Origin of the sequence: Pararhizobium sp. O133, from assembly GCF_051669845.1 — a bacterium.
Classification (GTDB): domain Bacteria; phylum Pseudomonadota; class Alphaproteobacteria; order Rhizobiales; family Rhizobiaceae; genus Pararhizobium.
Window position 1 is genome coordinate 1,944,405 of sequence record NZ_CP196426.1, and the last position, 112,783, is coordinate 2,057,187.

At 61.0% G+C, this 112,783-nt stretch carries 110 protein-coding genes and 4 pseudogenes (2 of these 114 only partly in view); 56 read left to right on the forward strand and 58 right to left on the reverse strand.

Features of this window, described 5'->3' with window-relative positions:
* The 4 genes in view from ACST81_RS09350 to ACST81_RS09365 are tightly spaced (at most 19 nt apart) and all read right to left on the reverse strand, a layout consistent with a single transcriptional unit that may run on beyond the window.
* Positions 1-108, reverse strand: the beginning of a protein-coding gene (locus ACST81_RS09350) for a hypothetical protein (protein ID WP_438752670.1). 1,962 nt of this gene lie to the left of the window's left edge; only the first 108 of its 2,070 coding nucleotides appear in the window; its start codon is at positions 106-108; the stop codon falls past the left edge of the window.
* A gap of 10 nt (positions 109-118) precedes the next feature.
* On the reverse strand, positions 119-2,926 hold the full coding sequence (locus ACST81_RS09355; RefSeq protein WP_438752671.1) for a DUF4159 domain-containing protein: 2,808 nt from the start codon (positions 2,924-2,926) through the stop codon (positions 119-121).
* Positions 2,923-3,843 carry a DUF58 domain-containing protein gene (locus tag ACST81_RS09360; RefSeq protein ID WP_438752672.1) on the reverse strand — a complete coding sequence of 307 codons (921 nt, stop codon included), beginning with the start codon at positions 3,841-3,843 and terminating at the stop codon, positions 2,923-2,925. The genes ACST81_RS09355 and ACST81_RS09360 overlap by 4 nt, the downstream gene beginning before the upstream one ends.
* Before the next feature lie 19 nt (positions 3,844-3,862).
* Entirely contained in the window at positions 3,863-4,876 is a 1,014-nt protein-coding gene (locus ACST81_RS09365; protein WP_438752673.1) for an AAA family ATPase, read from the reverse strand.
* A 167-nt stretch (positions 4,877-5,043) separates the two neighbouring features.
* On the opposite strand from ACST81_RS09365, the gene ACST81_RS09370 reads away from it, so the two are divergent.
* Genes ACST81_RS09370 through ACST81_RS09380 form a run of 3 tightly spaced genes read left to right on the forward strand, consistent with a single transcriptional unit; the run spans position 5,044 to position 7,543 of the window.
* Positions 5,044-5,667 carry a DUF1285 domain-containing protein gene (locus tag ACST81_RS09370; protein ID WP_438752674.1) on the forward strand — a complete coding sequence of 208 codons (624 nt, stop codon included), beginning with the start codon at positions 5,044-5,046 and terminating at the stop codon, positions 5,665-5,667.
* Entirely contained in the window at positions 5,664-6,296 is a 633-nt protein-coding gene (locus ACST81_RS09375; RefSeq protein WP_438752676.1) for a CoA pyrophosphatase, read from the forward strand. Before ACST81_RS09370 ends, ACST81_RS09375 begins: the two co-directional genes overlap by 4 nt.
* Complete coding sequence (locus ACST81_RS09380; RefSeq protein ID WP_438752678.1) at positions 6,293-7,543, forward strand: CCA tRNA nucleotidyltransferase; 1,251 nt, start codon at positions 6,293-6,295, stop codon at positions 7,541-7,543. Before ACST81_RS09375 ends, ACST81_RS09380 begins: the two co-directional genes overlap by 4 nt.
* 16 nt (positions 7,544-7,559) lie before the next feature.
* On the opposite strand, the gene ACST81_RS09385 is transcribed toward ACST81_RS09380, so the two are convergent.
* A complete protein-coding gene (locus tag ACST81_RS09385) occupies positions 7,560-7,745 on the reverse strand; it encodes a DUF1059 domain-containing protein (RefSeq protein ID WP_325465134.1) in 186 nt (61 codons plus the stop codon).
* 255 nt (positions 7,746-8,000) lie between these two features.
* Here ACST81_RS09385 and ACST81_RS09390 point away from each other — a divergent pair, with 255 nt between their 5' ends.
* The 3 genes from ACST81_RS09390 to ACST81_RS09400 all read left to right on the forward strand — a co-directional run bounded on the left by ACST81_RS09390 (position 8,001) and on the right by ACST81_RS09400 (position 10,245).
* Complete coding sequence (locus ACST81_RS09390; protein ID WP_438752680.1) at positions 8,001-8,411, forward strand: DUF4168 domain-containing protein; 411 nt, start codon at positions 8,001-8,003, stop codon at positions 8,409-8,411.
* A gap of 161 nt (positions 8,412-8,572) precedes the next feature.
* The gene (locus ACST81_RS09395; RefSeq protein WP_438752682.1) at positions 8,573-9,118 is read left to right on the forward strand and encodes an adenine phosphoribosyltransferase; all 546 of its coding nucleotides are present in this window, start codon (positions 8,573-8,575) and stop codon (positions 9,116-9,118) included.
* Positions 9,119-9,135: 17 nt separating this feature from the next.
* Positions 9,136-10,245, forward strand: coding sequence for a hypothetical protein (locus ACST81_RS09400; RefSeq protein ID WP_438752684.1), 1,110 nt, complete (start codon positions 9,136-9,138; stop codon positions 10,243-10,245).
* 5 nt (positions 10,246-10,250) lie between these two features.
* Here ACST81_RS09400 and ACST81_RS09405 read toward each other — a convergent pair whose 3' ends face one another.
* From ACST81_RS09405 to ychF, 4 genes are all read right to left on the reverse strand, one after another.
* Positions 10,251-10,718 (reverse strand): MaoC family dehydratase, encoded by a 468-nt coding sequence (locus tag ACST81_RS09405; RefSeq protein WP_438752685.1) that lies wholly within the window; start codon positions 10,716-10,718, stop codon positions 10,251-10,253.
* Entirely contained in the window at positions 10,715-11,170 is a 456-nt protein-coding gene (locus tag ACST81_RS09410) for a MaoC family dehydratase (protein ID WP_438752687.1), read from the reverse strand. The genes ACST81_RS09405 and ACST81_RS09410 overlap by 4 nt, the downstream gene beginning before the upstream one ends.
* An 83-nt stretch (positions 11,171-11,253) precedes the next feature.
* Entirely contained in the window at positions 11,254-12,708 is a 1,455-nt protein-coding gene (locus ACST81_RS09415; protein WP_438752688.1) for a hypothetical protein, read from the reverse strand.
* A 167-nt stretch (positions 12,709-12,875) separates the two neighbouring features.
* Complete coding sequence (gene ychF / locus ACST81_RS09420) at positions 12,876-13,979, reverse strand: redox-regulated ATPase YchF (protein ID WP_438752690.1); 1,104 nt, start codon at positions 13,977-13,979, stop codon at positions 12,876-12,878.
* A gap of 135 nt (positions 13,980-14,114) precedes the next feature.
* Between ychF and ACST81_RS09425 the strand changes: the two genes are divergently transcribed.
* From ACST81_RS09425 to clpS, 3 genes are all read left to right on the forward strand, one after another.
* Positions 14,115-14,372: an AbrB/MazE/SpoVT family DNA-binding domain-containing protein gene (locus ACST81_RS09425; protein ID WP_438752692.1), complete on the forward strand. Its 258-nt coding sequence runs from the start codon at positions 14,115-14,117 to the stop codon at positions 14,370-14,372.
* Positions 14,369-14,770, forward strand: coding sequence for a type II toxin-antitoxin system VapC family toxin (locus tag ACST81_RS09430; RefSeq protein ID WP_438752694.1), 402 nt, complete (start codon positions 14,369-14,371; stop codon positions 14,768-14,770). Before ACST81_RS09425 ends, ACST81_RS09430 begins: the two co-directional genes overlap by 4 nt.
* Positions 14,771-14,855: 85 nt before the next feature.
* A complete protein-coding gene (gene clpS, locus ACST81_RS09435) occupies positions 14,856-15,182 on the forward strand; it encodes an ATP-dependent Clp protease adapter ClpS (RefSeq protein ID WP_438752696.1) in 327 nt (108 codons plus the stop codon).
* Here clpS and ACST81_RS09440 read toward each other — a convergent pair.
* The 5 genes from ACST81_RS09440 to ACST81_RS09460 all read right to left on the reverse strand — a co-directional run bounded on the left by ACST81_RS09440 (position 15,177) and on the right by ACST81_RS09460 (position 20,447).
* A complete protein-coding gene (locus ACST81_RS09440; RefSeq protein WP_438752698.1) occupies positions 15,177-15,638 on the reverse strand; it encodes a GNAT family N-acetyltransferase in 462 nt (153 codons plus the stop codon). The genes clpS and ACST81_RS09440 overlap by 6 nt on opposite strands.
* Positions 15,639-15,642: 4 nt before the next feature.
* The gene (gene pth / locus ACST81_RS09445) at positions 15,643-16,356 is read right to left on the reverse strand and encodes an aminoacyl-tRNA hydrolase (protein ID WP_438752700.1); all 714 of its coding nucleotides are present in this window, start codon (positions 16,354-16,356) and stop codon (positions 15,643-15,645) included.
* A 136-nt stretch (positions 16,357-16,492) separates the two neighbouring features.
* A complete protein-coding gene (locus ACST81_RS09450) occupies positions 16,493-17,209 on the reverse strand; it encodes a substrate-binding periplasmic protein (protein WP_438752702.1) in 717 nt (238 codons plus the stop codon).
* Positions 17,210-17,228: 19 nt separating this feature from the next.
* Positions 17,229-19,610, reverse strand: a complete 2,382-nt coding sequence (locus tag ACST81_RS09455) for an EAL domain-containing protein (protein ID WP_438752704.1) — start codon at positions 19,608-19,610, stop codon at positions 17,229-17,231.
* 234 nt (positions 19,611-19,844) lie between these two features.
* A complete protein-coding gene (locus ACST81_RS09460) occupies positions 19,845-20,447 on the reverse strand; it encodes a 50S ribosomal protein L25/general stress protein Ctc (protein ID WP_438752706.1) in 603 nt (200 codons plus the stop codon).
* Positions 20,448-20,769: 322 nt separating this feature from the next.
* On the opposite strand from ACST81_RS09460, the gene ACST81_RS09465 reads away from it, so the two are divergent.
* Positions 20,770-22,854, forward strand: a complete 2,085-nt coding sequence (locus ACST81_RS09465; protein ID WP_438752707.1) for a putative bifunctional diguanylate cyclase/phosphodiesterase — start codon at positions 20,770-20,772, stop codon at positions 22,852-22,854.
* A gap of 7 nt (positions 22,855-22,861) precedes the next feature.
* Here the strand turns inward: ACST81_RS09465 and ACST81_RS09470 are convergent, their stop codons facing one another.
* On the reverse strand, positions 22,862-24,049 hold the full coding sequence (locus ACST81_RS09470) for a benzoate/H(+) symporter BenE family transporter (RefSeq protein WP_438752708.1): 1,188 nt from the start codon (positions 24,047-24,049) through the stop codon (positions 22,862-22,864).
* 201 nt (positions 24,050-24,250) lie between these two features.
* Between ACST81_RS09470 and ACST81_RS09475 the strand changes: the two genes are divergently transcribed.
* The 4 genes from ACST81_RS09475 (at position 24,251) to ACST81_RS09490 (ending at position 28,116) form a co-directional block, all read left to right on the forward strand.
* Entirely contained in the window at positions 24,251-25,195 is a 945-nt protein-coding gene (locus tag ACST81_RS09475) for a helix-turn-helix domain-containing protein (protein WP_438752710.1), read from the forward strand.
* A 165-nt stretch (positions 25,196-25,360) separates the two neighbouring features.
* Positions 25,361-26,869, forward strand: a complete 1,509-nt coding sequence (adh, locus tag ACST81_RS09480) for an aldehyde dehydrogenase (RefSeq protein ID WP_438752712.1) — start codon at positions 25,361-25,363, stop codon at positions 26,867-26,869.
* Between the two features lie 159 nt (positions 26,870-27,028).
* Positions 27,029-27,415, forward strand: a complete 387-nt coding sequence (locus ACST81_RS09485; protein ID WP_438752714.1) for a DUF779 domain-containing protein — start codon at positions 27,029-27,031, stop codon at positions 27,413-27,415.
* A 110-nt stretch (positions 27,416-27,525) separates the two neighbouring features.
* Positions 27,526-28,116, forward strand: coding sequence for a GNAT family N-acetyltransferase (locus tag ACST81_RS09490; protein ID WP_438752716.1), 591 nt, complete (start codon positions 27,526-27,528; stop codon positions 28,114-28,116).
* 11 nt (positions 28,117-28,127) lie between these two features.
* Here ACST81_RS09490 and ACST81_RS09495 read toward each other — a convergent pair whose 3' ends face one another.
* The 6 genes from ACST81_RS09495 to lgt form a co-directional block, all read right to left on the reverse strand.
* Complete coding sequence (locus ACST81_RS09495) at positions 28,128-29,060, reverse strand: ribose-phosphate pyrophosphokinase (RefSeq protein ID WP_438752717.1); 933 nt, start codon at positions 29,058-29,060, stop codon at positions 28,128-28,130.
* A 220-nt stretch (positions 29,061-29,280) separates the two neighbouring features.
* Complete coding sequence (locus ACST81_RS09500) at positions 29,281-30,174, reverse strand: hypothetical protein (RefSeq protein ID WP_438752718.1); 894 nt, start codon at positions 30,172-30,174, stop codon at positions 29,281-29,283.
* Between the two features lie 85 nt (positions 30,175-30,259).
* Positions 30,260-31,411 carry a M24 family metallopeptidase gene (locus ACST81_RS09505; RefSeq protein WP_438752720.1) on the reverse strand — a complete coding sequence of 384 codons (1,152 nt, stop codon included), beginning with the start codon at positions 31,409-31,411 and terminating at the stop codon, positions 30,260-30,262.
* Position 31,412: 1 nt separating this feature from the next.
* Positions 31,413-32,207 carry a peptidoglycan editing factor PgeF gene (pgeF, locus tag ACST81_RS09510; RefSeq protein ID WP_438752722.1) on the reverse strand — a complete coding sequence of 265 codons (795 nt, stop codon included), beginning with the start codon at positions 32,205-32,207 and terminating at the stop codon, positions 31,413-31,415.
* A 159-nt stretch (positions 32,208-32,366) separates the two neighbouring features.
* Positions 32,367-33,461, reverse strand: a complete 1,095-nt coding sequence (locus ACST81_RS09515) for a class I SAM-dependent methyltransferase (RefSeq protein ID WP_438752723.1) — start codon at positions 33,459-33,461, stop codon at positions 32,367-32,369.
* Between the two features lie 10 nt (positions 33,462-33,471).
* Positions 33,472-34,317: a prolipoprotein diacylglyceryl transferase gene (gene lgt / locus ACST81_RS09520; RefSeq protein WP_438752725.1), complete on the reverse strand. Its 846-nt coding sequence runs from the start codon at positions 34,315-34,317 to the stop codon at positions 33,472-33,474.
* Positions 34,318-34,504: 187 nt separating this feature from the next.
* Here lgt and ACST81_RS09525 point away from each other — a divergent pair, with 187 nt between their 5' ends.
* The 6 genes from ACST81_RS09525 to ACST81_RS09550 all read left to right on the forward strand — a co-directional run bounded on the left by ACST81_RS09525 (position 34,505) and on the right by ACST81_RS09550 (position 37,559).
* Positions 34,505-34,765: an accessory factor UbiK family protein gene (locus ACST81_RS09525; protein ID WP_438752727.1), complete on the forward strand. Its 261-nt coding sequence runs from the start codon at positions 34,505-34,507 to the stop codon at positions 34,763-34,765.
* Positions 34,766-35,198: 433 nt separating this feature from the next.
* The gene (locus ACST81_RS09530; protein WP_438752729.1) at positions 35,199-35,699 is read left to right on the forward strand and encodes a YbjN domain-containing protein; all 501 of its coding nucleotides are present in this window, start codon (positions 35,199-35,201) and stop codon (positions 35,697-35,699) included.
* 2 nt (positions 35,700-35,701) lie between these two features.
* The gene (gene proC, locus ACST81_RS09535; RefSeq protein ID WP_438753464.1) at positions 35,702-36,520 is read left to right on the forward strand and encodes a pyrroline-5-carboxylate reductase; all 819 of its coding nucleotides are present in this window, start codon (positions 35,702-35,704) and stop codon (positions 36,518-36,520) included.
* Between the two features lie 14 nt (positions 36,521-36,534).
* Positions 36,535-36,876, forward strand: a complete 342-nt coding sequence (locus tag ACST81_RS09540) for a tRNA-binding protein (RefSeq protein ID WP_438752730.1) — start codon at positions 36,535-36,537, stop codon at positions 36,874-36,876.
* Between the two features lie 115 nt (positions 36,877-36,991).
* Entirely contained in the window at positions 36,992-37,285 is a 294-nt protein-coding gene (locus ACST81_RS09545; RefSeq protein WP_438752732.1) for a toxin, read from the forward strand.
* The gene (locus ACST81_RS09550; RefSeq protein ID WP_438752734.1) at positions 37,272-37,559 is read left to right on the forward strand and encodes a CopG family antitoxin; all 288 of its coding nucleotides are present in this window, start codon (positions 37,272-37,274) and stop codon (positions 37,557-37,559) included. Before ACST81_RS09545 ends, ACST81_RS09550 begins: the two co-directional genes overlap by 14 nt.
* Here ACST81_RS09550 and ACST81_RS09555 read toward each other — a convergent pair whose 3' ends face one another.
* From ACST81_RS09555 to ACST81_RS09565, 3 genes are read right to left on the reverse strand one after another with little or no spacing between them, the layout of a single operon-like run.
* Entirely contained in the window at positions 37,560-38,939 is a 1,380-nt protein-coding gene (locus tag ACST81_RS09555; protein ID WP_438752735.1) for an ATP-binding protein, read from the reverse strand.
* 23 nt (positions 38,940-38,962) lie between these two features.
* On the reverse strand, positions 38,963-39,664 hold the full coding sequence (locus tag ACST81_RS09560; RefSeq protein ID WP_325466568.1) for a response regulator transcription factor: 702 nt from the start codon (positions 39,662-39,664) through the stop codon (positions 38,963-38,965).
* 49 nt (positions 39,665-39,713) lie between these two features.
* Positions 39,714-40,199, reverse strand: coding sequence for a MarR family winged helix-turn-helix transcriptional regulator (locus ACST81_RS09565; protein WP_438752737.1), 486 nt, complete (start codon positions 40,197-40,199; stop codon positions 39,714-39,716).
* 272 nt (positions 40,200-40,471) lie between these two features.
* Between ACST81_RS09565 and ACST81_RS09570 the strand changes: the two genes are divergently transcribed.
* Positions 40,472-41,362 carry a branched-chain amino acid aminotransferase gene (locus tag ACST81_RS09570; RefSeq protein ID WP_438752738.1) on the forward strand — a complete coding sequence of 297 codons (891 nt, stop codon included), beginning with the start codon at positions 40,472-40,474 and terminating at the stop codon, positions 41,360-41,362.
* 87 nt (positions 41,363-41,449) lie between these two features.
* On the opposite strand, the gene ACST81_RS09575 is transcribed toward ACST81_RS09570, so the two are convergent.
* Entirely contained in the window at positions 41,450-41,713 is a 264-nt protein-coding gene (locus ACST81_RS09575; RefSeq protein ID WP_438752740.1) for a hypothetical protein, read from the reverse strand.
* Between the two features lie 274 nt (positions 41,714-41,987).
* Between ACST81_RS09575 and ACST81_RS09580 the strand changes: the two genes are divergently transcribed.
* Both ACST81_RS09580 and ACST81_RS09585 read left to right on the forward strand, forming a co-directional pair.
* Complete coding sequence (locus ACST81_RS09580) at positions 41,988-42,146, forward strand: hypothetical protein (protein ID WP_438752742.1); 159 nt, start codon at positions 41,988-41,990, stop codon at positions 42,144-42,146.
* Between the two features lie 129 nt (positions 42,147-42,275).
* On the forward strand, positions 42,276-42,917 hold the full coding sequence (locus ACST81_RS09585; RefSeq protein ID WP_438752745.1) for an MBL fold metallo-hydrolase: 642 nt from the start codon (positions 42,276-42,278) through the stop codon (positions 42,915-42,917).
* Between the two features lie 362 nt (positions 42,918-43,279).
* On the opposite strand, the gene ACST81_RS09590 is transcribed toward ACST81_RS09585, so the two are convergent.
* The 7 genes from ACST81_RS09590 to ACST81_RS09620 all read right to left on the reverse strand — a co-directional run bounded on the left by ACST81_RS09590 (position 43,280) and on the right by ACST81_RS09620 (position 50,214).
* Positions 43,280-43,714 carry a BA14K family protein gene (locus ACST81_RS09590; RefSeq protein ID WP_438753466.1) on the reverse strand — a complete coding sequence of 145 codons (435 nt, stop codon included), beginning with the start codon at positions 43,712-43,714 and terminating at the stop codon, positions 43,280-43,282.
* A gap of 142 nt (positions 43,715-43,856) precedes the next feature.
* The gene (locus ACST81_RS09595; protein WP_325466575.1) at positions 43,857-44,072 is read right to left on the reverse strand and encodes a cold-shock protein; all 216 of its coding nucleotides are present in this window, start codon (positions 44,070-44,072) and stop codon (positions 43,857-43,859) included.
* 533 nt (positions 44,073-44,605) lie between these two features.
* Entirely contained in the window at positions 44,606-45,499 is an 894-nt protein-coding gene (locus ACST81_RS09600) for a DMT family transporter (RefSeq protein WP_438752747.1), read from the reverse strand.
* A gap of 143 nt (positions 45,500-45,642) precedes the next feature.
* Complete coding sequence (locus ACST81_RS09605; protein WP_438752750.1) at positions 45,643-46,788, reverse strand: PQQ-dependent sugar dehydrogenase; 1,146 nt, start codon at positions 46,786-46,788, stop codon at positions 45,643-45,645.
* Between the two features lie 67 nt (positions 46,789-46,855).
* On the reverse strand, positions 46,856-47,542 hold the full coding sequence (locus ACST81_RS09610; protein ID WP_438752753.1) for a class GN sortase: 687 nt from the start codon (positions 47,540-47,542) through the stop codon (positions 46,856-46,858).
* Positions 47,532-49,886, reverse strand: coding sequence for a marine proteobacterial sortase target protein (locus ACST81_RS09615; RefSeq protein ID WP_438752755.1), 2,355 nt, complete (start codon positions 49,884-49,886; stop codon positions 47,532-47,534). The genes ACST81_RS09610 and ACST81_RS09615 overlap by 11 nt, the downstream gene beginning before the upstream one ends.
* Positions 49,887-50,091: 205 nt before the next feature.
* Positions 50,092-50,214 carry a hypothetical protein gene (locus tag ACST81_RS09620; protein ID WP_438752756.1) on the reverse strand — a complete coding sequence of 41 codons (123 nt, stop codon included), beginning with the start codon at positions 50,212-50,214 and terminating at the stop codon, positions 50,092-50,094.
* Between the two features lie 131 nt (positions 50,215-50,345).
* On the opposite strand from ACST81_RS09620, the gene ACST81_RS09625 reads away from it, so the two are divergent.
* The gene (locus ACST81_RS09625; RefSeq protein WP_438752758.1) at positions 50,346-51,548 is read left to right on the forward strand and encodes a pyridoxal phosphate-dependent aminotransferase; all 1,203 of its coding nucleotides are present in this window, start codon (positions 50,346-50,348) and stop codon (positions 51,546-51,548) included.
* Between the two features lie 283 nt (positions 51,549-51,831).
* Here the strand turns inward: ACST81_RS09625 and ACST81_RS09630 are convergent.
* The 3 pseudogenes from ACST81_RS09630 to ACST81_RS09640 all read right to left on the reverse strand — a co-directional run bounded on the left by ACST81_RS09630 (position 51,832) and on the right by ACST81_RS09640 (position 53,196).
* Positions 51,832-52,121: pseudogene (locus tag ACST81_RS09630) on the reverse strand (GIY-YIG nuclease family protein).
* Between the two features lie 250 nt (positions 52,122-52,371).
* Positions 52,372-52,661: pseudogene (locus ACST81_RS09635) on the reverse strand (GIY-YIG nuclease family protein).
* Positions 52,662-52,906: 245 nt separating this feature from the next.
* Positions 52,907-53,196, reverse strand: a pseudogene (locus ACST81_RS09640) (GIY-YIG nuclease family protein).
* Between the two features lie 412 nt (positions 53,197-53,608).
* Here ACST81_RS09640 and ACST81_RS09645 point away from each other — a divergent pair.
* Positions 53,609-54,808, forward strand: coding sequence for an MFS transporter (locus ACST81_RS09645; RefSeq protein ID WP_438752761.1), 1,200 nt, complete (start codon positions 53,609-53,611; stop codon positions 54,806-54,808).
* 112 nt (positions 54,809-54,920) lie between these two features.
* Here the strand turns inward: ACST81_RS09645 and ACST81_RS09650 are convergent, their stop codons facing one another.
* The 6 genes from ACST81_RS09650 to trxB all read right to left on the reverse strand — a co-directional run bounded on the left by ACST81_RS09650 (position 54,921) and on the right by trxB (position 60,714).
* Positions 54,921-55,850, reverse strand: coding sequence for a transglycosylase SLT domain-containing protein (locus ACST81_RS09650; RefSeq protein ID WP_438752763.1), 930 nt, complete (start codon positions 55,848-55,850; stop codon positions 54,921-54,923).
* 78 nt (positions 55,851-55,928) lie between these two features.
* Complete coding sequence (locus ACST81_RS09655; protein ID WP_438752766.1) at positions 55,929-56,438, reverse strand: GNAT family N-acetyltransferase; 510 nt, start codon at positions 56,436-56,438, stop codon at positions 55,929-55,931.
* 161 nt (positions 56,439-56,599) lie between these two features.
* Positions 56,600-57,724 carry an alkene reductase gene (locus tag ACST81_RS09660; RefSeq protein ID WP_438752768.1) on the reverse strand — a complete coding sequence of 375 codons (1,125 nt, stop codon included), beginning with the start codon at positions 57,722-57,724 and terminating at the stop codon, positions 56,600-56,602.
* 62 nt (positions 57,725-57,786) lie between these two features.
* Positions 57,787-58,080 (reverse strand): ArsR/SmtB family transcription factor, encoded by a 294-nt coding sequence (locus ACST81_RS09665; RefSeq protein ID WP_438752770.1) that lies wholly within the window; start codon positions 58,078-58,080, stop codon positions 57,787-57,789.
* Between the two features lie 641 nt (positions 58,081-58,721).
* Entirely contained in the window at positions 58,722-59,618 is an 897-nt protein-coding gene (locus tag ACST81_RS09670; protein WP_438752773.1) for a LysR family transcriptional regulator VtlR, read from the reverse strand.
* A 115-nt stretch (positions 59,619-59,733) separates the two neighbouring features.
* On the reverse strand, positions 59,734-60,714 hold the full coding sequence (gene trxB / locus ACST81_RS09675) for a thioredoxin-disulfide reductase (RefSeq protein ID WP_438752775.1): 981 nt from the start codon (positions 60,712-60,714) through the stop codon (positions 59,734-59,736).
* A 341-nt stretch (positions 60,715-61,055) separates the two neighbouring features.
* Between trxB and ACST81_RS09680 the strand changes: the two genes are divergently transcribed.
* The 6 genes from ACST81_RS09680 to ACST81_RS09705 are packed head-to-tail and all read left to right on the forward strand — an operon-like array spanning position 61,056 to position 65,762.
* Positions 61,056-62,057 carry a glycosyltransferase family 2 protein gene (locus tag ACST81_RS09680; RefSeq protein ID WP_438753468.1) on the forward strand — a complete coding sequence of 334 codons (1,002 nt, stop codon included), beginning with the start codon at positions 61,056-61,058 and terminating at the stop codon, positions 62,055-62,057.
* Positions 62,054-62,596, forward strand: coding sequence for an acyltransferase (locus ACST81_RS09685; RefSeq protein ID WP_438753470.1), 543 nt, complete (start codon positions 62,054-62,056; stop codon positions 62,594-62,596). Before ACST81_RS09680 ends, ACST81_RS09685 begins: the two co-directional genes overlap by 4 nt.
* A gap of 56 nt (positions 62,597-62,652) precedes the next feature.
* Positions 62,653-63,123 (forward strand): Lrp/AsnC family transcriptional regulator, encoded by a 471-nt coding sequence (locus ACST81_RS09690; protein WP_438752778.1) that lies wholly within the window; start codon positions 62,653-62,655, stop codon positions 63,121-63,123.
* Positions 63,124-63,181: 58 nt separating this feature from the next.
* A complete protein-coding gene (locus ACST81_RS09695; protein WP_438752780.1) occupies positions 63,182-63,883 on the forward strand; it encodes an FkbM family methyltransferase in 702 nt (233 codons plus the stop codon).
* Between the two features lie 12 nt (positions 63,884-63,895).
* On the forward strand, positions 63,896-64,732 hold the full coding sequence (locus ACST81_RS09700; protein WP_438752781.1) for a glycosyltransferase family 2 protein: 837 nt from the start codon (positions 63,896-63,898) through the stop codon (positions 64,730-64,732).
* A gap of 7 nt (positions 64,733-64,739) precedes the next feature.
* Positions 64,740-65,762, forward strand: coding sequence for a glycosyltransferase (locus tag ACST81_RS09705; RefSeq protein WP_438752783.1), 1,023 nt, complete (start codon positions 64,740-64,742; stop codon positions 65,760-65,762).
* A 341-nt stretch (positions 65,763-66,103) separates the two neighbouring features.
* On the opposite strand, the gene ACST81_RS09710 is transcribed toward ACST81_RS09705, so the two are convergent.
* Positions 66,104-67,153, reverse strand: a complete 1,050-nt coding sequence (locus ACST81_RS09710) for a glycosyltransferase family 4 protein (protein WP_438752784.1) — start codon at positions 67,151-67,153, stop codon at positions 66,104-66,106.
* 83 nt (positions 67,154-67,236) lie between these two features.
* Entirely contained in the window at positions 67,237-67,713 is a 477-nt protein-coding gene (gene greA / locus ACST81_RS09715; protein ID WP_438752787.1) for a transcription elongation factor GreA, read from the reverse strand.
* Between the two features lie 258 nt (positions 67,714-67,971).
* Here greA and ACST81_RS09720 point away from each other — a divergent pair, with 258 nt between their 5' ends.
* From ACST81_RS09720 to ACST81_RS09735, 4 genes are all read left to right on the forward strand, one after another.
* On the forward strand, positions 67,972-68,271 hold the full coding sequence (locus ACST81_RS09720; protein ID WP_438752790.1) for a hypothetical protein: 300 nt from the start codon (positions 67,972-67,974) through the stop codon (positions 68,269-68,271).
* Positions 68,272-68,285: 14 nt separating this feature from the next.
* Positions 68,286-68,630: a hypothetical protein gene (locus ACST81_RS09725; protein ID WP_438752791.1), complete on the forward strand. Its 345-nt coding sequence runs from the start codon at positions 68,286-68,288 to the stop codon at positions 68,628-68,630.
* 18 nt (positions 68,631-68,648) lie between these two features.
* Complete coding sequence (locus ACST81_RS09730) at positions 68,649-69,629, forward strand: SDR family oxidoreductase (protein WP_438752793.1); 981 nt, start codon at positions 68,649-68,651, stop codon at positions 69,627-69,629.
* An 89-nt stretch (positions 69,630-69,718) separates the two neighbouring features.
* Positions 69,719-71,158, forward strand: coding sequence for an MFS transporter (locus ACST81_RS09735; RefSeq protein ID WP_438752796.1), 1,440 nt, complete (start codon positions 69,719-69,721; stop codon positions 71,156-71,158).
* Positions 71,159-71,164: 6 nt separating this feature from the next.
* Here the strand turns inward: ACST81_RS09735 and ACST81_RS09740 are convergent, their stop codons facing one another.
* The 4 genes from ACST81_RS09740 to ACST81_RS09755 form a co-directional block, all read right to left on the reverse strand.
* Positions 71,165-72,709, reverse strand: coding sequence for an MFS transporter (locus ACST81_RS09740; RefSeq protein WP_438752797.1), 1,545 nt, complete (start codon positions 72,707-72,709; stop codon positions 71,165-71,167).
* Positions 72,710-73,079: 370 nt separating this feature from the next.
* Positions 73,080-76,568, reverse strand: coding sequence for a carbamoyl-phosphate synthase large subunit (carB, locus tag ACST81_RS09745; RefSeq protein ID WP_438752799.1), 3,489 nt, complete (start codon positions 76,566-76,568; stop codon positions 73,080-73,082).
* A gap of 174 nt (positions 76,569-76,742) precedes the next feature.
* Entirely contained in the window at positions 76,743-78,152 is a 1,410-nt protein-coding gene (locus ACST81_RS09750) for an adenylate/guanylate cyclase domain-containing protein (RefSeq protein ID WP_438752802.1), read from the reverse strand.
* Positions 78,153-78,228: 76 nt separating this feature from the next.
* Positions 78,229-79,257, reverse strand: coding sequence for a zinc-dependent alcohol dehydrogenase family protein (locus ACST81_RS09755; RefSeq protein ID WP_438752804.1), 1,029 nt, complete (start codon positions 79,255-79,257; stop codon positions 78,229-78,231).
* Positions 79,258-79,456: 199 nt separating this feature from the next.
* On the opposite strand from ACST81_RS09755, the gene ypfJ reads away from it, so the two are divergent.
* The 7 genes from ypfJ (at position 79,457) to ACST81_RS09790 (ending at position 86,176) form a co-directional block, all read left to right on the forward strand.
* Positions 79,457-80,392 (forward strand): KPN_02809 family neutral zinc metallopeptidase, encoded by a 936-nt coding sequence (gene ypfJ / locus ACST81_RS09760; protein WP_438752807.1) that lies wholly within the window; start codon positions 79,457-79,459, stop codon positions 80,390-80,392.
* A gap of 241 nt (positions 80,393-80,633) precedes the next feature.
* Entirely contained in the window at positions 80,634-80,969 is a 336-nt protein-coding gene (locus tag ACST81_RS09765) for a hypothetical protein (protein ID WP_438752809.1), read from the forward strand.
* Between the two features lie 56 nt (positions 80,970-81,025).
* Complete coding sequence (locus ACST81_RS09770; protein ID WP_438752811.1) at positions 81,026-81,373, forward strand: hypothetical protein; 348 nt, start codon at positions 81,026-81,028, stop codon at positions 81,371-81,373.
* A 220-nt stretch (positions 81,374-81,593) separates the two neighbouring features.
* Positions 81,594-82,493 (forward strand): LysR family transcriptional regulator, encoded by a 900-nt coding sequence (locus ACST81_RS09775; RefSeq protein WP_438752813.1) that lies wholly within the window; start codon positions 81,594-81,596, stop codon positions 82,491-82,493.
* A gap of 150 nt (positions 82,494-82,643) precedes the next feature.
* Positions 82,644-83,900 (forward strand): TCR/Tet family MFS transporter, encoded by a 1,257-nt coding sequence (locus tag ACST81_RS09780; protein WP_438752815.1) that lies wholly within the window; start codon positions 82,644-82,646, stop codon positions 83,898-83,900.
* Between the two features lie 269 nt (positions 83,901-84,169).
* Positions 84,170-85,576 carry an MATE family efflux transporter gene (locus ACST81_RS09785; protein ID WP_438752816.1) on the forward strand — a complete coding sequence of 469 codons (1,407 nt, stop codon included), beginning with the start codon at positions 84,170-84,172 and terminating at the stop codon, positions 85,574-85,576.
* A 108-nt stretch (positions 85,577-85,684) separates the two neighbouring features.
* Entirely contained in the window at positions 85,685-86,176 is a 492-nt protein-coding gene (locus tag ACST81_RS09790; protein WP_438752819.1) for a hypothetical protein, read from the forward strand.
* A 228-nt stretch (positions 86,177-86,404) separates the two neighbouring features.
* On the opposite strand, the gene carA is transcribed toward ACST81_RS09790, so the two are convergent.
* The gene (gene carA / locus ACST81_RS09795; protein WP_438752821.1) at positions 86,405-87,610 is read right to left on the reverse strand and encodes a glutamine-hydrolyzing carbamoyl-phosphate synthase small subunit; all 1,206 of its coding nucleotides are present in this window, start codon (positions 87,608-87,610) and stop codon (positions 86,405-86,407) included.
* Positions 87,611-87,880: 270 nt separating this feature from the next.
* Here carA and ACST81_RS09800 point away from each other — a divergent pair, with 270 nt between their 5' ends.
* A complete protein-coding gene (locus tag ACST81_RS09800) occupies positions 87,881-88,339 on the forward strand; it encodes a GatB/YqeY domain-containing protein (protein ID WP_438752823.1) in 459 nt (152 codons plus the stop codon).
* On the opposite strand, the gene ACST81_RS09805 is transcribed toward ACST81_RS09800, so the two are convergent.
* The 3 genes from ACST81_RS09805 to ACST81_RS09815 form a co-directional block, all read right to left on the reverse strand.
* Complete coding sequence (locus ACST81_RS09805; RefSeq protein WP_438752825.1) at positions 88,314-89,201, reverse strand: hypothetical protein; 888 nt, start codon at positions 89,199-89,201, stop codon at positions 88,314-88,316. The two genes, ACST81_RS09800 and ACST81_RS09805, sit on opposite strands and share 26 nt — an antisense overlap.
* A 123-nt stretch (positions 89,202-89,324) precedes the next feature.
* Positions 89,325-89,660 carry a BrnA antitoxin family protein gene (locus ACST81_RS09810; RefSeq protein ID WP_438752828.1) on the reverse strand — a complete coding sequence of 112 codons (336 nt, stop codon included), beginning with the start codon at positions 89,658-89,660 and terminating at the stop codon, positions 89,325-89,327.
* Positions 89,623-89,913 carry a BrnT family toxin gene (locus tag ACST81_RS09815; RefSeq protein ID WP_438752831.1) on the reverse strand — a complete coding sequence of 97 codons (291 nt, stop codon included), beginning with the start codon at positions 89,911-89,913 and terminating at the stop codon, positions 89,623-89,625. Before ACST81_RS09815 ends, ACST81_RS09810 begins: the two co-directional genes overlap by 38 nt.
* A 157-nt stretch (positions 89,914-90,070) precedes the next feature.
* On the opposite strand from ACST81_RS09815, the gene dnaG reads away from it, so the two are divergent.
* From dnaG to recQ, 3 genes are all read left to right on the forward strand, one after another.
* Positions 90,071-92,065, forward strand: a complete 1,995-nt coding sequence (gene dnaG, locus ACST81_RS09820; RefSeq protein WP_438752834.1) for a DNA primase — start codon at positions 90,071-90,073, stop codon at positions 92,063-92,065.
* A 212-nt stretch (positions 92,066-92,277) separates the two neighbouring features.
* Positions 92,278-93,255, forward strand: coding sequence for a hypothetical protein (locus ACST81_RS09825; protein ID WP_438752837.1), 978 nt, complete (start codon positions 92,278-92,280; stop codon positions 93,253-93,255).
* A gap of 183 nt (positions 93,256-93,438) precedes the next feature.
* On the forward strand, positions 93,439-95,295 hold the full coding sequence (gene recQ / locus ACST81_RS09830; RefSeq protein ID WP_438752839.1) for a DNA helicase RecQ: 1,857 nt from the start codon (positions 93,439-93,441) through the stop codon (positions 95,293-95,295).
* A gap of 294 nt (positions 95,296-95,589) precedes the next feature.
* Here the strand turns inward: recQ and ACST81_RS09835 are convergent, their stop codons facing one another.
* Positions 95,590-96,360 carry an SDR family oxidoreductase gene (locus ACST81_RS09835; protein WP_438752841.1) on the reverse strand — a complete coding sequence of 257 codons (771 nt, stop codon included), beginning with the start codon at positions 96,358-96,360 and terminating at the stop codon, positions 95,590-95,592.
* A 244-nt stretch (positions 96,361-96,604) separates the two neighbouring features.
* On the opposite strand from ACST81_RS09835, the gene ACST81_RS09840 reads away from it, so the two are divergent.
* From ACST81_RS09840 to rpoD, 4 genes are all read left to right on the forward strand, one after another.
* Positions 96,605-97,792 (forward strand): glycine C-acetyltransferase, encoded by a 1,188-nt coding sequence (locus tag ACST81_RS09840; RefSeq protein WP_438752844.1) that lies wholly within the window; start codon positions 96,605-96,607, stop codon positions 97,790-97,792.
* A 242-nt stretch (positions 97,793-98,034) separates the two neighbouring features.
* Entirely contained in the window at positions 98,035-99,069 is a 1,035-nt protein-coding gene (gene tdh, locus ACST81_RS09845; RefSeq protein WP_438752846.1) for an L-threonine 3-dehydrogenase, read from the forward strand.
* 62 nt (positions 99,070-99,131) lie between these two features.
* Positions 99,132-99,476: a GFA family protein gene (locus ACST81_RS09850; RefSeq protein WP_438752848.1), complete on the forward strand. Its 345-nt coding sequence runs from the start codon at positions 99,132-99,134 to the stop codon at positions 99,474-99,476.
* Positions 99,477-99,933: 457 nt separating this feature from the next.
* Positions 99,934-101,985, forward strand: a complete 2,052-nt coding sequence (rpoD, locus tag ACST81_RS09855) for an RNA polymerase sigma factor RpoD (RefSeq protein ID WP_438752849.1) — start codon at positions 99,934-99,936, stop codon at positions 101,983-101,985.
* 71 nt (positions 101,986-102,056) lie between these two features.
* Here the strand turns inward: rpoD and ACST81_RS09860 are convergent, their stop codons facing one another.
* Positions 102,057-102,602 carry a hypothetical protein gene (locus ACST81_RS09860; RefSeq protein ID WP_438752852.1) on the reverse strand — a complete coding sequence of 182 codons (546 nt, stop codon included), beginning with the start codon at positions 102,600-102,602 and terminating at the stop codon, positions 102,057-102,059.
* 24 nt (positions 102,603-102,626) lie between these two features.
* Positions 102,627-103,378 (reverse strand): annotated as a pseudogene (locus ACST81_RS09865) (IS5 family transposase).
* A gap of 404 nt (positions 103,379-103,782) precedes the next feature.
* Here ACST81_RS09865 and ACST81_RS09870 point away from each other — a divergent pair.
* Positions 103,783-105,018, forward strand: a complete 1,236-nt coding sequence (locus ACST81_RS09870) for a DUF930 domain-containing protein (RefSeq protein WP_438752853.1) — start codon at positions 103,783-103,785, stop codon at positions 105,016-105,018.
* 21 nt (positions 105,019-105,039) lie between these two features.
* Here ACST81_RS09870 and ACST81_RS09875 read toward each other — a convergent pair whose 3' ends face one another.
* Positions 105,040-105,498: an SRPBCC family protein gene (locus tag ACST81_RS09875; RefSeq protein WP_438752855.1), complete on the reverse strand. Its 459-nt coding sequence runs from the start codon at positions 105,496-105,498 to the stop codon at positions 105,040-105,042.
* 58 nt (positions 105,499-105,556) lie between these two features.
* Between ACST81_RS09875 and ACST81_RS09880 the strand changes: the two genes are divergently transcribed.
* On the forward strand, positions 105,557-105,880 hold the full coding sequence (locus ACST81_RS09880; protein ID WP_438752857.1) for an ArsR/SmtB family transcription factor: 324 nt from the start codon (positions 105,557-105,559) through the stop codon (positions 105,878-105,880).
* Here ACST81_RS09880 and ACST81_RS09885 read toward each other — a convergent pair whose 3' ends face one another.
* Positions 105,881-106,033, reverse strand: a complete 153-nt coding sequence (locus tag ACST81_RS09885) for a hypothetical protein (RefSeq protein WP_438752858.1) — start codon at positions 106,031-106,033, stop codon at positions 105,881-105,883.
* Between the two features lie 116 nt (positions 106,034-106,149).
* Between ACST81_RS09885 and ACST81_RS09890 the strand changes: the two genes are divergently transcribed.
* The 3 genes from ACST81_RS09890 to ACST81_RS09900 all read left to right on the forward strand — a co-directional run bounded on the left by ACST81_RS09890 (position 106,150) and on the right by ACST81_RS09900 (position 109,042).
* Positions 106,150-106,812, forward strand: a complete 663-nt coding sequence (locus ACST81_RS09890) for a PadR family transcriptional regulator (protein ID WP_438752860.1) — start codon at positions 106,150-106,152, stop codon at positions 106,810-106,812.
* 22 nt (positions 106,813-106,834) lie between these two features.
* Positions 106,835-107,647: a siderophore-interacting protein gene (locus tag ACST81_RS09895; protein WP_438752863.1), complete on the forward strand. Its 813-nt coding sequence runs from the start codon at positions 106,835-106,837 to the stop codon at positions 107,645-107,647.
* A 153-nt stretch (positions 107,648-107,800) separates the two neighbouring features.
* Positions 107,801-109,042, forward strand: a complete 1,242-nt coding sequence (locus tag ACST81_RS09900) for a diguanylate cyclase (RefSeq protein WP_438752865.1) — start codon at positions 107,801-107,803, stop codon at positions 109,040-109,042.
* A 22-nt stretch (positions 109,043-109,064) separates the two neighbouring features.
* On the opposite strand, the gene ACST81_RS09905 is transcribed toward ACST81_RS09900, so the two are convergent.
* Both ACST81_RS09905 and ACST81_RS09910 read right to left on the reverse strand, forming a co-directional pair.
* Entirely contained in the window at positions 109,065-110,291 is a 1,227-nt protein-coding gene (locus tag ACST81_RS09905) for an MFS transporter (RefSeq protein ID WP_438752867.1), read from the reverse strand.
* 525 nt (positions 110,292-110,816) lie between these two features.
* On the reverse strand, positions 110,817-111,296 hold the full coding sequence (locus tag ACST81_RS09910; protein WP_438752870.1) for an SRPBCC family protein: 480 nt from the start codon (positions 111,294-111,296) through the stop codon (positions 110,817-110,819).
* Positions 111,297-112,383: 1,087 nt separating this feature from the next.
* On the opposite strand from ACST81_RS09910, the gene ACST81_RS09915 reads away from it, so the two are divergent.
* A protein-coding gene (locus ACST81_RS09915) for a hypothetical protein (protein ID WP_438752872.1) crosses the window boundary here: on the forward strand, positions 112,384-112,783 show its 5' portion. It continues 50 nt past the right edge of the window; the window shows 400 of its 450 coding nt (coding positions 1-400); it begins with the start codon at positions 112,384-112,386; its stop codon lies off the right edge, out of view.

The window sequence follows — 112,783 nt, forward strand, 5'->3', positions numbered from 1 at the left end:
GGCGCCCCGGATACCGCGCCAGAAGCCGAGCGCCGACAACAGGATGGCGACAAGCGCCAGCACCGCGAGATAGGGCCAGGGAATGAGCGGCGAGAAATCGAGTGTCATGCCCAAATCCTCACTGGCCAAGCCGTTCGAGCAGTGCAGGAATGTGGACTTGATCCGCCTTGTAGTTGCCGGTCAGCATGTACATCATGATATTGACGCCGGCCCGGAAGGCATATTCGCGCTGCTGCTCGTCCGGCGGCACGGTCGGCAGCAGCGGCACCCCGTTGGAATCGATCGCCCAGGCGCCGGCAAGATCATTGCCGGTGATCATGATCGGCGATACGCCGTCGCCGGAGCGGGCGGGACGCCCGGTCGGCTGCGAACCATTGTCCGGTTGCGCCTCGATCCAGAGCGGGCTGCCGCTGTAGCGACCCGGAAAACTGGAAAGCAGGTAGAACGATTTCGTCAGCACATTGTCGGTCGGGACGGGCTCGAGCGGCGGAATGTCGAGGTCGGCCAGGATCGCCTGCAACCGTTCCGCGTTCGGGCTGGTACCGCCATTGTTGCCGAGCGAGGAAAACTGGTCACGGGTATCGAACAGCACGGTGCCGCCGGCGCGCATATAGGCGTCGATCCGGCTGATCGCCTGCGCGCTCGGCATCGGCGCATTGGCGGAAACCGGCCAGTAGATCAGCGAATAGAACGACAGTTCGTCAGCCGCGATATCGAGACCGACCGGCGGGCCGGGCTCGAGCGTCGTGCGATAAGTCAGGAATTCGGTGAGGCCGGCGAGACCGCGTTCGGACAGCCGATCGACATCCGTTTCACCGGTGACGACATAGGCCAGGTGCGTCTTGTCCAGTCGTTCGAAAATCTTGTCGTCGCCGGGCTTGCTGTCGTCGGCCAGCGCCCGATCCGGCGCCAGAATCATAGAGCCTGCCGCCAGTGCCAACAGGATCGCGGCCGCCGCCGGCATGCGCAGGCGGGCAAAGGCGCCGCCCATGAACAGGACCACGGCTGAATCGACTAGCAACAGCAGCAATGCCGCCGCAAACAGCGATGGCTTCAAAGACCAGGCCTCGGCGCCGATCAGCGGCTCCGTCGTATAGGCCATCGAGAGACCGGTCGTGTCGATCGGCTTCAGTGCGGCATCGCGGGGCAGGAGGTTCACCGCGGTAAATCCTTCCTCCGAACCATAGAGACCCGGCGGGTTTTCAGGCGAGGACACGGGCGTCGTTCCGGCCTTGATGTCCAGCGGCCGGGCTTTGCCGGTTTCGGCAACCAGCACGCCGTCGGCGTTTAGCAGACGGTAGGGCGGCAGGGTCCGGCCCTTGGCGCCGCCCTCGCTGGCCACGCCGCCGCTGCGCGACAGTTGCACGCTCCGGCGTAGCATCTCGACGAAATCGCCCGAGATCGGCAGGTTCGACCAGGTCGCCTCGGCGCTGACATGGAACAGGATGATGCGGCCGGCGCCCTGCGTCTTCGTCGTCACGAGCGGCGTGCCGTCGGCAAGGCTTGCCCAAGTGCGCGACGAGAGATCAGCGGTCGGTTCCGCCAGCACCTGCCGCTTGACGAGGATACCCTCAGGTCGCGGCATGCCGGCAAACGGACTGAGCGCCGGATAATCGGCGAGCGGCTGCGGCTCGGACCAGGAAAGAGCGCCGCCGAGCGCGCGTTCGCCCTGACGCAACGTCACCGGAACCAGCGGATCGTCGGCAGGCGCTGCCGCCAGTCTCGGGCCTGCGAAGCGCACGAGTGTACCGCCATTCTCGATCCATTTGATGATCGGGGCATAGGTTTCATCCGGCAGGCGGCCGATATCGGCCATGATCAGCATGGACGGTTTTTGCGCCAGCAGTTCCGGGATCGAGATCGCCAGATCCGCTTCGTTCGGCTGGATGAGGTCGGCATAGGGCGCGAGCGCTCGGTTGATATAATAGAGCGGCGAAAGCAGCGGCTGCGATTGGTCGCGCGCCTCGCCACTCAAAAGCGCTACGCGACGGCGGCGAAAACCGTCATCAAGCAGGAAGGTGCCACCGGCCGTCGCCGCATCATCGATGGCGATACGGGCAAAGTCGTTACGCAGTTCGAACGGCGCCGCCAGCGTGCCCTTGGCCAGGCTCTCGCCGGGCGCAAAAGCGATTGAGCCATTGGCAATCGACCGGCCGCGTGTGTCATAGGCGGTGATCGGCAGGGTGCGGGCGGCAGTCGTGTCGAGGCGGCTGGCGCTGACCACCATGGATTCGGCATCGTTGGCCGAGTTGGTGATGGCGATGGCGCGGTCCCTGCCGCCTTCGACTAGCCGGAGGTTTGCGGGAGAAAGTGCCGCGAGCTCGGCCATGACCTTTGTATCGCCGGCATCGATGCCGTCGGACAGGAAGGCGAGCGTGCCTGGAGCGGTGCCGTTCAGGGCGGTTCGCAAAGCGGTGACGGCCGCTTCCCGGTTCGGGCGCAGCGGCTGCGGCGATGCGGCGGCCATGCGGTTGCGCGCCGTCGTTGCCGAGCCCGGCACGGCATTATGATCGCTGTCGGCGGTAAAGACGACGGAAACTGGAAGATCCCTCGCTTCCGCGTCACCGATCAGCGCGTCCGCCGTTTCCACCCGGCGTTCCCAATCGGTCGCGGTCGCCCAACTGTTGTCGATCACCAGCGCCAGCGGTCCTTCCGCCGAGAGCGTATTCGAACGCGGATTAAACACCGGATCGGCGATCGCAAGAATAATGGCGGCGGCCATCAACATGCGCAGCAGCGTCAGCCACCAGGGGCTTTTCGACGGCGTTTCCTCGCGCTTCAGGACGCTGGCCAGAATACGCAGCGGCGGAAACACTTCCGTCACCGGCTTGGGCGGCGTCATCCGCAGAAGCCACCAGATGGCCGGCAGGGCGACGAGGGCGGCGAGCATCAACGGATTGGCGAAGACGAAGGGCAGGAAGCTCACAACTGGCCTCCATGCGTGGCGCGGCCGGGCATGCCGGACAGATACATATGCACGGCGACCAATGCTTCCGACGCCAGGTGGTCCGTGCGGTGCGGCGTGAACGTCCAGCCGAGATGGCGCAGGTTTTCGCCCAGGCTGTCGCGGCGCGCGACATAGGCGCGGCGATAGTCGTCGCGGACGATTTCGGCGCGGCCGGCGGTCAGCTTTTCGCCGGTTTCCGGGTCGGTGAACTCGGTGCGGCCGGCATAGGGAAAGCTTTCCTCGGCGGGATCGGCGATCTCGACCACATGACCGCGCAGTCCACGACGGGCCAGCGGGCCGAGTTGCGCCATGATCGTCTCGGCGGGATCGAGGAAGTCGCCGATCAGGACAAGGTCGCTCGCGCCACGGATCATGCCGGTCTGCGGCAGGCCGCCGGACAGCCGCGTGTGCATCAGCGCGGTCGCCAGCCGTTCGGCCGCGTTGCGGGCGGAGACCGGCTCCATCACGCCGGGGCAACCGATGCGCTCGCCGGAGCGGGCGAGGATTTCCGCAAGCGCCAGCATCAGCACCAGCGCCCGGCTTTCCTTCGAGACGCTGCCGAATTTCGACTTGTACATCATCGACGGCGAAAGGTCGGCCCAGAGCCAGATCGTATGCGCCGCTTCCCATTCCCTGTCGCGGACATAGGTATGGTCGTCGCGGGCGGAACGGCGCCAGTCGATGCGCGACAGGCTTTCGCCATCGCTATAGGGGCGGAACTGCCAGAAATTCTCGCCGATGCCACGCTTGCGGCGGCCGTGCCAGCCGGAAATCACCGTGTTGGCGATGCGCTTGGCCTCGACCATGCAATCAGGGATCAGCCGGGCGCGGCTCTGCGCCCGGGAAAGGATTTCTCCGGATGGCGTCGGCTCGACGATGTGCCCGATGGCAGCCATTCATTATCCTTTGGCTTGATTAAGCCTTAGCCTGTTTGACCAGCCCGGTGATGACGTCACGGACCGTCATGCCTTCCGCCCGGGCTGAAAATGTCAGCGCCATGCGATGCTGCAGGACGGGTTCGGCAAGGGCCATGATGTCATCGATGGATGGTGCCAGCCTGCCGTCATAGAGGGCGCGGGCGCGGGCGCAGAGCATCAGCGACTGGCCGGCGCGTGGGCCTGGACCCCAGGCAACGTGTCTGTCGGTGGCCTCATTGCCGTTGCCGGGGCGGGCTGAGCGCACCAGCGCGAGGATGGCGTCGACCACCTTTTCGCTGACCGGCATCTGCCGGATCAGATGCTGGATATCCTGAAGCTGGCGGGCGTCGATAACGCCGTGAACCTCGTTTTCGTGGGTGCCGGTGGTTTCGAGCAGAATCTGGCGTTCGGCGGCAAGTTCGGGATAGCCGACATCGACTTGCATCAGGAAGCGGTCGAGCTGTGCTTCGGGCAGGGGGTAGGTGCCTTCCTGCTCCAGCGGGTTTTGCGTGGCGAGCACGTGGAAAGGTTGCGGCAGGTCATTGCGCTGACCGGCGACGGTCACGTGATATTCCTGCATGGCCTGTAAAAGCGCGGACTGCGTGCGCGGGCTGGCGCGATTGATTTCGTCGGCCATCAAAAGCTGCGTGAAGATCGGGCCGGGCACGAAGCGGAAGGACCGGCGACCGTTCTCGTCCTGGTCCATCACTTCGGAACCGAGGATATCGGACGGCATCAGGTCGGGCGTGAACTGGATGCGGCTGGAATTGAGGCCAAGCACGGTGCCGAGCGTCGAGACCAGCTTGGTCTTCGCCAGACCGGGTACACCGACCAGAAGCGCATGGCCGCCGGACAGGACCGCGAGCAGGGTCTGTTCGACCACGCTTTCCTGGCCGAAGATCACCTTGCCGACTTCCTTGCGGATCACGGCGATCTCGCCAAGTGCCTTTTCCGCCGCGGCAATGATGGCCTTGTCGTCGATTGCGCCATCGGTCGTTTTCATCACACCCATCGTCTGTCTCCAAAGGCCGGCCGTGGTGCCGAATCGCGAAAAGCGCTCTTTTCGTCTGTCATTTTCAATCTATGCTCCGATCAAAGGCTGACAAGACGTGACGGGCGCACTATCTCGTGAGGTGGGGCTCGTGAAATCGCAACAATAGGGTCAATCGGGACGGAACAATGGCGGACGAGCAAATACATCAGACCGGCGATGCGGCGGGACTGGCAGCCTTGATCAGCCGGGCAGCGGGACAGACGAATGGCCAAGACAGGGGTTTGCCGCCCGTCGATAAATGGAATCCGCCCTTTTGCGGCGATATCGACATGGAAATCCGCGCCGACGGCACATGGTTTTACATGGGCACGCCGATCGGCCGGCAGCCGCTGGTGCGCCTGTTTTCCACGGTTCTGCGCAAGGACGAGGACGGCAAGACCTATCTCGTAACTCCTGTGGAAAAAGTCGGTATCCGCATCGTCGATGCGCCCTTCGTCGCGGTGGAAATGAACCTGACCGAAAATGACGGCGAGCCGGTGATCACTTTCCGAACCAATGTCGGCGATGTGGTGGAGGCGGGGCCTGAGCATGGATTGCGCTTCGTCATAGAAGGCGAGAACAGGGAATTGAAGCCCTATCTCCATGTGCGCGGCCGGCTGGAGGCGCTCGTCTCGCGCGCGGTGATGTACGATCTCGTCGAGCTTGGCGAAACGCGGACGATCAACAGCGTCGAGATGTTCGCCATCCGCTCCAGCGGCGTCCTGTTTCCGGTCATGCCGGCGAAAGAACTGGCAGCGCTTTCGGCATGACCGAGGCATTGTTTTCAGCCGAGGATTTCCGGCGCCGCGCACTTGAGCAATCCGGAAGTCCGGTGGATGACGCCTGGCGTGAGCATGGCGATTTCCTGCTCAATCCCGACACCATCCCCTATCTGGAGACGTTGAAGCTGAAGGACGCCGCCGTCCTCGTGCCCGTCATCGACGATGGTGACGAGGCGCGTGTGATCTTCACCCAGCGCACCAAGACGCTGCGCAAGCATTCCGGGCAGGTCGCCTTTCCCGGTGGCGCTGTCGATCCCGAAGACGATACTCCGGAGCGGGCGGCGCTGCGTGAAACCGAGGAAGAGATCGGCCTCGACCGGCGGTTCGTCGAAACGGTCGGACGGCTGCCGCATTACATGGCCATGTCCGGCTTCAGGATCACGCCGATCCTTGGCGTCGTCCAGCCGGGCTACGATCTTCAACTCAATCCGGCAGAGGTGGCGGCGGTGTTCGACGTACCGCTGTCCTTCCTTATGAACCCGGACAATCACGGCCGGGGCCAGGCGACCTGGAAAGGGGCCGAGCGACATTTTTACAGCATGCCCTATGGCGACCAGCATATTTGGGGCATTACGGCGGGAATTGTCCGCATGCTGTATGAAAGGCTTTACGCATGACCTCCGTTGCCTCCGAGGCCTGGTTTACCGCGCCGGCACTGACCCGCGTCTTTGATTTGCTCAATGCCGATGGCGGCGAGGTGCGGGTGGTTGGCGGCGCGGTGCGAAACAGCCTGATGGGGCTTGCCGTCGCCGATATCGACATGGCGACAACGCTACTGCCGGACGAGGTGGTGGCCCGCGCCAAGACAGCCGGCATCAAGTCGGTTCCGACCGGCATCGCCCATGGCACGGTGACCCTGGTGATCGACGGCGTGCCGTATGAGGTGACGACGTTGAGGCGCGATGTAGAGACCGATGGCCGCCGTGCCGAGGTCGCCTTCGCTACGGACTGGCGGGTGGATGCCGAGCGCCGCGATCTCACGATCAACGCACTCTATGCCGATGCCAAGGGCGAGGTCATCGATCTCGTCGGTGGGCTGCCTGATATCGAAAAGCGCAACATCCGCTTCATCGGCAATGCCGCCGAGCGGGTTGCCGAAGATTACCTGCGGATCCTGCGGTTCTTCCGGTTCTTTGCCCATTACGGTTCCGGTCGTCCGGACGCCGATGGGCTGAGGGCCTGTGCGCAGGCGCGCTCCAGGCTGTCGGGCTTGTCGGCCGAACGCGTCTGGTCGGAACTGAAGAAAATCCTTGCCGCCCGCGATCCCGGCCGCGCGCTTCTATGGATGCGCACGTCCGGCGTCCTTACCGCAATCCTGCCTGAAAGCGAGAAATGGGGAATCGATGCCATCCCCGCGTTGATCGCAGCAGAGCAGGCCTTCGGCTGGCTGCCCAACCCTTTGCTGCGGCTGGCGGCGATCATTCCGCCGGATGCCGAGCGGCTGGACGCAATGGCCAAGCGCTTGAGGCTATCGAAGACAGAAGCAGCAGTTTTTGCCGAGTGGACAAAGGCGCCGCGCTTGCCGGGCACCATTGCCGACACGGCGTTCGACCGGTTGCTTTATCGGCACGGAACACAGGGGGTGGACACGAGTCTCAGGCTTGCGCTCTCTTCGTCGCGGCAGAAATCCGAAAACGATCCGGCACAACTGCCCGAGACGGCACGACTGCAACGTCTGCTTACCCGAACGGAAAAATGGGAAAGGCCGGTCTTCCCGTTGACCGGCGCCGATGTCTTGCAGACGGGCATTTCGGCCGGGCCGCGCGTTGGGGAAATCCTGGGCGCGCTGGAGGACAAGTGGATCGAGGGAAATTTCAATGCCGACCGGGCAACGCTCGTTGCCCGGCTTCAGTCCATGGTATGAAATCAGGGGTGTGAGGTCAGGCAGCCTTCGTCTCGTCGACGATGCGCTCCTTGATGTGATCGACCATGTTTTCCCGGATTAGCGTTTCGCCATGGGTTTGGCGCAGATGATCGACGGCGCGGCGGACGACTTCCGCATCGCTGTCGGCGCGTGTGTGCCAGTCGCAACCCGGCACGAGGGACCCGCATTCAAACAGTCGCATGAGACTCCTCCTTGCAAGTGGACATCCGCCCGTCTGCCCTTTCGGCTGGCGGAATGGTCCGACTATAACCGAAATCGGGCACGAATGGTTCCCCAATATCGGTTGCTGTCCCGGTGCTTGTCTCGACATCGCCTTGAACCTTCCTTTTGAGGGTCACATTGTCGCCCGATCCGTTCGGGAGTTTGGCCGCAGGGTTCGCCCTATTCGAAAAGGCGGTGAAAACCGCCTTCAGATTGACTTAAGGAAGGAATGCATATGACCATTCGCCACATGCCCGTCGCGGCCTTGACCGCCGCGGCCCTCAGCCTGATCGTCATCAACTCGCCGGCCTTCGCGCAAGGAGCCACCGAGCCACAGGCCACTCAGCCGACGCAGGGCACAGCACCCGCCGCCATCAGCGACCAGAAGATCGAGGCCTTCGCGGTCGCCTATCTGCAGGTCGACAAGGTCAGGCAGGACTATGCCGCCAAGATCGGCGCCGAGAAGGATGCGACGAGCAAGCAGAAGCTTCAGAACGAAGCCAACCAGCAGATGATCAATGCTGTCGAAAAATCGCCGGGCATGTCCCTGGATGAATACAAGACCATCATCACCGCGGCGCAGACCAATCCGGACGTCGCCAAGAAGGTGCAGGACAAGCTGAAGGTTTCTGCACCCGCTCAGTAATCGCCATTTCACCGGGGCGGGATGCGGAGACAGCTTCGTTCCCGCTCGCGGCTTTCCTTTCCGGGCAGATCTGGAAGCCGGCAAGAAACCGCTATCGAAAAATCTTGCTTTGGTGTTATGCCTTCGTCTCCTCAAGACGTCGACAAAGGCATGCCCTCCCTATGAGCTCTTCTCTCAGCCAAGAATTGATCGCCTCCATCCGCAACATCGCGGATTATCCGAAGCCCGGCATCATGTTCCGCGACATCACCACGCTGCTCGGCAATCCGCGCGCCTTTCGCCGCGCCATTGACGAGCTGGTGCATCCCTTCGCTGGCATGAAGATCGACAAGGTCGCGGGCATCGAGGCGCGCGGTTTCATCATGGGCGGCGCCATGGCGCATCAGATGTCGGCCGGTTTCGTGCCGATCCGCAAGAAGGGCAAGCTGCCGCACGATACGGTCAGCATCGCCTACAGCCTGGAATACGGCGTCGACGAGATGGAAATGCACCGCGACGCGATCAAGCCGGGCGACAAGGTGATCCTGGTCGACGACCTCATCGCCACCGGCGGAACCGCCGAAGGCGCGACCAAGCTCCTGCAGCAGATGGGTGCCGATATCGTCGCCGCCTGTTTCATCATCGACCTTCCGGAACTCGGCGGCCGCAAAAAGATCGAGGCGCTCGGCGTCAAGGTGCTGACGCTGATCGAATTCGACGGTCACTGAACCAAGAGGGGCGCCGGATGGCATCGATAGGGGACGCGCTCCGCTCCGCCGCGAGCGAGGGGATCATCACGAGTGAGCAGGCCGAGAGGCTTGAACCCTATCTGGCGGGCAGGGGCGCCGTTATCGGCGGCGCCTCGTTTTCCGCCTCCGATCTTGACGATGACGCTCTCCAGGCCGAGGAGAGCGAGCAGCCTCGCTTCGTGCGCGGCTTTCACGACATCCTCATCACCATCGGCATTGTCGTTGCCCTGATCGGGCTGTGGGGGCTTGGCAGCCTGTTCGCCGCCCTGCCGGCCATCATCATTCTCGCCGAAATCTTCGTGCGCCGGCAACGGCTGGCGCTTCCGGCTGTCGTCCTGACGGTGGCGCTCGTTCAATGGACTGGCGTTTTGGCCATGATGATGATTGCCAAGTTGGCTCCGGACATCTTTAAAAACCTTGAACTCGCGCTTTTGGCTTTTCCAATATGGGCTGTGACGTTGGCGATTTTCTACTGGCGTTATCGGGTGCCGCTCGCGCTCGCTGCCGTGCTCGTCTGCCTGTTCCTGCTTGCCGTGGACATAGCTCTTCTGCTTATCACTAAGGCGACTGGGGCATTCTTCGTCTTTATCGAACATCCCGCTCTTTCGGCATTCGTGCTGCTGATTGGTGCGCTCGGACTGTTTGCGGCCGCAATGTCCTACGACATTGCAGATCCGGCGCGAAAAACCCGGCTTTCGGACGTTGCCTTCTGGCTGCATCTGGCGGCGGCACCGGCGCTGCTTTATGCCATGCTGTCGTTTGTCTTTTTACGCAATGTCTCCGGAAACTGGTGGGGCGACGCAACGTCACCGAGCGACGCCTTTGCCGTGCTGGCGATCGTCGTCGTGTTCATGGCAATCGGCCTGATCATCGACCGTCGCGCTTTCGTGACCTCGGGCTTGCTGTCGCTTGGGTTGGCGATCTGGACCATTCTCCAGCGCGGCGGCGTTTCTCTCGGCGATTATCAGTCTGTGACCGTTCTCGCCGTCGGCGTGGTCGTCCTGTTCATCGGGATATTCTGGCAGACCTTGCGGAGGGCCATCGTCTCGCTCTTGCCGGAAACCATTACGGCCCGCCTGCACCCGGTCTACCGTCCCAAGCACTGAACCCTTCAGGGAAACTCAATGACCTTGCTTTCGAACCGGATCACCGGCTGTCCGTTCTGGTTTTCGCCCTCGCACAGAATGGTGTTGATCCGCCATCCCGGCCGCGATTCCAGATCCTTGGCGGCAATAAAGGTGACGAAATAGGTGACGGTGTCGCCGGCAAAGACGGGCCGCAGCCAGCGCATGTCGCGAAAGCCGGGCGAGGGGCCGAGTTTCGGCGCGACGAGCCCAAGTCCCGCCAACCGCCGGATTTCGCCCATCCAGTAGGGTACGAAACATTTCATCCAGCCGGCGCAGGTGTGCCATCCGGAAGCGCAGAGGCCGCCGAACAGCGATTGCCGGGCAGCTTCCGCATCTAGGTGAAAAGGCTGCGGATCGAATTTCTCGGCGAAACCGATGATGTCCTCGGCGGTGAAATGAACTGTGCCGATCGTCTCGCGTGTGCCTTCGGGATGGAGTTCGGCCAATTTCATGCGCTGTCTCCCGTCGGCCGGCGGCGGATCATGTTGGCATAGTCGCAGATCGCCACCGTCTCGCCCCGCTGGTTGCTGACAACCGCGCGCAGCTTGACGATACCGATCTCGGGCCGCGAGCGTGACACGCGCGCCTCGACGACAGCGCAGGCGCCCGAAAGGATGTCGCCCGCCAAGACCGCCTTCTTCCATTCCATGCTGTCGACGCCGGGAGAGCCCTCGGACGCGGTCTCGAAAATATAGCTGTCGCAGAGCATGCGCATCATCATGGCACTGGTGTGCCAGCCGGATGCCGCGTGCCCGCCGAGAATGCTGGCTTTTCCGCCTTCATCCGACAGGTGCATCGGCTGGGGATCGAATTCCGCGGCGAAGGCGCTGACCTCCTCGGCCTTTACCGCGACCGGATTGAACTTGAACCGCCTGCCGGCGGGAAAATCCTCGAAATAAAGCATCTTTGCGCCCTCCGACCGGCATGTTCTACCATCCCAGCTGATCATGGGAAACCAGCCCGGTTGGGATGATCGCTCGCGAGCGATCAGGGCTGGAAAGGCAGGTCCTGCCCGTTGATCTTCACCTTCTTGGTCTCATCGACAACGATGTTCCACATCTGCTTGCCGTCGGGACTTTCCTTGGCGAGACCCTTGACCATCAGCAGCATGAAGGCGGCCTGACCGAATTGCGGTACAGTGGCCGCATTCTTCTGCAGGTATTCGACCGTCTTGTCGAAGTCCTTGGCGTAGATCGTGATATCCGTATTCTGCCGCTCCGGTTGATCGGGATAGACGGTGGTCGTGCCCGACAGGCTGAAATCATAGATCGAGGAGCGCGCCGAGACATCGTCATAACGGATCGTCATGGCACCGCCCGGCAGGAAGATGCGCCCGACTTCTGTCGATTGCTCATCCGTCAGCGGCTTGTCCGCGTTGAAATCGGCATGATCGATGAAATAGGTGATGCCGCTGGCAAGATTGATGTTTTCCAGCGAGATGCGGGTGTTCATCGTCTCGGGCAGGGCGGAAACGAAAGCTTCCGGGATCACGCCCGGCGGTACCGACGGCTTGTCGATGCTGATGCCGAAACCCACCTTCGCCTGGTCGCGCAAGCCATTGGTGTCGATCGTGTAGCGCAGGGTTTCCGCGCCGAATGTGCCCGTCGGCGTACCGACCTTCAGGTTGGCGACCTCAATCGATTCCAGCAGGTTTTCGAACATCGGCAGGTTGGCGCGCACCAAGGCCTTCAACTCGACCTGTTCGGTCGCCAACAGTTCCTTCTTGTCCTTCTCCACCTTGTCGAGCACGAAGAAGATGAGATCCTGGAGCGGCTTGTAGCCCAGCCCGTTGAATGCGACATCGACTGTCATGCTGTCGGCGGAAAGATCGACTTTTACTTTCGCAGGGTCGATGATGGTTTCGGTGAAGCCGTTCATCACCATGTTGGAGCGGATGTCCACGGTTTCCGGTGTGGCACGCTTGGCATCGAGTGTCGATGTCATCGCGCCGAAAGTGGCTTCCACCGATTGCAGCGGTGACTTCGACGTCATGGAGGCCTTGTCGGCACTCATTTTTGCCGATTTGAAATAGAGAAGGTCTGGATCGATCGTGCCATCAGCCTTCATGCCATCGATCTTGTAGCTGAAATCCGTTTTCTCTGTGCCGACCGTGAACTGGCCTTTGATGTCGAGATCAGCCGTCTGGTTGAACTGCCACAGGCCATCATCCATCGGCCGGATCAGCGCCAGCCATGGCTTGAGCCCGGAAATGGTGAAGACCTTCGGATCGACGTCCTTGACCAGCACCGTCGGATCAAAGGTCAGTTCATAATCCATCGTGCCCGGGCGCACCTTGATCAGGCCAGATTTCGCCAGCTTCTCGGGCAGGTATTTGGTGAAGTTCTGTTCGATCTCCTGCGCACCCTGATGGCTGATTTCCGCCGCCTGTGCGGATTGCGTGACAAGGGCGGTGGACAAAAGCAGGGCGGGAAGCAGGCGCATCTAAAAACTCCTTATTGAATATTGCGGCCAAACATATCGCCGATCGACATGAGGGCAAGCGGCACGTGCAAGAAAGCGGATACGAAAACGCCGCCCAATATGAACGGGCGGCGCCATTGTCCTATTCACGGTTTGAAGGCCTTCCGTACGGACGGCACGTCATTCCGTCAGGTGTTGAAGCGGAAGTGGATGACGTCGCCGTCGTTGACCACGTATTCCTTGCCTTCGTCGCGCCCCTTGCCGGCTTCCTTGGCGCCGGTCTCGCCCTTGTAGGCGATGTAGTCGTCATAGCCGATGGTGAAGGCGCGGATGAAGCCGCGCTCGAAATCGGTGTGGATGACGCCGGCGGCTTGCGGCGCCTTGGTGCCGCGCACGATCGTCCAGGCGCGCGTTTCCTTGGGGCCGACGGTGAAATAGGTGATGAGGTCGAGCAGGTGGTACCCGGCGCGGATCAGGCGATCGAGGCCGGCTTCCTCAAGGCCAAGGGCCGACAGGAATTCCGCCGATTCTTCTTCCGGCAACTGTGCGACTTCGGCTTCGATGGCGGCGGAGATGACGACGCATTCGGCGCCCTGTTCCTTGGCCATGGCGGCGACGGCTTCGGTGTGCTCGTTGCCGGTCGAGGCATCGGCTTCCGCGACGTTGCAGACGTATAGGACCGGATGCGAGGTGAGGAGGTTCAGGCCCTTCAAAATCTCGATCTCTTCCGGCGCCAGCGTCTTCAGGAGCAGGCGGGCAGGCTTGCCCTCGTTCAGCAGCTTGACCACGGCTTCCATGATCGGCAGTTGCGCCAGCGAATCCTTGTCCTTGCTGCTGGCGCGCTTGCGAGTCTGGTCGACGCGGCGCTCCAGGCTTTCGAGGTCGGCGAGCATCAGTTCCGTCTCGATCGTGTCGGCATCGCCGACCGGGTTGATGCGGCCCTCGACATGGGTGATGTCGTCATCCTCGAAGCAGCGCAGGACATGCACGACGGCATCGACTTCGCGGATATTGGCCAGGAACTTGTTGCCGAGACCTTCTCCCTTCGACGCGCCGCGCACCAGGCCGGCGATATCGACGAAGGAAATGCGGGTCGGGATCAGTTCCTTCGACTTGGCGATGTCGGCGAGCTTGCGCATGCGCGGATCGGGAACCGCGACTTCGCCGGTGTTCGGCTCGATGGTGCAGAACGGATAGTTGGCCGCCTGCGCCTGCGCCGTCTTGGTCAGCGCGTTGAAGAGGGTGGACTTGCCGACATTCGGCAGTCCGACGATACCGCATTTGAAACCCATGGCACCTTGTCCATATCTTGAAAGACTGTGCCCTGCCTATGGGGGAAGGGCTCTTCCGGGTCAAGGCCTCGTTATAATCGAGCCAATTGAAAGTAAGGCAAAATTGCCTTACCTTGGCACGGTGGAGATGGCGTTATGGTCAAATTGAAGATTACAGCCAAGGGTCAGGTGACCCTCAAAAGGGAAGTGCTCGATCATTTCGGTGTTAAGCCTGGAGATGACATTGAAATTGTCCTATTGCCGAAAGGTGAAGGAAATATCCATGCCGTCGGGCGTAAGTTGCCGATCGAAAGTCTGTTTGGCATGTTCGCTTATAAGGCCGAGAGAACTCATTCAATCGACGAGATAAACGATGCGATCGAAGCGGGATGGGCGGGCGAGGTCAAATATTGAAAGTCATCGTCGATACGAACGTTCTGATCAGAATGTTCACACGCGATCACCCTGTTGAAAGTCCCAGAGCTGAGGAGTTGTTGCGATCGTCTGAAGCTGTGATCTCAAACCAGACACTCTGTGAAATGATATGGGTTTTAAGAAGGGTTTACAAATTCACGGCAGCCGAACTCAAGCAAGCAGTCGAATATCTGTTGTATGTGGGACCAGTTGTTCTTGACCGCGGTGCAGTTGCACATGGTCTTTCTTTCATGAAAGCTGGCGGCGATTTTGCCGACGGCATCATCGCGTTCGAGGGACGCAGGCTTGGTGGCGAGGTTTTCGCGACATTCGACAAACGAGCGGCGGCAATCCTGAAAAAGACCGATCAGGCCGTCCTGTTGCTCGCTGCCGATTGATGGTCGTTGCATGTCTTGCCTTGGTACTGATCGCGACGCACAATGTGTGCATTCTCCACTCCCTGCGAAAAGGGTGGATATTCGGATGGCCGAAAACGGCACCAGTCTCAAACCGAAAACCATCACCAAGCCGAAGCTCGAAAGGCCGAAGCTCTACAAGATCATTCTCGTCAATGACGATTACACGCCGCGCGAATTCGTCATCATGGTGTTGAAGGCTGTGTTCCGGATGAGCGAGGAAACCGGCTACCGGATGATGATGACAGCCCACAAGCTCGGCGTCTGCGTCATCCTCGTCTGCGCCAAGGATATCGCCGAAAGCAAGGCCAAGGAGGCGACCGATCTGGGCAAGGAGGCGGGCTTTCCGCTGATGTTCACGACAGAGCGGAGGAGTAGGCGGCTTGCTTCATAATCCGGCGGGGCGACGGACCTGGAAGCCTGTCTTGTTCTGGACGAAGCCGCAACCCTCGTAGAAGGCAAGCGTCGCCTGATCCGTCTTGCCCGTGAGCAACATGACCTTGTAGCAACCGGCGCTCCAGGCGCGGTCGAATGCCTCCCTGATCAACGCGCCAGCATGACCACGCTTGCGGTATCGCAGATCCGTCACGACATTCTCGATCAGCGCATAGGACGCGCCGCCACGCGTCAGGTTGGGAATGACGGCAAGCGTCACGGTGGAGGTGATGGTTTGTCCGGACAAGCCGAGCAGCACGGTCATGCCGGGCTGCGCCGCAATTGCCGCGAAGCCTGCCGCAGCGGCATCCTCCGGCATAGCCGGATCATCCGGATTGAGCTGTCGGTATAGGGCAAGGAGAGCCGGAAGATCGTCACCCGTCGCCGGGCGGATGCTGAAGCCGTCGTCAGCCACCTGCCTATTCACCCTTGTTGCCGAACAGTTTTTTCAGCATGTCGGCCATCGGGCCGGTGGTCGGCAGGATTTTTGGCTGGGCGTTGTTGCGGGCCTGGCGTATATGGGATTTGCCGGCCGGTTTCGCAGGCGCCGGTTCCGGTTCGGGCTTGCCGCCGGTGGCGAGCGTCAGCTTGTTGAGGAGCTGCGAATCCTCGCCCTTCACCAGCATGTCGACATTGTCGGCGAGCGCGTCCAGCAGAGGCTCCAGCCAGATGCGGTCGTTCTTGGAAAAATCGCCGAGAACGTGGTTGTGCACCTGTTCCTTGGAGCCGGGATGGCCGATGCCGAGGCGCAGGCGGCGATATTCCCGGCCGCAATGGGCGTCGAGCGACTTGATGCCGTTGTGGCCGCCATGGCCGCCACCGGTCTTGATCCGCGCCTTGCCCTGGATGAGGTCCAACTCGTCGTAGATCGCGACGATATCCTTGGCCTCCAGCTTGTAGAAGCGCATGGCTTCGCCAACGGCTTCGCCCGACAGGTTCATATAGGTCTGCGGCTTGATCAGCAGCACGCGCTCGCCAGCGATCTCGCCTTCGGAGATCAATGCCTTGAACTTCTTCGACCAGGGCGAAAAAGCGTGGCGACGCTGGATCGCGTCGACAGCCATGAAACCGATATTGTGGCGGTTGCCGGCATATTGGCTGCCGGGATTACCGAGACCTGCGAAAATCTGCATGGGTATACTCTAACAGTCGATTTGACTTGGTCTTGCACCGCGTTGGTGGCCGGATGTCAACCATCTGTCGTATGAAAGGCCTATTTTCCGGCCTTGTCGTGCCGTTTGGCCGTCATGTCAGGCGAGCGCGACAGGCTTACCGGTCCGGCCGCAGCCCGTATTTGACGAACAGCTTGTCCTGCGTGCCATCGGCAATCAGCGCATACAGCGCGGCCTGCATCCTTGCCACGACATCATCGGACATTCCGAGATTACAGGCAAAGCCATAGAATTTACCCTCAAGCACGAGAGCGGACTCCACCGCCTTGCCCTGGTCGCGCATCATTTCGAAGGTCTTTTCCGAGGTCATCATCAGGTCGATGCGGTCGCTCAGCAATTTCTTCTCGGTTGTCTCCATGTCCACGGCAAGATCGATCTTTGGGAAATTGTTTTTTTTCAGAAAGTTGGCGGAAAAATCCTCACGCTGCGTGCCGATGGTAAAGCGCTTGGCGTCCTCGACCGATGTCGGATTGATGCCGGACCCGGCTTTACGCACCATCACCATGTGGTCGACCAGCAGTGGCTCCACCCACTTGAACCGCTTGTCGCGTTCGTCGTCGTGGCCGGTGGTGAAGAGGCAGGTCGAGGCCTGGTTTTCGGCGAGCGACAGCGCCCGTGCCCAGGGAAGGATTTCGAGGGAATACTCGGCGCCCATATTCTTCATCATCAGTTCGGCCTGCTCGACCGATATGCCCTTGATGACGCCGTTCTCGCTGAAATTATAGGGTGGATATTCCTCCGTCAGCAGTTTCAGCGGCTCGGCCTTTACGGTGCCGGAAAACAGGAGAACGAGTGCGAAAGCCAGATGTCTCATGCTCGTTCTCCCCTGTTCATCATGCGATGCTGGTCGCCTTCGCTTCGGACTCCATCTCCAGCATCAATAGCATATTTTCGATCGGCATGGGCCTGCTGAACAGGTAGCCCTGGCCGTAGTCGAGGCCGAGCTTGCGCAACAGTTCCCACTGTTCCTTGGTCTCGATGCCTTCGGCAACGACCGTGCAGCCCATCTGGTGCGAGATCGTCCGGATGCCCTTGATCAGCATACGGCTCTTGCGGCGGATGTCGGCTGTTCCGGTCGTCAGCGATCGGGTGAAGGACTGATCGACCTTGACGATATCGACCGGGAAGCGATTGAGGTAGCTCAGCGACGAATAGCCGGTGCCGAAATCGTCGAGCGCGATCCGGCAGCCGAACTCGCTCAACTGTTTGAGGACCGCGTGGACATCGGGATTGTCGAGCATCAACACCGCTTCGGTGATTTCGATGACGATGCGGGCAGGGGCGATATGATGCTTCAACAAAAGCGCCGCGAGCTTGTGGGGCAGGGTGGTCTCGAACTGCAGCGGTGAAAAATTGATGGCGAGGTAAGTCGTCTCGGCGCCCTCGAGTTTTGTCAGGCGCGCCAGATGGCCGATCGCCTTTTCGAGCACGCGCTCACCGATCTGGGCGATCGTTCCGGTTTCCTCGGCAATGCCGATGATCTTGGCGGGCGGCAGGATGCCCTTTTCCGGGTGGTTCAGGCGCATCAATGCCTCGAAGCCGGCGATCCGGCCGTCGCCCAGGCTGACGATCGGCTGCAGATAGGCTTCAAACCAGTCTTCCTTCAGCCCTGCCTCGATGTTCTGTTCCATCTCGTGGCGCTCGCGTGCCGTGTCGAGCATGCTGGTATCGAAGATCTGCATGCCGTTCTTACCGTCGCGCTTGCGGGCATACATGGCCATGTCGGATTTCAAGAGCAGTTCCGCGGCATTGGCGGCATGGTCCGGGTAGAGCGCGATGCCGACGCTGGCGCTGACCGAGAGTTCCGCACCCTCGATCAGGATCGGTTCGCGCAGGCTGGCACAGATGCGGTCGCCGATCTCGCTGGCCAGGGCCTCGACCTCGGCGGCATTGACCAGAAGCGCGAATTCGTCACCGCCGAGGCGTGACATGGTATCGTCCGGGCGCAGCGTCGTGCGGATGCGGGCAACGACCTGGCGCAGGACCTCGTCGCCGGCTGCATGGCCGAAATTGTCGTTGATCCATTTGAACCGGTCGAGATCAATGAAGATGCAGGCGAGTTGGATGTCCTGTTCGTCGGCGCTGCGGATCGCATCGTCGAGAGCAGCCTCGAAGCCCTGGCGGTTCAACAAGCCGGTCAGATGATCGGTGATCGCCTGGGCGTGGTTGCGGCTTTCGGCCTGCTTCAACTCGGTGACGTCGGTCATCACGGAGAGCGAAAGCCCGCCGCGCTCGTCGCTGGTGGCGCTCTTCATTTCGAGAATGAGCACCGTCATCGTCTCGCCGTTCGCCTTGATGAAGGGCACGGTCACTTCACAGATATTGGTGTGGTTCGAATTGGCGTTGGTGCGGCGTGCCCGATAGGTCTCGTGCCAATGCTCATCGACGAAATCGGTGAAGGTACGGCCGATGACGGCCTTGCGATCATAGCCGGTCGCTATCAGCCAGTAATTGCTGACCGCGGTGATGCGGTTGGCCGGGTCGAGCGAGAACAGCATGGAGGGCGTAAGATTGTAGATGTCGGTGGCGCGGCTGTGCGCCAGCTTCAGCTCTTTCTCTTCCCGTTCCAGCCGGGTCTGCATCTCGTTGAAATTGTGGGCAAGACTGCCCATTTCGTCTTCGGATGTCCAGTCGACATGGTGACGCGAGCCGAGCCGGCGCGTCGCTTCGATTGCCGACGTCAGGCGCATCAGCGGATGGATGATCGTGACACGGTTGCCGATGATGGCGGCGGCAAAGACGATACCGATAGCGACGATCAGGATTGCGAAGACGGCAAGCTCGTCCTTGCTGAAACGCGACAGCAGGCCGGGTGAAGAAACCCGGACTTGAAGCGTGCCGACGGCTTTGCGGCCGTCCTGCGAATTGTAGAAGATTTCCTTCGTCAGCGTGGTGTGCGGCAGGGCGGGGTCGATGGTGATCGTGGGCACCTGAACAGAAATGGAATGCGAACTGTCACTGATCTGAACGGACATGACATTGACATCGGCGATCAGCGAATTGGCGATCTGCTCGATACCGTCCGTATCGAAATCCCACAGCGGCTTGCCGAGCGCTTGCGCGCCGGCCTCCATCAGGACCTCGGTATTCTGCAGCCGCTCGCGCGCAACGCGCTCCGTCGACAGAGTCAGAAACAAGGCGATCAGCGGGGCCACGAAAATCAGCATCGTGCCGCAAACGATCGCAATAAAACGGTTCTCGACGGAGTGCATCATCGAACGCACCCAGTCGTCTTGCTTGCCTTACGTCCCATTAGGATTCTCGTACACTGAAGCCGAAATAGTCCCCCGCCAACAACTCACCACGAAAATCTTAAATGTTGCTGAAACCGATGGATGAAAAATTGTAGCCACAATTATGGCGACGGATATTCAGGGTTGTCGAAGGCCAGCAAAAAGCCCGCCTCACGGGTGTGAAGCGGGCTCTTGATCGAGGCTATGAGGCCAGGATTATTCCGATGCAGGCTCTTCTTCCGTCGTGCCGCCAGCCGGCTGCGCGATGGTCGCGATCGTGAAGTCGCGATCGGCGATGACCGGATGCGCGTTCTTCGGGAGCGTGATGTTCGAAATGTGGATGCCGTCGCCGATCTTCAGGCCCGACAGGTCGGCCGTCAGGAATTCCGGAATTTCGTCAGCCGGAACAACCAGCTCGACTTCGTGGCGAACGATGTTGAGAACGCCGCCGATCTTGATGCCCGGGGACTTTTCTTCGTTGACGAAGTGAACCGGAACTTCAACGGTGACGACGCTGTCCTTCGAAATGCGAAGGAAGTCGACATGCATGGTGAAGTCACGGACCGGATCCAGCTGGTAGTCCTTCGGCAGGACGCGGATCTTCTCGCCGCCAACGTCGATCGTGGCGATGGTGGTCATGAAACCACCGGCGTGAATCTTCTGGGTGACTTCCTTCGTGGAGAGGGCGATGGAAATCGGTGTCTGCTTGTCGCCATAGATGACAGCAGGAATAAGACCGTTGCGGCGAAGTTCACGGGAGGACCCCTTACCAACCCGTTCGCGCGTTTCGGCCTTGAGCTCGTAGGATGCGTGGCTCATGGTCTTAACCTTTCTGGTGTTTTTGGAGAGCTTATCCGGCCATCTTGACGGACAGGATAAACCGAGGCTTCTGAGGGCCTCATCCGCGTTTGCCTCCAAGGGTGTCTGCGCGGACGCGCGTCCATAGCCGAGAACCCGGCGGAATGCAAGCAAAGCCGGCATTTGATCGAAAAGCCATCCTCAAGTGGCCGGCGAGGGATGGCTGCACGCCACGGCTGATATCGTTTATCGCTTGATAACCGTCAAATCATGGAAACCTGACTGCGTTAATCTCTTTTAGCGCTTGAATGGCACATTGCGTCCATATCGAAACAGGTGTGTCATGCTCAAGGTTCTTTCCTGCATCGCGACGGAACATCACTATGGTCTTCTGGTGATTGCAACTCTCGTCTGCATTCTCGGCTCCATCCTGACGATGCGGCTCTATGCCCGCGTCCGGCGCACCGTCGGCGTGCAGAAATTGAACTGGCTGTTCATGGGTGGCGTCATCGGCGGCTCGACCATCTGGACGACGCATTTCATCGCCATGTTGAGCTTCAACCCGTCGATCCCGCATGCCTATGAGCCGATCCTGACGATGACGTCGCTTGGCGTTGCTATCGGCATGACCACACTTGGTTTCCTCGTCACCGCAATCAGAAAAGCTGGTCCGACGATCGAGCTTGGTGGCGCGATCATGGGCGGCGGCATCGCGCTCATGCACTACATGGGAATGTCGGCATATCAGATTACCGGCCGGATCGAGTGGGATCCCACCTATTATGGCGCCTCGATCCTTTTTGGCATCGTATTTGGCGCCGTAGCGACAAGCCGCATCGCCCGCCCGGTCACGCGTTTCTGCAAGTATGGCGGTGTGCTGGCCATGATCGTCGCGATCGTGTCGATGCATTTCACCGGGATGACCGCGATCACCATCGTTCCGGACCCATTCGTCTTTATCTCCGCCGAACTGATTTCCGACAGCCTGATGACGGTCATGGTCCTGTCCCTGATGTGCGTGATGCTGGGCCTTGGGGCTTCCACCTACATCATCGACCTTCACGCCACGCAGGTGGCGGCTGACCGCTTCCGGCATCTGTCGCTGCACGATCCGTTGACGGGCCTGCCCAACCGTGCTGCCTTCGGTGAACACCTGACCCAGATCATTCGCAACCTCAAGGACGATACGGCGCGGCTGGCCGTGCTGTCTTTCGATCTCGATCGCTTCAAGGAGATCAACGACGTTCACGGTCATGCGGCCGGCGACGGAGTGCTGCGCGCCATCGCGGAACGCATATCGACCGCGCTCGGCGAAGGGCAGTTCGTGGCCCGCATCGGCGGTGATGAATTCATGGCCATGACCAGCAATTTCTTCATGAAGGCTGACGCCAAGGCTTTCGCCAGCAAGCTGATTGCCGAGATCGCAAAGCCGATCGAATGGGAAAGCAAGACCCTGCTTGTCGGCACCAGCGTCGGCATATCGCTCTATCCGATCGATGCGCGCACGCCCGAGGAGCTTCTGGCCCAGGCGGATCTGGCCATGTACCGCGCCAAGGGGGTCGGTTCGAATTCGATTCGCTTCTACGAGCCGTCGATGGACGATGCGGCGCGCGATCGCAGTGTTCTCGCCATGGACATGCGCCAGGGCATCGTCCGCAACGAGTTTGAGCTCTATTACCAGTACCAGAACAGTTCGTTGACGCGGGATGTCATCGGCTTTGAAGTCCTTTTGCGCTGGCATCATCCGCTGCGCGGCATGGTGCCACCGATGGAATTCATTCCGATCGCCGAGAAGAACGGCTTCATCCACGAACTCGGCGACTGGGTCTTGCACACTGCCTGCCGCCAGGCGGCGTCCTGGCGCAACCCGGTCAAGATCGCGGTCAATGTTGCCCCGGCCCAGCTGGCCGATACGAATTTCCCAAACAGGGTGCGCGAGATTCTCGCCCAGACCGGGCTCTCCGCCTCACGTCTTGAACTCGAGATCACGGAATCAGGCATCATCGCCGACCAGCAGCACGCGCTGCATATCATCCGGCAGCTGAAGCAGCTCGGCGTCAACATCGCCATGGACGACTATGGCACGGGCTATTCGTCGCTTTCGACGCTGCAGAATTTTCCGTTCGACAAGATCAAGATCGACCGCGCCTTCATCGACGGCGTGACCAGCAACCGGCAGTCGGCCGCTATCGTCCGCTCGACCATCATTCTCGCCCAGAGCCTCGATATCCCGGTTCTCGCCGAAGGTGTCGAGAACGAAGAGCATATGGAGTTCCTGCGCAACGAGGGATGCCTGCAGGTGCAGGGTTATCTCTTCGGCAAGCCCATGCCGCTCGCCGCGATCGAGCATGTCGTCAACGGCGCTCCGCAGGACAGGCTGCTCGCCGCCGAGGGCATGGCGGGCGAAGAACGGCCGGAAGCCGCCTGACCGCGGCTCAATGCTGCCGTGAGCGGGTGAAGCGGGCCAGCGCCAGCATCAGCCCGCCGGCCAGAAGCCCCCAGAAGGCCCCGGAGATCCCGGCGAAGCTGACGCCGGACGCGGTGACGAGGAAGGTGACCGCGGCGGCTTCGCGGCTATCCTGTTCCTTGAACGCGGCCATCGCGGATCCCGCGAAAGCGCCGATCAGCGCAAGGCCGGCCACTGCCTGGATGAGGATGGGCGGGGCGAGGGCGACAAAGGCGGTGACGGTGGCCGCGAATGGGCCAAGAATGACGACGTAGCAGACGCCGGATACCAGAGAAGACCAGTAGCGGCGCGTGGGATCGCGATGCGAATCGTCTCCGGCGCACATTGCGGCGGTAATCGCCGCCAGGTTGACGGCGTGACCGCCGAACGGGGCGCTGAACAACGAGAAAACGCCGGTGGTTGCAAACAGCGGACCGGGCGACGGCTCGTAGCCGTTGACCTTCAGCACCGCGATGCCGGGAATGTTCTGGGATGCCATGGTCACGATGAACAGCGGCAGCCCGATGCTGACGAGGCTCGCGAGGTTGAAGACCGGCGTGATCCATTCGGCATGCGGCACCAGCGTTGCCGAGAGCCGGCTCCAGCTGTCGGCCGGCATGTCGACGCCGAAGGCAAGCACCAGCACGAAGGCGAGAAGAGCGGCGGGAACCGCCAGCAGGCGCTTGAAACTGCCGACGATCGCCCAGGCAAGCACGATGGGCAGCCCAAGCAGCGGCATCTCGCCGACCGCCTTGACCGGGGCGAAACACAGCCCGATCAGCACCCCGGCCAGCATGGCATTGGCGAGCGCGACGGGAATGGCGGCCACGGCGCGCCCCAGCGGTTTCCATAGGCCAGCGACGATAACGAGGATCGCACAGATCAGGAAACCGGCGACGGCAGCCGCAAGGCCACCTTCGATCGCCCCCGAGCTCGCCAGCAAGGCCGCGCCCGGCGTCGACCACGCGATCGCGACCGGCAGGCGGGTGACGGCGCTGAGAACGATGGCGCAAAGCCCCAGCGCGATGCAGAGCGCCATCAGGCCTGATGCAGCCTGCGCTTCGGTCGCGCCGACGCCCTGCAAGCCATGCAGCACGACCGCGAAGGAACTGGCAAAACCGACAAAGGCGGTGAGCAGGCCCATGAAGAGGCTCTGGAGCGAGAAGTCACGTAACATTGCGGCAAACCATGTTGCAAATGATCGATATCGGAAATCTGCCGTATCATATCGTCAGGTTCTGGCAATACCGGGGGCGTGGATGCTGCCGTTGAACGCCGGCCGCAGGCGTCCTGCGTCTGTGACCTTCGTCTCGGTAGACCTTTCGCCGCGATTACGCTTATAGTCGTCGATACCGTCAGCCCTCAGGGAGGAGAGCCGATGAATCATTCGGATCACGTTCACGCCGTCGCGCATCATGGATCGGCCGCGGCCAGTTCGCCGGTGGCCGCATCCTGGCGCCGGTGTTTTACCGTCCATGGAATTTCACCCGAAGAGGCGCGTTCGCCGCTCAGGCTGTCGGAGCAGGAATTTCATGCCGCCCGTGAAAAATCCAGTCAGCTGATCGAAGAAGCCCAGGGCGAACTCGACCGCCTGTTTTTGACAGTCGGCAAGGCAGGGTGCTGCCTTCTGCTCACCGATGGCAACGGCATTGCCCTGGAACGTCGCGGCGCGTCGGGCGACGACAAGGATTTTCGCGGTCTTGGCTTGTGGTCAGGCACCGTCTGGAGCGAGGCAAGCGTCGGCACCAACGGCATCGGTACGGCGATCGCCGACGAGCGCGCCGTGGTCATCTATCGCGACCAGCATTTCCTCAGTTGCAATACGGGCTTAAGCTGCGCCACCGCGCCGATCCGCGATCATCTTGGCCGCATCACGGCGGCCATCGACATTTCCACCTGCCGTGATGACGCCGGCGAAATGGCGATGATGCTGTTGTCTCAGGCGGTGCGCGATTCAGCTGCACGGATCGAGGCCAATCTGTTTCGCCGGGCTTTCAGCGGCGCCCGCATCCTGCTGGTGCCGGATGGCAAGAGCAGCCCGGCGCTGCTGGCCATCGACCGGGACGATCTGGTGCTCGGCGCCACCCGCGCGGCGCGCCTGCGTCTCAATCTCGATGATCGCCGGATTGCCAATGGCGTGCCGGCGGCTGATCTCCTCGACGAGGCACCGACAATGCAGGGCGAAGACTTGGCGGATGCCGAGCGCGCAGCCCTGCGCCGTGTCCTGTCGCGCGCCAGCGGCAATGTCTCGCTGGCGGCCGATACGCTCGGCATCAGCCGCGCAACGCTCTATCGCAAGATGAAGAAGCTCTCGATCGACTGACCATCCCACCGTTGCGGCACTGCAGCATGTTTGTTGCCGGCCGCCTGTCTCACTTCTGAAACACTTGTCGCACCCAGGCGACACAGCCCCACTACCGGCTTTCCCGGTTCCGGCGCACCTTCCTCCCAGCAGATTGTTGGAGTCTGTTTTCGGAGGAGAAATCATATGTTGCACCAGAAGATCGTCGAAAACCCGTTCAAGCAGAAGTACGGCAACTTCATCGGGGGTGAATGGCGCGAGCCGGTGAGCGGGCGTTATTTCGACAATACGACCCCGGTGACCGGTGGCGTACTGTGCCAGGTCGCGCGGTCGGAGGGTGCCGATATCGAGCTGGCGCTCGACGCCGCCCATGCCGCCAAGGACAAGTGGGGCCGCACGCCCACGACGGAGCGCGCCAACATCCTGATGAAGATCGCCCAACGCATGGAAGACAATATCGAGCTTCTGGCCAAGGCCGAGACCTGGGACAACGGCAAGCCGTTGCGTGAAACCATGGCCGCCGACATGCCGCTCGCCATCGATCACTTTCGCTATTTCGCCTCCTGCGTCCGCGCCCAGGAAGGTTCGATCGGCGAGATCGATCATGACACGATCGCCTATCACTTCCACGAACCGCTCGGTGTGGTCGGCCAGATCATTCCCTGGAACTTCCCGATCCTGATGGCCGCGTGGAAGCTGGCCCCGGCGCTCGCCGCAGGAAATTGCGTCATCCTGAAACCGGCCGAGCAGACGCCAGCCTCGATCCTCGTCTGGATCGAACTGGTCGGCGATCTCCTGCCGCCGGGCGTGCTCAACATCGTCAACGGTTTCGGCCTGGAAGCAGGCAAGCCGCTGGCCACCAACCCACGCATCAACAAGGTGGCCTTCACCGGCGAAACCTCGACCGGCCGGCTGATCATGCAATATGCCAGCCAGAACCTTATTCCGGTGACGCTGGAACTGGGCGGCAAATCACCGAACATCTTCTTCGAAGACGTCATGCGCGAGGACGACGATTATCTCGACAAGGCGCTCGAAGGTTTCGCGATGTTCGCCCTTAACCAGGGCGAAGTCTGCACATGCCCGAGCCGCGCGCTCGTGCATGAGAAGATCTACGACCGCTTCATGGAAAAGGCGATTGCCCGCGTTGCGGCGATCAAGCAGGGCAATCCGCTCGACCTGTCGACGATGATCGGCGCGCAGGCCTCCAGCGAACAACTGGAAAAGATCCTGTCCTATATGGATATCGGCCGCCAGGAAGGTGCCGAGGTCCTGATCGGCGGCGAGCGCAACAATCTGGAAGGCGAACTGGCCGGCGGTTTCTACGTCAAGCCGACCGTTTTCAAGGGACATAACAAGATGCGCGTCTTCCAGGAGGAAATCTTCGGGCCGGTCGTGTCCGTCACGACCTTCAAGACCGACGAGGAAGCGCTCGAGATCGCCAACGACACGCTCTACGGCCTTGGTTCGGGTGTGTGGAGCCGCGATGCCAACCGCTGCTACAATTTCGGCCGCAACATCCAGGCCGGCCGCGTCTGGACCAATTGCTACCACGCCTATCCTGCCCATGCCGCGTTCGGCGGGTACAAGCAGTCCGGCATCGGCCGCGAGACCCACAAGATGATGCTCGATCACTACCAGCAGACCAAGAACATGCTGGTCAGCTACAGCCCCAAGGCTCTGGGTTTCTTTTGATCCGCGGTTAACCCTCCCCCTTGTGGGGAGGGTCGGAGCGAAGCGGAGGGGAGGGGTTCTTTTTTGAGAGAGAAAATCCCCTCCCCAACCCTCCCCACAAGGGGGAGGGAGCCGTCCGAGCAAGCCGCTCTTCCACTGCGACTTCAAAAGGATTGACCGATGACCGACACGATCGACGGCGAACCGCGCGTACTCGCCACGGACGAAGCGCTCGCCTTTCTTCAGGAAATCCGACGCGATCATCCGCATGTGCTGTTCCATCAGTCCGGCGGGTGCTGCGACGGCTCGTCGCCGATGCTGTATCCGGCCGACGACTACATTGTCGGTGACAACGACATCAAGCTCGGCGAGATCGGCGGCGTGCCGGTCTATATCAGCGCCAGCCAGTTCGAGGTCTGGCGCCATACACAGTTGATCATCGATGTCGTGCCGGGCCGGGGCGGCATGTTCTCTCTCGACAACGGGCGCGAGCGGCGGTTCCTGACGCGCTCGAAATTGTTCAATGGCGGCGAGGCCTGTGCCATTCCGATCGTCAAGCGCGGCTGATCTTTCCCACTTGCTGACATGCACTCTCGCGGCTCGCCACATCTGGACGGGCCGTTCGCCATATGCATGATGCGCGCATCCTAGGGCTGAACGAAACGACAGAGAACCGCATGCTCGAAAATGGCTATCACGACGTCCCCTCGGACAAGCTCGTCGCTGTCGTCACACATCTTCAGATGCTTGAAAAACCGCAACCGCGCGGTGAGGCCACCGGGCCGTGGACGTTGCGCCGCCACGAGATGATCGCTCTGGAAGAGTACCGGGAGATTCACCGCAAGGTCGGCGCCGAATGGCTCTGGGCGTCGCGGCTGGAGATGAATGACGAGGAACTGGCAGCCAACGTGCATTCACCGGATGTCGAGCTTCATCTTCTTGAAATCGACGGGGTGACCGAAGGCATCGCCGAACTCGATTTCCGCAAATCCGACGAATGCGAGATGGCTTATTTCGGAGTCTCGGCGGCGCTGATCGGAACGGGGGCTGGGCGCTGGCTGATGAACCGTGCCATTGATCTCGCCTGGGGCCGGCCGATCGGTCGGTTCTGGTTGCACACCTGCACGCTGGACAGCCCGCAGGCACTGCCGTTCTACACCCGCTCGGGCTTCACGGCCTTCAGGCGGCAGGTCGAAGTCTTCGATGACCCGCGCCTGAATGGCAACGTTTCGCGTACGGCGGCATCGAACTTGCCGATCCTGGTTTGACGCGAGGCGTCTCAGTCGAACAGGCTGGAGACCGATTCTTCCTGGCTGGTGCGGTTGATTGCCTCGCCGATCAGGCTGGCGGTCGTGATGACGCGGATATTGTGCGCCGACTGGACGGCCGTCGTCGGCTGGATCGAGTCGGTGATCACCAGTTCCTTCAGCTTTGACGATGTGACGCGGGCGACCGCGCCACCGGACAGGACGCCGTGGGTGATATAGGCGGTGACGCTGGTTGCGCCATTCTTCAGGAGCGCTTCGGCTGCGTTGCAGAGCGTGCCGCCGGAATCGACAATGTCGTCGATCAGCAGACAGTCCTTGCCGGTCACGTCACCGATGACGTTCATGACCTCGGATTCACCGGCCCGTTCGCGGCGCTTGTCGACGATCGCCAACTGACAGTCGAGACGCTTGGCAAGCGCGCGGGCGCGCACCACGCCGCCGACGTCGGGCGAAACGACCATGACGTTCTTCAGGTCGTAGTTTTCCTTGACGTCGCGCGACAGGATCGGCACGGCATAAAGGTTGTCGGTCGGGATATCGAAGAAACCCTGGATTTGGCCGGCATGAAGATCGAGCGTCAGCACACGGTCGGCACCCGCCTCGGTGATCAGGTTGGCCACCAGCTTGGCCGAAATCGGCGTGCGCGGGCCGGCTTTGCGATCCTGTCGGGCGTAGCCGAAATAAGGGATGACGGCGGTGATGCGGCGGGCTGACGACCGACGTATGGCGTCGATCATGATCAGCAGTTCCATCAGGTGGTCATTGGTCGGAAATGAGGTGGACTGGATGATGAAAACATCCTCGCCGCGCACATTTTCCTGTATTTCCACGAAGATTTCCTGGTCTGCAAACCGCCTGACGGTCGCTTTGCCCAGGGGCAGGTTGAGATAATTGCAGATCGCTTCGGCCAGGAGCCTGTTCGAGTTGCCTGCGAAAACCTTCATAGATGGTCCGCCTGTGCTGGCGCGGTCGTTGCCGCGCAATTCCGTAAGCCAAGCCGGGGTCTCGATCGTCCCAAGCTCATGCGCGCTTCATAACGCCCCTGACTTTGAATGCAAGAGGATTGCCGCGTTGCAGCGTGGTTTATCCTAAAAAGTTTTTAACCGGCGTGTCGCCGATGCGACGGCGAGAGCAGGTTCCGGTCGATGGGGAAGCCTGATCCGGTCAGCCGGCGTTGCCGTCGCGCCAGCCGAGATAGGCGTTGATGGTCTTGGTGGCAATGCCCTGCATGGTCTGCGGCGGGACAGCCGACCAGAGGTCCGCGGCCGAACCCTCGACCGCATCCTGTCCCTGGATCCGGTGCAGTCGGTTGCCGGAGTTGTCGAGCACGTCCCAGACATAGACCACCGTCGTCTTGTTGCCGTCCTTGAAGGCCGAGAAATAGCCCTTGAGGATATGCCGGCTCGACGGATCCGACCCACTCTTGATCGTCAACCCGTGTGAGCGGGCCTCCGCACCGAGCTGTTTCGACAGCGGCGTCACCGCCTCGACCGGCGCGCCGATGATCGGCAGGAAACGGATCGTGCCCGTCGCGGCTGCGGGCGCGATCGACGCGGACTTCTGCGGTTGCTGCGCCGGCTTTTCGACCTGCGTCGTCTGCTCAGCGATGCGTTGCGGTTCCGTGGACTGGGCGACGGGGGGGGCATCGTCGCGCGATGCGGTGTCTTCCGGCTCGACGATCGGCATGGTTCGGGTCACTTGCCGTTCCTGCGCCGGGATTTCACCCTGTTGCAAGCGCCCGGCCTGCGCATCGAGCGATCCGGCGGGGTCGGTATAGTCGTTATCGCCTTGCGCGTAGACCGTGCCGGTCGGGCCTTCGTTGAAACCTTGTTGCTGCGCGGACGAGGCAAGCGCGCTACTTTGCACCGGCGTCGTCGCTTGCGGCGTGGTATAGGCCGTTTGCTGCGACATGGCGTCGAGGTCTTGCTGGTTCACCGGCGGAGAAACGAACGTGCCGCCGCCGACATCGACCTGCGGTGTCAGCGCATCCATGCTGTTGCAGCCCGAAAGAGCCGCAACCATTCCCAGGCCCGCGAAAAGCGCGATCAGCTTGTGCATTGTTCTACCGTCCGGTTTCCTCGGTGACAGAGTGTGTGAAGGCCCCCACCTTCCTGTCGATCAGGAACACGATAGATCAAGTTTCCTAAGCAGATATGAAGTCCAACCCATACCGCGACAGCGCTTTCGGCGCGCCATCGGTGGTCAGGTAGGTCTGGCCGAGCGTCATCGCCGTTCCGCTGTCGGAATCCATGATGATCATATGTACGAACAGCGACATGTCGGGCAGGATGTCCTGCGGGTTGCCAACGTGGAACATCTGCTGCTCCATCCAGGACGGCGAGAAGCGTGCGCCGAGCGAGTAGCCGCAGGCATTCAACCGGTGACGGGCAAGGCCGCGCTCGTCCATGATCTTGGAATGGATGTCGAAGACAGTGCCGAAGGTGTTTCCGGGTCGCAGGACCATCTCGATCGCCTGGATGGTTTCGCGGCAGGCGCTGTAGAGTTCGCGGTGGCGGTTGGTCGGCTCGCCGATCACGATCGTACGCATCATCGCCGCATGGTAGTGGGCGCTGACACCGGCCCATTCCAGCGTCAGTTGGTCCTGGGCTTCCAGCGTCCGGCGGCCGGCCTTGTAGCGGCAGAGCAGCGCGTCGGCACCCGAGCCGATGATGAATTCATTGGCCGGATAGTCGCCGCCGCCGGCAAAGACCGCGCCCTGCATGGCTGCGAGGATGGCAGCTTCGTTGCCGCCGGCATGGATGAGCGGCAGTGCCGCATCCAGCGCGTCGTCGGCGAGGCTCGCCGCCTTCTCGACATGGGCGATTTCCGCCGGGCTCTTGATCAACCGCAGGCGACCGACAAGCAGCGATGCATCGACGATCTCGCCGAAGCTCATCAACTGGTTGTCGAGCAGGCGGGCGATGCGCCCGGTCATGCCATGGGTGTCGTATTCGACGCCGATGCGGGCGCCGAGCAGATCGAGTTCGCTCAAAAGGTTTTTCAGGTCCATGGTCGGATCGGCGTTGACGCGGTCGACCCAGACCTCGACGCGCTCGATATTGGACGTGTGCTTCGCCTGCCGGAGATCGGCCGAGCGGGTGAGCAGCACCATCGAACCATCGGCCTTCACGACCAGGGTCTGGAAGAAGCAGTAGCCGAACGTGTCATAGCCGGTTAGCCAGTACATGCTTTCCTGGGCGAAAAGCAGCATGGCGCCCAGCTTCTCTTCCTTCATCCTGGCGGTCAGGCGCTCGAGCCGTGCCGCGTATTCGTCCTGCGTGAAGTGCAGTGCCATGTCATGCCTCCCGAATGGAAATTGCAGAAATCTGCCGGCCATAATCCGGCTCGCTGCGATGGGTCGTGCGACGATAGGAGAAGAAGCGCCCCTCGTCCGCGTACGTGCAAATGTCGAGATTTTCCGCCGTCACGCCGGCATCGGTCAGCCGTTTGGTCGTCAGTCCCGGCAGGTCGAACATGGCGTGTCCCTCGCGCTGCGACGGCGTGAAGAAGCCGGCATAGGCCGGGTCCTTCTCCAGAAAGCGCTCGACGAACTCTGCACCGACCTCGTAGTTTCGCCGGCTGATCGACGGGCCGAGGCAGGCGACGATGCGCTCGCGCGTGGCACCCAGCGAAACCATGGCGTCGATCGTGTTTTCGAGCACGCCGGTCAGCGCGCCCTTCCAGCCGGCATGGGCCGCGCCGATCACGCGGGCTTCCGCATCGGCAAACAGCACCGGGCCGCAATCGGCCGAGAGTACGCCCAGAACGAGACCGGGCGTCACCGTTACCAGCGCATCGGCCTGCGGCCGGGCACCGTCATAGTCTGCATCGACAACGATGGCATCGGGCGAGTGGACCTGGAGGACGGTGGCGAGCTTATCTATCTCTGCGCCGAACCAGGCGCTGACCCGGGCGCGGTTTTCCTCGACATGAGCGCGGTCGTCATGTGAGCCGAAGCCGACATTCAGGCCGCAATAGAGGCCTTCGGAAACCCCGCCTTCGCGGGTGAAATAGCCGTGGCGGATGCGGCTTCCAGCTTTTTCCGTGAGAAGCGGGCTCTGAACAGGCGAGGGCAAGGCATCATCCTTCATCGGTTGTTTTGCCCTTTCGATATGCTGCGATGCGGTGGGTTTTCGGGCGTGTGTGCTTTTTACGGCCCCGAGTGATTTGGCCGGATGTTGGCCTTCGCGACCGCCGCTGTCAATCCACCGAAACGACCGGAAATGTCGCCCCTGTCCGTCGCGGAACACCTACTTCTGGAAGGGCACGAGCGCGACATTCGGGCTGCTGACGGCGAGAACCTTGAACAATTCACCCATTTTTCCAACGCCGGCGCCCGCCAGCCTTTCGGCGTCCGCGCGGATATTTTCCTGGGTTTCCGCATCCTTGTCGCGGCCGAGCGCGGAGGTGCGTTCGGCAAGCCCCAACGCCAGCAGGAAGTCACCTTGATAGGTCAGTCCGTTGATCTGCAATCCCTCGGTCACGGCGCGGCGCGCGAGTTGTTCGAAGTCGACATGGCTGGTGATGTCGGCTTCGCCGGGATGTTTCAGCGGCGGGTCGAATTCGTGCTCGCGCACCGCCTGCAGCGTGTCGCCGAGCCCGGTCATCATGTGGCCGTAGTCGATGATCAGGCCGGTTCCGCCGGTGGCGCGGATGCGGCTCGCCAGCGCGGCCATAACGGCGTCGCGAGCAGGGGAGATCTCGAAGATGCCGCCGAGCGGGGCCGTCTGCGCCGATGGCGGCAGGAGCTCCGGATCGATGCCGGCAACGCCGGCTGCGAACATCAGCTCGCCATCGGCATCGAGGCCGACGAGGCGCTCCTTGAAGCCCTGTGCCGTCTTGACGAACTGGCGGATCGGAATGGCGTCGAACAGTTCGTTGGCGACGAGAAGCAGGAACCCGTCGGGCAGCGTATCGAAACTGTCGTGCCAGTTCAGCTTGAATTTGTGGGCAACCAGCGTCTGCTGCTGCGCCTTCTGCAGCCGCTCGCTGGTTTCCACCAGATGCACACTGGCCGCGTCATAAAGAGCAGGGGAGAGCTTGCCGATCACCCGCAGGATATCCGACATCATCGTACCGCGACCGGGGCCGATCTCGGCAATGACGACGGGGCTCGGCTCGCCATGTCGCTGCCAGGCCTGCACGAGGAAGATGCCGATCATCTCGCCGAACAACTGGCTGATTTCCGGCGCGGTGATAAAGTCGCCGGACCGGCCGAACGGTTCGCGGGTCTTGTAGTAGCCGTATTCGGGGTCGGCGAGGCACAGTGAGAAATAGTCGGTCACGCTGATCGGGCCGTTGGCGAGGATAATGGACTTGATCTTTTCTCCGAGAGGCGTCGTCATCCAGCCCCCTTCATGCCGTGGCCGGGGTGGCCCGGCGCGCCCGCAGCACGGCCCAGAGGCCGATCAGCACCATCGGCAGCGATAGAAGCATGCCCATCGTTAGCCAGCCGCCGAAGAGATAGCCGAGCTGTGCGTCCGGCTCGCGGAAGAATTCGACGAAGATGCGCGACAGGCCGTAGCCCATGACGAAGACGCCGCAGACGAGGCCCGGCACTTTCAGGGCATGGCGCCGGTAGATCATCAAGGCAAGTACGGTCAACAGCAGCAGGCCTTCAAGAGCCGCCTCATACAACTGGCTCGGATGGCGCGCGAAGGGACCGCCGGTCGGGAAGACCACGGCCCAGGGCATGGACGACAGTCGGCCCCAGAGCTCGGCATTGATGAAATTGGCGACACGGCCGAAGAAGAGACCGATCGGCACGACGGCAGCCACGATGTCGAACAGGCTCCAGATCGCGATCTGGCGGCGGCGGGCAAACAGGATCATGGCGATCATGGTGCCGATCAGGCCGCCATGGAAGGACATGCCGCCGTTCCAGATTTCCAGCGCCCGGATGGGATTGGCGAGCACGCTGCCAAGGTCATAGAACAGGATATAGCCGATGCGTCCACCCGCGACGATACCGGCTGCCACCCAAATGAGAAAATCGTCGAGTTGTGCTTCCGTTGCCGCCGGGTTGCTGTTGGCCCATAGCGACGTGTTGCGCACCAGCCTGCGGGCATATTGCCAGCCGATCAGGATGCCGGCGACATAGGCGAGGCCGTACCAGTGGATTTGCAAGGGGCCGAGAGTAAGCAGTACCGGATCGATATCCGGGAAAGGCATGATCGAGAGGAGTGTCGGTATTGTTTCCAAGGTCTTGCTTCATTCCGATCGGTTGTTTGGCGGAACACTGCCCCTCCGGTTGGGCAGGGTCAAGGCGCGGTGCCTGCGGCAAAGGCGGTCATCCCGGCATTTTTCCTTGCATCGGCCGGCCTGTCCCCCTACCTCCTGTCTCCAGCCTGCCAATCCGGCAGATGGACGAAGGATCGGAGATCAAACGATGAGCACTGGCGCAAACCGTATTCTGGATGATTTCGCCAAGTTGATGACGGATGCCGCGGGCGCCGCCCAGGGCGTTCGCAAGGAGATGGAAACCGTGTTTCGTGCCCAGGGCGAGCGGCTGCTCAATTCCATGGACCTGGTGAAGCGCGAGGAGTTCGAGGTCGTTCGCGAGATGGTGCTCAAGGCGCGCGACGAAAACGACGCGCTTCTTGCCCGCATCGCCGCGCTCGAAGCGCGGTTGGCTGAAGCCGGAAAGTGATCAAATCCCGGGTGGCGGCACGGAGTGTGTCGCCGCCTGCGATACGCTTCTTCGCCGGGCGCCCCGTCATGGCACAGGTGCTCTTTTCAGGCGGTTCACCGGCAATAATCTTCATAAATTTTTTACCCTGTGGACACTGTCAAAAAACGCTGATGGCAGAGTCCTTTAAGGCGCCGGGCTGAATCAATTTCGCAGAGCCTATCCACAACCTCCGGCGCTATTTTCCATGCAGGGGGCTTTCATGCGGACTCCGGCGTTATACACTGATTTTAAATGATGATTCGAAACGGATCACGCAAGCTCCAGGCAGGGTATGTCAGCCAGGATGGTCGTGTTTCCGGTAATCATAAGTGTTTGTTTCTGGTGTGTGAGTTTGCCGCCTCGTGTGTGAACGCGATGACGCATGTCTGCACCGGGACTTTTGGGGTGATGCATGAGCCTGATGGAACTGGAACTTGAGCGCCAATCGAACCCGGTCGACATGATCGAGTTCGTTGCTGCCAACAATGATTGGTCCTTCGAGCGCTCGGGCGAAGACGAGATCGCCATGAATATCGAGGGCAAGTGGACCGACTACCACGTCTCCTTCTCCTGGATGGAAGAGTTCGAGGCGCTGCATCTCGCCTGCGCCTTCGACATCAAGGTTCCCGAAAGCCGCGTCAACGAAGTCATCCGGCTTCTTTCCCATATCAATGGCCAGGTGCTGATGGGGCATTTCGACCTGTGGCGCCAGGAAGACGTGGTGATCTTCCGCCAGTCGCTGCTGCTTTCGGGCGGCGCCGAGCCCACCAATCAGCAGGTCGAGGTGCTGCTTTCCAGCGCGCTCGAAGCCTGCGAATCCTATTTCCAGGCCTTCCAGTTCGTGGTCTGGTCGGGCGTCGATGCGCAAAGCGCCGTCGAAGCCGTGATGTTCGAAACCGTCGGAGAAGCGTGACGATGACTGTGGGTGCGGCGGGGCCGATCGTTCTTATCGGCGCGGGCAACATGGGCGGCGCGATGCTCGCCGGTTGGCTGAAGAGCGGTATCTCCGGTCCCGATCTCCTCGTCATCGATCCCGGTCCGCCGCCGGCCATGGCCAAGCTGATCGCCGACAACGGCGCCCGCCACGAGACGGCGGCACCTGAAGACTTGAAGGCTGGCGTGCTGTTCCTGGCGGTCAAGCCGCAGGTCATGGGCGCGGTCCTTCCTCCCTTGAAAAGCCTCGTCGGCCCGGAGACCGTCGTCGTCTCGGTTGCGGCCGGCACGACGCTGTCCTTCATGCAGTCGCATCTCGGCGAGGCCGCCATGGTGCGGGCCATGCCGAACACGCCGGCGATGATCGGCCGTGGCGTCACGGGCGCTTTCGCCAATGGCGCGGTCGCGGCTGCGCAGCGCGATCTCGTCCACAATCTCCTGAAAGTCTCCGGCCCGGTCGAGTGGGTCGAAACCGAAGCCGATATCGATGCGGTCACGGCCGTGTCGGGCAGCGGCCCGGCCTATGTCTTTTATCTCGTCGAGTGCATGGCGGAGGCCGGTCGTAAGGCCGGTCTTCAGGCGGACCTCGCCATGCGGCTTGCTCGGGAAACCGTCGCGGGGGCTGGTGAACTCCTGTACCAGTCCCCCGATGACGCCTCGAAGCTGCGCCAGAACGTGACGTCTCCCGGCGGCACGACGGCGGCGGCACTCAATATCCTCATGGCCGATGACGGCATGCAGCCTCTGTTCGACAAGGCGATTGCCGCAGCCCGCAAACGGGCGGAAGAACTGGCCGGCTAATTCGGAATGACTGCATGACCGAGACAATCACCTACGCCGATTTCGAGCGTGTCGACATCCGCACCGGCACGATCGTCGAAGCTTCGCCCTTTCCGGAGGCGCGCAAGCCGGCCATCAAGATCGTCATCGATTTCGGCCCGGAGATCGGCCTGAAGAAATCCTCAGCGCAGATCACCGCGCATTATACGCCTGAAACGCTTGTCGGTCGCCAAGTTCTCGGCGTCGTCAATTTCCCGCCGCGCCAGATCGGTCCGTTCCGCTCCGAAGTGCTGACGCTTGGTTTCGAGGACGAGACAGGCGCGATCGTGCTTGCCGCCGTCGACAAGCCGGTGCCGAACGGCAAGCGGCTTTTATGATTGCATCGTCGTCGTGTTTTCGAGTCGGTTGACTGAACTTTTTAGGCCATGACCTCTTAAGCGCCGCGCGAAGGCGGGTTGTTGACAAGCTATACTCTGTCCATACAATCGTTGCATGAAAAATATCACTTGGAGCGTGGAGAAGAATCGGGCGCTAAAAGCGGATAGTGATCGGCGAATTTCCTTTGAGGATATTCTCGCAGCCATTGAGAATGGCGGGCTACTGGATGATATGAAGCATCCAAATGCCGCAAAATTTCCTCATCAGAGGATGTTTGTGGTTTTGTTCAATCGCTATGTCTATGGCGTGCCTTATGTCTATGACGCGACAGGCAATATTTTTCTGAAAACCGCTTTTCCAAGTCGCGCGCTGAAGCGAATTTATATGGCAGGTGATGATGATGCCTAAAGAGCCTAAAATTGGTAGCTATATCGATGATGAAGAAGAGGATCTCATCGAGGCCGTGGAAAGTATGACGGTTCGTCCGGAGAGTATGTTGGACGCGCAGCGACGTGAGCAAATCGAAGCCATGGCGCATGCAACGATGAATGAGGAGCGTGAGAAAATCTCGCTGCGTATTCCTAGATCCGATTTGACGCGTTTGAAGTCACGTGCCTTGCAGGAGGGTATTCCCTATCAAACGTTGATAAATTCGATCATACACAAATACGTTTCAAATTGATCACGCCGGCACCCGCACCACCGCTCTCAATCCCCCCATTGGGCTATCCGACAGCGTGACGTTGCCGCCGTGGCTGCGGGCGATGTCGCGGGCGATGGCGAGGCCCAGACCGGTGCCGGAACTGTCGAGATTGCGGGCCTCGTCGAGCCGGAAGAACGGCTTGAAGACATCGTCGCGGGAGCGTTCGGGAATGCCGGGGCCGTCGTCGTCGACGGTGATCGTCAGCCATTTCGTGCTGTGCTTGGCGTCGATATGCACGGTATTGGCATAGCGATAGGCATTGGAGGCGAGGTTGGCCATCAGCCGGGTGAAGGCATTGGGACGGACGCGGACATTGTCGTCGCCCTCGACGGATGTCGTCAGCGCCTTGCCGTGCAGTTCGGCCTCCAGCGCCAGCCGGTTCATCAGGTCCTGCAGCCTGAGCTGGCCGACATCCTCCTCGGCTTCGCCACGGGCAAAGGCGAGATATCCCTCGAGCATGCTCTGCATATCCTCGACATCCTGGTTGAGATTGTCGAGGTCGGCGCTGTCACCGGCAATGGCGAGCTGCAGCTTGAAGCGGGTGAGGATGGTGCGCAAGTCATGGCTGACCCCGGTCAGCATGGCCGTGCGCTGCTCGATCTGGCGCTCGATGCGTTCGCGCATCTGGATGAAGGCAAGGCCGGCCCGGCGGATTTCGTCGGCCCCGCGCGGCGAGAAGTCGTCGATCTTCTGTCCCTTGCCGAAACTTTCCGCAGCTTTCGCCAAGGCGAGGATCGGCCGGATCTGCCCGCGCAGGAAGAGAATGGCGATGGTCAGCAGTACCAGCGACGCGCCGACCATCCAGACGATGAAGATATGGGTATTGGAGGCATAGGCCTTGCTGCGGCGCGCATAGACCCTCAAGATCCTGTTGTCGTCGAGCTTGATGCGCACTTCGACAAGGTCGGAATTGCCGACCGTATCGATCCAGAAGGGTTTGCTGATGCGGTCGGAAATCTCCTCGCTGAGGATCTGGTCAAGAATTTCGAAGAACGGTTTTGGTCGCGGCGCCGGCAGTTCGCCATCGGGTTCGATAAAGATGTTCAGGTTGAGCCTTGAGCGCGCGATCCGGATAATGTCGGTGTAATCATCGTCCGGCGCGGCATCGATCAGGTCGATGACAGCGGCGATATCGCTCGTCACGGCCGCGGACAGGCGTTGCGTCACGAGTTGCCAATGGCGCTCCATGAAGACAAAGGCGACGATGGATTGCAGCAGCACCATAGGGATGATGACGATCAGCAATGAGCGGGCGTAAAGTCCCATCGGCAATTGCCGGCGCAGCCAGCGGGCGGTGCGCTTCCACGGATTTTCGCCGGTCGGAGCCCGGTAGCGCCTGAGAATGTCAAAGCTCGCCATGGCCGCCCGATCGGATCATTGCCTCAATCCACGCTCAGCCGGTAGCCGATGCCGCGCACGGTCTGCAGCCAGACCGGGTTCGACGGATCGTCCTCGATCTTGCGCCGCAGCCGGTTGATCTGGACGTCGATCGTGCGCTCGCCGACCTCCGCCTCGTCGCTCACCAGTTCGTGGCGCGGAATGGTTTCGCCGGCGCGCTGTGAAAACAGCATCATGATTTCCTGCTCGCGATCCGTCAGGCGAATGTGATCGGCGCCGCGCCGCAGTTCCTTGCGCACGACCGAGAAGGTGAACGGGCCGAAGATCACCTGTTCGACTTTCGGCGCCTTGGCGGGCGCGTTGCGCCTGAGGATATTGTTGATGCGCAGCACCAGTTCGCGCGGATCGAATGGTTTGGGCAGGTAATCGTCGGCGCCTGCCTCCAGCCCTTCGATGCGCGCATTCGATTCCGCCAGCGCCGTCAGCATGATCACCGGCACCGTCTTGATCTTGCGCAGGCTCTGGGTCAGCGAAATGCCGGTCTCGCCGGGCATCATCACGTCGACGATCAGGAGATCGTAATCGATCCCCTCCAGCTTGCGGCGTGCCTCGTCGGCGTCAGCGGCAGTCGTGACGCGAAAGCCCTTTTCCATCAGGTAACGGTTGAGCAGATCGCGGATGCGCCGGTCATCATCCACCACCAGCAGATGGGCGGCATCGTCCTCGATCCTGATCGTCTTTGTCATTTCTCGTATGCCCTGTTGTCCTGCGCGGCGGTCTAGTCCGGCGGGCCGGTCAGTTGTCGTCGGCGTTCTTCATGCCGGAGAGGAAGCGTTTGATCATCTCGCGCGCCCCCGGGCCGGTCTTGGCCAAGGCGTCCGCTATGCGCCGCGACTGTGGCTCGGCCAAGGCCCGCGCCAGCGTCTTGCCTTCCTTCGTCGTGTAGAGCTTGCGCTGACGGCGATCCTCGGGACCGGCGACCTGATGGATATAGCCGGAATCGATCAACTGCTTGAGAACGCGGGCAAGACTCTGCTTGGTGATGCGCAGCGTCTCCAGGAGGTCGGCAACGGTCATGCCCGGTTCGCGATCGACGAAATGCAGGACGCGGTGATGCGCTCGCCCGAATCCGCGCTTTTCGAGAATCACATCGGGATCGGAGGTGAAATCACGGTAGGCGAAAAAGAACAGTTCGATGATCTCGAAATCGACTGCATTCGCCTTGTCTGCTTCGGCAGGAGCGGTCGCCGTCTCGGCTTTTGTCTTGGGCTGGCCTGCCACGCAGTCATTTCCTTTCAATCGAAACGCACTTTCAGTAACAACCGGAAAAATAAGTCAGCTTTATTGACATATTTTTCCGACCTTGGTAAGTCTCCGGCCTCAGACGGGCGAAGTGCCGACGCTGGTCCTGTCGTTCAAGATAGGCCGTGCCGCTCCGATCGCCAATCCAAAATCACCGAAATGAATTTCCCTCGCCTCAGTTTGCCGATAAAACTGAAACGTGGGAGACAATCAACACAAAGAATGGCGTATAGGCGCCCGAGGACAAGACGATGGCAGCAGTTCCTTTTGATCAGTTGGACGGACAGATCTGGTTCAACGGCGAGTCTGTCGACTGGAAGGATGCCAAGATCCACGTGCTCACCCACGGTCTGCACTATGCCAGCGCCGTCTTCGAGGGCGAGCGCGCCTATGGCGGCCGCGTCTTCAAGTTGACCGAGCACAATCAGCGCCTGCACAAGTCGGCCGAGATCCTCGGCTTCACGATTCCCTATTCGGTAGAGGAACTCGATGTGGCGACGATCGAACTTCTGAAGCGTCAGGGCTTCGCCGATGCCTATGTTCGCCCGATCGCCTGGCGTGGCAGCGAATCGATGGGCGTTTCGGCCCAGAACAACCGTATCAATGTTGCGATCGCCATCTGGCAGTGGGGCAGCTATTTCAATCCGGCCGAGAAGCTGAAGGGCATCCGCCTGGACATCGCCGAATACCGCCGCCCGGACCCGAAGACCGCGCCCTGCGCTTCCAAGGCCGCCGGTCTCTACATGATCTGCACCATCTCAAAGCATGCCGCCGAAGCCAAGGGCTATGCGGACGCGATGATGCTCGATTATCGTGGCCAGGTTGCCGAAGCGACCGGCGCCAACATCTTCTTCGTCAAGGACGGTGTCATCCATACGCCGGTGCCGGATTGCTTCCTCAACGGCATTACCCGCCAGACGGTGATCGAGCTTGCCAAGCGTCGCGGCTATCAGGTCATCGAGCGCGCCATCATGCCGGAAGAGCTGTCGCAGTTCACCGAATGCTTCCTGACCGGCTCTGCCGCGGAAGTGACGCCGGTGTCCGAGATCGGCCCGTACCGGTTCACGCCGGCGACGATCTGCGAAACGCTGATGAACGACTATATGAAGGAAGTCTATCCGGTGGCCGCTGCCGCCGAATAGCCTGCTTTCGACAGAATGCGGAAAAGGCGGCCGAGAAGCCGCCTTTTCTGTTTATGGTCCAGATTTCCATCCCGACCAGGGATCGTTCTATTTTCTGCCCAGAACCAACCCGGCCAGGCCGGTGAGGACACCGCCGCCGATTGCAGCGCCGATGGCCTGGGTGATCAGCCCGGTGGCTGCCGCTTCGCCGCCGACCATCTGGATGAGAAAACCGCCGCCAAGGCCACCGATCGCGCCGACGACCGTTCGAACGATGACGCTGAGCGCCTGTTGCTTGAGTGCCGCGCCGGCTGCATTGCCGCCCGCGGCGCCCGCGATCAATTGTGTGATGATGGGCAATAATGCTTCCATTGTTCCCTCCCGTTTCACTTCACCCAGCCCCCAGCCGGATGCGGCTCGCCGTCGATCCGGCTCTCGCAGGGTGACGCGAAAATGAAAACGAGTCAATTTCACAATTTATGAGAGAACTTCATTATTTTAAAACTGTTGTTCTGTGACGCGGCTGCTCTCGTGTTCCATTTGGAACTGAAACATCGGGCGAAATGCAAAATACTGGAATTGTTCCACTTTCGCCGGAACCTTTGAACACGCCGGGTGTTTATCCGGCAAGAATGAGGAACATCCGATGCAACAGGTCCAAGACAATTCCATCGCCGTCCGCCAGCTTCGCCCGGTGGTCATTACCGTCGTCGCCGCCAAGCTTGCCGTCTTCGCGCTGCTGATGACGACGATCAACCTGCAGGCGCCGATGCCGGTCGCCATCGAGATGGCCGCAGCCCGCTGAATTCAGGATTGGCGCTTTGATGGCACCGCCGCCCGACAACCGGCCCGGCCTGTTTTCCATTCCCTGTTTTCATTGCAGCGCGTCCGTCCTATATGCTTTGCATCAATCAGACAGTGAGGCACAGACGGTATGTTACAGGCGGGCATTATCCCGGTTACCCATTTCCAGCAGAACTGTACGGTGCTGTTCGACACCGACACGAAGGAAGGCGTCATCATTGATCCCGGTGGCGATGTCGATGTCATCCTGCAGACGATCAAGGAAAACGGCATTACGCTGAAGGCAATCTGGCTGACCCATGGCCATATCGATCATGCCGGCGGTGCCAAGGAACTGAAGGAAGCCCTGAACCTAGAAATCATCGGTCCTCACAAGGACGACAAGCCGTTGCTCGAACGGCTGGAATCGCAGGCCGAGAAATTCGGTCTGGCGATGAAGGTGGAAAATGTCCTGCCCGATCGCTGGCTGGAGGAGGGCGACACCGTCTCGTTTGGCGACCATGCCTTCGAGGTCCTGCATTGCCCCGGCCATGCGCCTGGCCATGTCGTCTATTTCAATCGTGTCCAGGGTTTCGCCCATGTCGGCGACGTGCTGTTTCACGGCTCGATCGGCCGCACCGATCTTCCCGGCGGCAATCATCAGCAGCTACTGGATTCGATCCGCGACAAAATCCTGCCGCTCGGCGATACCGTCGGTTTCATTTGCGGTCATGGTCCGGGTGGCCAGATCGGCGAGGAACGCCGCACCAATCCTTACCTGCGCGGTCTTTAGAGCATCGTTCCCTTAATACGCCCCATTCTGCTGGAAGGAATTTTGGCCAGAAGCAAGGCGGCTGGCGAAAAGCGCAGCAAAAGCTGCGGTTGAGACGGCCACCGCCGGTCGTGGCCAAAATTCATCCAGCCCTTCGGGTTGGCTGAAAACGGCCGCCCACTGCGGCGGATGGCTGGACCGATGGATGTCGCATCGCTCTGCGCCATCCTTCTTGTGGATCGGCCGTTTTGAGCCAACAGAATGGATCGTATTAAGGGAACGATGCTCTAATTCCCGCTCCACTGTCCCGCTTCGGGACAGGTCAACAAAAAAGGCATGCGCCGGTGACGCATGCCTTTACTTTTGGGAAACGATCGATCGACTTAGCCAGCTTGGCAGAAATAGTCGCGACCGTCATAACCGCGGAACGTACCGGTCTGTGAATCGAACGAGCGGTAGCGCTGCGAGCAGTAACGGTACCAGCCGGGTGTCCAGGGCTCCAATGAGCCGTAACTCTGAACGACGACCGGGCGAGCGCGGCGATAGACGGGACGCGGCTCGTAATATTCGGGCTCCGGATCGATATAGACGCGTTCCTGGTAGCGCGGCTGGCTGGCGATCGCACCGCCGATGATCAGGCCGCTGGCAAGCCCCAGCGCACCAAGCGCTACGGCATCACCGTTGTTATGGTGATGGCCGCCTCCATGATGGCGATAATTGCGACGGCCCCAATCCTCGGCCTGTGCCGGAGTGATCGCGGGAATGACCGTTGCTGCGGTAGCAAGGGCAAGAACAGCAGCTTTGATAACCTTGTTCATCATCTTGATCCTGTAATGGGTCCGGACCGTTTCGTCCTTCATGATGAAAACAGATTAATATGGCGAAACTGAATGCAGGCTGAATGAAAAACCCGGCAGGTCGCCGGGCTTCAAAACGTGAATCTCGTCTTGGATTGCGGGCTCAGCCCGAAACCTGCAGATTGACCGCCTTCGGACCCTTGCCGCGGCGATCCGGTTCCGTATCGTAGCTGACCTTCTGGTTTTCGGAAAGTCCGTTGAGGCCGGAAGCCTGCACGGCGGAGATATGCACGAAGATATCGGCGCCACCATTGTCGGGCTTGATGAAACCAAAGCCCTTGTCGGTGTTGAAGAATTTAACAATGCCAGTCTCGGCCATACGTCAGGTCCTTTTTCCTCTGCCCGAATGCGGCGGGCAGCATTACGATATTTGCCTCAGGGGCATGCGGCAGGCAGTTCTCGACTAGGAGGAAAGGGTCCTGTAATCGCAGCCAGCCACCGAAAAACTCGCTCGCCGTCTGACTGCCCGGACCATGTTGCGGGTCCGGCACGCGTATTTAAAGGTCTTTCCGTGTTCGCAGATTGCCCGAACACAGTAAGATTGATGTGTTTATTTTAAATTGGCAAGCAAAAGTTTTTTGAAACAAGTGTGCCATTTTGGTTTGCTCGAAAAGCCACCAACTGCGGAAAAAATCAGATTTTTGCCAACTGTATTGCAAGCTATTGAAACTATTACTGTTTGTTGTGAGGCGCATGTTTTTTAGGATCTTTGCGACGCGGTATGTCGCTCACAGGAAGGATGCGCAAGCGGTACTCGATAGTCTCGGCAAATATTAACCGTTTGATCAAACTTGGCCTGTTTCAGCAGGCAAGCACTGTATTCCGCCGGTGGCGCCCCAGGATGCTTGGTTATCAGCCGACGGCGACGGCCTTCGGCTTGGTCAGTTCCGGCACGATCTCGACGATCAGCATGGCGGCGAAAATGATCGCGCAGCCGACATAGCCCATCGCCGAAATGGTTTCTCCCAGAAGCAACACGCCGAACAGGGCGGCAAAGAGGGCTTCACTGGACAGGAAGATCGCCGCCTGCGGCGCGGTCGTATAACGCTGCGCGACCACCTGGCAGATGAAGCCGATGCCGCTCGAAAAGAAACCGGCGTAGAGGATTTCCGGAAGCGCGTTCTGAATCGCTGCCAGATCCAGCGGCTCGAAGACGGCACCGAAGGCACAGCCGAGTATCGCGCAAACGGCAAACTGGACCATGGATAGGGTCATGGGACGGCCGGTGCTGGAGGCGAAGATGCCGACGAGGATCATCTGGATCGCCCAGAATACGGCGCAGACGATGGTCAGGAGATCGCCGGTCGAAAGGCCTGCAAATGTGCCGCCGCTGAGCAGAAAAATCCCGAGAAATGCCATCATCGCGCCCGGCCATATGACCCAATGCGGCCTCTTGCGCAGGAAGAGCACGGTCAGCACGGGCACGAAGACAACATAGAGACCAGTCAGGAATCCGGAATTGGTGACGCTTGTCGTCAGCAGGCCAAACTGCTGCGTCGAGGCGCCGGCAAACAACGCCAGCCCGATCCAGACGAAATTGCGCAGACTGGATTTCGGCATCGGTGTCGTGGCCTTGCGATGCTCCCACAGGGCAAGCGGTGCCGCGACGACGGCTGCGATGGCAAACCGCAATCCGACGAACCACATTGGCCCGATCGCGTCCATTGCTGTCGACTGCGCCACGAAGCCGGCACCCCAGATGGCGCCGGAGAAAAGCAGGAAGAGATTGGCCTGGATGCGTGTCACGATGCGGATCCTGATGGCGCAAGGCGGGGACCGCGCATTCGATGATGGCGGGGCATGCTCTGCGCGGGGGCGGGAGTCTTGCCTGATCAGGTAGCAGCCGCATCAAATTCGGGCAAGTCCGCAGGCGGGGTGGCAGCCAGCACTCAGCTCTTCTTGTCAGCCGTGATCCGCAGCAGGGATGCGTTATCGCCATCGGTCAGCATCAGGATCGATCCATCGGGCGCGACCTTGACGTCGCGGATACGCCCGAACTCACCCTCGAACAGGCGTTCCTCGGAGACGATCTGGCCACTCTCGTCGCGCTCCAGCCGCGCCAGCAACTGGTATTTCAGGGCGCCGACCAGGATATTGCCTTCCCATTCCGGGAACATCGCGCCGTGATAGACATCGATCGCGCCGGGCGCGATGGATGGGTCCCAATAGTAGAGCGGCTGCTCGTAGCCTTCAGCCGCCTGTCCGACACCGATCTCGACGCCGGAATAATCCTTGCCATAGGTAATGATAGGCCAGCCGAAATTCTTGCCGGGCTGCGGCGTGTTGATCTCGTCGCCGCCACGCGCGCCGTGCTCCACTGTCAGCAATTCGCCGCTCTCGGGGTCGATGACGATGCCTTGCGGATTGCGATGTCCCTTCGACCAGATTTCCGCCTTGCCATCCTTGCCGTTCCTGTGGGGATTGCTCGCGGGAATGCTGCCGTCGGCATTGATGTGCAGGATGGCGCCCGCATGGTCCTGCATATCCTGAGCACGGTCGCGCTCGCCGCGATCGCCGATGCCGAAGAATAGGCTGCCATCGGCCGCGATGGTGATCCGCGATCCGAAATGCTGGCCCTTGCCTGTCAATTTGGCCATTCGGAACAATTCCTTCGTCTCCGTCAGGCTCCTGCCATCCGCCGACAGGACACCGCGCACAATCGCCGTTCCGTAGCCACTGCCGTCCCTGACGGCCATTGAGAGAAAGAGCGTCCGGTTGGTGCCGAAGCCGGGATCGAGCGCGACATCGAGAAGGCCACCCTGACCATGGCGGGCGACCTTTGGCACGCCGGTAATGGGATCGGACGCCTTGCCATTTCGGATGATGCGAAGGTTGCCGGAAAGCTCGGTGACGATGAAAGCTCCATCGGGCAAAACTTCGACCGACCAGGGATTGCTGAGACCGGAGGCAATTGTCTCGACCTCGATCGAGGTCTTCTTGGTGGCGAATTGCTTGGTATCGGCCGCCGATGCGGCCCAGCCGCCGGAGAGGAGAGTGGCGACGGCGACGGCCACAATCGAAAGTCTTTCAAGCATAATTCGTCCCCATCTCCGCAGATTCGGTGAATCAACTGGGGTTTGCGACGAGGGGATCCAAGGCCGATCAAAAGGATTTTACCGGCAGTTGAACGCGATGATCGAGCGCCAAAACCCTGGACGTCGCTGCATCATCCACCAGTTCGGCATTGACGATGTAGCGCAGAGGGCCTTGCGTTGTCGCTTCGAACGGCCAGCAGGTGGCGAGCGCCAGATTGCGGCCGGGCGCATCGGCGTTGATGCCGCTTTTGTCCCAGCGTGCGATCCGGCTGGCGCCGACGCGGAAGGTGAGGTTGGCGCCGTCCTTGCGGGTGACGACCAGAAGATCGCCGGGCTTGACGTCCTTCAGCCAGCGGAAATGCGTGTCGCGGTGAGCGGCGATGACGGAGGTGCCGAGTTCACCCGGCGCCGGCGTGTTGGCGAGCCGCGCCGGTCCGAAAGCGAGCGCTTCGCCGCTCGCGCCCGAAAGCACCACGGCCGTCTGGCCGATACGCGGCGCGGTGATTTCCGCTTCCGTCGAAAAGTCCGCCCAGGGCCAGGGCTTCACATCGGTCTCGCCAAGCAGTTGCGCCTCGAAACTGAGCTTCAGCAGAACCTGCGACAGTTCTGCCTTGGCCTTGATGTAGAAGCCCTTGCCCACCAGCATCAGGCCGGCGAGTCCCACGAGCAGGATGCCGGCCAGCACGACCGTCTCCAACGCACTGAGGCGCGCCAGGAAACCGGCGCGCCCTTCGACTGGATGTTTATCGGACACGGTTGCGTGCCTCCATGATCAGGCCGCGCAGTTGCCAGCGCCACAGGCTGAAGGTGGTTGCCGCCATGACCGCGAAGGCAAGCAGCATCAGGCCGATCAGGATGTATCGATCCGCCAGCGTCGCTGTCTGCGGCAGGTTCACCTGCGTACCGGCGTCGGCGATCAGGCTGGCGGCGCGGGCGGTCGGAGCGGCGGCCATCCGGTCAGCAACCAGCGTCGCCTGTTGTTCCGTCCGTTGCAGTTCGGCCTTGCGCTGGTCTTCTGGCAAGACCTCTTGCTGCTGTTCGCCGAAGACCTTCTCGAAATCCCAGCCGGCGGGCAGGTTGAGCGGCAGCCGGGTGCTGGCGACGGGTTCGCCGGCCGGGCGCGACGGCGTGACGTCGACGGCAACCAGACTGGTAACGCGAGAGACCAGATGATTGGCAAGCGCCACCGCTTCGATCTGCTTGTCGAGCGCTACGGCGTCATTCACGGCATAGGCATTGGCTTCCAGGTCTTCGATCTTGCGGCGGGCCCAGAGCTTGGCGATGCCTTTGCCTTCCGAGGCTTTGGCAACGTCCATTTCGATGCGCCAGGGCTGGCTACCCGTCTTGCCGACGATCTGCAGCTTGCCGGCCGCCGATGTGCCATCCAGCTGTGCGGTTAGGACCACCGGCTCGCCGCGATAGAGGTCGGGCATCGGGTTCGGGGTGATGTCCTCAGCATTCGCGCCATCGAAGGTGACGGCGATATCGGTCATGGCCGGATTTTCGAGCTTGTCGAACAGTTCGCCCATACGCGCCGCGACCTGATCCTCCGAGCCGATCAGCGTAAACGTGCCCCTGCCGATTTCCGCGGCCTTGGCCATGAAGTGGGTGTTGGGCGCCGAGCCGATGCCGACCGTGAAGACGCGGGCATCGCCACGGTTCTTCGATATCTCGGCAAACAACTGTTCTTCGTTGCCGATCGCGCCGTCGGTGAGGAACACCACCTGCCGCAATGCGCCGGGGGCGACCGATCCTTGCGTGCGCAAGGCTGCTTCCAGCGCCGGCAGCATTTCGGTGCCGCCGTCCGCTGTCAGGCTACGCACGAAGGCAATGGCGTCTTCCCGCTTGTCGGGCGTTGCCTGAACCAGCGAGGGGAAATGCAGGCTCATCGTGTCGTCGAAGCGGATGACGTTGAACCGGTCTTCCGGCCGCAGCTTGGAAATGGCGAGCGCCAGGCTGTCGCGGGCCTGCTCGATGGACGGGCCGGCCATCGAGCCGGAATTGTCGATGACGAAGAGCACCTCACGTTTCGCAGGCGCATCCGTGGCGGTGGCATCGCCGGTCGGCGGCGTGACGAAGCCGAGCAGGTAGGTCTTGCCGTTCACCGTCTCGCGGAACAGGCCGGCATGTGGCGCCTTGTCGGCGATGGCCGTCCAGCCCAGTTCGAAGTCCTTGTCGGCCGGCACGCTGCCGCTCTTCAGCGAAATCCTGCGCGCCATGTCGTCAACCGGCTGGATATCGGTTTCATGGAATGGCGAGGTGACCGCGCCGATCGGGAAGCCGGCGTTCAGGTTCACCGTCAGCGTCACCGGGTTGATCTTGGCATTCTCCGCCGGATTGAGAACCGGGGCGGTGATCTTGTCGCGGTTCGGCACGGGGTCGTTCACCGCGAAGCCGGAACTCGGATCGAGATCGACCGTCTGGACAATCGGGTCGGGATTATAGCGCGGTGCGACGACCATCGGGAACCGCAGCGAGAATTCGCCGCCGGACTGTTTGACGCTGCTCTGGTATTCAATTTGCACGACGATGGTTTCGCCGGGGCCGATATTGGCGACCTGGTTGGTGAAGATGTTGGGGCGCTGCTGTTCCAGGAGCGCGGTCTTCTTGCCTTCGGCCTTCGCCTGTTCATAGACCTGGCGTGCCTCCTCGCGCGCCTTGATCTGGCCCTCGATGAAGCGATCGCCAATCTGCATCCGCAGCGTATCGACGGCGGAGTTTTCCGGCAGCGGGAAGACATAGGTGCCCTCGACCCAACCCTTGCTCGGATTCTGGAAACGCTGAGTGACGCGGGTGCGCATGATCGGGCCGTTGACGTCGATGACGACGTCGGTCGCCAGCCGCGGCGCCTCGACGAAGCTGCCGGGTTCCTTCGAGGGAAAGAGCAGGGCACCGGTGCCCATGTCGTTGGGGCGGACATAGCCGGCAAGATGCTGCGGCTTGCCCTCGCTGGTCTCGGCGGCGGCTGGGGAGAAGAAGCCGATGGCAAAGAGCAGGCCAGCCGTCACGGCGATAAGCGCCGCGACCAGCATATATTCGACCTGCGGCACAAGCGGGCGGCTTGGCGGCGTTCTCGAGTTTTCAGTATCCAGAAGCATTGCAGACCCCCTCGGCGCGAATGGATTCGATGCCATCAGGAAATGCCCGGAAACCGGCCGCACAAGGACGGAATTGCGGCGGGCCAAGGCATTTGTTGTGACCAAATCAAGGCGTTGCAGAAACCCGGCAAAGTTGCTGTTTTTGATGAATAAATTTTACCCGTGAAACGTTGTATATCTTCGCTGCCGGCGTCTTGCCGTGCGCTCACATTTCTGTTGGGCGAGCGTGCAAAAATGGAGTCATTTCAGCGGCATCCGAGCCGTCGCCGACAAACTGATTCATCCGGATGGCTGATAGCATCCATGAAACATTGTCATGGTCACGCATTTTGCCGGATTTCCGGGCTGTTTGCGCTTGAAACCGGGGCTGTCTTTCGACATACACCTAACCGCTCAGGGAGCCGTGAGATAGGCTCCTTCGGCCGCATGCTGTTTCAACCTGATCAGGACAAACATATCATGGCCTTTCTTGCCGACGCCCTTTCCCGTGTAAAGCCATCCGCCACCATCGCCGTTTCCCAGAAAGCCCGGGAACTGAAAGCCAAGGGTCGCGATGTGATCGGGCTTGGCGCCGGCGAGCCGGATTTCGATACGCCGGACAATATCAAGAAGGCCGCCATCGACGCGATCAACCGCGGCGAGACGAAGTACACGCCGGTCTCGGGCATACCAGAACTGCGCGAGGCGATTTCAAAGAAGTTCAAGCGCGAGAACAATCTCGACTACACCGCTGCCCAGACGATCGTCGGCACCGGCGGAAAGCAGATTCTTTTCAACGCCTTCATGGCAACGATGAATCCGGGCGATGAAGTCGTTATTCCGGCACCTTACTGGGTGTCCTATCCGGAAATGGTGTCGATCTGCGGCGGTACCCCGGTGTTCGTCGAAGCCACCCAGGCCAACAACTTCAAGCTGACGGCTGACGACCTCGACAAGGCGATCACGGAAAAGACCAAGTGGTTCATCTTCAACTCGCCGTCCAACCCGTCGGGTGCCGCCTATACCCATGCCGAACTCAAGGCCTTGACGGACGTGCTCCTGAAGCACCCGCATGTCTGGATCCTGACCGACGACATGTACGAGCACCTGACCTATGGCGACTTCAAGTTCGCGACCCCGGTCGAAGTCGAGCCGAAGCTCTATGACCGCACGCTGACCATGAACGGCGTCTCCAAGGCCTATGCGATGACCGGATGGCGTATCGGCTATGCGGCCGGCCCGCTCGCGCTCATCAAGGCGATGGACATGATCCAGGGCCAGCAGACCTCCGGTGCTTGCTCGATCGCCCAGTGGGCGGCCGTCGAGGCGCTCAACGGCACCCAGGATTTTATCCCGGAAAACAAGAAGATCTTCGAAGGCCGCCGCGATCTGGTCGTCTCGATGCTCAACCAGGCCAAGGGCATCGAGTGCCCGTCGCCGGAAGGGGCGTTCTACGTTTATCCGTCCTGCAAGGGCCTGATCGGCAAGACCGCGCCGAGCGGCAAGGTCATCGAGACCGACGAGGACTTCGTTTCCGAACTGCTGGAATCAGAAGGCGTCGCCGTTGTCCACGGCTCCGCCTTCGGCCTTGGCCCGAACTTCCGCATTTCCTATGCGACCTCGGAAGAGCAGCTCGAGGAAGCCTGCAAGCGCATCCAGCGCTTCTGCGCGGCTTGCAAGTAAGGATTGAAATTATTGGATGAAACCCGCCTTGGCGGGTTTTTTGTTGACTCGCAAGTGTGCTTGCGTTTTCGAACCGCCTCGAATCTTCCCTCATTACCGCCCCTGTGGCGGTAATCCAGCCACGCGACGTCTGTCGCGTGAAAGAGCTTTCTGCACCGCGGACGCGGTGCTGCTGGATTACCGGGACAAGCCCGGTAATGAGGGTGAATAGGGGGCGCCTGAATGTTACAGTTGGCCTTGGTACTTAGATGATACTCGGCGAATGGTGCGCGTCGAAACGAACTCACAGTCCATGCAAATAATGGGAAATGTCCGCCCATTCAGGGTTCATCTGCTCTATCAAATTGATCTTCCATTCCGCGTATATTTTTTGATGCTCTTTTCCCGCTGGATCGCGTCGATCAAAAGATCGTATTCTTCGAACCATACCAAAGTCTTCACGCCATACCGCGATGTAAAGCCTGGGGTTAGTTCATTCTGGTGCTCGTAAAGCCGGCCCGGCAGATCACGCGTGACACCGGTGTAGATCGTTCCGTTGCGCTGCGACGCGAGAATGTAGACGTAACCCTTCATGCGTGTATCATGACTTGTACACGCGGTTTTTCAAGGTGCATCCATTGTTTTTCCTCATTACCGCCCCTGTGGCGGTAATCCAGCGGCACCGCGTCTGCGGTGAAAAGGCTCCTTTCACGCGACGGACGTCGCGTGGCTGGATTACCGGGACAAGCCCGGTAATGAGGGAGAATTTGGGGCCGCTTGAAAGGTTGCCGTTCACCCTGGTGGTGAGACGATGTTCGGACGAACCGTCCGCGTCGAAACGAATTCACAGCCCATGCAGATAATGGGAAATATCCGCCCATTCAGGGTTCATCTGCTCTATCAAGTTGATCTTCCATTCCGCGTATGTTTTTTGATGCTCTTTTCCCGCTGGATCGCGTCGATCAAAAGATCGTATTCTTCGAACCTAACCAGCGTTTTCACGCCATATCGAGAGGTAAAGCCAGGAGTTAGTTCGTTCTGATGCTCGTGGAGCCGACCTGGCAGGTCACGGGTGACGCCGGTGTAGATCGTTCCATTGCGCTGCGACGCGAGAATGTAGACGTAACCCTTCATGCGTGCATGATGACTTGTACACGCGGTTTTTCAAGGTGCATCCCCAATCCCCTCATTACCGCCCTTGTGGCGGTAATCCAGCGGCACCGCGTCTGCGGTGCGGAAGACTCTTTCACGCGACGGACGTCGCGTGGCTGGATTACCGGGACAAGCCCGGTAATGAGGGAGAATAGGGGTGCCTGAAGGTTGCCGTTCACCCTGGTGGTGAGACGATGTTCGGACGAACCGTCCGCGTCGAAACGAATTCACAGCCCATGCAGATAATGGGAAATATCCGCCCATTCAGGGTTCATCTGCTCTATCAAGTTGATCTTCCATTCCGCGTATATTTTTTGATGCTCTTTTCCCGCTGGATCGCGTCGATCAAAAGATCGTATTCTTCGAACCAAACCAGCGTTTTCACGCCGTACCGCGATGTAAACCCGGGAGTGAGTTCGTTCTGGTGCTCGTAAAGCCGGCCCGGCAGATCACGCGTGACACCGGTGTAGATCGTTCCGTTGCGCTGCGACGCGAGAATGTAGACGTAACCCTTCATGCGTGCATGATGACTTGTACACGCGGTTTTTCAAGGCGCATCCATTGTTTTTCCTCATTACCGCCCTTGTGGCGGTAATCCAGCCACGCGACGTCTGTCGCGTGAAAGGGCTTTGTGCACCGCAGACGCGGTGCTGCTGGATTACCGGGACAAGCCCGGTAATGAGGGAGAATTCGGAATAACCGGCTTCGTCAGCAATCTGCGCATTGCGGCTGCGGTGCGCAAGGTTCAGACACGTAGGGTCGTGCTTCGTCAATGGTTGCTATTGGCTGGGAAAGTTCGCCGGTTTCCTCTCACCCATCACGCATGTAGTGACTTTTAGCACTTCGGCCCCAAATCGCGATCGCAAACACGCATCGCGGGTTCCGTCCTCGCCCGTTTCCCGCTAAACGACGGGCCAGAGGAGAATATCATGACCATCGCGCCGCACCACAGGATCTACACCTGCTTCTTCCTGTTCGCCATTTCGCTTGGCGCATTGCTGGCGCGCATGCCGGACCTGCAGATGGCGCTCGGAGTCAACAAGTCCGAGCTGGGCCTGACGCTGATCGGCATGGCGATCGGCGCGCTGATCTCGCTGACGCTGTCCTCGCCGCTGATCGCGCATCTTGGCGCGCGCACCACCGCTTTCATCACCGTTCTCGGAACGGCAACGGCCTTTGCGATCGTGCCCTGGGTGGGGGCGGCGCCGGCCGTGTTCTGTGTGCTGTTTTGCGCCGGCCTGCTGGCGGGCGCGCTGGAAATCAACCTCAATGTCGAGATCGACCGTCTCGAAGCACAGCTTGGGCGCGGCATCATGAACCGCGCCCACGGATTCTGGAGCCTCGGCTTCTTCGTCACGGCACTGATCGCCTCGGTCGTGCGCCAGGCGGATATTTCCATGCACCTGCATCTCGGCGTGACGCTGGTCCTGGTCGTCATCGTCGGCGTCGCGGCGATCTCGGGCATCCGGCCGGCGCCGCCACGGGTGCTGGTCGAGGAAGCGAAGGCGCCGATGTTCGCGCTGCCGACCCTCGGGCTGCTGCCGCTCTGCATCATCGGCATCGCTGCATTCCTCGTCGAAGGCGCGGGTATCGACTGGTCGGCGATCTACATGCGCGACGTCTTTGCCGTGGAACCGTTTATCGGCGGCCTCGGGCTCACCTTCTTTACCTTCTTCATGGCGATGGCCCGGCTGTTCGTCGATCCGATCGTCGATCGGTTCGGCGCCCGCACGGTCGCGTCGGCGCTGCTGTTGCTGTCCGCCATCGGCTTGACGGCCGTTTGGCTGGCGCCACATGCTTATGTCGCGCTGTTCGGTTTTGCATTGATGGGGGCGGGCTGCAGCGCGGTCTATCCTCTGGCCGTCTCGGCCGCCGCCCAGCGCACCGATCGGTCGGCGCAGGTGAATGTCGCGGCGCTGGGGCAGGTGACGTTCGTCGTCTTTTTCCTCGCCCCGCCGCTGCTCGGCTTCGTCGCCGAACATTTCGGCATCCGCATTTCCTACATGATCTGTCTGCCGCTTATCCTCTATTCGCTGTTTTCGGTGAAGGCGCTGGCGCCGAAGCGCGGCAGCATCCCGGCGGGTGGCGCAGCCGCATCCGTTCACAGGGTTGATCATCTGCCCATGTAGGCGAGCAGTCCCTCGATCAGTGCATCGAAGGCGATCCGGGCGTTGCATGCGGCCCATGCCGTGCTCCTCACGGCGGTCAGCGTGTTGATCGCCCGGCGGCTTTTGGCGTGGCTCAGTTCTTGAAGACGATGCAGGCGCCGCCGCTTCTACGGACCTCAATGCAGACCGCATCGGCTTCCGCCCGCGTCTGGCGGGCAATGCGGGCGGTGTAGCGCAGGCGGCTGCCGAAGGCGCGATTGCGCTCGCGCTGGATCAGCGGTTTTTCCGCGTTGAGAGGGGCGGGCATGCGCGCGACGGTTTTCAGGAAGAGCCGCTCGGCCACCGGCTTCTGGAAGTGTGCTGCAAGCTGCGCCCCCCAAGGCGCCCAAGGGCCTTCCTCGGCAAAGACGATCTCCTTCAGGTTCCGCGTTTCGGCCAGCGCCGTGCAGGCTTCGTGAAACAGCTTTGTCTCATCCAGCGGCAGGGCCGGTTTGTCCGGCGGATCGTCCTTCCAGTCCTCGACCGGATGCGCGGTGATCGCGATCACGTAGGCGCGCGTCTCGAAAGGCAGGTTGCCGTTGCGCAGGAAGCCTTCCAGCCCGGCCTCACCGGCATTGTAAGCCGCAGCCGCCAGGCCGAGATTGCCGAACCGGTCGCGCAGTGCCGCCAGATATTCGGCGGATTTGTCGAGCGCCTGCAGCGGGTCGAAACTGTTGGAAAGGCCGCGCATCTTCGCCGTCGAGGGCATGAACTGCGCAATGCCTTCCGCGCCCTTGTCGCTGACGGCATCCGGCCGAAACAGGCTTTCCTTCCAGATCAGCCGTGCGAAGAAATCGTTCGGCAGAGCATTGCGGCTGGCGAAGTGTTCGAGCGCCGTGCAGATATCACGACCGTAGCTCTTTGCCCGGATGCAGAGCCCACCCTTGTCCAGCGCGGTCGAGAACAGGCAGGGCGGAGCGCGCCATTCCGGCTGGGCCCGCGCCGGACCGGATGCGTCGGGGACAGCCGCAACCGACAGGATCAGCGCGGCTGCCGCGCCCGGAATGGTCTTTCCATGGTTCATGGGATCAAAACCGCCGACGCCCTCGCGCCCCGGTTTCTGATAGCATCATTCCCGAAAGGGCGAAACGTCCGGCGGTTTTTAAACCGGATCTGAGCCGGGCAGGGTGAGTTGCATGAAGGTCAGGTCTAGCCAGCGTCCGAACTTGGTGCCGACTTCCTTCATCTGTCCGGTGATCTCGAAACCGAGCGTCTGGTGCAGGCGGATGGATGCCGCGTTGTTGGCCTCGATCCCGGCGACCATGACATGCTTGCCGCAGGCTGCGGCCCGCTCGATCAGCGCCTGCATCAAGAACCTGCCGATACCGCCGCCGCGCTGGTTCTTTTCCACATAGACGGAATGCTCGACAGTATGCCGGTAGCCGTCGAAAGCCCGCCAGTCACCGAAGGAGGCATAACCGGCGATCACGCCGTCATCGGTCACCGCGACGATGACGGGATAGCCGGCCCGCTGGCGATCCGCGAACCATTTGGCGCGGTTTTCGAGATCGACCTGCGTGTCGTTCCAGATCGCCGTCGTGTTCAGCACGGCGTCGTTGTAGATATCGCGGATGGCGGGCAGGTCGGCTTCTTCGGCGTCACGCAGGTGCATCGGGGTCTCCAGCAATTTGCCGAAGCTCTAGGCCCGCAGGTCGGCGATGTACAGCGAGAATACCAGATTTCGGGGCATTGGATTTTACTGGAATGCTCCGGCCAAAACAAAACCACCCGCTCCCATGAGAGCGGGTGGATACGTCACTTGCGCAGGGTCGCTCAGGCGACCTTCTGGTCGAGTACCGGATAGTCCGTATACCCCTTGGCGCCGCCGCCGTAGAAGGTGGCTTGGTCCGGCGTATTGAGGGGCGCATTGTCCTTCAGGCGCTGCACCAGGTCCGGATTGGCGATGAAGGGCTTGCCGAAGGCGACGAGGTCGGTCTTGCCGTCTGCGACGGACTGGATGGCCAGGTTGCGGTCGTAGCCGTTGTTGGTCATCCAGGCAGCTTCACCGCCGGCCTTTTCATAGGCCTGGCAGAGCGCCTTGTAGTCGAACGGTTTGTCGCCCTGCTGGAAGTCGCGCGGGCCGCCGGTGGCGCCTTCGATGATGTGGATATAGGAGAGCTTGTACTTTGCCAGCCCCTCGACGACATAGGTGAACAGGGCCTGCGCGTCCGGGTCGGACGAGTCATTGGCCGGCGTGACCGGCGAGATGCGGATGCCGGTGCGGCCTTCGCCGATTTCCCTGGTGATGACGTCGACGACCTCGAACAGGAAGCGGGCACGGTTTTCGATCGGGCCGCCATATTCGTCGGTGCGCACGTTGGAGCCGGACCGCAGGAACTGGTCGATCAGGTAGCCGTTGGCTGCATGGATCTCGACGCCGTCGAAGCCGGCATCGACAGCCGCGCGGGCGGCCTTGCGGTAATCTTCGAGGATGCCGGGGATTTCCGACAGTTCGAGCGCGCGCGGCTCCGACGTCTCGGCGAACGTGCCGGTTCCGTCTTCGTTGATCAGATAGGTCTTCGACTTGGCCTGGATGGCCGAGGCCGAGACTGGCTTGCCGCCATTCGGCTGCAGCGAGGTGTGCGAGATCCGGCCGACATGCCACATCTGGACGACGATCTTGCCGCCGGCCTTGTGCACGGCGCTGGTCACCTGCTTCCAGCCATCGAGCGCTTCCTTCGTATAGAGGCCGGGAACGTCGGCATAGCCCTGGCCCTGATGGGTGATGGCGGTTGCTTCGGTGATCAGCAGGCCGGCGGAGGCGCGCTGCTCATAATAGGTGATGTTGAGCGTGTTCGGCACGGCGCCCGGAGAGCGGTTGCGGGTCAGCGGTGCCATGACGATACGGTTGGCAAGTTCGATATCGCCAATCTTGATCGGGTCGAAGAGGGAGGTCATGGGAAGTCCTTTTCGTTGCGGGTTCTTGCAGTCATGCTTGGGAGGCATAGGCGGCGGGACAGTCAGAGCGTGGTGCCGATGTCCTTCAGGAACGCCTGGATGGTATCCTCGTTCCGTTTGTAGAAGATCCACTGGCCGACACGTTTGGTGGTGACGAGATCGGCGCGCTGCAGCGTCGACAGATGCGCCGATACGGTCGATTGGGACAGGCCGCAACGCTCGAACTGGCTGGCGCAGATGCCCATGTCGAGCGGATGGTGCTGCTCGGAGAAATGCACTTCCGGCTCCTTCATCCAGCCGAGCATCTCGACCCGCTTGGGGTGCGCCAATGCCTTGAGAATTTCATCCTTGTCCATTCCGGTCGCCATGTATCGTTAAATCTCGATATAGCGATACATAAATCGAGGATTTTCGATATTCAAGTCACGAACCCGTGAAACGGATTTGGCAGAGGAGGAATTTGGGCAAAAAAAGAGGGCCACTGGAGAACCGGGCCCTTTTTAGGTGTGAAGGTCAAAGCCTCCAGAGGGGAACAGCTGCTGCGGTGGTACTGGGAGGAGAAGGACCACCATGCGCATCAGCTGTAACTGATATGGGGCGGATCGCGCCGGTTTCAATGACATTCGTCACAAAAAATCTGCAACTTTAGCGATGTGATTGAATCCAAGGCAAAAAAAGAGGGCCACAAGAAAACTTGGGCCCTTTATAGTTATGAAGGTAATTAAACCTCCAGAGGGGAACAGCTGCTGCGGTGGCACTGGGAGGAAAAAAGCCACCAAGATGCATCAGCTGCAGTCGATATGCTGGTTTTTTGGGCGCGCCGCAATCACTGAATGTGCATGACAGCCATGTGTCCGACGCACCCCTGCGCAAATTTCAGGCGATTTCAATCCCTTGCGGTCCCCCGAATTCTGCGGTTCTGGGAAAAAATCAGTTAAAACAGCAGTTTGTCTAGAAGGAATATAGAGAGCGTTTTTTGTGCAGGTGCGAAGACGAATTAGAAGTTCCAGTTACGGGCCTTGGCGACGATGAAATCGCGAAAGACTTTCAGCTTGGCGGCGTTCTTCATTTCGTCCGGATAGCAGAAATAGGTGTCGAACGACGGAATGTCGGCACCGATCGGAAGTTGAATGAGGCCGGGATCGCGACCGACGATGTAGTCCGGCATCATTGCGATGCCAATGCCGAGCAGGCAGGCGCGCTTGATCGAGGTCTGGCTGTTGATCTGCAGGTGCGAGGCGCGCGGATTGTCCGAATCGCGGCCGGCGATTTCCAGCCAGTTGACGTCAAGCAGATAGTTCGGCGCCGGTTCGCCGAAGGTAATGATGCGATGGTTGTCGAGGTCCTCGATCGATTGCGGCTCGCCATATTTGTTGATGTAGGAGGGGGCCGCGTAGACATGCATGTGCACGGTGAAGAGCTTGCGCTGGATCAGGTCCGATTGCTGCGGCTGGCGCAGCCGGATGGCGCAGTCGGCATGGCGCATGTTGACGTCCAGTTCCTCGTTGTCGAGGATGAGTTGGACCTGCATGTCGGGGTAGAGCGACAGGAATTCCTGGACCTTGTCGGTCAGCCAGCCCTGGCCGAGGCCGACGGTCGTGGTGATGCGCAGCTTGCCGGTGGGCTTGTCGGTGTTTTCGGTCAGCTGGACCCGAACGCTTTCGAGCTTCATCAGCACTTCATGGGCGGTCTTGTAGAGGATTTCGCCCTGTTCGGTGAGGATGAGGCCGCGGGCATGGCGATGGAACAGCTTGATGCCGACATCCTGCTCGAGCGAGGAGACCTGCCGGCTGATGGCCGATTGGGAAAGATGCAGCTTGTCGGCCGCATGGGTGAATGATCCCGCTTCCGCCGCCGCATGGAAAATGCGCAGTTTGTCCCAGTCTAGCGGCATGCCGTCCCCCAATAAATGCTCGTGGCGGAGAACGGCCTCGTTGTTCCCCGCCATAAGGCTGATTGTCTGTTCCCACTCGGGAGCAGCCTTTGACCGCTCCGATTATTCGCGGCTTCTATTCGGCCGCAATTGCGACAGGCATGTGGCCCGCCAGATATTTTTCCGCTTCCAGTGCCGCCATACAGCCCATGCCGGCCGCCGTGATCGCCTGACGATAGATGTCGTCGGTCACGTCGCCTGCGGCATAAACGCCGGCCACGTCAGTGGCGGTCGAATCGGGGGCTGTCCAGAGGTAGTCATTGGGCTTCAGGCGCAGCTTGTCCTTGAAAAGCTCGACCGCCGGCGCATGGCCGATGGCCACGAAGACGCCGTCGATCGGCATGTCGCGGGTCGCACCCGTCTTGGTGTTGCGCAGCCTGACGCCGCTGACCGAGGCCGGCATCGGCGGCTTGGCCGGCGTGCCGGTATATTCGGTAACCTCGTGGTCCCAGATGATCTCGACGTTCTCCTTGGCGAACAGGCGTTCCTGCAGGATCTTTTCGGCCCGGAAATGATCGCGACGGTGCACGACCGTCACGGTCTTGGCGAGGTTCGACAGGTAGAGCGCTTCCTCGACCGCCGAATTGCCGCCGCCGACGACGATGACGTTCTTGTTGCGATAGAAGAACCCGTCGCAGGTGGCGCAGGCCGAAACGCCGAAGCCCTGGAAGGTCGCTTCGCTTTCGATGCCCAGCCATTTCGCCTTGGCGCCGGTGGCGATGATCAGCACGTCGGCCGTCCAGTCGGTGCCGCTGTCGGTCTTCAGGCGGAAGGGACGAACCGACAGGTCGACGTCTGTAACGAGATCATTGACGATCTCGGCACCAACATGCTGTGCCTGCTTGAGCATCTGCTCCATCATCCACGGACCCTGGACCGGATCGGCATAACCCGGATAATTCTCGACATCGGTGGTGATCATCAACTGGCCGCCTTGTTCCATGCCCGCGATCAGCACCGGATTGAGCATGGCGCGCGCCGAATAGATCGCAGCCGTGTAGCCGGCCGGGCCGGAGCCGATGATGAGAACTTTCGTGTGTCGGCTTAGGGCAGTCATGGTCTTGGTCCTTCGATCGCCAGAACGGTATAGCATCGTCCGGCTTCGTCCAATGGTGAGAAATTGAGCTCTAGTTTAGGGATTCCCACGCCCCTGTTTCAAGGGCGCGTCGGTTGATACACACAGATGTGTTGCCCGATTGGCCTTTCGGATCGAGGTTTTTGTGCATGACACTGCCCGAACCTCTCGTTTTTCCATCACAATACGTGTTACCGACAAGACTTGATCCACACGTGCCCGGCAGGGCAGAACGGGCGCCAAGCGGGACAGAACGGGCAGTGAACAAGCGGCAATCCTCATATCCGTTCAAGGAAAACGGCGCTTTCGACTACAGGCGCTCGCTGTTTCACCGGTTCCAAACCTGGCTCGACAGCCGCCGTGTCGCGGCACGGCGCAACAGCAAGACCGAAACCGTGCCACTGGCACCGTTGTCGCCAGCGGCATTCCGGCCGCTCACGGCGCACGATATGCCGCTGCTGTTTCTGGCGCATAACGATCTCAAATTCATGCGCTCGCTGCTCGCCCATTACCGCGCACTCGGCGTCACCCGATTCATCTGCGTCGACGATCAGTCCGATGATGGGACGCGCGAACTGCTCTGTGCCCAGCCTGACGTCGATGTCTGGACGTCATCCGTGCGTTACGGCGAGGCGCGGCGCGGCAAGCTCTGGCGCGAGGCGCTGTTTGCGCGCTACGGCAAGAACCGCTGGTATCTCAATATCGATGCGGATGAATATCTCGTCTATGACCGCTGTTTCGAAAAGCCGCTGCCGGAGCTGATCGCGCGGCTCGAAAGCCTCGGCCAGCGCCGGTTCGCGGCACCGATGATCGATATGTATCCCGGCGGGGCCGTCAGCGCCTTCGCCTTTGACGGCTCGACCGACGCCATGCCCTGGGAGGTCGCCGACTGCATCGATGGCGACGGTTATGTCATCGAGAAGCACAAGCGGTTCCTCAGCCTTGCCGGCGGTCCCCGGAGGCGCAAGTTTTCGGCGGAAGCCGAAATGATGAAATATCCGTTGATATACTGGGACGACGCCTGCAGCTTCGGCATCAGCATCCACCAGCCGGTCCCCTTCGACCGCAATTTCGCGCCGATCGCTGGCGTGTTGCTGCATTTCAAGTTCTTCGCCGATTATCACGAGAAGACACAGGCGGCCGTCGCCGACAAGCAGTATTTCGGTGGCGCCCGTGAATATCAGCGTATCCTCGACACGGTCGCCGCCAGCGGCGACCTTGATTTCGTGTATGACGGCACGTTGAAATATGCGTCGCCCGAGCAACTCGTCGAGCGCGGCTTCATGCGGTCCATCTGGTCGCCCGGATATGGCGGGAAGGGCTGACCGGCATGCGGATCGGGTCGCTCTCCCATTATTACTGTCTTCTGCGCGGATTGCTGCTGCCGGGACGTCTGCGCGTCGGCCGCAAGGCGCAAATCCGCTGGGGCGCCTTCATCGATGCCTATCGCGGGCGCGTGGTCATCGGCGACAGGCTCAAGATCCATCGCGGCGGGTTCATCGACGCGCAGAAGGGCAGTATCGAGATCGGCTCCAATGTCTCGATCAATCCCTATAGTATCCTTTACGGTCTCGGCGGCATCAGGATCGGCAACGACGTGCGCATCGCCGCCCATGTCGTTATCGTGTCCTTCGACCACCGCTTCGACGATATCTCCAAGCCGATTACCATGCAGGGCGTCGTGGCAAAACCGATCGTCATCGAGGACGATGTGTGGATTGGCGCCGGTGCGAAGATCCTGGGCGGCTCGCATATCGCCAAAGGCTGTGTCATCGGTGCGAATGCAGTGGTCAAGGGCACGACGGAGCCCTATGGAATTTATGTTGGCAGCCCGGCGCGCCTTTTGAAGCGTCGCGGGCAATAGTAAGAATAAGCAATCCGCGATAGTCGGATCAAAAAAGAAAAACGGGAACCTTGGCCATGGTGATGCGCGTCGAACTTGATGCAATCGATATGAAGATTTTGCGCGAGCTCCAGGACGACGGGCGGATGACCAATGTCGAGCTTGCCGAGCGCGTCGGCATTTCCGCGCCGCCCTGTCTGCGCCGTGTCCGCAAGCTGGAAGAGGCCGGCATCATCCGTGGTTACCGCGCGCTGCTCAACGCACCGGCCCTCGGCTACGATCTCGTCGCCTTCTGCATGGTCGGCCTCAAGCACCAGTCGGACGCCAACTTGAAGGCCTTCGCCAAGCAGACGGCCAACTGGCCACTGGTGCGCGAGGCCTGGATGGTCTCCGGCGAATCCGATTTTCTCCTGCAGTGCGTGGCCGAAAACCTTGCAGGCTTTCAGGATTTCGTTATTGAAGAGCTCACGGCCACGGACAATGTGGATACCGTGCGGACAATGCTGACCATTCGTCAGGTCAAGGACGTCGCGCTCATCGAGATCTAGGCGCCTCGTGGCAGTTGCTGCATCGGCGTCTCCGGTCATCACGATAGGATCAGGTATTTTGAAAAGACTGCTGCGATCGCTGCGCAAGAGCATCCGCTACATGTTCAACGTTCGCACCGTCCGGCTTGGCGGGGTAACGATTGATACCACCGTCGGGCATATCCCTGAGAATGTCCGTGAGTTGATCTTTCGCGAAATCTACGAGGACACCGAGCGTGACCTGATCGCCAAAATCCTGAAGCCTGGCATGCGGACGCTGGAAATCGGCACCGGCATCGGCTTCGTCAGCCTCGTTGCCCAGCGCATCTGCGGTGAGGGCAATGTCTATTGCTACGAGGCCAATCCGGAGCTTGAGCCGACGATCAAGCGGAATTTCGCGCTGAACGGCATGACGCCCAACCTCACCATGAAGGCGGTGACGGTCGATGGCGCGCCGATTACCTTCTTCAAGAGCGACAATATCATCTCGTCCAGCCTCTACGACCGCAAGCGCGACGACAAGCAGATCGTCGTTGAGGCCGAGGCGCTTGCCGACGTTCTGGAAAAACACGATCCGCAGACCCTGATCATGGATGTTGAGGGCGCCGAGATCGAACTGCTCGCGGTCGATCTCAAGAACATCGCCCATATCATTGTCGAACTGCACCCCCATATCGTCGGCGAAGAGGCAATTTCAGCGCTGGTATCGAGCCTTGCCGCGCGCGGCTACAAAATGCTGAGCAGCAACCGCAAGACCTCTCATTTCGCGCGCGCGGCCTGAAGGACGCCCTTAATGGCACCGAAACTCCCGCTATCCGCCTTCATCATCTGCCAGAACGAGGAAGCCTATCTCGGCAATTGCATCGAGAGTCTCGAGCGCTGCGCGGAAATCGTCATCGTCGATTCCGGCTCGACCGACGGTACGGCGGCTCTGGTGCAATCCTATATCGACAAGGGCTGGCCGGTCCGCTTCCTGTTCGAGCCTTGGCGTGGTTATGCCGGGCAGAAGCAGTTCGCGCTCGAACAATGCGCTGAAGCCTGGTGCCTGAACATCGATTCCGACGAGCGGCTGGACCAAACCTTGCAGGCGCTGCTGCCGACCCTGCTTGAGGCTCCAGCCGATACGGTCGGCTGGCGCATTGCGCGGCGGCCCTATCTGATCGGTTATGGCTACACGCCGGAAAAGGTCCGCGAGCGCAAGAACCTGCGGCTGATCCGCAAGGGCAAGGGCGCCTATGATCTGGCGCAGAAGGTGCATGAGGGTATCGTGCCGGATGGTAAGGTGGAACCGGCGGCGACCGGCAGCCTGCTGCATTACCGGCCGCTTGTGATCGACGAGCAGATCCTCAAGGAAAACAAGTATTCGACCCTGAAGGCCGACCAGCATTTCGCCGCCGGCAAGCCGCCGCGTCCCTGGAAGATGCTGGTCAGCCCATGGCTCTATTTCTTCCGGCTCTATTTCCGCAATGGCCTCTGGCGCTGCGGTTTTCCCGGTTTCATCGAGGCAGCGACCGGCGGCGTTTATGCATTCCTGACGCAGGCGAAGATGTTCCAGCGGCATGCGCTCAAGAACCGGCCGAATTTCGACGATCAGGATTTAGACAGCGTGCGCGGCAAGCGCGGCAAATGAGGACGCCATGAAGGTCATGCACTACCATTTCGGCAAGGAAGGCGGCGCCGAGCGCTTCTTCGTCCACCTCGTGCATGCGCTCGCCCGGCGCGGCGTCGAGCAGACTGCCGTCATCCGTCCGAACCGCCTGTGGCGCAAGGATATCGCGCCCTATGCACGGCTTGTCGAAAGCAATTTCCGCAATCTGTCGCCGGATCGGCTGCTGCTGCCGATGAAGGTCATGCAGATGGCCAAGGCGGAAAAGCCGGACGCGCTGTTTTCCTGGGCAACGCGCGCCAGCCGCCTGATGCCGAACTACAAGGGCTGCATCAAGATTTCCCGTCTTGGCGACTACCCGACCAATCTCAGCTATTTCAAGAATACCGACATTCTCGTCTGCAACACGCCCGGGATCGGCGAGCATGTCCGCCGCATCGGCTGGACGCGCGGTGTCGAAGTGATTTCCAATTTCACCGATACCGAACGGGTCGCGCCTATCGATCGCAAGAGCCTGGATACGCCGGAGGGTGTGCCGGTGGTGATGTCGATGGGCCGTTTCGTGCCGCGCAAGCGATTCGCGCTGTTGACCGAAGCGGTTGCGAAGCTGCCGGGTGTGTTTCTGTGGCTCGCTGGTGATGGCGAGGAAATGGAAAATGTCCGCAAGCGCGCTGCCGATCTGGGCGTCACCGATCGCGTGCGCTTCCTCGGCTGGCAGACGGACACGCGGCCTTATGTGGCCGCGGCCGATATCTTCGTCATGCCCTCGAGCCACGAGCCGCTCGGCAATGTTATCCTCGAAGCCTGGGCTCAGGAAAAACCTGTCGTGTCCAGCCGGTCCGAAGGCCCGGTCTGGTTCATGCGCGACGGCGAAAACGGTTTGTTGGTCGATATCGATGATACTGACGGTTTCAGCAAGGCGATCGAGCGATTGATCAACGACCGACAACTGGCCGATCGGATCGCAATGGGTGGCCGAGAAGCCCTGATGGAGCAGTTTTCCGAGGAAGCCGTCGCCAACGCCTATCTGGAACTGTTCAAGCGCAAGCCTTGAGATTTTTGGGCAAGGGGTGAGGTTGCCGGCGTGCCGCTCACCGCGCGATATGACAGCGTAAGCGCAACACGACCGGATTTCTGGCGCGATTGCCCCTCACCCTACAGCGCCGTGCGTCATATATGACGCACTCAGGTTCGCTGTAGCACTTTATACCTGCTGCATAATTTCATCCTTAAACCGATTCCGGTTTAAGGAATTATGCAGTAACCCACTCCCCGCAGGCGGGGCGAGGGGACGACGGAGTTTGCCGCTTGTCCCTTCTCCCCGTCAAAACGGGGAGAAGGTGGCCGACAGGCCGGATGAGGGGCGGTCGGAGGCATCGCATCGACGTTCCAGCCTCAATCGTTCAGCAGTTTCTCATAAACCGCCGCGATTGCCGAAGCCTCCCGCTCGATGGCGAAATTCGCGTGGACATGGTCATGGCCGTTCCGGCCATGGCGCGCCGCCATGTCTGGATCGGCGAGATAGGGGCGGATTGCGTCCCGCAGGGCTTCGTAATTGCCGGCGGGCACGACGGTCCCGGTCTGCCCGGGAACGATCATTTCCTCGTAAGCGCCGGCAGTGGAAGCCACCACGGCCGTCGTTGAGGCCATCGCCTCCAACGGCGTCAGGCCGAAGCCTTCGTTGCGTGATGGTGCGACATAGAGGGACAGGCGCCGGTACCAAGGCTTGATATCGTCGACCTCGCCCATGAAGCGAATGCGATCGCTCAGTCCCGCAGATTTGACCAGGTTTCCCACCTCATCGCCGAAGCCGCGATGTTCGGCGGTGACGCGGCCGCAGACGACGGCCGTCCAGTCCGGATAGAGCGGCAGCAGTTCGACCATGGCACGCACGAAAAGGTCCGTGCCCTTCTGGTGGCGGACCCGGCCGAAGCAGCCGATCAGGTGTTTGCCGGGCAGTCCGGTGGCCGCGATCGTGTCATCCGGCGTCGCCGGCGGATGGAACATGTCGAGATCGATACCGTGCTGGATGACGGTGTGCGGCATCTGAAGAAAAGAGCCGGAGCGGGAGGAGGTCGCGATCACAGCGTCCATTTTCGAGATCAGGAAACGCGTCCAAGCGGAATGGCGGCGCTGGGCCGCCGATGTAAAAAGAAGCTTCAGCGGCATGCGCAGGATATCGCGCAGGAAAAGTCCGGGCAGCATCTCGATGTTGCGCCGGGCATGCCAGACGCGGCGGCGGCGGCGTAGCGGAGGTTTGTGAAGCCTGAGAAGATCGCTGAAGCGGACATGCGGCATGGTTTCCGGCAGGCCGGGGCCGACGGTCGCGATCTTCTGGCCGCGCGCGCGCTGGACCGGAACGAGTTGGACGATCGTCGACGTCACGCCGGAGAGGCGGCGCTTAAAGTTCGGCGCGATGATCTCGACGTCGCTGATATCTTCCACGATCGGATGTCCTTGCCGGTCTCAATGAAAAGCCCGGAGCGGCGCTGCGCCGTCCGGGCTTTCTGGATTCAACGATCGGGAGTTCAGCCCCAGTTGATCGCGAGGATCTCGTAGGCCTTTGAGCCGCCGGGGGCGACGACTTCGATGGAATCACCGACTTCCTTGCCGATCAGCGCGCGGGCGATCGGCGAGGAGATCGAAATCCGGCCCTGCTTCACGTCGGCTTCCTGATCGCCGACGATCTGGTAGGTCTTGTTCTCTTCGGTGTCCTCATCGACAAGCTTGACGGTGGCGCCGAACTTGACCGTCGTGCCCGACATTTTCGACAAGTCGATGACTTCGGCCCGCGCGACGTAGTCTTCTACTTCGCCGATGCGGCCTTCGTTGTGGCTCTGGGCTTCCTTGGCGGCATGATATTCCGCATTTTCCGAGAGGTCGCCATGGGCGCGCGCTTCGGAAATGGCTTCGATGATCCGTGGGCGCTCTTCCTGCTGGCGCCAACGCAGTTCTTCCTGCAGCTTGACGAAACCGCTCTGAGTCATCGGCACTTTTTCGACCATTTCACTGTCCTTCATAGTCCATGCTTTTGTCGCCTCAGGCGGCATCAGCACAAAAGAAAACGGCCCCCGGAGCGTTAACTCCGGAACCGTCCGAAACATTTGAACAATGCTTATAACAGAAAGCGCGGTGCAAAAGCCAGATTATTCGAAGGTGGCGGTCCCCCGAAAAATCGGAGCGGTGACTCCGCCCTGCCCATTCAGCGCATACGGAACAAACGGCACCTACGTTCGTTGGTGATGCAGGACAGGGATACCATCATGCAGAGCCCATCACCGGAACACCTGGAAGGCAAGTTGAACGCCCATCGCAAGCTTCTCGTGGCGATGGCCGCCTTCATCGCCGAAAGCAGCGAAGGCAGGGCCTTCCTGAACCGCCTGTCGCGCGATTCCGAGACGGTCTCCGACCACGAGGAGGATCCGGGCATCGAGCCGGACAGCAGCTTTGCGATCCAGCAGATCGCCGATGATGAGATGCAGTCGATCATCAAGGCAGCGCTGTCACGAAGCTTGGCGGTCGAGCGGCACGAAGAGCAGAGACGCCGGAACATGGCGCCATAAAACGAGGACGAATCATGCAGGAGAATATCAGGCCGCAGGAGACGCTGAAGCTGTATCGGCTGGTTCCTGTCGCCGCACCCGATGATCCCAACTGGGGTAATGCCGACAATCAGGGTGAAATCCTCGTCCGCGCCTTTTCCCCGGCCGATGCCCGGATCACCGCCGCCGAAGCCGAACTCGATTTCACCGAGATCGATTCGCTGCCCGCCGAGGGCAATTCGACGCGCGATGCCAGCGCGTTTCGCAATGAGCGTCTCTATTCGGTGATCGAGGAGCAAGGGTCTGCCGAAGGTGGCCCGCGTGGTGTGGTAGAGGGTACGGTTTCCGTCGGCACGATCAAGCCCACGCAGATTTCCTGAGAAGATAAGGAGAGCAACATGGCCGTCCGGTCCAACGCCGCCGCCCGCACGGCGGAAAAACAAAGGGATATCCAGGAGCAGGTGGCAGAGGCTGATGCCAAGGACAAGAAGGGGAAGTCAACCAAGCCAAAGGCGATGCAGGCCGGCGCCCGGCTCTATCCTGTCCCACCATTTCCCAAGCAGCACCAGCCCAAGCCCGGCGCCGAATACAAGCTCGATCCCGCGCCGCTCTACGAGGCGCCTTTCTACAAGGGATCCGGCAAGCTCGACGGCAAGGTGGCGCTGATCACCGGCGGCGACAGCGGCATCGGTCGCGCCGTGGCGGTCCTGTTTGCTCGCGAAGGCGCCGACGTGGCGATCCTGCATCTCGCCGAAGGACGCGATGCCGAGGATACGGTCAAGGCGATCGAGGCCGAGGGCCGCAGGGCGATGACCATTCCCGGAGATGTCAAGGACAGGGCATTCTGCCAGAAGGCAGTGGCAGCCGTGGTCGAGGTGTTCGGCAAGCTCGACATCCTCGTCAACAATGCTGCCTTCCAGGTTCACACCGCCGATGTGCTCGACCTGACGGAAGAGCATTTCGACGAGACGCTGAAGACTAATCTCTACGGCTATTTCTTCATGGCGCAGGCGGCGGTTCCGCACATGAAGGAGGGGAGCGCCATCGTCAACACCGGCTCGGTCACCGGCATCGAAGGCAGCAAGGAGCTTCTGGATTATTCGATGACCAAGGGCGGCATTCACGCCTTCACCAAAGCCCTGTCCGGTCAACTCGTGCCCAAGGGCATCCGCGTCAATGCGGTCGCGCCCGGTCCGGTCTGGACGCCGCTCAATCCGTCCGACAAGGAGGCGGAGGACGTGTCGAAGTTCGGCGCCAATACGCCGATGAAGCGGCCGGCTCAACCGGAAGAGATCGCGCCAGCTTATGTGTTCCTCGCCTCGCCGCAATGCTCGAGCTATATCACCGGCGAGGTGCTACCGATCATCGGCGGTTACTAAGGCGGTCTGCAAAAACTTTGAAGAGGGGCCTTTACCTCAACTTAGGTTGAGGCTCTAAACGTCATGCTTGCCCTGACGATGAGGACAACATGACAAGCAATGACACGACAATCGAGGCAGAGATGCCGGGCACCGACAGCGGGCAGTGGAGCGAACTTTTAAAGCCCCGCTATCTCGCCTCAACGATCACGCTCTGCCTCGGCGTCGCGCTGTTCGCCTTCAACGAGTTCTTCGTCTCGACGGCATTGCCGACGGCGGTCGAGGAACTGGGTGGGGCGGCGCTGCTCTCCTGGGCGATCACCTTCTACCTGGTCTTTGCCATTATCGGTGGCATGACGGCCGCCAATCTCAAACAAAGATTCGGCGCGCGGTTGACGCTGCTTGTGGCCGCCGTCGTCTTCGTCGTCGGCACGATGCTGGCTGTGACCGCCACCGCCATGCCGCAGGTTCTGGTTGGGCGCTTGCTGCAGGGCGCGGGCGAGGGGGTCGTCGCCGCCCTTTGCTATGCACTGATCCCTGAGCTTTTCCCCTCGCGTCTCGTGCCGAAAGTCTTCGGCGCCGAGGCGATCGTCTGGGCAAGCGCCGCCTTTGCCGGGCCGCTGGTTGCCGGCGGGTTGACCGAACATCTGTCCTGGCGCGCCGCCTTTTTTATCAGCGTGCCGGCGGCAGCCCTGTTCTGCCTGCTGGTTCTGATCATTGTTCCGCGCGCTGGCGCAGTACCGTCGCAGGCAAGGCCCCTTCCTTTCCTGCGGCTGGCCGCTGCCGGTTGCGGCATTCTGCTGATCTCGGTGTCCGCTGCGGTTGCGTCCATCAGCTTGCAGATGCTCCTGCTCACCATCGCGGCGATCATCCTCATTGTTTCGGTTCGGCTCGATCGCCGCTCGGCGTCGCCGGTGCTGCCATTGGCCGCCTTCTCGTTTAATCATTCGCTTGGCACCGGCCTTTGGGTCGTCTTCGCCATGCCGCTGTTCCAGTCTGTCGGTGCCGTGTTCATCGTGTACAGCCTGCAGCATCTCTGGGGACTTGGGCCGATGGCCGCCGGCGGTCTTTCGGCGGTCATGGCGATCTTCTGGAGCTTGGTTGCCATCGGTGTTGCGTCCATCCATTCGCATGCCTTGCGCAATCGCATCATGCAAGCCGGGCCTATCCTGTTGGCGCTCGGTCTTGCAATCTTGGTGGCGGCGCTCTGGACCGGCGTTCTCTGGCTGGTTCCGTTGGCACAGGCGCTGATCGGCAGTGGTTTCGGCATCTGCTGGGGCACGCTCAGCCAACTGATGATGGACGTGTCTGGTGATACCGAGCGCGACCGCACGTCGGCCATGTTGCCGACCCTGCAATCGGCGGGTTATGCGATCGGCGCGGCCGTCTGGGGCTTCATCGCCAACGCCAGCGGTTTCGCCGAGGCTGCACCGGAGACCATCAGGCACGCCATGCTTATCGTGTTTTCGGCGTCGGCCATCCTGTCGCTCACGGCCATCTGGTTCGGAGTTCGAACCGTCCGCCTTGCTCGGGCGGAGGGCAGAATCTGACGGGGATCAGTGCGCTGTCAGTGTGCTTTCGTCGAGATGGGCGCGGGCGTAGATGCGCTTGGCGATGATCGCGAGCGCCAGCAGCGTCACGGCCGCCAGCGCGCAGCACACGGCAAAACCGAGCGAGAAGGCGCTGCGGGCGGGGTCGAGCCAGACTGGCGCGCCCGGTCCCAACGTCTTCGCCGTCTCGACGGCGCTCGCAAGCGTCGCGGATGCCGCTTCCTCCTGCTGTGGCGACAGGCCGGTGAGATCAACGCCCGACATCATCACGCGGTAGATCAGCGTGCCGAGGCTGCCGAGCAAGGCAACACCCAGCGCGCCGCCGAACTCGGCGCTGGTTTCGGAAAGAGCCGAGGCCGATCCCGCCCGTTCCGGCGGTGCGGTGCCGACGATCAGTCCGGTTGTCGTCAGGATCACCGGCACGAAGCCGATGCCGAGGATCATGCTGGCGGCGAGTACGCCGACAACCGTCTCGCAATAGGCGGCGACCGCCATGACGGCGGCTCCCACCGCGTTGATCACAAGGCCGATCAGCACCGTCCGGATCGGGCCAAGTTTGCCGGTGAAGCGATAGGACTGCAGCGACATGACGGTGAAAACGAGGGATGACGGGATCGACCAGATCGCCGCCTCGAGAGGCGACAGGCCCCCGACAAGCTGCAGGAACAGGTTCTGGTAAAGGAAGATACCGAAGATGAAGAAGACGCCGGCGAGGTTGACGGCAAGTGAGGCGGTAAAGGCCGGAATGCGAAAGAGCTGAAGGTCGATCAGCGGATGGACGAGTGTCTTCTGCCGCCGGATGAAGGCATAGCCGAACGCCAGGCCGATCGCGACTGCCACCGGCTGGTCCATTCCGAAGCCATAAGCCGCCAAGTGCTTGAAGCCGTAGATGATGGGCAAGACGGACGCGAGCGAGAGGACCACGCTGACAAGGTCGAGGCTACCATCATCGTCGTTCTTGTATTCCGGCAGAAGCAGCGGCCCAACGATGAGCAGGGCCAGCATGACCGGGATGTTGATGAGAAACACCGATCCCCAGTGGAAATACTGCAGCAAGAACCCGCCAAGCAACGGCCCGACCAGTCCTCCGAGCGCAAAGGCCGTGCCCCAAATGCCAATGGCGCGATTGCGTTCGCCCTCGTCCTTGAACAGATTGACGATCAGCGACAATGTCGAAGGCGCGACGGTCGCGCCGGCAATGCCGAGCAGGGCGCGCGAGGCGATCAGCTGCTGCGCCGTCGATGAAAAGGCTGCGAGCGCCGACGCGATCCCGAAGGCAAAAGCGCCGGCCATCAGCACGCGGCGGCGTCCGACCCGGTCGCCCAGCGTCCCCATCGTCACCAGGAAGCCGGCAACCATGAAGCCGTAGATATCGTTGATCCACAAGAGTTCGGACGGGCTCGGATCGAGATCCGTAACGATCGCCGGCATGGCGAGGAACAGCACGGACAAGTCCATGGAATAGACCAGGCAGGCGATCGACAGCACACAGAGCCCGACCCATTCACGCTGTCCGGCCCGCTCGCCCGTCGTCTTGACCGCCTGCTCCATCGCCCGTCTCCCTGATCATGCGGGGCGCACTTTCGCTCGCAAGGCAGAAGATGGCAATGTTCGAATAAAAGAGAAGAGGGTGCCTCATGGGCACGCTTCAGACTGCTGACAAATCCGGAAGCTGGTGATCGGACGACAGCGAAACCCCACACTCCGTCTTCCTCGCCCTTGTGGCGGGGATCCAGCGACCCGACGTCCGTCGGGTCAAAGGACTCTTTCAGCCCATGGCTTGGGCTGGCTGGATGCATGTGACGAGCACAGAAATGCCGGAGGAAATGGCAACCGCAGAACGTCCATAGCGACTTTCAAAGTCGTCAGAAAAAGACTTTGTCAGAAATATCGAGGGCGCCTCATGGGCGCCCTCGGGAGATTATGCGAAATAGCTCTGCAGTGTCCGTACTTCCAGGCTTCCGGCCTTCAGGGCCTTGATGGCCCGGGCGGCGGCTTCGGCGCCGGCCATGGTAGTGTAATAGGGCACCTTCTGCATCAGCGTCGCCCGGCGCAGCGATTTCGAGTCCGAGATTGCCTTGGAACTGTCCGTCGTGTTGATGACCAGATGGACCTGCCGGTTGCGGATGGCGTCCTCGATATGCGGGCGGCCCTCCTGCACCTTGTTGACCTTGGTGGCGGTAATGCCCTTTTCAGCGAGGAACCGCTGGGTGCCGCCGGTCGCCATCACCTTGAAGCCGATATCGGTGAGGATGCGGATGGCAGGCAGCACGCGCTCCTTGTCCTCGTCGCGCACCGAAACGAACACCGTGCCCTCGCGCGGCAGGTCGACGCCGGCGCCGAGCTGGGCCTTGGCGAAGGCCAGCGCGAAATCGGTGTCGAGGCCGATGACCTCGCCGGTCGAGCGCATTTCCGGGCCGAGCAGGATATCGACGCCGGGGAAGCGGGCGAAGGGGAAGACGGCTTCCTTGACGGCAATGTGCTTCAGGTTGCGCGGATCGGGCTTTTCGCCATAGGCGGCGATGGCAGCGTCGAGCTTCTCGCCGGCCATGATGCGGGCGGCGATCTTGGCGATCGGCGCGCCGATGGTCTTTGCGACGAAAGGCACGGTGCGCGAGGCGCGCGGATTGACCTCGAGAACGTAGATCGTGCCGTCCTTGATGGCATATTGCACGTTCATCAGGCCGCCGACATTGAGCGCCTTGGCCATCGCCTTGGTCTGCCGCTCCAGTTCGTCGACCATCTCGTCCGACAGCGAGTAGACCGGCAGCGAGCAAGCACTGTCGCCCGAATGGATGCCGGCTTCCTCGATATGCTCCATGATGCCGGAGACGAACACCGTCTCGCCGTCGCAGAGCGCATCGACGTCGACCTCGACAGCATTGGTCAGGTAGCTGTCGAACAGAAGCGGGTTCTTGCCGAGCAGCGTGTTGATCTGGCCGGTCTTGTCGTTCGGATAGCGCTGCTTGATGTCTTCCGGCACCAGTTCCGGCACGGTGTCGAGCAGGTAGGTCTGCAGCATCGATTCCGAATGGATGATCTGCATGGCGCGGCCGCCGAGAACATAGGACGGGCGCACCACCAGCGGGAAGCCGATTTCGGAGGCAACGAGGCGGGCCTGCTCGACCGAATAGGCGATGCCGTTGTTCGGCTGGTTGAGGTCGAGCTTCATCAGGAGCTTCTGGAAGCGGTCGCGGTCTTCGGCGAGATCGATCATGTCCGGTGCGGTGCCGAGGATCGGGATGCCGTTCTTTTCCAGCGCCTCGGCAAGTTTCAGCGGTGTCTGGCCGCCGAACTGGACGATGACGCCGACCAGCTCGCCTTTTTCCTGTTCGGCGCGCAGGATCTCGATCACGTCCTCGGCCGTCAGCGGCTCAAAATAGAGCCGGTCGGACGTGTCGTAGTCGGTCGACACCGTTTCCGGGTTGCAGTTGACCATGATCGCCTCATAGCCGGCATCCTTCAACGCGAAGGCGGCGTGGCAGCAGCAATAGTCGAACTCGATGCCCTGGCCGATCCGGTTCGGACCGCCACCGAGGATGACGACCTTCTTGCGGTCGGATATCTGCGCTTCGGAGCGCGCAACGCCGTCAAACGGCATCTCGTAGGTCGAATACATATAGGCCGTCGGCGAAGCGAATTCGGCGGCGCAGGTGTCGATGCGCTTGTAGACCGGGCGCACATTCAGCCGGTTGCGCAATTCCGCCACTTCCTTCGGGCGGCTCTTGGCAAGCGTCGCCAGCCGCGCATCGGAAAAGCCCATGGCTTTCAGCATGCGCAGGTTCTCTGCATCATCCGGCAGTCCGTGCTCGCGCACCCGCGCTTCCATGTCGACGATCGCCTTGAACTGGGCGATGAACCAGGGATCGATCTTCGAGCCGTCATGCACATCGGCTTCCGACATGCCCATGCGCAGCGCCTGTGCGACCATGCGCAACCGGTCCGGCGTCGGCGTGCCGATGGCGGCGCGGATGGCGTTGTTGTTGTCGCCTGAATCGTCGAGGCCCGGAATCTCGATCTCGTCGAGGCCGGTGAGGCCTGTTTCGAGGCCGCGCAGCGCCTTCTGCAGCGATTCGGCGAAGGTCCGGCCGATCGCCATGACCTCGCCGACCGATTTCATCGCCGTCGTCAGCGTCGTGCCGGCGCCGGGGAATTTCTCAAAGGCGAAACGCGGGATCTTGGTGACGACATAGTCGATCGACGGTTCGAACGAGGCCGGGGTCGCGCCGCCGGTAATGTCGTTGTCGAGTTCGTCGAGTGTGTAACCCACCGCAAGCTTGGCGGCGATCTTGGCGATCGGGAAGCCGGTTGCCTTGGAAGCCAGCGCCGACGAACGCGACACGCGCGGGTTCATCTCGATGACGACGAGGCGGCCGTTCTCGGGATTGACGGCGAACTGCACGTTCGAGCCGCCGGTCTCCACCCCGATCTCGCGCAGCACCGCGATCGAGGCGTTGCGCATGATCTGGTATTCCTTGTCGGTCAGCGTCAGGGCAGGGGCAACCGTGATCGAATCGCCGGTGTGCACGCCCATCGGGTCGATGTTTTCGATCGAGCAGATGATGATGCAGTTGTCCGCGGTGTCGCGGACCACTTCCATTTCGTATTCCTTCCAGCCGAGCACCGATTCCTCGATCAGCACTTCGGTGGTCGGCGAGGCGTCGAGACCGGAATTGACGATCTCGAAGAATTCCGAGCGGTTATAGGCGATGCCGCCACCGGTGCCGCCCATGGTGAAGGAGGGGCGGATGATCGCGGGAAGACCAATGGTGTCAAGCGCCTGCGCGCCGATCGCCATGGCATGGCTCATATAGCGCTGCTTGCGGTCGGTCTCGCCGAGGTTCCAGTGGTTTTCCAGTTCGTCCAGAGCCTTGTCGAGGGCCTCGCCGGAGAGCGAGGCCTTCAGCTTTTCGCGCTCGGCGACATGCACCTTGCGGTCGGCATCCTTGATCTCGGTGGCGTTGGCGAGCAGCGATTTCGGGGTTTCCAGTCCGATGCGGTCCATCGCCTCGCGGAACAGGGCGCGGTCCTCGGCCATGTCGATCGCGGCGGGCTTGGCGCCGATCATCTCGACATTGTAGCGGTCGAGCACGCCCATGCGCTTCAAGGAGAGCGCCGTGTTCAGCGCCGTCTGTCCGCCCATGGTCGGCAAAAGCGCGTCGGGGCGTTCCTTGGCGATGATCTTGGCGACGACTTCCGGGGTGATCGGTTCGACATAAGTCGCATCCGCCATGTCCGGGTCGGTCATGATCGTTGCCGGGTTGGAGTTGACCAGGATGACCCGGTAACCCTCTTCCTTCAGCGCTTTGCACGCCTGGGTGCCGGAATAATCGAACTCGCAGGCCTGGCCGATGACGATCGGACCCGCGCCGATGATGAGGATCGATTTGATGTCTTGGCGCTTTGGCATGGGTTCTATCCGCTTTTCGGCTTGCGCGAAAAACCGGCCAGGGTGGGAGATCACCGGCCGGGGGGCGCATGCTTGGTCTTTTGAGGCTAGAAGCGGCTTATAGGGAAATGTGCGCCCAAGCGGAACCCCGAAAATGCGGCAATCGACAGGAAAGTTGCGGCGATCACCAAGCCTTCAAGGGATGGTGAAAATATTGATCTGGTCGGTAATGCCGCGCAGCGCCACGGGATGGGAAGTCGGCATCAGGCCGGAGGCGGCGAGCACGCGGGACGCGCCGGGGTCGTCCAGCACGGAGCGGGTGGCGAAGATTTCGTGAGATGTGGCGAGATGCTGGACCCGCGAGGCGATGTTGACGGTCTGGCCAAAATAATCCTGCCGCTCGTTCAGGCTGACGGCGATACACGGTCCCTCGTGGATACCGATCTTCAACAGCAGGTCCTCGTTGCCGCGATCGGCATTGAGGCTGCGCATCGCCTCGCGCATCCGCATGGCCGCGATGACTGCCCGGTCGGGCGTCGGGAAGGTCGCCATGACAGCGTCGCCGATCGTTTTCACCACGGCGCCGGCCTCGGCGCTGACGATCTCGTGCAGGATGCCGAAATGGGTCTTCACCAGATCGAAGGCGGCGAGATCGCCGACGCGCTCGTAAAGTTCGGTCGAGCCTCTGAGGTCGGTGAACAGGAAGGTGAGGCTGGTGATTTTCAGGCGCTGGTCCACGCCGAGCGTATCGGTGCGGTAGATGTCGCGGAAGACCTGGTTGGAAAGGATGCGCTTGGCCGTCAGGAACGGGCGGCGCTTGCCGAGCAGATCGTGCAACGCATCGTTGGCGATGCAGACGGAGGGCAGGGTGCGACCGCCGGTATGGTTTTCGACCGTGACGCGCACCGGGCCGGGCTGCAGTTCCAATGTTTCGCGGTGCTGGTGGCCGCGGTCGAATACGAGTGAAAGTGCTGTGCGTTCCCTGGTCGGCGGCCCTTTCACGTCAATGAATTGTGCCGCATGGGTTACCGGTTCGAAGATGATGATGAAACCTTCCGGCAGTTGCAGCGAGATGACCGCCTTTTCTCCAGCCGGCAGTTCCAGCGTCTCAAGCAGGAACTCGTCGACCTTTTCCTCGTAATCGTCTTCCGGCATGTCGACGCCCGACCCCCAGTAGATCTGGCGAAAATATTCGAGCGGCGGCAAGGTGTGGGGATTGTGGGCTTCGATGTGGCGGATCCGCGGGCTGACCGTGAACGTCACCTCGACCATTTCGTCCAGCGTCGGCTCGTAACCGGCGGCGCAGAGCGCGCAGGTATATTGATCGCTCTGCACGGTCTTGAGCGACGTATTGGCGTCGAGCACGCCGCCACATCCCGGACAAAGGATGTTCCATGACATGTCGAAAAGCCCGAGACGCGAGGCATGAAGGAAAGCGTTGATGGTCTGTTCGTCGTCGAGCCCGTGGCCAGCGGCGAAAGCCAGCGCGTTGACGCGTCCGAGCTTGCGGTCGGGTGCCTCATGCACGAGCCGTTCGATGGCATCGACAATGTCGGACTTTGCCGATTGGCGCAGCACCGAGAAGAGGGACTGGGCTTCACTCATATCGGCACTCTACACCAAATCCGGCGTGGCGGCATATTAGTTTCGCGTGATGTTTCCCGGGCAGGCCCGGTTTTTGCTACCCCTTGCCAGCCACCACCAGCACCTTCACTTCGCCCGGCGCCGGCGGGTGGCGGATCACCTCCGGTGCCTCGTCCAGCGAAATCTCCCGCGAGATCAGCGCCTCGACATCGATCCGGCCCGAAGCCACCAGATCGGCGGCGCGGCGATGGGTGTGGGGGTTGATGAAGGAGCCGAGAACCCGAAGTTCGCGGAAGAGGATGTCGAACGGCTCGATTGACACCTTGTCACCCTGCGCCATCACGCTGAGGATCACCACCGTTCCGCCCGCCTTGGCGAGCCGGGTGGATTGCTCGACAGTCTCGGCCACCCCGGCGCATTCGATCACCACGTCCACGCCGCCCGGCACCAGTCCGTCCGGTCCGGTGATCTGGGCGATGATGTCACCGGCGGATGGGTCGACGCTTCCCGTGGCGCCCAATCGTTCGGCCAGCTTCCGCTTGGCCTCCTGCCGCGTCGAGAGAATGACGGTGGTCGCGCCGGCAAGCCGCGCCAGTTGCACAGTGAGCAGCCCGATGACGCCGCCGCCGAGCACGACGACAGAGGAGCCCGCCTTGATCTCCGCCATGTCGATGCCGTGCAGGCAGCAGGCGAGCGGCTCGCAGAAGGCGCCGAAGCGCGGATCGAGCGATAGCGGGATCTCGAAGGCCTGCTTTTGCGGCACGATGACATAGTCGGCGAAGCCACCGTCCCGGCTGATGCCGATGGCCTTGAGGTTACGGCAGAGATTGATGCGTCCGGCCTGGCACTGCGGGCAGCGGCCGCAGGAAATGTTGGGATCGCCGGTAATGCGGGCGCCGAGCTTGAAGCCCTGCACGTCCGCGCCCATCGCCTCGATGATGCCGGAAAATTCATGGCCGAGCGTTACGGGCGGTGTCGAGGGGAATTCGCCGTGTAGCAGGTGGCGGTCGGTGCCGCAGATGCCGCAGACCTCGACACGCACCAGAAGGTCGCCGGGGCCGGGAACGGGCTTGTCCACCTCGCGCACGAACAGATTGCCGATCGATTCCAGACGCATGGCCTTCATGTACCGTTCCTCCCAAAACAAGCGAGATTATTCTTGCATGCGCGATCGCCCGCTGCCAACGGCTGCCCTTCACGCACTTCGCTAATTTCTGCGTGTGGTTAAACTTTGTTGTTTTAGCCTTGCACAAAATCGTCTCTGGCGCGTTATATGGTCGGCAATCGCAGGCCGATGGCCGCAGAGGAAGACGGGAGATCGCAGCATGGAATGGAAGGGCCGGCGCCAATCGGGCAATATCGAGGATCAGCGCGGCTCCGGTCCCGTCCGGGGCGGTCTTGGTGGAAATCCGTTCGGGCGCGGCGGCGGTTTCCGCATTCCGACCGGCGGCGGCGGTCGTGGCGGCGGCATGAGCATCGGCACGATCATCTTCCTGGTCGTCATCTATTTCGTCCTGAAGATGATGGGCATAGACATGCTGCAGGTGCTCGACGGCGGCCAGGGCACATCCCCGTCCGGCTACGAGCAGACGCAAGGATCGTCTCCGCAGGGGTCGGCGCAGGAGGAAGAGACCAAAGCCTTCGTCTCTACCGTATTGGCCGAGACGGAAGATACCTGGAACGGCATTTTCCAGGCCAGCGGCGAAACCTACGAGGAGCCGAAGCTGGTCCTCTTCCGCGACGGCATCAATTCCGCCTGCGGTATGGCGTCGTCGGCCACCGGCCCGTTCTATTGCCCGGGCGATCACAAGGTCTATCTCGATATGGCATTTTTCGACGAACTGGCGCAGAAATTCGATGCCGCCGGCGACTTCGCCGAAGCGTATGTCATCGCCCATGAGGTCGGCCATCACGTCCAGAACCTGCTCGGCATTCTGCCCAAGGTCAATCAGCAGCGCCAGCGGGTGAGCGAAGCCGAGTCAAACCAGTTGTCTGTGCGTGTCGAACTGCAGGCGGATTGCTTCGCCGGCATCTGGGGCAAATATACCCAGCAGAAGGGCCTGCTCGAGCAGGGTGACCTAGAGGAAGCTTTGAACGCCGCCACCCAGATCGGCGACGACACGTTGCAGAAGCGCAGCCAGGGCTATGTCGTGCCGGAGAGCTTCAACCACGGTACATCCGCCCAGCGCGCGGCCTGGTTCAAGCGCGGCTTCGACAGCGGCAAGCTCTCGGCCTGCGACACGTTCAAGGGCAATATCTGAGACCGGCCGTGACCCGAACTGTGACTTTTCGCCCGCTCCGCGATCCGCTGGTGCGGGCGATTTCGTATCAAGAATACGTGCATAGGTCGTGATCGGAAAATTTCGGTTCCATCTCGCTGTGCCTGTCGCAAAGCCTATAAAACGAACTATATCTTCCTTGATGACCGGCTTCATACCTTGGCACGCTGGCCAGGTGTTTGCCGTTGAGCCGATTGGCCACTGGCCGATAGAGGATACAATCATGTTGAAATCCATTTCCCTCGCCATTGTGGCTGCCACGCTGGGCCTCTCAGCCGCAGTGCCCGCCGGCGCAACCGAAACGCTCGCGACCATCCTCTTCGGCCATCCCTCCGAGCGTGGCATCGCGGTCGTTTTCCTGCGCTCCAACTATCATGACGACGACCTCGTTCCCGGCATCTATCGCCATCCGTCGCCCGAAATGCGGGCGCGCGCACAGAGCGAAATCGCCTCCAACCCCGTCATCCGGGCCTCGCTCGAGCGCCGCAATATCCAGCCGCACAATGTTGTTGCCATCCAGACCGCGCTCGACGGCGGCAAGATCATCTATGCGCGATGACAGGGCTGTTTCCTGTGGCGCTGTTGATGGAACAAGAGAATGAACGGAGAATTGCCGTGAAGAAAATCGTAACGCTTGCATTGGCCGCCGCGCTTCTCGCCCCTCTTGGCACCGGCCTCTCCACTGAACCCGCCTATGCCCAGAAGGCACGGGTGAGCCGCGATGCCGGCGCCGGTCCCGGTGTGACGATCGTCCGCATCCGCGACTATATCGGTCCCGATGAATTTCAGGATGTGCCGCGCACCTACCGTTTCCCTTCCGCGCAAACGCTGGCGAAGGGCCAGGAGGAAATCCGAAATGTTCCCAATATCCGGGCAGCCTTGCAGAGACGCGGCATCTCCCCGCGCAACGTGGTCGGCGTCCAGACGGCCTTCAACGGCGGCAAGATCGTTTATGTGAGGTAAGCGCTATTTCTAGACAGAGGCACCGGCTGCGCCGGGAGCCTCTGTCTGCGAAGACGGTCTTGTCTCACTTCTCGCTGTCCATATGGCGAGCACGGCTTCCGGATCGCGCCCGCCTGCGGCCGTGCTTTGGGGACGGCGGCTTCGATGCTCCGGTTTTACTGCGAAATGCTTTGTGCGATAATCCGGATCTATGTGAACAAGCCGTTTGGATAATCGCACAATGACCGATCTGCCGCTTGCCGACCTCGACGCCTTCATGGCTGTCGCGCGGGACCGTAATTTTCGCGCCGCCGCCCGCAAGCGCGGCGTCTCGCCCTCGTCACTGAGCGAGGCCCTGCGCCGGCTGGAGGAAAGGCTTGGCGTCCGTCTGCTCAACCGCACGACCCGCAGCGTCACGCTGACGGAGGCGGGCGAACAGTTGATGGAGCGCCTGTCGCCGGCGCTGGGCGAGGTCGCCTCGGCGCTCGACCAGATTGGCAGCTTTCGCGACAGCGCCACCGGCACGCTGCGCCTCAACGTTGCCACCGTCGTCGCCAAGGTCGTGCTGCCGGATATCGTCGCGGATTTTCTCAAAGCCTATCCCGGCATCACGCTGGAGGTGATCGGTGACGACAGTTTCATTGATGTGTTGGCGGCCGGCTTCGATGCCGGTGTGCGGTATGACGAGCGGCTGGAAAAGGACATGATCGCCGTGCCGATCGGCCCGCGCCGGCAGCGTTTCGTCACCGCCGCGTCGCCCGCCTATCTGCTGGCCCACGGCGAACCGCGCCATCCGCGCGATATCCTCGACCATGTCTGTATCCGTCATCGCTTCGCCAGCGGCCGGGTGTCCTCCTGGGAATACGAGCGCGGCAACGAGGTGGTGCGCATCTCGCCGCAGGCCCGCATTACCGCCAATACGCTGGAACTGGAGATCCGCGCTGCCGTCGCCGGCCTTGGCATCATCGCCACTTTCGAGGAGTTCCTGGCGCCGGCCATCGCCACCGGCGAACTCGTGCCCATCCTTGAGGACTGGGCACCGGAATTTCCCGGTCCCTATCTCTACTACGCCAGCCGCCGCCACATGCCGCCACCGTTGCGCGCCTTTCTCGATTTTCTGAAGAGCCGGCCGAGAACATAATCGCCGGAAACCCGATCAATGTTCCAGAAGCATTCATCAAGAACATTGAAATGTTCACGGATTGTTTCGCTGCCTGATTTTCTGTAAACACCCTTTGCCAGTCCGTGTTCGCGTTCTGTATCCGTTTGAAGCCGTCGAGAGGTGTGTTCGATGATCGATCCGAAGTCAGCGCGGCGCGGCCTTGTCCTGGTTTTCATCATTCTCTTCCTCGATATCATGGGCATCGCGATCATCGTGCCGGTGCTGCCGAGCTATCTGAAGGAATTGACGGGCGATACGATCAGTGAGGCGGCGGTCGATGGCGGCTGGTTGCTTCTGGTCTATTCCGGCATGCAGTTCCTCTTCGCGCCGCTGATCGGCAACCTGTCGGATCGCTTCGGCCGGCGGCCGATCCTGCTGGCTTCGGTGCTGACCTTCGCGCTCGACAATCTGATCTGCGCGCTGGCAGTCAGCTACTGGATGCTGTTCGTCGGGCGGGTGCTCGCCGGCATCAGTGGCGCCAGCTTCTCGACGGCGGCCGCCTATATCGCCGATGTCAGCGATGACAGCAATCGCGCCAGGAATTTCGGCCTGATCGGCATCGCTTTTGGAACCGGTTTCGCGCTCGGGCCGGTGCTCGGCGGCCTGCTCGGGGAGTTCGGCCCCCGCATTCCCTTCTATGGTGCCGCAGCCCTGTCCTTCCTCAACTTCGTCGTCGCCTGGTTCCTGTTGCCGGAAACGCTGGAAAGCCACAATCGCCGCCGTTTCGAATGGCGCCGCGCCAATCCGCTGGGTGCGCTGAAACAGATGCGCAACTATCCCGGCATCGGCTGGGTGCTTCTGGTCTTCTTCCTGCTCTGGCAGGCCCATGCGGTCTATCCAGCCGTCTGGTCCTTCGTCTCGTCCTATCGTTATGGCTGGAGCGAGGGACAGATCGGCCTGTCGCTCGGCATTTTCGGCGTTGGCGGTGCCCTCGTCATGGCGCTGGTTCTGCCACGCATCCTTCCGCTTCTGGGCGAATGGAAGACCGGCGCGATCGGGCTCATTTTCACTGGGCTCGGATTGTTCGGCTATGCTTTCGCGTTCCAGGGCTGGATGGTCTATGCCGTCATTCTCGCCACCTGCCTGGAATCGCTCGCCGATCCGCCACTGCGCAGCATCGCCTCGGCCAAGGTGCCGCCATCGGCGCAGGGTGAGTTGCAAGGCGCGCTGTCGAGCCTCTCCAGCCTCACTACCATCATCGGCCCGCTGATGTTCGCGCAGATGTTCAGCACCTTCACGGCACCGGACGCGCCGGTCGTCTTCGCAGGTGCCCCCTATCTGCTCGCCGGCCTTTTCATGCTGTTCGCCATCGGCGTCTATCTCGTCAAACTGCGGCCGGCATCCGCGGTCAGCGAGGATCCGGACGGGGCGCCGCAGTCGGCGTGACGGGGCCTACTGCATAATTCCTTAAACCGGAATCGGTTTAAGGATGAAATTATGCAGCAGGTATAAAGTGCTACAGCGAACCTGAGTGCGTCATATATGACGCACGGCGCTGTAGCTGACGTGAAAACGATCAAAATTTGTGATGTTTGGATGAAAAAATAAGCATTTTGGCCTTTGTTGCTGGTGCTTTACGAGCGGTTCATTTATTTCCGTCTCTTCCGTCGTGCGGCCCATACTGGCTGCGACGAAGCCAAAGGCTCCATTTCATCATGCTGACATCGACCCCAAATCAGGCGGCCGTTCGCACCGATAATTCCTGGCCTGCCCATTACCGCGCAAGCATCTTGCTGGGCGTGCCCTTCGTCGGCGCGCAACTGGCGCAGTTCGCCATCCACGCCACCGACGTGCTCATGGTTGGCCGTCTCGGCACGACCGAGCTTGCCGCCATGGTGCTGGCGGCACAGATGTTCTTCACCGTGTTCATCTTCGGCTCCGGCTTTGCCAATGCCGTCGTGCCGATCGTCGCGCAGGCAGAGGGAAGGGGAGATCGTGTCGCTGTTCGCCGCGCCGTGCGGATGGGCATGTGGGCTGTGCTCGGCTACGGCGTCCTGACGATGCCGTTGCTGTGGCATGCCGAACCGATCTTGGGGCTCATGGGGCAGCAGCCAGAAGTGGCTGAGCTCGCCGGACACTATCTGCAGGTCGCCATGTGGGGCATGTTCCCGGCGCTGCTGTTCATGGTGCTGCGCGGATTCCTGAGTTCGCTGGAGCGTGCCGGCGTCATTCTCTACGTCACGATCATTGTGCTGCTCACCAACGCATTGCTTTGCTATATCTTCATCTACGGCCATTTCGGTGCTCCGGCGCTGGGCATCGTCGGTGCGGCGATTTCCGCGCTTGTCGTCAATGCGCTGAGCTTCGTGCTGCTCTACGCCTATATCCAGGCCCAGCCGAAGACCCGGGATTACGAAATCTTCGTGCGCTTCTGGCGACCGGACTGGCCGGTGCTGAAAGATGTGGTCAAGCTCGGCCTGCCGATCGCCATCACCATCCTTGCCGAAGTCAGCCTGTTCACGGTGGCCTCTCTGTTGATGGGCATGATCGGCACCGTCGAACTGGCTGCCCATGGCATCGCGTTGCAGTTCGCCTCCATCGCCTTCATGGTGCCGCTCGGTCTGGCGCAGGTCGCAACCGTCCGGATCGGTCTCGCCCATGGGCGTCGCGATGCGGAGGGCATCAAGCGGGCGGCAATTGCGGTCCTCGTCATCGGTTGCGGGTTTGCGCTTGTCGGTAGCGCCATCTTCGCGCTGTTTTCTCATGAGCTGGCGGCGCTCTATCTCGATACGCGGCGTCCGGATGCGGCGCAGGTTCTCGCCTATGCCGGCCCGCTGATCGTCATAGCCGGCGCCTTCCAGCTGGTCGATGGCGTGCAGGCGCTCGCTGCCGGCATGTTGCGCGGGCTGAAGGATACGACCGTGCCGATGATCTTGGCGCTCGTTTCCTATTGGGCCATTGGCTTCGTCGCGGCCTATGTGCTCGCCTTCCACGCTGGTCTGGGTGGTATCGGCGTTTGGTACGGCTTCGTGCTCGGCCTTGCCGCCGCCAGCATCTCGCTTACCTGGCGCTTCTTCCGCTTCCTGTCGCGGGAGAGGAAGCAACTGGCTTTGCCGGTATAAGCGTGGCGCTCCGGGGAGGGGCGCTGCCGCTGGTGTGCCGGGCTGTAACACTTATGCAGTAAAAAATCGATTTCTTGATCGGATTTATGGAAACTTGAGGTTGTTCCGTTGTATCAAAATGCAAACGGGATCGCTTATTTGCCGCTGTTTGATGGTGCCGAGGAAAGAATTTGCGAAATGCTCAAGCAGATTGAGCAGGGGCAGCGCGTTCAGATGTGCGCCATTGGCAATTTTACCGAGGCGCAATTCGTCGAGATAAACAGGCTGCGACACGGTATCGGCCTACACCCTCTCGAAAATAACGAAGTGCTTTTTGTTGGGAGGCATATCTACTCAAGCAGATCGAGAGACGGCTATTTGATTTCAGATATCGTCATGCAGATATCATCCGCACTCAGTCCAGACTCTATTCCCATCATTTCACCCAGGATGACGTGCATTCAAAATCCGGACGCGAGATCCGACGGCTATGGAAATAAGGTACATGATAGAGCGGTATTTGAAATGACCGCGAGAAAGCCAAAGGCAGAGCTTTTTTCCGTCATTCCCAAAGGCGATGACAATAAGCCCATATACGCAAAAAGCCCACCGCAAGGATGAGCTATTTGGGAGACGATCCTGGGTAACTATTAAGGTCCAGCGCCCTCGCCTCAATACAATAGATAATACAACCCGATTAGAAAATCAACATTCGGTTGATTGAAACCGGAAGTTCCCGCATTAATCCAAGCGAAAAACCGTGAGAATTTTTGCAGAGATCGTCAACTCGAGAACCCCGGCCTATCCAACTGGATGGCCAGGGCTTTCTGCCATTCCTATCGTGAAATCTCACCGTTCCGCCAGAGCCGGTTCGCCCTTCTTCTCGCGTACCAGATTGATGAAGCGGCGGAAGAGATAGTGGCTGTCCTGCGGGCCGGGTGAGGCTTCCGGATGGTGCTGGACGGAGAAGACGGGCTTGCCGGTCACGCGCAGGCCGCAATTGGTGCCGTCGAACAGGGAAACGTGAGTCTCTTCAACGCCTTCCGGCAGGGACTTCGAATCCACCGCGAAGCCGTGGTTCATCGAGACGATCTCGACCTTGCCGGTCGTGTGGTCCTTCACCGGATGGTTGGCGCCGTGGTGGCCCTGATGCATCTTTTCGGTCTTGGCGCCCAGCGCCAGGCCGAGCATCTGGTGGCCGAGGCAGATCCCGAACAACGGGATGTCGCTCTTGATCAGGTCCTGGATGACCGGAACCGCATATTCGCCGGTTGCCGCCGGGTCGCCCGGGCCGTTCGACAGGAAGATGCCGTCGGGCTTCTGGGCAAGAACCTCTTCCGCCGAGGTTGTGGCCGGCATGACCGTGACCTTGCAGCCCAGCCCGGTGAACAGGCGCAGGATGTTGCGCTTGACGCCGTAGTCGAGCGCGACAACATGATGCGTCGTGTCGGCCTCAGTCAGTTCGTCGAAACCTTCGTTCCAGACCCAGGGCTTCTCGGTCCAGCGCGAGGACTGGCCGGAGGAGGCGACCTTGGCGAGGTCGAGCCCTTCGAGGCCACTCCAGGCTTTGGCTTCGGCCTTCAGCGCCTCGATGTCGAAGACGCCGTTCGGATCATGGGCGATCACCGCGTTCGGCGCGCCGTTTTCGCGGATCCAGGCGGTCAACGCCCGCGTGTCGATGCCGCAGAGGCCGATGACGCCGCGCGCCTTCAGCCAGGCATCGAGATGCTTGGCGGCGCGGTAGCTCGACGGGTCGGTGATATCGGCCTTGAAGATGACGCCGACCGCGCCGTGGCGTGCCGCCGGCGTCAGGTCCTCGATGTCTTCGTCATTGGCGCCGATATTGCCGATATGCGGGAAGGTGAAGGTGACGATCTGGCCGAGATAGGAGGGATCGGTCATGATCTCCTCGTAGCCGGTCAGCGCCGTGTTGAAGACCACTTCGGCCTGCACCTTTCCGGTGGCGCCAATGCCCTTGCCCTCGATGACGGTGCCGTCGGCAAGAACGAGCAGGGCGGTTGGTTTGGCTGATGTCCAGGGGGCTGTCGCGGTCATTGTCTTCATCCCGTTCAGGCGGCGCTTGGCGGACGTTCGTGCGAACGCCGCCTGGCCGTTATGGTTCGCAGGCGGGCAGATGCGGGCGATGGGCGCGCGCTGTCAGGCCTGGTCACGATGTTGGTGCAGGTGACGGTCATTAACCGCAGCTTGGGGGAAGGTCAATCTTGAAGGCGCATGGATCGGCCTTTTACCGCGGTTTTTGCGCAATTCATTTGCTCCCCGTCGGGCGGCTGGTTTATGAAGCGCCATCAAACAGGAGTAAGGACAATGATGCGCGATCAACTCGCTGCCGCCCTCAAGGATGCAATGAGATCGAAGGATGCGGCCCGGCTTTCCACCGTTCGCCTTGTGCAGGCCGAGATCAAGACCCGTGATATCGCCAATCGCGGCGCCGGCAAGGGCGAGGCCAGTGACGACGAAATCCTGCAGATCCTCGCCAAGATGGTCAAGCAGCGCGAGGAATCGGCGAAGATCTACGAGGACAATGCCCGTCCGGAGCTTGCCGCCAAGGAGCGCGCCGAGATCGCCGTGGTCAAGGCCTTCATGCCGGCACAGTTGAGCGAAACCGATGTGCGCGCGAACATTGCCGCCGCGATCGCGGAAGCCGGCGCCAGCGGCCCCAAGGACATGGGCAAGGTGATGGCATTGCTGAAGGAGCGTTATGCCGGGCAGATGGACTTCGCCAAGGCCTCGTCCGTCCTCAAGGAACTGCTGACAGCTGCCTGATTGGCAATTCCGACGCGGTCTCCCGATGGAAGGCCGCGTCGATGATCGCGAATTTTTCCGCCTGATAGTTCCAGTATTCCTGGATGAATGCCTGCGACAGCCACAGCATGTTCCGGCGGTCGATCGTCTCGAAGGCGACGCTGCCCATGTCGCCAGCCTTGCTCATCAGCCGTTTCAGATGCGTCTTGGAAATCATGTAGGATTGGCAGACGTCCGCCGACGAGATCGGGCCGATCAGCGTGCGCGGCGCGTCCGAGTCAAACTGCGTGATCATCGAGATGAAGTAATCCATCACGACGCCGCCGGAATTCGCCCAGGTAAACAGGTTGAACGTCTCGCCGGGATAGCGGACGCCGTGGTTCTCCAGGATGCCGACGGCGATGATCGGTTGAAGCCTTGTGAACAGAGCTGGATTTTCGGTCAGGCAGATGGCGCGGTTGCCGCCATCCAGCGTGTCGAGGATGGCGAGATGGGCGTAAAGCCATTTGACCACCGTCTGCACCGCAATCTCTGTCGGCTCCAGCGGCCGCATGCGATTGTCGGGCGGATTGTCGCTGGCGCGCAGGAATCGATAGGCCATCATTTCCTGCACGAAGGCCGCCGCCGTGTTGCGGCTGGCGATCCGGTAATCCATGGCCCGGGCAACAAAGCGGCCGGCATAGAAGGAAGTGGAGGGATCGGCGGGGTCGCGGCCGTAGTGCAAGGAAAGTCCAAGCTGCGCCATCAGCCAGCGCTGCTGCGAGGCAAAGACCGAAGCCATTCGTGGGCTCTCGGCGAACATGGCGGTCATCTGCCGCGCATAGACCCGCATGGCGTCGAAGAACATGGTGTTGGAAGCAAGCTCGTTCGCAGAGAACATCATCGCGGGAATCCGAAAAGGCTATGAACACTTCATTGCCCTTCTACACGTTTATCATCAACATTTTATTCAAGAAATATGTCATGTTCGCACCTTTTCGGCCATCTGTATCCGCGCGAAAAATACCTATCCTTTGATCCGGCTTTTCTGTTCGGTCATGAAATGACGCAGAACCGCGTTCATTCGGGTTTGATAACCTTTCCCGCTTTTCCTGAAGAAATCGATCACATCCTCGTCAAGCCGGATCGAGACAGCCTTCTTCGGTGTGGGATAGACGATCGTCGCCTTCGACCAGTCGACATCCATGAATTCCGCCCAGTCGGGATCGTCCCGCATGGCGGCCGTGATGTCCTCTTCCGTCATGGCATCGACACGCGCCCAGTCGGTCAGGCTCTTTTCGCCGCGGGCACGTTTTGCGAGGATTTCATTGAGCGAAATTCTGGTGATAGATTCTTTGCTCATTCTTGTGTGCCGGGCGGGCGGAGATGATCCTGCAGATTTCTCCTCGCATCGAATAAACGACTGAGATGATGCGGTTGGTATCTGGGCAAATCGCGAGCGTCCGGACTTCTCCGTTTCTGATGGGCTGAAATTCCACGCGTGGTTCTTGCAGCGCAAGAAGAGCGTCTTCGAAGTCTATGCCGTGCTTGTTGATGTTGTTGATGCGTTTTTGGTCATTCCACTCAAAAGACACCAACGGTTTCGGGTCTGACATTGCAATATCCTGTCGGCATTATCAGGCCCAACGATAACATTACGAAATGTATATACGCGTGCAGCGTCCGTCAAGCTGTGAATATCGCGTATGATCCGTACCCTTGCTGGCGCGGCCCGCGATTGCCGCCTATATGGAGGGCAGATCAGAGGTATTCATGCGCTTTTCCAATTCCTTTCTTGACGAGATCCGCGACCGCGTTCCGATTTCGGACGTGATCGGCCGGCGCGTCACCTGGGATCGCAAGAAGACCAATGCCTCGCGCGGCGACTATTGGGCCTGCTGTCCGTTCCATGGCGAGAAGTCGCCGAGCTTTCATTGCGAGGACCGCAAGGGCCGCTACCATTGCTTCGGTTGCGGCGTGTCCGGCGATCATTTCCGTTTCCTCACCGATCTCGATGGCATGGCCTTTCCCGAAGCCGTGCAGCAGATCGCCGATCTCGCCGGCGTCGCCATGCCACAGCCCGACGTTGAGGCCGAAAAACGCGACCGGCAACGCATCGGCCTGCAGGACGTCATGGAAGTGGCGACGCAGTTCTTCGAAAGCCAATTGCAGACGGCAAATGGCGCCAAAGCACGCGCCTATCTGCGCGACCGGGGCCTGACCGGCCGCACGATCGAGACCTTCCGCCTCGGCTATGCGCCGGACAGCCGCAATGCGCTGAAGGAGTTTTTGGCCGGCAAGGGCATCGCCAAGGACCAGATCGAAGCCTGCGGCCTCGTCGTCCACGGGCCGGACATTCCCGTCTCCTATGACCGTTTTCGCGATCGCATCATGTTCCCGATCTTGTCGTCGCGCGAAAAGGTCATCGCCTTCGGCGGCCGCGCCATGTCGCCGGATGCGCCGGCGAAATATCTCAATTCCAACGAGACGGAGCTCTTCCACAAAGGGAACGTGCTCTACAATTTCTCACGCGCGCGCAGGGCCATGTCCGGTGCTGATGGCGCCGGCACGATCATTGCCGTCGAAGGTTATATGGACGTCATCGCGCTGCATCAGGCGGGCGTCGAGAATGCCGTCGCGCCGCTCGGCACCGCGCTCACCGAAAACCAGATGGCGCTGCTGTGGAAACTCACACAGCAGCCGGTTCTGTGTTTCGATGGAGACGGCGCCGGCATTCGCGCCGCCAATCGCGCCGTCGATCTGGCGCTGCCGCATCTGAAGCCGGGCTATTCCGTCCGCTTCGCCATGCTGCCCGACGGCAAGGACCCGGACGATCTCGTCCGCAACGAAGGCCGCGCACCCTTCGACAAGGTGATGACCTCCGCTCGCTCGCTTTCGGAAATGGTCTGGCTGCGCGAAGCGCAGGCCGGCGGTTTCGACACGCCGGAAGCCCGCGCCCAGTTGGAAGCGACGCTGAAGCAGGTCGTCTCCGTCATCGCCGACGAAAACGTCCGCCGTCATTACGGCCAGGACATCCGCGATCGGCTCAACCAGTTTTTTCAAGGCGCATCCCGACAGCAGAACAACCAGCGTAGTTTTGATCGAAACCAGCACGGCAACAATCGCGGCGGGCAGGGGAACGGCCGTGGCGGACAGGCAGGCGGTCGCATGGCCGAGCGTGGAGGCGTGTCAGACCGGCTGGCCCGTTCCTCGCTGGTCAGCGGCAATCAGGGTCTGCCACCTCTTCGAGAGAGCGTGCTGGCGCTCACCATCGTCAACCATCCGCATCTGCTGTTTGCCGAATATGACGAGATTTCAGCGATCGAATACGACAATCGCGACCTGCAGCGCTTCTGGTCGTCCGTGCTCAATGCCGCCGCCGCCAAGGGGCCGCGCCTGTCGCGCGAAAACCTGATCGAGCAGTTGCAGGCCGAAGGCTTCGACCCGCTCCTGAAATCGCTCGACCAACAGATCCGCTTCGCCCGCCTCTGGACCGCGACCACCGCCGCAGCCCCCGAGGATGCCCGCGAAGGCTATCTCCAGGCGCTGGCGCTGCATCAGCGCACCAAGGCGCTGCTCTGGCAGCGCCGCGAACTCGAAAGCGAACTTGCCTATGCGACGGAGGAAGGCGACGACGACGCTGTCAGCCAGATTCTGCGCAACCTGCAGGAAGTCCAGCTCGAAGTGACAAGGCTGGAAAACCAGGAAGCCATCATCGATGGGTTCGGGGTCCTGTCGGGACGGGTGAAGGGACCGGCGGGGAAGTGAGGGTGGCTGTGAGCGGGGCGCCAAACTCGGTAGCTGCCTGAAAACCAGCGCGGCTGTTTGATGTGCTGCATCGTCAGATGATCCTGGGGCGCGGGTTTGCGCCCGCCGCAGCCCGATCACGATGCCATCGATGCCATTGGCAAACTAATGTTCCACCAATGAATTGACTCGCGTAGACGAGTTGCACATGCTGTCCGAACCGGGAGTTTTTGATGGCAAATTCGGAAAGCTTTAGACCAGGTACAACAGCGATCGCAATCGCGCCGGAGGCGCACAACGTTGTTATACAGGACGTTTTGATCACAGGCAGTGACATAGGAATCCGTAGCGAGGGGGCTACAGGTCTCATCGCAAAAGACGTCTCGTTCCGTGGTGTCAGCTTACCCTTCGATATAAAAGGCGAAGCTTCAATATCCGGCACCAAAATTAGCTCTGACCCAAAAATCAGAAGCAGTTCTCGCGGCCGTAGCATGATAGGCTGGACATCCATCAAGGGACCCGCACTGCCTTCGTATTGCGACGAATGTGGTAACGTATTTGCCTCTCAAAACTACGATCTGGCCGGCCCCTACTTCAATCTTTGGCGTAACGAAGACACCTGTATTGTATGTGGGAATGAGCATGCGAAGCTGAGCCAAGGGCATTTCGACCTAGCACGCGACACGGTTCGCATCCTCCGGGCGCCAGACATCACGAAGGAGATGTTGCAGCGACTGTCAGAAATCGGCGCTGGCGCCTTGTTCGGCAAACTAAAGCCTGAAACCGCCGTCGCCCTTGCGCAGAAGGTTCACCCGAGCTTCGGCGATCTTCTTCGTCGGTATATTTCCACCGGCAGGAAGGCCGGTATGCTATTCTTGGCGGCGGTTGGGGCGCTCGTTACCTTGAGTGATGGCGCGGAACTGGTGGGGATAACAGACCCCGATGTCGTGAACCAAAAAGTCCTTGAAGAGGTTTTGTCTAAACATGAGTCAATGTGGACGAAGCAGCTTGAAAAGATGAACGTCCAACAGAACCAGGATAGCCGCACCTCCAACGACCCGGCAGACACTCCAAATAAAGCCGGCCATGAACCGGGCAGTAGCGACCAAAAAATTGGCGATTCTTCGATGCCTGACGCTAAAATTATGAAGTCCAGCCGCAAGGTCAAGAATCGCCTTCATAACAGCATGGGCCGCTCTAGAACGCGATAGCTTAGACGAGCTATCATCACGCCGCTTGTCTCTCATAAGCGCCCGCATAACGGGTGGTAACCGCACCTGTCCCCGTTCACGGGCTTGTTAAACCCCGCCGCCCAAAAGGCTGGCGGTTGCGATAAGTGTCGCCCCAACCACCCCATCCGTGCCATAGTCCCTTCTCCCCACGAAAGCGATTCCATGCCGCAGATCCAAGACCGCATCGATCCCCTGTTTGACAACGAAGGTGCGAAAAATCCACTTTCGGTTCTGAAAAGGGTCTACGGCTACTCTGCTTTTCGCGGCAAGCAGGCGGAGGTGGTCGAACGCGTCGTGTCGGGCGGCGATGCCGTCGTGCTGTTTCCGACGGGGGCCGGCAAGTCGCTCTGTTTCCAGATTCCCGCCCTTTGCCGCGATGGCGTCGGCATCGTCGTCTCGCCGCTGATCGCGCTGATGCGCGATCAGGTGGAGGCGCTGAAACAGCTTGGCGTGCGCGCCGCCGCGCTCAATTCGTCCCTGACGCGCGAGGAATTTCTCGACGTGCGCCGGGCGGTCGCCGATGGCAGCCTCGATCTCCTCTATGTGACGCCCGAGCGCATCGTCACCTCCGCCTTCAAGGAGATGATCGGCAATTCCAGGATCGCGCTGTTTGCCATCGACGAGGCGCATTGCGTGTCCCAGTGGGGCCATGATTTTCGCCCGGAATATCGCGAGCTCGGCCATCTCGGCGAGTTCTATCCCGGCGTGCCGCGCATCGCGCTGACGGCCACCGCCGATCCGCATACCCGCGAGGACATCATCGACAGGCTCGGCCTGCGTTCGGCGGAAGTCTTTACCACCTCGTTCGACCGGCCCAACATCGCCTATGAGCTCGTCGAGCGCGACCAGCCGCGCCAGCAGCTCCTGCGCTTCCTGTCGCGCCACAAGGGCGCCAGCGGCATCGTCTATTGCCTGTCACGCGCCAAGGTCGAGGACACCGCCGAATGGCTGAACGGGCAGGGGGTGCGCGCGCTCGCCTATCATGCCGGCATGGACAGGGCGGTGCGCGATGCCAACCAGGATGCGTTCCTCAAGGAAGAGGATCTCTGCCTCGTCGCCACTGTCGCCTTCGGCATGGGCATCGACAAGCCGGATGTGCGCTATGTCGCCCATCTCGACCTGCCGGGTTCGGTCGAGGCCTATTACCAGGAAACCGGCCGGGCCGGGCGCGATGGCCTGGCCTCCGAGGTCTGGATGGCCTACGGCATGGCCGATGTCATCCAGCGCGGCCGGATGATCGACGAGGGTGGCTCGGCCGACGAGATCAAGCGGGTCGAGCGCGCCAAGCTGAATGCGCTTCTCGCCATCTGCGAGACGCCCGGCTGCCGCCGCCAGGCGATCCTTGCCCATTTCGGCGAGGCCCATGGCGGCCAATGCGGCAATTGCGATACCTGCCTCAAGCCCGTCGAGACCTGGGACGGCACCGAGGCCGCCATCAAGGCGCTCGCCGCCATCTACCGCACCGGCGAGCGGTTCGGCACCGGCCACCTGATCGACGTGCTGCTCGGTAATGAGAACGAAAAGACCAGCCGTTTCGGCCATGCCGACATGCCGGTCTTCGGCGCCGGCAAGGATATCCCTTCGAAAACCTGGCAGTCGGTCTACCGGCAATTGCTCGCCGCCGGCCTCGTCAGCGTCGATCACCAGGCTTTTGGCGCGCTGAAGCTGGAACCGGACGCCCGCGCCGTCTTCAAGCACGAGCGCGAGGTGCGCTTCCGCAAGGACCGCCCGACCACCGGCAAGGCGGCGCGGCATTCCAGGGGCGGCTCGCCGGCCGCGAAAGCCGAATTGTCCGGCGGCGACCAGGAGCTTTTCCAGCAATTGCGAGCGTTGCGCGCCTCCCTTGCCAAGGAACTGTCGGTGCCGCCCTATGTCATCTTCCCGGATACGACGCTGATCGCGCTCTCCAAGGACCGCCCCCAGACCCGCGACGCGCTGCTTAACATTTCCGGCATTGGCCAATCCAAGCTGGAGCGCTACGGTGATGCTTTCCTGAAGGTCGTGCGGGCGTTCGAGTAGCCCGATCTTCCCTTCTCCCCTCGGGGAGAAGGTGGCCCGAAGGGCCGGAGGAGGGGGGAAGGCCGTTGAACACCGCATTTGCCGCCTCACCCCCCTCTGTCGCTTCGCGACATCTCCCCCACAAGGGGGGGAGATCATTCTTTTCCGTCATTTCCAACCAAAGTAAGGGACGCACAAAGCCTGCGGCCAATCTCCCCCCTTGTGGGGGAGATGTCAGCGTAGCTGACAGAGGGGGGTGAAATCTCCTCACATGAGGGGCCTCCTATGCAACATCCCCGCCCACCAAAGCCGCCCTCACATCCGCACCGTCATCCCGCCATCCACCGTCAGCACATGGCCGTTGACGAAGGACGCCGCGTCGCTGGCCAGGAACAGCGCCGCACCGGCGATCTCGTCCGGCCGGCCCCAGCGCTGTGCCGGGATGCGCTGGCGCACGAAGGGCATCAGGTCCTCGTCGGCGGCCAGCGCCGCATTGGTCTCGGTGGCGAACCAGCCGGGCGCGATCGCATTGCTGGTGATGCCGAAGGGGCCGTATTCCACCGCCATCGCCCGCATCAGCCCGGTCAGCCCCTGCTTGGCGAGCGGATAGACGCCGTCGCCCGGCAGCGCCACCTGGCCGTTGATCGAGGTCACCGCAATCAGCCGCCCGTGCCCGCCGCGCTTCATGATCGCGGCCGCGTCGCGCGACAAGGTCGTGGCGGCGATCAGGTCGGTGCGGATCAGATCGATGATCGCCTCGTCGTCGAAATCGGCAAGCGGCCTTCGGTCGCGGGCGCCGACATTGTTGACGAGGACGTCCAGCCGTCCGTGGCGGCGCTGGATGCCGGCAAGTGCTTCGCGCTGCGCTGGCCGCTCGGTAATGTCGAAGACGAGCGCCTCGGCGCTGCCGCCGGCCGAAACGATCGTGCCCACGGCCTCCTCCAATGTGGCTGCCGTGCGCCCGTTGATCGCCACATGGGCACCGGCCTCAGCCAGCGTCCGGGCGATCTCCAGCCCCAGGCCCCGCCCGCCGCCGGTCACCAGCGCCACCCGGCCCTTGAGGGAAAACCTGTCGAGAATTGTCATTGCCGCCATCCGTTGCTGCCGTTTCCTCCATCGACAGCGAGGCCACCGCTCCTGTCAAGTCCGCCGGCGCGGTTGCGCGTGTCGCAACCGGCATGTCGCATCTGGACAAATCCGCCCGATCGGCCTATCGCGTCAGGGTGAATGTCCCGATCCACCGGCCTTGGCGCTTGCCCGTCGCGACTGTGCGGGTCTGTCTTATGCCGGTCCTCATCGCACCCGATCCCTCGTTTGGAAAGCGGCCTCCATGACGTCAGCCTTCATCCAGCATCTCACCACCGAACTCGAAGGCCTGAAGTCCTCCGGCCTCTACAAGACCGAGCGGGTCATCACCTCGAAACAGGCCGGCGAGATTAAGGTTTCCTCGGGCGAAAAGGTGCTGAACTTCTGCGCCAACAATTATCTCGGCCTTGCCGACAGCGAGGAACTGGCCGAAGCCGGCAAGCGGGCGCTCGATCGCTACGGCTATGGCATGGCGTCCGTGCGCTTCATCTGCGGCACCCAGGAAGAGCACAAGCAGTTGGAGGCGCGCATCTCGTCCTTCCTGCGCATGGAGGACACGATCCTCTATTCCTCCTGCTTCGATGCCAATGGCGGCCTGTTCGAGACGCTGCTTGGCGAGGAGGACGCGATCATTTCCGACGCGCTCAACCATGCCTCGATCATCGACGGCGTCCGCCTCTCCAAGGCAAAACGCTTCCGCTATGCCAATAACGACATGGCGGCGCTGGAGGAGGAGTTGAAGAAGGCCGAAGGCGCCCGCTTCAAGCTGATCGCCACCGATGGCGTCTTTTCCATGGACGGCATCATCGCCAATCTGCAAGGGGTCTGCGACCTTGCCGAGAAATACGGCGCCATGGTCATGGTCGATGACAGCCACGCCGTCGGCTTCGTCGGCAAACATGGCCGCGGCTCGGCGGAATATTGCGGTGTCGAGGGCAGGGTGGATATCATCACCGGCACGCTCGGCAAGGCGCTCGGCGGCGCCTCGGGCGGTTATACGTCAGGCAAGGCGGAGGTCGTCGATTGGCTGCGCCAGCGCTCGCGCCCCTATCTGTTTTCCAATACGCTCGCCCCGGTCATCGCGAGCGCCTCGCTGAAAGTGTTCGACCTGATCGACAATGGCGATGCCTTGCGCGCGCGCCTTGAAGCCAACGCCGCGCTGTTCCGCAGCGAAATGGGCAAGCTCGGCTTCACGCTCGCCGGCGAGGGGCATCCGATCATCCCGGTCATGCTCGGCGATGCCACGCTCGCCCAGGCCTTTGCGGCCCGGATGCTGGAAAAAGGCGTCTACGTCGTCGGCTTCGCCTTCCCCGTCGTCCCCAAGGGCCAGGCCCGCATCCGCACCCAGATGTCGGCGGCCCACAGCGAGGCGGATGTGCGGCGGGCGATTGCGGTGTTCGAGGATGTGGGTAGGGAACTGGGCGTGATTTGAGCGGCGACTACCCCTCACCAACTTCGGCCAAGGGTTCGACTGCGTCTCACCCGGCCTTCGTATCCTCTCCCGCAAGGGGAGAGGAAAACCTGCCGCACCATCTTGCCTCCTATGAGGAACGGTGATCGTGGCACCCTACCTCTCCCCTTGCGGGAGAGGATAGCAAGCCCGAACGAGACGCAGTCGAGTTCTTGGGCGCGCTTGGTGAGGGGTATTCTGCGGAAATCCAGGGAGAGCACGAAATGACAAACATGATGAAAGCCCTCGTCAAATCCAAAGCCGAAGTCGGCCTCTGGATGGAGCATGTGCCGGTGCCGGAGCCCGGTCCCAATGACGTGCTGATCAAGGTGAAAAATTCCGCCATCTGCGGCACCGATGTGCATATCTGGAACTGGGACCAGTGGGCGCAGAAGACCATTCCGGTGCCGATGGTCGTCGGCCATGAATTCGTCGGCGAGATCGCCGAGATCGGTTCGGCCGTCACCAAGCATCATGTCGGCGAGCGTGTTTCGGGCGAAGGGCATATTGTCTGTGGCAAGTGCCGAAACTGCCGGGCGGGCAGGGGACATCTCTGCCGCAACACGCTCGGTGTTGGCGTGCATCGCCCGGGCTCGTTCGGCGAATATGTCTGCATTCCCGAATACAATGTCGTCTCCATCCCCGACGATGTGCCGGATGAAGTTGCCGCCATCTTCGACCCCTTCGGCAATGCCGTCCACACCGCGCTCTCCTTCGATGTCGTCGGCGAGGACGTGCTGGTCACCGGCGCCGGCCCGATCGGCATCATGGGCGCCATGGTCGCCAAGCGCTCCGGCGCCCGCAAGGTCGTCATCACCGATATCAATCCGGTGCGTCTGGCGCTTGCCGAGAAGATGGGCATCGATTATGTCGTCGATGCTTCGAAGGAGAACCTTTCCGACGTGATGAAGCGCATCGGCATGACCGAGGGCTTCGATGTCGGGCTGGAAATGTCGGGTGCGGCACCGGCATTCCGCGACATGATCGACAAGATGAACAATGGCGGCAAGATCGCCATTCTCGGCATCGCGCCGACCGGCTTCGAGATCGACTGGAACAAGGTTATCTTCAAGATGCTCAATCTCAAGGGCATCTATGGCCGCGAAATGTTCGAGACCTGGTACAAGATGATCGCCTTCGTGCAAGGCGGCCTCGACCTTTCCCCGATCATCACCCACCGGATCGGCATCGACGATTTCCGCGATGGTTTCGAGGCGATGCGGTCCGGCAATTCCGGCAAGGTGGTGATGGACTGGTAAGCGCTTGAATTCCCCCATAGCTGTGTCATCTGTTGTGAACGAAACGCTTGGGGAGGGCGCTGATGGCCTATATCGGTAGCTGTCATTGCGGTGGTATTGTCTTCGAGGTCGATGGCGAGATCACCGAAGTGATAGACTGCAATTGCTCGATGTGCCGCCGGCGCGGCGGGCTGACCGCTTTCGTGCCGAGCGAAATTGTGACGCTGCGCACGCCGGAATCAGCTATCTCCACCTATCAGTTCCATAAGCATGTCATCCTGCACCATTTCTGCGCCGTCTGCGGCATCGCGCCCTATGGCGAGGGGGACGGAATGGACGGCCCAATCGCGGCGATCAATGTCCGTTGCCTGCCGGACGTGGATCTGGATTCGCTTGTCGTGATCAAGGTCGATGGCAAGCAGTTCTGAGGCAGCGCCTTGGCTATCGGCACGTGAGAGTTCGCTTTTCCGCCCGACGGCAGTCTCGAAATCGTGCAGCCCTTGTCTTTTGGCGGGCAGTTCCTACATTTCCGGCATGGGAACTGAATCTTTTTAAGCCAATGGCTTGATTCAGCCTTTTTTGCCGATTTGAACAGTTTTTCGTCGGAAATGCTTGACGGGACCGAAAATTGTGGGAATCACCATTTCTAATACAGAAGGTGAAATGGGTACGGCCGATACGACCATCATGAGAATGATGTCCAAATGGCGCTGCTGTCGCAGCCGGCCTTGGAACCGCGGTGACTATCGTGGTTAATCAGGAATTAAATATCATCCCTTTACGTCAGGGGTAATGATTCGCGGTGGGAGCGTTTGACGCACCCGGGCCTGGATAAGGTCTGCACCGCTCACACGTTGAATGCTGTCCAGGAAAGCGACGATTTAAATGGCAACCAAAGTCAAAGAGAACGAAGAAGCAGAAGGCGAACGCGAAGGCGCACCCGATGGACCGCTTCTCGACCTCTCGGATGACGCTGTCAAGAAGATGATCAAGGCCGCCAAGAAACGCGGCTATGTGACCATGGACGAGCTGAACTCCGTCCTGCCTTCCGAGGAAGTGACCTCCGAGCAGATCGAAGACACGATGGCGATGCTGTCCGACATGGGCATCAATGTCGTCGAGGACGAGGAAACGGAAGAAGGTGGCGCTGCCGCCGAGGAAGAAGACAGCGATTCCGATGGCGACAGCGAAGGCGGCGAACTCGCGCCTTCGAGCGGCACGGCGCTTGCGACCGCCAAGAAGAAAGAGCCGACCGACCGTACCGACGATCCGGTGCGCATGTACCTGCGCGAAATGGGCTCGGTCGAGCTCCTGTCGCGCGAGGGCGAAATCGCCATCGCCAAGCGCATCGAGGCCGGTCGCGAAACCATGATCGCCGGTCTCTGTGAGAGCCCGTTGACGTTCCAGGCCATCATCATCTGGCGTGACGAACTCAACGAAGGCAATACGCTGCTGCGCGAGATCATCGATCTCGAAACCACCTATTCCGGCCCCGAGGCAAAGGCTGCGCCGCAGTTCCAGAGCCCGGAAAAGATCGAGGCCGACCGCAAGGCGGCCGAGGAAAAGGAAAAGAACCGCAGGCCGCGCGGCGGCGACGACGACATCACCAATGTCGGCGGTGAAGGCCTGCCGCCGGAGGAAGAGGAAGAGGACGACGACGAGTCGAACCTTTCCCTCGCCGCCATGGAAGCGGAACTGCGCCCGCAGGTCATGGAAACGCTCGACATCATCGCCGAGACCTACAAGAAGCTGCGCAAGCTGCAGGACCAGCAGGTGGAAGCCCGCCTGGCTGCGACCGGTACCCTGTCGCCCGCCCAGGAGCGTCGCTACAAGGAACTGAAGGACGAGCTGATCACGGCCGTGAAGTCGCTGTCGCTCAACCAGAACCGCGTCGACAGTCTTGTCGAGCAGCTCTACGACATTTCCAAGCGCCTGATGCAGAACGAAGGCCGGCTGCTGCGGCTTGCCGAATCCTACGGCGTCAAGCGCGATAGTTTCCTGGAGCAGTATTCCGGGGCCGAACTCGATCCGAACTGGATGAAGTCGATCGCCAACCTCGCCGCCAAGGGCTGGAAGGAATTCGCCAAGAACGAAGGCACGATGATCCGCAACATTCGCGGCGAGATCCAGAATCTCGCCACGGAAACCGGCATCTCGATCTTCGAATTCCGTCGTATCGTCTCGATGGTGCAGAAGGGTGAGCGTGAAGCCCGCATCGCCAAGAAGGAAATGGTCGAAGCGAACCTTCGCCTCGTCATTTCCATCGCCAAGAAGTACACCAACCGCGGCCTGCAGTTCCTCGATCTCATCCAGGAAGGCAATATCGGCCTGATGAAGGCGGTCGACAAGTTCGAGTACCGTCGTGGCTACAAGTTCTCGACCTATGCGACATGGTGGATCCGGCAGGCGATCACCCGCTCGATCGCCGACCAGGCCCGCACGATCCGTATTCCGGTGCACATGATCGAGACGATCAACAAGATCGTCCGCACATCACGCCAGATGCTGCACGAGATCGGCCGCGAGCCGACGCCGGAAGAACTGGCCGAAAAGCTCGCCATGCCGCTCGAAAAGGTCCGCAAGGTCCTGAAAATCGCCAAGGAGCCGATCTCGCTCGAAACCCCCGTGGGCGACGAGGAAGATTCACACCTCGGCGATTTCATCGAGGACAAGAACGCGCTCCTGCCGATCGACGCCGCCATCCAGGCGAACCTGCGCGAAACGACGACCCGCGTGCTCGCCTCGCTCACGCCGCGTGAAGAGCGCGTCCTGCGCATGCGCTTCGGCATCGGCATGAACACCGATCACACGCTCGAGGAAGTCGGCCAGCAGTTCTCGGTCACCCGCGAACGTATCCGCCAGATCGAGGCAAAGGCGCTGCGCAAGCTGAAGCACCCGAGCCGCAGCCGCAAGCTGCGCTCGTTCCTCGACAGCTGATCTGTCTTGCTACGAAATTTTGCAAATCCGGCCCTTAAGGCCGGATTTGTTCGTTGACGGGTCACGTCAACTCAAACTCGGTTCGCAGCTTTCAATGCTTCGCCGATGATCTTTGCCCTGTTCTCATAAGTACCTGTCCTCGAACTCGGATGACAGACTTCGATTGCTTTCACGCCATGGCGTCGACAGGCTGCCATTGCGGCAGTGCCTAGTGCGATTACGTTTCTGTTTTCCACCTCATAGCGTGTGACCTGATCAAATGAATGATCCACATGTCGCTGCGGTATCCCCTCCGATCGTGTTGTCGGCAGGAGATGAAATGCTTGCGTCACGTAGATATCGGGACGAGATAAGCCGGCATATTTTAATGCAAGATCCATCACCTGATTGAAGGGGATTCCCGGAAGGTAGCCAAGTTTGGTCAAGACATTGCTATGTTGTATTACGGAAGGTGCATCCAGCCAATTATAGGCTAACAATACAGCCCCAGTTTTCGAGTTTGAAATAGTTTGGTAAGGGCTAATCCAACCATCTTTATCAAATCCGACATCTGCTAATGTTTTATATCCAGCTATCGATAGCCGTCTGCGGCGTTGTAGAAGGTCGGTGAATTTCATTTTTCCCTCCATTAGGGCGTGTCGTCAGTTGAGTGAAATGAAGGCAGCGATGAACTGAACGGCTCCGAGAAAAGTGTTGGCAAGCTTGTCGTATCGCGTTGCAATGGCTCTGAACTGCTTGAGATTATTGAAGAAACGCTCAATGAGATTGCGCTCGCAATAAAGCGCGAAGTCTGTTGACCTCGGCTTGATGCGATTGGCTTTTGGTGGAATCACCGGGTTGATATGTCGTTCTTTGAGATGGTCGATAAGCGCGTCGGCGTCATAGGCTTTGTCCGCAAGGAAGGCTTGGGGATCAACCGCTTCCAGAAGAGGCTCGGCCTGCGCAAGGTCTGATGCTTGGCCCGGAGTTAGGGATATCGCCACCGGATTGCCGAGCGCATCGACGATCACATGAATCTTTGTCGTCAATCCGCCTCGGGATCGACCGATCGCCTGGCACCCCCTTTTTGCGCGCCGGCACTATGCTGGTGGGCGCGCACGATGGTAGAATCCAGCATCATGTACTCGTTGTCGTGGTCGGCAGCCAAGTGTTTGAAAATACGCTCGAAGACGCCGCTTTCGCACCATCGCCGAAGCCGCCTGTGGACATTCTTCCAGTCTCCGAACCGCTCGGGAAGATCGCGCCAAGGTATCCCGGCGCGGTATCGATAAAGCACCGCTTCCACGAACAGGCGATTATCCGCCGCCGTACCCCCAACATGACCTTCACGCCCAGGCAGAAGGTCCTTGATCCGATCCCACTGATCGTCCCGCAATCCATAACGACGTGCCATAACCAGCCCTCCAATAGCCGGTCTGCTATGAATCACATCAAAGTTGATTTGGGAATCTCAAGCCCGAAACAACTCAACTGACGACACGCCCTAGTTTCGAGGACGCTGACACCACAGTTTTTACGCGTCAATATACTTTATCGCGTAAAAAATCATTTCACGGATTCGGGTGAGTGAATACACGCCCACCCGCTTGGTCGCAGGTTTGTTGCGGATTGCCGTAACGTCCTGACTCCGCGTGAGGATTCCATTGGTTGATGTGCAATATCCAGTTCGTGACCCTATGCCGGACGCTATCAACGCTTCCAAGCACATGCTAGGAGAGGGCCGCCTGCCTGGAAGGGCCGGAACTTCTTCTCGCCGCCGGTCACGATCCGGTCAGTATCCGGCTCTATTCACCTGACATGCAGCAGAATTCCGAAAAGCAGCGGGGATCATTCGGAACGGGGCTTTTTGCGTCCGCGATCCTGCATGTCGGGCTTGCCGCCGCCCTTCTGTTCCAGTGGCCGATGACCCAGCCGGAACCGGAAAAGGAAGAAACGGTCAAGGTCGAGATGGTTCAGGAACCTGAGAAAAAGCCCGAGCCCGAGAAGAAACCGGAGCCGGAGAAGAAACCTGAACCGGAGAAAAAGCCGGAGCCGGAAAAGAAGGTCGAACCGGTAGTCAAGCCGGAGCCAGAAAAGAAGCCGCAGGAAAAGCCCGAACCCCAGCCGAAGGCGGAGGAGGCGAAGCCCGCCGAAAAGCCGCCGGAAAAGGCCGAGCAGAAGCCCGAGGCCAAGCCCGAAGAACAATCGGTGACGGAGCCCACCAAGCAGCCGCCGGACGCGAAGAAGGTCGAGGAAAGGAAGGCGGAGGCTGCGCCCGCCCTGCCGCAGGCCTTCGAATCCGTCGCCAAGGAAGGCGGCAAGGAGGCGGGCGGCGATCGACCGTCAGAGCCGGAGAAAAAACCGGATACCGAGCCCCGCACTGAGCGCGCCCTGCCGCCGGCCGGGCAACAGACGCCGCAGAAAACCGAGCCGGATCTGAGCAAGCCGCAGGACAAGCCGGTGGAAACGCGGACTGTCGCCAAGCTACCTGAACTCGAACTGCCCGAATCCGTCAATCCGCCCGACACGCTGAACGAGGGGGAGGCGCTGATCGAGAATGTCCCGACACCGCAGGCGCGGCCGAAGGATATTCCTGTCAACAGCCAGACGGCGGTCGTCCAGGAACGCGCCTCCGCCGACAATCCAGCGTCGGATTCACGCGCCAATCGTCCGCCATCCGAGTTGAAGAAGGCGAGGGAGCTCTATTCTGAAAAGACGCTCGCGGACCCGCGCGTCCGCCAGGCGCTCGGCAAGCTGCCAAAGGAGCGGCGGATCGTGCAGATGTGCATGATCGAGACGCTGGAGCAGGTTCGCCGCGCCCGGCCGGACACCGTGCCGCAGGGGCTGTTCTTCGACCCGCGCAACGGTTCGCCGATCTCTGGCGAGGTGATGACCGCCAACGGCGCCGCCTACAAGACCGCCGGCGGCTGGATCGACGTCGATTTCAAATGCACGGTCAATGCTGACGCCGATGGCATCACGGCGTTCAGCTACGCGGTCGGCAGTGCGGTGCCGAAAAGCCAGTGGCAGGCGCGGCGCTTTCCGAAAAACTGAGCCGCCACGCCTTCCAATTCTCTATTTGTAAAATCCTTCGCGCAGGTTCAGGCCGTGCTCCAACCAGGCCTTCATGGCGCACAGCGCGCCCGTCCAGCCCTCACAGTTCCCGAAGGAGCCCTTCAACCCGCCCGGCGTCGTCGGCCAGCCTTCCTCGCTAATCGAGACGAGCGTGCGGTCGTCATCCAGCGGTTCGAAGGTCATCGTCACCGTCGTGTCGTAGCCGACCGGTTCGGGGCTTCCCTCATTGCCGGCCCATCTCAGCACGATCTTCTTGTCCTTGACCACCTCAACCACGTGCACCGGGAAGGCGCCAGGAAAATCGTGGAAATCCCAGGTCACGGTGGCGCCGGTTTCCAGCCGCCCCATGGCGCCGCCGGTGGTGAAATAGCGTGACAACTGGCCGGGATCGACGACCGCCTCGAACACCTGCGAAACCGGCTTGGCGATCCGGCCGGCAACTCTGAACTTCAGCTCCATGATCTCTCTTCCTGTTTTAGCGCTTGTCGCTGGAGCTATTATGTTATAAAAATACAACATGTCAATCGATGAGCAAAACGACAGGATCTTCAAGGCCTTGGCCGCGTCGAGTCGGCGCGCCATGCTGGACAGGCTGAAGGACCGGCCGCAGACGACAGGGGAACTGTGCCAGCATTTTCCTGCACTTGACCGTTGTACCGTGATGCAGCACCTCAAGGTTCTGGAGGAGGCGGACCTGATCATCGTCCGGCGCGAGGGGCGAGAACGCTGGAACCATCTCAATCCGCTGCCGATCAAGGATATCCATGATCGCTGGATCGGTCCCTATGCGGCGCAGGCGGTCGAGATTCTCGCTCGCCTGAAGGATGATCTGGAGGGTTGATCAGCCCCAGCCGCCGTTTTCCAGCCCCGCGACGTCGAGCTTCACTATCTGCATCATCGCAGCCTGAACGCGGCCGGCCTTTGCCCGGTCGGGGCCGCTCATCAGGACCATCAGCGCATTAGGTGATCCGCCGACTTCTCTAATTGCTGGCACTTTCCCCTTGAAAGCCGACCTGACCGCTTGGCAGGAAAAATCCGCCGCCACTCTTGTCCTTTCATAAAATGTATCTTACGATATATCTATCGTTATATCTTATGAGGGAAAATTCCATGTTTGGACGTCACTGGGGCCATCGCGGCCATAATCACGGCAATCACCACTGCAAGGAACCCGAACGGCATGCCCATGACCGTCATGACCGCCACGCGCATGGTCGCCATGGCGGTGGCCGGTTCGAGGGCGGCTTTGCGTCGCCGGGCGGATTCCGCTCCGGCCGAAAGCTCTCGTCCGGTGATCTGCAATTGCTGATTCTCGCCTTGCTCGCCCGCCAGCCCGCCCATGGCTACGAGCTGATCCGCACGATCGAGGAAATCTCCGGCGGCTTCTATGTGCCGAGCCCCGGCATGATCTATCCGGCGCTCACCTATCTCGACGAGATCGGTCATGCGGTGGCCGAAGCCGACGGCAACAAGAAGCTGTTTCGCATCACTGATGAGGGCCGCGCGGCGCTCGAAGCCGATCGCGCCAAGGCCGATCGCATCATCGAAGGCCTCGGTCGCATCGGCGCCAAGATGGAGGCCGTGCGCGACGTGTTCGAGGGCAGGGGGCAGAACCAGGGCGAGGATCCGGAGGCGCATGGCTACGACGCGCTGGAGATCGCTCGCCAGGCCATCAAGTCGGCGCTGTTTCACAAGCGCGGCTGTTCGCCGCAAGAGGCGGCACGGCTGGCGGACATCCTCCGCCGCGCTGTCGACGAGATCAATCGCGGCTGAGGCCGCGCCGAAAGGAAAATTCATGACTGAAAGACACGCCGTCGCGCGCGTCCGCCACGAACTGCGCCGCCGCCTGCTGGCCGTGAAAACCACAGAGCGGCTGACCCCGCAGATGGTCCGCATCACCCTTGCCGGCGACGATCTCGCCGGCTTCGTCAGCGCCGGCTATGACGATCACGTCAAGCTGTGCCTGCCGCTGGCAGGGCAGGCGGCACCGGTCTGGCCGGCCGGTCCCGACGCGCCGGCCTTGCCGGAAGGCACGGTCGCATCCCCGATGCGCGATTTTACCCCGCGCCGTCATGATGCCGCGCGCGGCGAATTGGTGGTCGATTTCGCCATTCACGAGGCCGGCCCCGCCACCGAATGGGCGTCCGCCGCCAAGCCCGGCAGCGTACTCGGCGTCGGCGGCCCGCGCGGTTCCTTCGTCGTCACCGATGATTTCGACTGGTACCTGCTGATCGGCGACGAAACGGCGCTCCCCGCCATCGGCCGCCGGCTGGAGGAATTGCGCGAGGGCGTCAAGACCATCGTCGTGGCGACCGTTGCGGGCCGAGAGGAAGAGCAGGCCTTCTGCACGACGACCATGCTCGAAACGAACTGGCTCCATCGCCCGCTGGCCGACGCCGGCAATCCCGGCTATTTGCTCGACGCCATCAAGGCGGTGACGCTGCCGGATGGCGATGGCTATATCTGGATCGCCGGCGAAAACGAGACGGTCAAGCTCTTGCGCAAGCAACTCGTCGATGAGCACGGCCACAACCGCGCCTGGATCAAGGCCGCCGGCTATTGGCGCAAGGGCAGCGCCGGCTTCCACGAAAACCACAATGAGGGCTGAACACGCTCCTCGGCTTGCAACCTGAACATTCGCGGATGTCCTTGTATCTGCGGCTGTTCCTGGCTACCGAGGGTCAGTTCGCATAGCCTGAAATCAAGCTTTCATTAATATTTGAAAAGCATCATTGCGTGGCCGCTTGAGGAGGATGTGCGAATGGCGCTGGCAAGAGCGTTCGGGAAATCGTCGGCGGACATGATGCAACGCGAGGCCGACAGGCTGGCGGCGCTTGAAAGCCTCGACCTCCTCGATACGCCCCGCGACGAAGGCCTTGAGCGTGTCGTTCGGCTGATCAAGGAAATCTTCACCGTCGATATCGGCATCGTCTCGCTGATCGATGCGCACCGGCAATGGTACAAGGCCTGCTCCGGCATGGCCGTGGACGAGGTTCCGCGCGAGGATACGTTCTGCCGTTATGTGCTCGATATCGAACAACCGATCCTGGTCGAGGATGCCACCAAAGACCCACGCTTCGCGCACAATCCCGCCGTCACCGGCGAAACCCACATCCGTTTCTATGCCGGCGTGCCGCTGAAGACGAAGGAAGGCCATGTGATCGGCACCGTCTGCGCCATCGATCGCCGGACGCGATCGTTCAGCGCGAAGGACCTGTCGATCCTCACCGAACTTGCCGGCGTCGCCATGGACCGGATCATGCTGCTGCAGTCGGCGGCGACCGATAGCCTGACCGAGGGTCTGACCCGGCGCGCTTTCCGGCAGGAGGCCGATCAGCTGATTTCGCTGGCGTTGCGCCACCAGCAAGATCTGTCCTGCATCGCGCTCGACATCGACCATTTCAAGCGGGTCAACGACACCCATGGCCATGCCGCCGGCGACGACGTGCTGAAGGCCGTCGCCTCGATCTGTAAGGGGGTCTTAAGGATCGGTGATCTCTTCGGGCGTCTCGGCGGCGAGGAATTTGCCATTCTCCTGCCGCATGTTGATCGGGATGGCGCCATGGCCGTCGCCGAAAAGCTCAGGACGGCGATTTCGTCCCATCCTGTGCGCGGCGGTTTCGGCGCTCTGGATGTCACGGCCAGCTTCGGCGTCTCGACACTGTCGATCGTCAGCAAGGATATCGAGACCCTGCTTGCTCAGGCGGATGCCGCCATGTATCAGGCCAAGCATCGCGGCCGCGATCGCTGCGTGTCTTGGAGTTCGCTCCCGACCGGCTCCCGCCGTCGGGTGCTGAAGGCCGGCTCGATCGTTTTCAACGACCGCCGCTCGACCGTCGACTGCACCGTCCGTTCGCTTGGCACCGATAGCGCCGGTCTTTCGGTTTCCAATTCCGCTGGCATCCCCGCGGAATTCGTGCTGATCATCAAAGGCGAGGGCTTCGAAACCCGCTGCCAGGTCATCGCGCAGGATCGTCAAAACCTGGAAGTGGCGTTCCGCTAAGCTTTCTTCTTGCCGTCGCCCCTTAGCCGCGCGCCGGCGCCAGCTCAGGCTGCATCTGTGTCTGCGGGAAGGGCTTGAATGTCATGGCGATCAGGAAGGCGCCGATGCCGATCGCCCAGGCGCTGATATAGAGCCAGCCATAGCTCGCGAACGTGTCGTAGATCAGCCCGCCGGTCACCGGTCCGGTCGCCATGCCGAGGCTTCCGGCCATGGCCGTGCCACCGATCACCGTCCCCATCATCCTCAGCGGAAAGTTTTCACGCGCCAGCACCGCATAGAGCGGCATCACGCCCGCATAGATAAAGCCGAACAAAGCGGCGACCGCATAAAAGGTGCTGAGTTCACGCACGAAGAAATAGGCAAGCGCCCCGAACGCTTGTGCCAAAAGCCCGAAAACGAGGATGCGCTTGGCGCCGAACTTGTCGCCGAGCAGGCCGAAGGCGATCCGCCCGCCCATGCCGGCCAGTCCCTCGACGCTGTAGATGGTCACCGCGGCAATCATCGGAATGCCGCAGCTGATCGCGTAACTCACCGTATGGAAGATCGGTCCGGAATGGGTGGCGCAGCAGAAGAAGTTGGTGAGCAGCAGGATGATGAATTGCGGCGACCGGACCACCTGTCCGACCGTCATCGAGGATTGCGGCCCGCCATTGTCTGCAACGGTCGCGGTCGCGCTCTGCAGTGCCGGCGCTGGACGGATGAGCAGTGATACGGGGATCATCACGGCGGCAACGAGAACGGCGATGATCTGCAGCGATGTCCGCCAGTCATGGGTGGTGACGAGCCAGGCCGCGAGCGGCGACATGGTGATCGGCGCCATGCCCATGCCGGCCGAGACCAGCGAAACGGCAAGGCTGCGATGGGTGTCGAACCAGCCGGTCACGCAGGCCATCAGCGGCGCGAAGATCGCCGCCGTGGCGCCGCCGACCACGAGGCCGAACATCAGCTGGAATTCGAGAAGCGATGTCGCCCGGCTGGTCAGGAACAGGCCGCCCGCCAGGATCGCCGAGCCCGCGACCGCGATCGGCCGCGCGCCCCAGCGGTCCGACAGGCTGCCCCAGACCATGCTGCCCGCCGCCATTGCCAGGAAGCCGATCGTCATGGCGCTGGAAACGCCGGTCACCGACCAGCCGGTATCGCGCGAAATCGGCAGGAGAAACACGGGCAACGAAAACATCGCGCCGATGGCAAGACAGCCAAGCAGGCCGCCAGCAGCGACGATCACCCAGCGATAGGACGAAGTGGACATGCTGCAACTCCGTTTTGATGGCCATGCACGAGGCCGTCGATGATCCTGTCATGTGTCGGCTTCGTCCCTGGAGCCGGCTCTCTGTTCCGGGGGAGGACCGTTGCATCTGGAAAATCCTCTCCCCAACCCCTGCTCACAAGGAGGAGGCGCTTAACCTGTCGACCGGTCCGTCATTTGAAACGAGAACCGGCGGCTTGTTCCTTCCTTCTCCCCGCAGGCGGGGAGAAGGTTCCCGAAGGGCGGATGAGGGGCTTCACCTCGGCATTGTCGGACGAAAGCCTTGCCCCTCACCCTGGCCCTCTCCCCGCAGGCGGGGAGAGGGGACGACAGAGGCCGCCGCGCGACCAAATGCGATTGCCCTTTCCTTACGGCGAGGGGTGGGGAGGGGACTGTTTCATATGCGATCGCCCTGATAGCCGATAGTTAAGTTTTCACGAATACTCGATGTTTTCAACCGTCGCGAAGCGTCCCGATGCGGTTTCGCTCAGGCTGTTCGACCGGACGCTGGTTTGCTGTCCCAATGGTTCAGGAGGCGAGCGCCCGCTCGGTCTCGTTCATCGGTTCGCCGACATTCGGCTGACCCTTGCCGGTCATGATCAGGTCGCGCAGGCTGCCATTGACATAGGTGGTCCAGCCATTGGTGCAGGCGTCGTAGCATTCATATTCGGGCACGAGGCCCAGATGCGTGACGCGCACTTCTGTCAACCCGTCCTTGCGGGCGATGTCGAAGACGATCTGCGTGCCCGTCCACTCGGTATCGTCCCGGGTGAAGTTGAAATAGTTGTCGAGCACCAGCCAGGCGACCCGTTTGCCGGGCACCAGTTCCGTCACCTGGATTTCGCAGCGATGGATATCGTGGAAGCGATACTTGAACGCCTGTCCCACCTGGTCCGTCGGCCCGCTGATATCCTCCGACCACCAGCCGCGCACATTGTTGATGGCGGCGAAGGCGGCGTCCGGCGTCTGCTCGACGGTAAAGGCCGTGGTGAAGCTTTGATCGGTCATGGTTGTCTCCTTTGTCTGGTTCGATTTTCGGTCTGGTTGATGGTGCTGATCAGACATTTCATCAATTCAACCATTTGGATGAATATACGGGTGATTTTTTAATAGTCAACCATTTGGATGAATTTTTGTCGGCGGGAGTACTGAAGGTCCGGACCTACGGCAATGGCAAAGCCGCGTTGCGACAGATTCGGCTTCTGATTGTTGAAAGGATGTTCGCTTGTTGTGCGGCATCCAAAACCACCTGTGCTCGTCACAGGAATCCAGCAACCGCGCGTCCGCGCGGTGAGAAAGCTCCACGTCTGCTGAGAGAGTCTTCCACGCGACAGACGTCGCGTGGCTGAATTCCTGTGACGAGCACAGGAGGAGGAGAGGGTAGTGCCGGGTCATGCAGTACCGCGCGTTAGAGATGACGCGAAAGCCTCGCCGGAACACGTCAATATGTTGCAAAACGGGGATGCATTTGCGCTCGCAGGTTGGGCGCCTTTTCCTCTCTCAGTGGGAGAGGATACAAATCAACATCTTAGCCAAAGGCTAAGTGTTAGATTTTGTTGGTGAGGGGATCTGCGCGTCAAAATCAAAATCCCCGTTCATTCCCGCCCCCATAACCCGTGCCACAATCCTCTCGTCCCGTCACGGATACACCGGAAAGCGTTGCCGGCGAGGCGGGGCCGGTGCCCGGATGGTCTGGCGGAACGCGCGCAAGATCCCCGGGGCTGCGTGAAAGGCGGTTCTCCTCCGGTTCGTTAATGAACCGGGCGTGCCGGGTAGCCACGCCACGGGCGGTTCACGCCGCCGGACGGTTCTGCCGTCCAAGGGTCCAGGGCCAACCCCGCCAGATTGAAAGGCCCAGCGGATAAGCAGCGGGCCGGGGCATTGGAGGCTTCCACCTGACAAATGGAAGCGCAGAAGAACCTGAGAAGCGCGGCAAAAGACACCGAAACGGGGCACATCGCGTGTCATCTGTTTTTCTACTCACCAGGCACACGATGTGTCCCGGCCGAACCTGCCGCGTCCTTGCCCGGCAGACCTGAAAATGTCTCAAGCCACGGGCGAAAAAGCCGCCGCGTGAAGGGAAAGGTGCGTTTCCATGCCAGAATCGATTTTCGAGCCAGAAGCCGTTGCCGAGCCGGCACCGGTTGCCAGATTTCCATCTCCCGAACCGCCGATGCGGTTCGACTACTTTGTCATCCTGTCGCGCGATGCCGCCGCGTGCCTGGAGATGCCGTCCTTCTGCCGTCTGCGCCGATGCGCGCGAGCCGGGTACTGCATTGGCAAGCTGAAGCGGCGCGAAGTTCCGAGTGAACTCCATCCCGGCAAGACATTTCCGGTCTGGTTGCCGCTCTGCATCGCCAATACCGACGACGATTGGCTGCAGGCATTCATCATCTACTGGCGTTCCTCCCGCGACATATTTTTCGATCGCCCCATTCGTCCGCCGGAGGCGAAAGCCTTCCTCCCGTCGCGGGACGAGGAATGGCTTCATGCCG

Coding starts and splice junctions, on each gene's coding strand:
- ACST81_RS09360 (WP_438752672.1), bottom strand. CDS start 3,843: ATGGCTGCCATCGGGCACATCGTCGAGCCGACGCCATCCGGAGAAATC.
- ACST81_RS09365 (WP_438752673.1), bottom strand. CDS start 4,876: ATGGGTGTGATGAAAACGACCGATGGCGCAATCGACGACAAGGCCATC.
- ACST81_RS09370 (WP_438752674.1), top strand. CDS start 5,044: ATGGCGGACGAGCAAATACATCAGACCGGCGATGCGGCGGGACTGGCA.
- ACST81_RS09375 (WP_438752676.1), top strand. CDS start 5,664: ATGACCGAGGCATTGTTTTCAGCCGAGGATTTCCGGCGCCGCGCACTT.
- ACST81_RS09380 (WP_438752678.1), top strand. CDS start 6,293: ATGACCTCCGTTGCCTCCGAGGCCTGGTTTACCGCGCCGGCACTGACC.
- ACST81_RS09385 (WP_325465134.1), bottom strand. CDS start 7,745: ATGCGACTGTTTGAATGCGGGTCCCTCGTGCCGGGTTGCGACTGGCAC.
- ACST81_RS09390 (WP_438752680.1), top strand. CDS start 8,001: ATGACCATTCGCCACATGCCCGTCGCGGCCTTGACCGCCGCGGCCCTC.
- ACST81_RS09395 (WP_438752682.1), top strand. CDS start 8,573: ATGAGCTCTTCTCTCAGCCAAGAATTGATCGCCTCCATCCGCAACATC.
- ACST81_RS09400 (WP_438752684.1), top strand. CDS start 9,136: ATGGCATCGATAGGGGACGCGCTCCGCTCCGCCGCGAGCGAGGGGATC.
- ACST81_RS09405 (WP_438752685.1), bottom strand. CDS start 10,718: ATGAAATTGGCCGAACTCCATCCCGAAGGCACACGCGAGACGATCGGC.
- ACST81_RS09410 (WP_438752687.1), bottom strand. CDS start 11,170: ATGCTTTATTTCGAGGATTTTCCCGCCGGCAGGCGGTTCAAGTTCAAT.
- ACST81_RS09415 (WP_438752688.1), bottom strand. CDS start 12,708: ATGCGCCTGCTTCCCGCCCTGCTTTTGTCCACCGCCCTTGTCACGCAA.
- ychF (WP_438752690.1), bottom strand. CDS start 13,979: ATGGGTTTCAAATGCGGTATCGTCGGACTGCCGAATGTCGGCAAGTCC.
- ACST81_RS09425 (WP_438752692.1), top strand. CDS start 14,115: ATGGTCAAATTGAAGATTACAGCCAAGGGTCAGGTGACCCTCAAAAGG.
- clpS (WP_438752696.1), top strand. CDS start 14,856: ATGGCCGAAAACGGCACCAGTCTCAAACCGAAAACCATCACCAAGCCG.
- pth (WP_438752700.1), bottom strand. CDS start 16,356: ATGCAGATTTTCGCAGGTCTCGGTAATCCCGGCAGCCAATATGCCGGC.
- ACST81_RS09450 (WP_438752702.1), bottom strand. CDS start 17,209: ATGAGACATCTGGCTTTCGCACTCGTTCTCCTGTTTTCCGGCACCGTA.
- ACST81_RS09455 (WP_438752704.1), bottom strand. CDS start 19,610: ATGATGCACTCCGTCGAGAACCGTTTTATTGCGATCGTTTGCGGCACG.
- ACST81_RS09460 (WP_438752706.1), bottom strand. CDS start 20,447: ATGAGCCACGCATCCTACGAGCTCAAGGCCGAAACGCGCGAACGGGTT.
- ACST81_RS09465 (WP_438752707.1), top strand. CDS start 20,770: ATGCTCAAGGTTCTTTCCTGCATCGCGACGGAACATCACTATGGTCTT.
- ACST81_RS09470 (WP_438752708.1), bottom strand. CDS start 24,049: ATGTTACGTGACTTCTCGCTCCAGAGCCTCTTCATGGGCCTGCTCACC.
- ACST81_RS09475 (WP_438752710.1), top strand. CDS start 24,251: ATGAATCATTCGGATCACGTTCACGCCGTCGCGCATCATGGATCGGCC.
- adh (WP_438752712.1), top strand. CDS start 25,361: ATGTTGCACCAGAAGATCGTCGAAAACCCGTTCAAGCAGAAGTACGGC.
- ACST81_RS09485 (WP_438752714.1), top strand. CDS start 27,029: ATGACCGACACGATCGACGGCGAACCGCGCGTACTCGCCACGGACGAA.
- ACST81_RS09490 (WP_438752716.1), top strand. CDS start 27,526: ATGCTCGAAAATGGCTATCACGACGTCCCCTCGGACAAGCTCGTCGCT.
- ACST81_RS09495 (WP_438752717.1), bottom strand. CDS start 29,060: ATGAAGGTTTTCGCAGGCAACTCGAACAGGCTCCTGGCCGAAGCGATC.
- ACST81_RS09500 (WP_438752718.1), bottom strand. CDS start 30,174: ATGCACAAGCTGATCGCGCTTTTCGCGGGCCTGGGAATGGTTGCGGCT.
- ACST81_RS09505 (WP_438752720.1), bottom strand. CDS start 31,411: ATGGCACTGCACTTCACGCAGGACGAATACGCGGCACGGCTCGAGCGC.
- pgeF (WP_438752722.1), bottom strand. CDS start 32,207: ATGAAGGATGATGCCTTGCCCTCGCCTGTTCAGAGCCCGCTTCTCACG.
- ACST81_RS09515 (WP_438752723.1), bottom strand. CDS start 33,461: ATGACGACGCCTCTCGGAGAAAAGATCAAGTCCATTATCCTCGCCAAC.
- ACST81_RS09525 (WP_438752727.1), top strand. CDS start 34,505: ATGAGCACTGGCGCAAACCGTATTCTGGATGATTTCGCCAAGTTGATG.
- ACST81_RS09530 (WP_438752729.1), top strand. CDS start 35,199: ATGAGCCTGATGGAACTGGAACTTGAGCGCCAATCGAACCCGGTCGAC.
- proC (WP_438753464.1), top strand. CDS start 35,702: ATGACTGTGGGTGCGGCGGGGCCGATCGTTCTTATCGGCGCGGGCAAC.
- ACST81_RS09540 (WP_438752730.1), top strand. CDS start 36,535: ATGACCGAGACAATCACCTACGCCGATTTCGAGCGTGTCGACATCCGC.
- ACST81_RS09545 (WP_438752732.1), top strand. CDS start 36,992: ATGAAAAATATCACTTGGAGCGTGGAGAAGAATCGGGCGCTAAAAGCG.
- ACST81_RS09550 (WP_438752734.1), top strand. CDS start 37,272: ATGATGATGCCTAAAGAGCCTAAAATTGGTAGCTATATCGATGATGAA.
- ACST81_RS09555 (WP_438752735.1), bottom strand. CDS start 38,939: ATGGCGAGCTTTGACATTCTCAGGCGCTACCGGGCTCCGACCGGCGAA.
- ACST81_RS09560 (WP_325466568.1), bottom strand. CDS start 39,664: ATGACAAAGACGATCAGGATCGAGGACGATGCCGCCCATCTGCTGGTG.
- ACST81_RS09570 (WP_438752738.1), top strand. CDS start 40,472: ATGGCAGCAGTTCCTTTTGATCAGTTGGACGGACAGATCTGGTTCAAC.
- ACST81_RS09575 (WP_438752740.1), bottom strand. CDS start 41,713: ATGGAAGCATTATTGCCCATCATCACACAATTGATCGCGGGCGCCGCG.
- ACST81_RS09580 (WP_438752742.1), top strand. CDS start 41,988: ATGCAACAGGTCCAAGACAATTCCATCGCCGTCCGCCAGCTTCGCCCG.
- ACST81_RS09585 (WP_438752745.1), top strand. CDS start 42,276: ATGTTACAGGCGGGCATTATCCCGGTTACCCATTTCCAGCAGAACTGT.
- ACST81_RS09590 (WP_438753466.1), bottom strand. CDS start 43,714: ATGAACAAGGTTATCAAAGCTGCTGTTCTTGCCCTTGCTACCGCAGCA.
- ACST81_RS09595 (WP_325466575.1), bottom strand. CDS start 44,072: ATGGCCGAGACTGGCATTGTTAAATTCTTCAACACCGACAAGGGCTTT.
- ACST81_RS09605 (WP_438752750.1), bottom strand. CDS start 46,788: ATGCTTGAAAGACTTTCGATTGTGGCCGTCGCCGTCGCCACTCTCCTC.
- ACST81_RS09615 (WP_438752755.1), bottom strand. CDS start 49,886: ATGCTTCTGGATACTGAAAACTCGAGAACGCCGCCAAGCCGCCCGCTT.
- ACST81_RS09620 (WP_438752756.1), bottom strand. CDS start 50,214: ATGCGTGACCATGACAATGTTTCATGGATGCTATCAGCCATCCGGATG.
- ACST81_RS09625 (WP_438752758.1), top strand. CDS start 50,346: ATGGCCTTTCTTGCCGACGCCCTTTCCCGTGTAAAGCCATCCGCCACC.
- ACST81_RS09645 (WP_438752761.1), top strand. CDS start 53,609: ATGACCATCGCGCCGCACCACAGGATCTACACCTGCTTCTTCCTGTTC.
- ACST81_RS09650 (WP_438752763.1), bottom strand. CDS start 55,850: ATGAACCATGGAAAGACCATTCCGGGCGCGGCAGCCGCGCTGATCCTG.
- ACST81_RS09655 (WP_438752766.1), bottom strand. CDS start 56,438: ATGCACCTGCGTGACGCCGAAGAAGCCGACCTGCCCGCCATCCGCGAT.
- ACST81_RS09660 (WP_438752768.1), bottom strand. CDS start 57,724: ATGACCTCCCTCTTCGACCCGATCAAGATTGGCGATATCGAACTTGCC.
- ACST81_RS09665 (WP_438752770.1), bottom strand. CDS start 58,080: ATGGACAAGGATGAAATTCTCAAGGCATTGGCGCACCCCAAGCGGGTC.
- ACST81_RS09670 (WP_438752773.1), bottom strand. CDS start 59,618: ATGCCGCTAGACTGGGACAAACTGCGCATTTTCCATGCGGCGGCGGAA.
- trxB (WP_438752775.1), bottom strand. CDS start 60,714: ATGACTGCCCTAAGCCGACACACGAAAGTTCTCATCATCGGCTCCGGC.
- ACST81_RS09690 (WP_438752778.1), top strand. CDS start 62,653: ATGGTGATGCGCGTCGAACTTGATGCAATCGATATGAAGATTTTGCGC.
- ACST81_RS09700 (WP_438752781.1), top strand. CDS start 63,896: ATGGCACCGAAACTCCCGCTATCCGCCTTCATCATCTGCCAGAACGAG.
- ACST81_RS09705 (WP_438752783.1), top strand. CDS start 64,740: ATGAAGGTCATGCACTACCATTTCGGCAAGGAAGGCGGCGCCGAGCGC.
- greA (WP_438752787.1), bottom strand. CDS start 67,713: ATGGTCGAAAAAGTGCCGATGACTCAGAGCGGTTTCGTCAAGCTGCAG.
- ACST81_RS09720 (WP_438752790.1), top strand. CDS start 67,972: ATGCAGAGCCCATCACCGGAACACCTGGAAGGCAAGTTGAACGCCCAT.
- ACST81_RS09725 (WP_438752791.1), top strand. CDS start 68,286: ATGCAGGAGAATATCAGGCCGCAGGAGACGCTGAAGCTGTATCGGCTG.
- ACST81_RS09730 (WP_438752793.1), top strand. CDS start 68,649: ATGGCCGTCCGGTCCAACGCCGCCGCCCGCACGGCGGAAAAACAAAGG.
- ACST81_RS09735 (WP_438752796.1), top strand. CDS start 69,719: ATGACAAGCAATGACACGACAATCGAGGCAGAGATGCCGGGCACCGAC.
- ACST81_RS09740 (WP_438752797.1), bottom strand. CDS start 72,709: ATGGAGCAGGCGGTCAAGACGACGGGCGAGCGGGCCGGACAGCGTGAA.
- carB (WP_438752799.1), bottom strand. CDS start 76,568: ATGCCAAAGCGCCAAGACATCAAATCGATCCTCATCATCGGCGCGGGT.
- ACST81_RS09750 (WP_438752802.1), bottom strand. CDS start 78,152: ATGAGTGAAGCCCAGTCCCTCTTCTCGGTGCTGCGCCAATCGGCAAAG.
- ACST81_RS09755 (WP_438752804.1), bottom strand. CDS start 79,257: ATGAAGGCCATGCGTCTGGAATCGATCGGCAATCTGTTCGTGCGCGAG.
- ypfJ (WP_438752807.1), top strand. CDS start 79,457: ATGGAATGGAAGGGCCGGCGCCAATCGGGCAATATCGAGGATCAGCGC.
- ACST81_RS09765 (WP_438752809.1), top strand. CDS start 80,634: ATGTTGAAATCCATTTCCCTCGCCATTGTGGCTGCCACGCTGGGCCTC.
- ACST81_RS09775 (WP_438752813.1), top strand. CDS start 81,594: ATGACCGATCTGCCGCTTGCCGACCTCGACGCCTTCATGGCTGTCGCG.
- ACST81_RS09780 (WP_438752815.1), top strand. CDS start 82,644: ATGATCGATCCGAAGTCAGCGCGGCGCGGCCTTGTCCTGGTTTTCATC.
- ACST81_RS09785 (WP_438752816.1), top strand. CDS start 84,170: ATGCTGACATCGACCCCAAATCAGGCGGCCGTTCGCACCGATAATTCC.
- carA (WP_438752821.1), bottom strand. CDS start 87,610: ATGACCGCGACAGCCCCCTGGACATCAGCCAAACCAACCGCCCTGCTC.
- ACST81_RS09800 (WP_438752823.1), top strand. CDS start 87,881: ATGATGCGCGATCAACTCGCTGCCGCCCTCAAGGATGCAATGAGATCG.
- ACST81_RS09805 (WP_438752825.1), bottom strand. CDS start 89,201: ATGATGTTCTCTGCGAACGAGCTTGCTTCCAACACCATGTTCTTCGAC.
- ACST81_RS09810 (WP_438752828.1), bottom strand. CDS start 89,660: ATGAGCAAAGAATCTATCACCAGAATTTCGCTCAATGAAATCCTCGCA.
- ACST81_RS09815 (WP_438752831.1), bottom strand. CDS start 89,913: ATGTCAGACCCGAAACCGTTGGTGTCTTTTGAGTGGAATGACCAAAAA.
- dnaG (WP_438752834.1), top strand. CDS start 90,071: ATGCGCTTTTCCAATTCCTTTCTTGACGAGATCCGCGACCGCGTTCCG.
- ACST81_RS09825 (WP_438752837.1), top strand. CDS start 92,278: ATGGCAAATTCGGAAAGCTTTAGACCAGGTACAACAGCGATCGCAATC.
- recQ (WP_438752839.1), top strand. CDS start 93,439: ATGCCGCAGATCCAAGACCGCATCGATCCCCTGTTTGACAACGAAGGT.
- ACST81_RS09835 (WP_438752841.1), bottom strand. CDS start 96,360: ATGACAATTCTCGACAGGTTTTCCCTCAAGGGCCGGGTGGCGCTGGTG.
- ACST81_RS09840 (WP_438752844.1), top strand. CDS start 96,605: ATGACGTCAGCCTTCATCCAGCATCTCACCACCGAACTCGAAGGCCTG.
- tdh (WP_438752846.1), top strand. CDS start 98,035: ATGACAAACATGATGAAAGCCCTCGTCAAATCCAAAGCCGAAGTCGGC.
- ACST81_RS09850 (WP_438752848.1), top strand. CDS start 99,132: ATGGCCTATATCGGTAGCTGTCATTGCGGTGGTATTGTCTTCGAGGTC.
- rpoD (WP_438752849.1), top strand. CDS start 99,934: ATGGCAACCAAAGTCAAAGAGAACGAAGAAGCAGAAGGCGAACGCGAA.
- ACST81_RS09860 (WP_438752852.1), bottom strand. CDS start 102,602: ATGAAATTCACCGACCTTCTACAACGCCGCAGACGGCTATCGATAGCT.
- ACST81_RS09870 (WP_438752853.1), top strand. CDS start 103,783: ATGCAGCAGAATTCCGAAAAGCAGCGGGGATCATTCGGAACGGGGCTT.
- ACST81_RS09875 (WP_438752855.1), bottom strand. CDS start 105,498: ATGGAGCTGAAGTTCAGAGTTGCCGGCCGGATCGCCAAGCCGGTTTCG.
- ACST81_RS09880 (WP_438752857.1), top strand. CDS start 105,557: ATGTCAATCGATGAGCAAAACGACAGGATCTTCAAGGCCTTGGCCGCG.
- ACST81_RS09890 (WP_438752860.1), top strand. CDS start 106,150: ATGTTTGGACGTCACTGGGGCCATCGCGGCCATAATCACGGCAATCAC.
- ACST81_RS09895 (WP_438752863.1), top strand. CDS start 106,835: ATGACTGAAAGACACGCCGTCGCGCGCGTCCGCCACGAACTGCGCCGC.
- ACST81_RS09900 (WP_438752865.1), top strand. CDS start 107,801: ATGGCGCTGGCAAGAGCGTTCGGGAAATCGTCGGCGGACATGATGCAA.
- ACST81_RS09905 (WP_438752867.1), bottom strand. CDS start 110,291: ATGTCCACTTCGTCCTATCGCTGGGTGATCGTCGCTGCTGGCGGCCTG.
- ACST81_RS09910 (WP_438752870.1), bottom strand. CDS start 111,296: ATGACCGATCAAAGCTTCACCACGGCCTTTACCGTCGAGCAGACGCCG.